The following is a 112,716-nucleotide window of genomic DNA, read 5'->3' on the forward strand; positions in this document are numbered from 1 at the left end:
TCAGAAAACGATAGATCTTCAATTAAATATAAATGCAATGCTTGCTTTTGTGATTGGGCTAATAATGAACCATATTTTTCGTATAATTCAATCATTTCTTCTCTTTCAGAAATATCGGCCATTATTCGTTTATGCCTTTCATCAATCCATAAATATAAGAATCTAAATCAAATTCTGCTAGGTCGTCCACTTTTTCTCCAAGCCCAATAAATTTAACAGCCAAATTTATTTCGTCTTTAATCGTAAGAACTATCCCACCTTTTGAAGTTCCGTCCATTTTTGTTAAAACTATTCCGGTTAATGAAGTTGCTTCACCAAAGGCTTTCGCTTGTGAAACCCCGTTTTGCCCTGTTGTAGCATCTAACACCAACAAGCTTTCGTGCGGAGCTCCTTCTATTTTTGATTCTAAAACCTTATTTATTTTAGAAAGTTCATTCATCAAGTTAACTTTATTTTGTAATCTTCCAGCAGTATCAATAATTAAAACATTATAATTTTCAGCCTTAACCTTATCAATAGCTCTATAAACAACAGCTGCAGGATCTGTTTCATTTGTAAGCGGTTTTATAATGTCAGCACCTACTTTTTTTGCTCAGATTTCCAATTGTTCAACGGCGGCTGCTCTAAAAGTATCGGCGGCCGCAATCAGCACTTTATTTCCTTCTTGAATTAATTTATAAGCTATCTTTGAAATTGAAGTAGTTTTACCAGACCCATTAACACCAACAACCAATATAACGTTTGTTCTATCTTTTTTAATGTTTAGAGTTGTATCAATAATTGAATTTGAAGCATATATTGTAAATAGTTTATCCGCAATAATTTCATTTATTAATTTTGGATCATTAATATTTTCATTTTTAACTTCTTTTTTACATTCTTCTATGATGATTTGAACAAGTTTTATTGAAATATCAGACATTATTAGAATTTCTTCTAACTCTTCAAAAAATTCCTCATCAATTCTATTGTGTTTGTTTTGTAGTTGTTTAATACTTTCAACAAAAGAAGAATTTGACTTTGAAAGACCTGCAATATAATTGTCAATTTTTTTATTTTTTCTTAATTCTTTTTCAAGCAGTTTCTTTTCTTTGGCTTCAATTTTACTTTGTTTTTTAGCAATTCTTTCTTCTTCGGTTCCGAATAATTTTTCTTTTAATTTTGATCAAAAACCCATAATGCTCTCCTGATAGTTTCTTATCTTATTATTTTATTTATATATTTTAATATAAAAAAAAGAATATAAAAATTTTAGTAAAATTATACAGTTATTCAAGGTAAGTTATGGATTTAGCAAAAGAAATAAAACACATTAACTTCAACTGAAAATTAGAATCTAAGTATATGCTTAGATTGTGTTTTCCTATTTTTATTCAAACTTTATTCTTTGCAGTAGTCACAATAGTAGGCTCATTAGCAACGAGTTTTTATAATCGAGCTTTTCATATTGATGGTTCGTACGCAGGTTATTATTTCTATACATTTGCTAAGGTTTTTGTTGTTTACAAAATAATAACATTCCTTCCTTTGATGTATCAACTAGGTGTATTAGTTGTGGCTTCGAATTTATATGGTCAAGAAAAAGAAAAAGAAATAATAAAACTTCTTTGATCTGCATTTTATGTTTCATTAATCATCAATGCTGGTGCATATTTAATAATTTTCTTTAGCGCTCCTAAGTTGCTTGAATTATCCGGTGCTAAAAATAATTTTGTTCTAGCTTGAAAAAATAGAAGTGAATTTGACTTATTTAAAACAAATTTAGAAAAAGCTAATTTAACAATTAATGATGTTTATAAATTAGATTTATCCCACCACGTTTTTCAAGGTGGTTTTTATGAAGGTAAAATGTACGGCAACACAAATGTGTTTGTCGAAATAACAAATGAGAACAAATTTGCTACCACTTTCTTAAGAATTGGATCTTTAGACATTTTCATAACTTCTATTGCTTTTATTTTAAACTCATCACTACAAGCTATTAAGAAAAACAAACAAGCTATTATTGGTGTTATTGTTGGTACAATAATAAGAACAATCTGGATATTTTTAATTTTATATGTTGCAAAAAGACCATTTATTGCTTCTTTAGAAATAGGCTTAGGGGCTTTAATAAATATTATAATTGCCTTTATTTTTGTTAAAAAATACATCATTAAACACAACCATATTAAATTTAAAGAAACTTGAAATAATAAATATGTAAAAGAGATGTTAAAAATTGGTTTCCCAATAGCTTTAGAAACTGGTATTTGATTTGTGGCACAATATTTATTATCTAAAGCTATTCCTGATGGTAAATTAAATGATAGATTTATAGGGCTTTGAAGGGCTGTAAATAATGTATATGATTTATTTGCGGCGTTCTTATTTGCATTAAGTTATGTTACATCTTCAATAATCGCAACCGAAATAGGTAAAAATCAATTTGAAAGAGCTAAAAAACTAGGTAATCTTTCATTTAAATTAGGTATTTCTATTCAATTGATTTTTGGATTTTTAGGTATTATTTTTACATATCCAATGTTTAAAATTTATTCAATAGAAACTGAATTAATTAATAAATATTGTTATTATTTGATGACTATTTTTATGATAAAAACACTTGCTGATGTAGGTCCATTAACATCCTTAAGAGCTTTATGGGGTTCGAATGATGTTTGAATGCCTAATTTAATTTCATTAATAACAATGATTGGGTTGCAAACAAGCTTAGTTTATATATTAATTTTATTTAGAAGTGATTCACTTACTCAAGAAATGTTTTTAATTAGTCTAAGCGCCATTGCAATAATAGACCCGCTACTCAGATCAATATTGTATGGCTTAAGATGAAATTCTGGTGTATGAACAAAATTTGCAAAAAAACTTTAATTTTTTTATATTTTACAGACACTAGAATAAACAAAAAAAATTGGACAGATGACCAAAGTGGGCCCCTCTTCCAATTCCTTGAGTTTTGTAAATAGGTTTTTATTATTTATTACTTCTTTAGAAATATTAGTAATCATACTTTTCGAGTTATCGATATCTTTCTTATAAATCGCATCATAGGTATTTGTATGTTTTGCAATCTGTTTGATATTGTTTGTTGCATTAGAAAGTAGGTGCTGAATCTTGTAAAAAAGGGATTAGGTCTAAAGCAAGTATTTCTTTTTCCAGTAGACATTTACGAATAAAGTGTTGCATATTTCTACATTTACTTAACTTAAATTTATCTTCAATAATCTTTAATTCTTCTTCGGTTAAACCAATATTTTTTTGTTTATTTCTATATAAGTTTTTCTTTATTTGATTTTATTATGTTGTATTTTTTCCTCTTTTATTTTTCTCTGTTCCTCAGTACTTGTCTTTAACTTTCTGTTATTTTCTATTTGCATAATCACTCCTTTCTTCGAAATAAAAAAGACGACTAGTTATTTATCTAGTTGTCTTTACGGTTTATACATCAAAAAGTTCTGTAGGGTCTATTTTGAATTGTAACATATTTGCAGTTGGTCTACCATTATCTCCACCTTTTCTCTGAAGAGTAACTCTACCAAGTTTTATCGAACCCCTAGGACTAACTTCAACTTTACCATTTGCAAAATAATGATTTATTACTTCATTTATATTTTTCAAAACCCACCTAGCATTTTCTTGTGATTTTTGTGCAACTAAAACCCATTCTGCTGAAAATTCTCCTCGCCCTTTTAATATATCAGATATTATTAACAACTTATTATTATTTAACCAATCTAAGACTAAGTTTCTTTCTTCATCAGCTAATTCATTCATAAACATTCTTCTGTTATCTCTGACATCATCCTTATAAGGTTTTAGTTCTCCTGTAAAATATTCCAAGATTGTATATACATTCAATGGAATATTCCATAATTCGTTATAACTTTTTAACCATCTTTTATCGATTTGATTAAATCCTTTCTTATTACTTACAAGTTTTACTTGTATATTTTCAATATCAAGTGCATCTTTTAATTTAACTTGTACTTTTACATTCAAATCAGCTTTATATCCACTAATAACAATTGCTTTTACATATTCGATTTTTTCCAAAGAATAACCCATAATTGTTAGCCATTCTTTAGCTTCATCATCACTTTTCCAATCATTAAATTTATCTACTATATGTTGTTCGTTTCTAAATCCATCTTTCGCAATTTTTGAACCTAATTTAACTTTATCAATTTCTCTCGCGTTTTTAACCTCACCTCTAATATTCTCAATCATTACTTTAGAAATTGCATCTATAACATTTACTGTCATTGCATTTCCTGCTAGAGATAATACTTTATTATTATTTAATTTATTTTGTTTTACTTTTTCTGCAATCCCACTAGGAAACCCTTGTAATAATAACGCTTCATATCCACTAAGTTTTTTTATTTTTCCATTTCTTATATAAAGTAATCCGTGTCTGCCTGTTCTTAATGTTGGAAAAATTTTATCATATTTACGCAAATCTGATTGCCGCCAATCAATGACATAATTTTCTAGACTTAACACCTCTTCATTAGTAAACTTATTACGATTATATTTATTTGATAAATATTTTTGAAATGTATTATCTAAAATATCTAACTCTAAGTTGTTATCTTCATCTAAAAAACAAGAGAAATCTTTATTCGATAAATTATTTATAGGAAATTCAAACATACCATTATCATATTCTTTTTTAAATCCCACAATATATATTCTCTCTCTCGTTTGAGGAACGCCAAAATCAAGACTATTTAAGACTTTATAGTAGATATTATATCCTATATTTTCAAGTTCTTCTTTTATTATTTTAAACGTTTTTCCTCTATCGTGATTTATCAGTCCTTTAACATTCTCTAAAATAAAATACTTCACATTTTTTTGTTTCATAATTTCTATTAGTGAGTATATTATTTTTCCTCTTTCATCTTCAAAGCCTGCCCTTTTACCTACAATCGAAAATGTTTGGCAAGGAAATCCCGCAATCATAAAATCAAAATCAGGTAATTTATCTATATCAACTTTAGTTAAATCTCCAAAGTTTCTACTATCATCAAAAAATAATTTATAAGTTTCTGCAGTTTTTTCATCTATTTCGCAATGACCAACACATTCTAGTCCATTATTTTCTAGTCCAATTCTTCCCCCGCCAATTCCAGAACAAAAATCAAAAAATTTTAACACAACATTTTACCTTCCTATTTTCTAAAACTAATAACGTGTTCTACATTGCATTCAAGTGCATCACATATTTTTCCAATATTTTTTAAAGATATATATTCATTCTTGCCCATATTTGCTATGCAATTTGTTGTTAAATTTGCCTTTTCTAATAAATCTTTTTTCTTCATATTTCTTGATTTCAAAAAATTCCATAATGGTTCATATGATATATTCACACTATCCTCTCTTGTCTTTTTTTCTTGTTTAATTATAACAAAAAACTTGGGTTTTCTCAAGTTTTATTGACGGTAATATTAACATTTCAATAAACTACAAGGGTTGTTCAAAAATTTATTAGTATATAATATTTCTTGTTATCTCACTTGCTCTTTTTAAATCTTCTTTATTCATTTCTTTTTTCAACTAATAAATACCATAAAGGTTTATAACTAATTGCCATTTTATTATCTTCTTAATTCGTTTAAAACATTTCTATTGTTATGTTATAAGTAGCATTAAAATATTTATTTTTGAATATTTTCTTATTTATACGTTAGTAATTATTGAGATATTCTGTTTTTTAAATTAATATAATTTATCACATAAATATGTTTAAATTTCTAATATAAAGAATATGCATTATATTGAAGTGCTATTAGAACTTTCTATAGAGGGATGGATGGAATGATATGTAGAAATCTCTGTGTTATCCTTTGTAGTTAATCTCTGGTAATGGTTTATGTAATTTGCACCTTTCCATTACTGCATTTTGCACTAATGCATTGGTGGTAAATTATAATTAAAATAAGTTATCCACATCACTATCTTGATAGCTACTCTGTTTTTCTAACTTTCTACTTTGAATTTCTTGATACAATTCTTCTATTTTTTCCCCGTTTAGTGAATACAACTTGGTTTTATCTTTTGAATCTTTATTGCAGTTTGACACAATTTAAAACTTTTTTTCTTTCAAACAAAAAAAGACAAGCAGATTTTTTGCTTGCCTTAAAAATTTTTTTATATGAGTTTAAAAAATTTTAATGCATCTATAATATTCTCTTCTTTTTTTGAAACTGTTATTTTTGTTCATCCGTCGTTAATTCTAGATCAATATGTTTTTGTGTGTTAAGTTTAGATAACAAACATAACGTTTCAACATGTGGTGTTTGCGGAAACATATCATAAAGTTTTACTTCCTTGATTGTGTAGTCATTTCTTGTTAATTCTTTTAAATCTCTAATTAATGTTTTTGGGTCACAACTTAAATATATTATTTGGTTAATATTTGACTGTATGATCGCTTGTATTGTTTCTTTTCCCAAACCTTCTCGCGATGGATCAAATATTGCTAAGTCTATTTTTTTATAGTTTTCTAAAATTCATTTGTTTGCATCAGCATTAATTGCAACAACGTTGCTTGTGTTGTTTATTTGTATATTTTTTATAGCATTTTGCGTTGATGTTTTATTAACTTCTACAGTGTAAACATTTTTCGATTTTGATGAAACAAAAATACCTATTGTACCAACCCCTCCGAAGGCATCTAATATATTTAAATTATCAGTATTTATCCATTCTTTTATTTTGTTATAAATCAAATACATCACACTTTCATTAACTTGATAAAAAGTATTGTTTTTAACTAAAAATTTATTATCATCTATTTTAAATTCAATACCGTTGTGGTTTAGCAAATTAATTCATTTACAATTTTTTTTATCGAATATTGTAATCTTTAAATCTAAAAATTTTGAATTTCAAATTTCTAATTTTTCTATAGCTTGTTGATTTATATTTCTGGACGTTCCTAATATTAGTTCAATTTCATTGCTGTTTAAATTTGGGGATCTTAATGTTATTTTGTTTGGTTTTAAATCAAATAAAAAATTATTTAGTTCATTATTTTTGTTATTTGATGAATTGAATAAAAATTCTTCATAAAATTCATTTATTTTTGAGTTTGCAAGCAATAATTTTTCTTGTTGTATAAGTTTGTGAGAATGTTGTTTATAAAAACCAAATATAGCTTTATTTGAGCTATATTCAACATGTAATGTTATTTTATTTCTATAATTAAATTCATCAGGTGATTTGACTATATTTGAAATATTTGAATAATTTAAATTTCTTTCAAATAAATATTTAACTAAGTTTTGTTTGAATTTTAATTGGTTATTGTATTCTAACGCCATTAAAGGTGATGATCCACTTTTATATAATTGTTCTTCATAATAATCTAGTTTTTTTCTTAAAAAAGAATATGAATGATATTTTATAACTTTTGCAAAACAACATTTTTTAGAATAATAAGTTATTTCTATATCAGCTTCTTCTCCTGGTAATAAGTTATAAACAAATATTGGAATCCCACATTCTCTAAACACGCAAAAACCTTCATAAGATAAGTTTAAACTTAAGTCATCTGTTTGTGTTCTTATGTTTTTTATAACTAAATCTTTTTTTAATTTTATTTTTTTAAAATCCATTTTTATTTACCTAAACAAAATTTACTAAACATATTATCCAACAAAGTTTCGTTATCATGTTCCTTGTTTAAAATTTCTCTTAATATAGTTCAAGCTTTATTTATATCCAAAATTACAACCTCAGGACCGAAACCATTCATCAAACTTTCTAAAGCAACATTTAGTTCATTAACACTTTGTTTTAGTAACCCCAGTCTTCTTGTGTTATAAATCAACTCAGGATCTTCGTAATCCAAATCTAAGTAATTTTTTATCAACGCGTTTTTCAATTCCCAAGTGTTATTGTTTTTTGCAGAAGTTCAAACAAAATTTTTATATTTTTCTTTATTTTCTTCCGATAATTGATCACTTTTGTTTAAAACAGGAATATATATTTTATTTTTTGATAAATCTTTTATTAAATTATCTTCATTACTTTCTTTTTGTGTTGGGGTTATTAAGTGAATAACTATTTTAGCTTCTTCTATTGCTTTGATCGATCTTTCTATACCAATGCTCTCAACTTTATCTGTTGTTTTTCTAATTCCTGCAGTATCAATTATTTTAAACAAAATACCATTTAATTCATAATCTCCTTCAACTATATCTCTTGTTGTTCCTGCGACGTCTGTGACTATAGCTTTTTCTTTGCCTAAAAGAATATTTAAAATAGATGATTTTCCAGCGTTTGGTTGTCCAACAATAGCTACTTTTATACCGTTATATACATCGCTGGCATTTTCAGATTTTTTAACAATAAGATTAATATCGTTTTTTAAATTATTTATTAATGTAATTAGTTTGGTTGTGTTCATTTGTTCTATATCGTTATAATCTGAATAGTCAATATTAATTTCGATTATAGAAATAATCCTTAATAATTCTTCTTCTAATTTTTCTATTATTTCATTATCTTTATCATCAAATTGTTTGATAGCAATTTCGGCTTGTATGTTTGTTTTTGCGTGTATCAAAGAATTTATAGCTTCCGCTTTTTCTAAAGAAATTTTTCCATTTAAAAATGCTCTTTTAGAAAATTCTCCTCTAGTTGCTAATCTAGCACCATTTGCTATTATTAAATTTAGTATTTTATTTGTAACTATAATTCCACCATGAGCATTTATTTCTATTGTATCTTCACCTATATAATTTTTATTTCCTATAAAAAAATTAACTAAAACTTCATCAATTTTTTTATTGTTTAAAGGATCAAAAATATAACCATATGTAATTTCCTTATCTTTTCCTATTTTACCTGTATATATTTTTTTAATTATTTCTATAGCTTCTGGGCCAGAAATTCTTATTATAGATATTGCTTGATTAATATTTCCTGATGAAATAGCTGTAATTGTATCGTTATAAATATTTTTCATAATTTTTAATTATATTTAAAAATTGATAAATAATAATAAAGTTGAGTTTTGATGTTGTTTAAATTAATAAATATAATAATACATGTTTAAAAGTAGATAACTCAAAAAACATCTAAAAATTAGTTGAAAAAATATGAAAAAAAATGTTATTTAGCTTTTTATAAAAACCTAGTTATTGACATTAAAAAACCGGCTAAGCCAGTTTTTATTAATTATCAAATTTTTACACGTTTTTTAGGGCTTAAATACATTTTATCGCCTTTTTTAATATTAAAAGCTTTGTAAAAATCATCTGAGTTTTGAACTTGAACATTAGCTCTTAATTTAGCAGGAGCATGAACGTCAGTGTTTAAAAGAAGGGTTTGTAATTCTTTTCTGTATTTTGTTCTTCAGTTTATAGCGTAGTTTATATAAAAGTGTTTAGCATTAAAATCTTTTTCACCCTTAGCAGCTTCTAAAGCACAAGAAACACCACCTGCATCAGCGATATTTTCAGAAACTGTTAATTTACCATTACATTTTCCAGCTTGTGTTTTTCTACCATCAAATAATTTAATCATTTCTTGAGCTCTTTTATCAAATTCAATTTTATCTTCTTCTGTTCATCAATTAACCATGTTTCCAACTTCATCAAAGTTAGCTCCATTATTATCAAATGCGTGAGATATCTCATGAGCTATAACAGCACCAATACCACCGTAATTTGAAGAAGATGATTGTTTTGAACTATAAAAAGGCGCTTGCAAGATTCCGGCAGGAAAAACAATTTTATTATTTGTTGGGTTATAATAAGCGTTTACCATAGCAGGGGTCATTGATCATAAATCTTTGTTTTTCTTTTTACCATATTCTGCAAGTGAGGCTTTTTGTTCGATTTTTTCAAATTCTAAAACATTCATTAATAGATCATTATATCCGTCATATTCTTTGACTATAAAATCATTGTAGTAACTTTCAATTACTTCTGGATAACCAACATAAACACCAATTTTTGAAAGTTTTAATATAGCTTTTTCTTTTGTTTTTTCAGACAATCAATTATTATTTTTTAATCTTTGTTCATAAATGTTAATCATTTTTGAAATCATTTTTTCAACATTTTGTTTATTAATTCTTCCAAAATATTCTTCACCATAATATTTTCCAAAAGGCATTTTATAAACACCATCAGCAACATATTTAACAGCAGTTTTTTTCTTATCAAGTGGTTTTTTTTGTCCTCTTAATGTTCTAACAAATTCACCAGAAATAACCAAACTATCATAATCTAAATGTTTAGCTAATGATATTAAAGTTGTTACATAAAGAAAAGCTTTGTAATTTTCAAAATTATCTTCGGTTAATAATAGTGATAAGTTATCAACCAAGTCATCAGCTACAGCAATAACTTCTGTGATTTTTTCATCAAATAAACTCGCTAATATTTTTGAAAGTTTAATAGTCTTAATTTTGTTATCAAACTCAGAAACTTTTTTTGGATTATAAATATTTGTTATTATTGCTCATTCTTCTGCAGATAGAATATATTTTGCGGCTTCTGTATCCCAAATTAAAGCTTTGTTTATTAAATTTTCCGCTCATTCTGGGTTGTTATTTACTTTCAATAATAATTTCTTAGCCATTGATGTTCATAATTTGTAAAGTGAATTTTTTTGTTCCTCATTTGAGTAGTAATTTTTTTCAGGTAGAACAACAGAAGGGCAAGAAACATATAAAGTTTGTTTTTCGTAATTTTTAAAATCTGTTTGAACTTGAATTGGAAACGGAACTTCTGAACCGATAAATAAAAAGTTTGAATAATTCTTTTCTAGATCTTTTCAAGAAGAAAGATTTTCTATTTGTTTTAAAATTGGTAAAACAGGTTTAATTCCATTATTTTTTCTATCTTGTCAGTTGCTTGCTAATTTGTAAAATTTAACCATTTCAATTAATTGGCTATTATTTTCAATTTCTCTAGTATCTGTCGATCACTTTGTAAGTAGAGACGTTTTTAATCTAGTTAAACCTTCATCTAATCTTTCGAATGAACCAATAGCGGCCTTGTTATCTGGGATTTTGTGTTTTGATATTCATTCTCCATTAACGGCTTCAAAAAAATCTTCGTGTATTAATTTTTTATTCATAAATTACCTTTCTTTTTTTGTTTTATTTTGATTTTTATCTATTGTGTAGAATAATTTTAAGTTATTATTGTATAACATTTTTTTATAATTTTTGAAATCTAATTTCTCAAAAATTAAAGATATTTTTAACTGTTCAGCCTTTTTCATTAATAAATTTACGTACAACATTGTTTTAGGTTCATTTAGACTATTTGTTAAATTTTTGTCTAATCAAATTATTTTTGATCACTCACCTATTTCATTAATTATGTCATCATTTATCTTATATACTTTAATACCTATTGAAGCCTTTGGTGATTCTTCTTGAATTTGCTCAATTTTCTTTTTTACTCTTAACATACTTTTTTTAGAATTTATATTTATTAAATGAAACAATGACTTATCGCTAGTGATTACTTGTTTAATAAATTTATTATCAACTAATCCAAAAATAAAATCTTCAATGTTTAAAATTTTTCCGTGTAAATTGATAATATTAGAGTTTTCGTAAAATTTAAGATAATAATTTTTATAAATATCCAAGGTTGTTAATACATCGCGGTTATCAATGTTTAATTCATCAAATTTTTTGTCAATTAATAGCATGCTTAATTTAGAATTTTTATCACCGAAATCATTAAAAGAAAAATTTTTTAAATCAATATTATTACTTCTTAAAATTTCATCTGTTACATATTCGTATTTTTCTTTAAATAGTTTTAAATCTTTATTATTTTCAAAGTCAATTGTTGAAATATCTAAATGGTTTAAAGAATGAGTTTTTATATAGTCAAATATTAGTTCATAACTATAATTGTTTTTGTTTGTTAACAAAGTATTCTCAAAAGTAAAAAACGTTTCATATAAATAACCAAAATGTTTTGAATTATCCTGTATTGCATCAACAGCCTTAATAATGCTTTTTTTCTTAAATTTTGAATATGGAAAAACAAAAAATAATTTATTTCAATCTAAAAAAACTTTTATTCCCCTCGCCTTTATTTTTAAACAACAGCTCTTAAATAAGTTAATAAAGTTATTTACATTATTTAAATTTTTATAATTTAATATAAATCCACAAGCCTTATACTTACTATTTTGATCTAATAAGAAGCTAATATTATTGTTAATTGGTTCAAAAACTTCTTCTTCTTTATTGTTTATTTCGTTTCAATTTATTGTTAGATAAGCAACGTTACTACTTACAAAAACAATTTCCATGTTAATCTTGGTTTTTCAAGCAGAAAACTTATGTGGTTGCTTTTCAAAACTTATAATTGAATTTTCTTTGTTTTTTAAAGAATTTGAAATTAGAAAGTTAGATTTTTTATCCAAAAGTTTTTGAAAATCTTCTATTTTTTTTCATCTGTTATTTAACAAATTAAGTTTTTTTAAGAAAAAAGGTTCATTATTAACATCGGCAATGTTATTAAGGTGTTTTATTCGATTTTTATCAACATTAATTTCAAGGCACATAAAACCATTTTTATTTTTAGCAGTATATTTCTTTTTGTTTGCTCAAATAATTAAAATTGTTATTGTTGTACAAGAAATCACTAAAGCTAAAATAACCCATATAACAACTAAGTAATTGCTATTAATCATCTAAGCTACCATCTCACTTTTTAATAGACTGATGTGATCTTTCGAACTGTTTAACTTGTTTTTGGTTAGAAAATTTTACTGTTATTATTGTGCCTACCATGTCAACAATTTCGCCCTTACCAAATATTTTGTGCATTATATAATCACCGACAATTAAATCACTGTTATTTAGGTTGTTCTCTTGTGCGATTGAGAAATTGTTTGCAAGGGCCACGCTACCGTCTTTTTCTTTAATCCCAGCTTCTGCTAAAAATCTACTACGTTTTGCAATGCCAATTCTGTTTATTGCAAAAGATAAAAACAGTTTTTTCTTAGCTCTTGTAATTGCTACATACGCAAGACGTCTTTCTTCTTCTAATCCTTCGATATTTTCTTCAAAATAATTTGAATTATTTAAAAATGTAAAATCTTTATTTGGAGAAATTGAGATTGCTCTTTTTAAAGGAAAAGTACCTTCAGCTAATCCACAAATAAATACATAATCAAATTCTAACCCCTTAGCATTATGAACAGTCATTAATGATACAAAGCTAGTAGCATCGTCTTCAACATCTCGGTCGGTTATTAGTGTTATTTCTTGAAGATATTCATCTATCGTTCCGTGAGTATTTTGTTTTTCTCATAACTCAATAGCATTAATTAAACTCATAAAATTTTCTTTCTTAGATTCATAGTCTTCTTCTGAGCTTTTAAAGATATCAAAGTAAGAAATAGTTTTGAACATAAATTCTTTTAAAGTGCTACTTATTGTATTGGTTTTTAAAGCTACCCTAGCTCATCTTATAGAGTTTATTAAATCTGCAAGTCTTTGTAAAGTTGAAGTAGAAACACTTAATGTCTCTTGAATTTCATCAAAGTGTTCCTCAATAGCTTTAAATAAATCTAATTTTTTTTCTCTTGCAAAGTTTAATAGTTTATCGACAGTTATATCACCGATTTTTCTAGAAGGTTTATTTATTATTCTTAACAACATTAATTCACTGCCGTCATGAATGACTCTTAAATAAGCTAATGCATCTTTAATTTCTTCTCTTTGATAAAACTTAATAGAACCAAAAAGTTTATATATTGTATTTTCTTTAATCAAAGCCTCTTCTATAGCTCTTGAGTAGCTGTTAGTTCTAAATAAAATTGCTATGTTTTTTAGTTGAACTCTCGATCTTTTAAGTTCTGAAATTTTTTGTGCAATCCATCTAGCCTCCGCTTCTTCGCTATGGCCGCAGAAAAAATCAACATCTTCACCCTCATCATTATGGGTAAAAAGGTTTTTTTCTAATCTTAATTTGTTTTTAACAATTAATTTATTAGCATAATTTAGTATTCTTTTGGTTGAACGGTAATTTTCTTCTAATTTAACTGTTAGAGTATCACTGTAATCCTTATGGAAGTTGATTATTATGTTTATATCTGCATTACGTCAGCTATAAATAGTTTGGTCCGGATCACCAACGATAGTTAATTTGTTTGTTGAACAAAGCTTTTGAATTATTTTATATTGGATAATACTTGTGTCTTGAAATTCATCAACTAATAAGTAATCAAAACGTTTAGATCATTTTTTTGAAATACTTTCATATTGTGGATCGTAAAAAAGAGTAAAAACAAAAACTAATAAATCATCGAAATCAAGGGCTTTTGATCTTTTTAATCTTTCTTGGTAATTGTGATAGATTTTTTCTTTAGTTTCAATTATTCTTCTTTCTTGAGGAGATAAATTAGTATTAAAGCCTTCATCGTTTGTTTCAAGAAAATCAAATAATGTGTTTTTCTTGTTTTGAATATAAGAAAGCATTGAATTATAACTAAATTCATTATTAGAAATTTCTAATTCAGAATAAACAGATTTTAATATTGCTCTTTGATCTGTTTCGTCAACAATTTGAAAATCGTTATTATAACCAAGTAGATGAATTTCGTGTCTCAAAATTCTTGCACATATTGAGTGGAAAGTGCTTATAATCGGAAGATTATCGGGGTTATCAATCATGGTGATAACTCTTTGTTTCATTTCGTTAGCTGCTTTGTTTGAAAAAGTTAAAGCCAGAACTTTAGCTGGATTTATTTTTAATTCATCTATTAAATAAGAAATTTTATAAGTTAAAACTCTGGTTTTTCCCGAACCAGCTCCTGCTATTATACGAAGAGGGCCTTCATTGTATTCTACAGCCCTTCTTTGTTGTTCATTTAAATTATCTAAATTGACCATGTGTACCCCTTGAAAAAATAAGAAACTATATCTTAAAATTATAACATTATTACCCTGCATAATAAGTAATAGCAAATAAAAATAGTCTATTACTAGACTATCCCAAAGAGAAAGTTCAAGTGCAACACAATGCCTTGGGCTTTTTTTATTATACATTTTATTTTTTTAAAATTAATAAATCAAAAAAAAAGTAAATAGAAAATATTCATTTTTTCAAATGAAGATAAGCATAATTTTATTATGTTAATTTTTGTTAATAATAATTATTTAATATATTCTAAATAGGTTTGTAATGGTGTCTTCCAATTTAATATTTCCCGCGTCATATTATTTATTTGGTTAACAACTGAGTCAAGTTTTTCTTGAGTTATAGTATTAAAGTTAAAACCTTTTTTGAATTCTCTTCTCAAAATTCCATTTCAATGTTCATTTGAGCCTCTTTGAAAAGATGCATAAGGTTCAGCTCTATAAATCTTTATATTTAATCATCTGGCTAAAATACCTATTTTTTCAAATTCAATACCATTGTCTACTGTTATTGTTTTTACTTCTAATTCATTATCTCTTATAATCTTTTTTAACTCTGAATTAATTATATTTGGTGATTTGCTTTGTATTATTTTTGCAAACCCTATTCTTGTTTTTCTTTCAGTTAAAGTTAAAACATTATTATATCCATTGGCTCTCTTTCCTAAAACTAGATCTGCTTCTCAGTGTCCAAATTCAAGTCTTAAATCTATAGATTTAGGTCTAGTTCATATTGGAAAAACATAATCAGCAGATTTTACAAGCCGTTTTATTATGGATGCTGTTCTTTTACCACCTTTTTTATAATATTGTCTTAATTTATCGTACTTTTTTATAACTCAATTATTAGTGTTTATTCAATTAAAAACCGTTCTTAAAGAAGGACAACAGTGTTTTGTGCTAGTTTTTATAAAATTATATGTTGACTTTATACCAAAAAACTTTTTGTCATATTTTTGTAAAAAAGCGTTAGAAAAATTTTTGAATTTTTGGTTATCCACGAATTTAAAATAATACTTATGTCTTGATCTTTCTCTTGTTTTTAAACTAGCGTGTTTAAATTCATAAGTTCCAAAACTATTTGTATTCCTCTTTATTTCTCTACTTAGGGTCGAAACACTTCGCTCGATTAATCTCGAAATCCTACGAAGAGAATAATTTAACTTTAAATAATTTTCAATAATTATTCTTTCATTATCTGTTAAATGGTTATATTTTTTTATTGTATAATTCATATGAGTTCCGTTCCGTTCCAATGGAACTTTTTCTTTTTAATTAATATAAAAAATTCAAGTTCCACATCTAAATTTTACTTTAAACGTGTTGCACTTGAATTTTCAATTTAGGATAGTCTATTACTAGACTATTCTATAAGATTAACTTCAGGTAAAACTCTTTTTTTGGGCATTATTTTTTTATTATCTTCTTCGTTTATTATTTCTTCGTATTTATTTTTTCAAACAGTAAGAGAATTTGAGAATTTATCATTTAAGTTAATTCTATTTGCTTTAATACCGGTGATAAGGATAAAAAGTTGAATATTTATAGCAATAACACTTAAAGCGGTCGGGATGCTCAATATTAATTTTTCTACATTATTTAGCTTATTTCCTCTTGCCGCTTTTAAAAATGCATCGGTAGATAACAACATGAAAGATATGAAAACAAACATCCACAGGAAAGAAAAAAGTCTTTGTCTATCGAAAATAACTTTAGAAAGTTTTTTATCATTTTTTTCGGTGGGTAAAATTTTAATTTTACAGATTAGCATACCAACAGTTTGTCCTCTTGAAATTATAGGTATTAGTATGTATCAAAAAACTAAAAAAACTATTAAAAACAACAATCAAAAACGGTAAATTATTTCCTTATAAACAGTATTTTCTGTATGGAAATCACCTTTTTTGTAGTTGAAAACTAAGAAAGATGTAGATATTGTAATAAATATAAATATCAGTAAATCAATTAGTGTTGCCAGTGTTCTAATTCAAAAATTAGCCTTAATATTTTTTTTAATTATCATATAAATTTTTTAAATATTTGTTCTCACTTTTTAAGTAATCCATCAGTTAAATTAAAAAGAGTTATAACCTTAAATTTTACAAAGTATTTATTATTATTGATTAAATCTGTTCAATGTGGTTTAAGAGTCTTAATTTCGTTAATAAGGGATAGTTTTACATTTTCTAAAGCTTTTCATTCCATTGAATTCCTTTTGGTTTTATATGTACTTAAAATGCCCGCAACATAATAACAGTAATTCATAAATTTAGAAAACTCTAATGCTTCTTTTAATTCTTTATCATCGTCATTTACAAAGCTAAAAATAAAGTTTCAACTTCTAGTTAATGATTTAGGATTAAACATTGAAAAACTGTTATTTCAGTTTTCAATTCAAGTATCTGGGAAATATGCAAAAGTTTTAGAGTTTATTAATGCTCTAAAAACAAAGTTAGGTGAATACTCTAAGTTTAAATCTCTAAATTTTTGATTGTCAAATATTGTTTTTGCTATTTCTTTTTTGATAAAACAATTAAAAACAAAAGGTGTTACAAGAGCAAATGGTAGTTTATTTTTTTCTAAATCAATTAAACCTAAAGGAGGTAGAATATCTGATTTAATTAATGAATGAGAGATTGATTTATTAAAACCAGGCATTTCGATAAAATCAGGTTTATTGGTGAATGAATCAAGAAAAACGTCTAATCTTTGTATAAACTCACTTTTTAGTTTGCAATATGAGTATAAAACGTAAATATATTGTGTTGTAACTAGTTCTAGTGATTCTTTAATAACGATATCAATGTGTTTATGAGAAGTGTTAAAAATAACTTTTAGTCTAGATCCCATTTTTTTTGATAATTCATCAACTGTAATGAAATCAATTTCCTTTGGTCTATCAATAGCCAATATAACATCAAAGTTTTGACTTTTTTGTTTATAGACATTACTTAAAATTTCATCAAGAGATATTGTTGGGTTATAAACTGGAATAATAATTGTTAAATTCTTTTGCATATTTACCTACATTTTTATTTGTCCTGCAACACGAGGGAATGGTATTACATCTCTAATGTTTGAAACACCTGTCACATACATTACAAGTCTTTCAAAACCAATACCAAAACCGCTTGATGGAGCATATCCAAAACGTCTTAAATCCAAATATCAATCTAATGGTTCTTTTGAGATGTTTAATTCGTTCATTCTATGAACTAATTTATGGTATCTTGATTCTCTTTGGCTTCCACCAATTAATTCACCAATACCAGGAACAAGTAAGTCAAAAGCGGCTACAGTTTGATAATCATCGTTTTGGTACATATAGAAAGCTTTAATGTCTTTTGGATAATTTATAACAGCTACAGGCCCTTGCACAATCTTTTCAGAAAGAAACTTTTCATGTTCTGATGCTAAATCCATTCCAAAATGGATATTTTTTTCTTCAAACGAATCTCTGAATTCCATTAGTTTTTTAACAACATCTTTGTATTCGATAACTGTTAGTTTATTTTCTAAAAATTTATTTAGTGTATCTAAAAGATTTGGATTTATTGAATTTAAAAACTTCATTTCATCTGGATAATTTTTAATTGTGTTATTTATAACAGTTTTTAATAAATCATCAGCAAGTTTAATTATGTCTTTTAACTCATAAAATGCAACCTCTGGTTCGACCATTCAAAACTCTGCTAAATGTCTTGAGGTATGAGAATTTTCAGCTCTAAATGTTGGTCCAAATGTATAAACATTTTTAAAAGTCGCAGCATAAGCTTCTGCGTGTAATTGACCAGTTACACCCAAGAAAGCTTTTTGTTTAAAGAAGTAATCCTTTGTTTCGTCATCAACTAATAAAGTTTCCCCGGCCCCTTCACCGTCATTTGAAGTAATTATTGGTGAAGCCATATATAGAAAATCGTGTTCTTGAAAGTATTTATGAATTTCAAAAGCTAATGAGTTTCTTATTAACATGATACTTCTAAATAAGTTGGTTCTACTTCTTAAGTGAGGAATTTCTCTTAGAAAATCAAGGGTAGTTTCTTTCTTTTGGATAGGATAATCTTCGTCTACATTGTTAATTAAAGATATATCTTCTAAAATCAATTCAAGTGGTTGAGGAGCATTTGGTGTTAAATGTATTTTTCCATTTACAACAAGAGAAGTTCCTAAAGTTAGTGAGGATAAGTTGTTTTTCTGAATAATTTCACCTTTGGCTACAACTTGTAGATTTGAAACTGTACTACCATCATTTATTGTTAAGAATCTAATTTTTTCATTTCCTCTATTTGAAATTAACCAACCCTTTAATTCAAATGTTTCATCTTCTTTGATTGTTTGTAATTTTTGCAATAGTTTTTTTAATGTCATGATTTACTCCCGATATGTTAATTGTAATTTAATTATAATTAATGTAATAATTATACTTAAATTAAGATTTAATATTGAATTTTGAGACACATTAGGATGAATTAAACTAAAAAATATAGCTTAAATTTAAAAGAAAAAAGCCTAAAAAGGCTTTTATGATTTTGTTGTCTCAAAATAGTATGAAGCTATTTTTGTTCTTAAATTATTATCAATTATTGGGTATGTAAATAAAAAATAATTCTCATTAGTTGAAGGCTGGGCAAATATATCTTTAGCAGTTTCATCGTTTCCAAAATATCACTTTTCAATAAAATTATAAGTTAGTGAATCTGCTGGTGTGTAAGATATATAATCAAAGTTTGCAATTTCAGCTAATTCTGTGTCTGCAAATGATTCGTTAAATGCATCTTCAAAAATTGAATAGCCATCATCTGAATTGTTTCTTACTATTATTAATCATTCTCAGTTATTATCTTCGTTATTATTAATAAAATTATCGATTTCTTTTACCCAATTATCAAAGTTATGTCAGTAATCTTGACCTAAATTATTGTATTTTGGATTCTCTTCTAAAACCTTAATTATTTCTTCTTTATCATTATTAAAGATGTTTTCAAGAGTTTCTAAGGCAGATTGCTTCATTTCATCGGTAATATAACTTTTTAATTTAATGATAAATTGATTTTCTAAAACGTTTAATGCTTTATTTAAATCATTGTGTTCATGAACTAATTTGTTGTTATGATAAATATTTTCTTTTAAAACTTCAAGAAAATTATTTGTATCTTCTTCACTTAATTTATGCGAAAGAATTCAACCGTCCATTAATATATAGTTATATTTAGGTCTTACAAATCTAATTAATCCATCTTCAACGCTTGCAAAATTATCTTGTGAATAATATGCGTCTAAAGCATCACCATTATATATAACGGCTGAATCTGATCTTCCTGATTTAGGTTCTATTAAATAATTCAACAATTCCAAACCATCTCCACTAAGGTAGTTAAATTCCGTATTTTTTATCGAATGCCCAGAAGATTGTTTAACAAAATCGATGAACGAATCTATAGCCAGTTTGTAATTGTCGTCATTAAAGTTAAATAATTTACCTTTGCCTTCATATGTAAAGGTCTTTTTTCATTCTTCGGGAGTTTCGCTTTTGTAGTTCATTGCTCCAATCATTAGGTTATCGATGAATGCATTAGTTCATGCTACTCTTTGATATTGATTATCTTTGAGAATTGAAAAAATTTCAGTTCATGTTATGGGTAGGTCGAGATTTTCTAAGGCGTTTTGTGCTTTATCAATGTCCAGGTTAGGACGCGAATCCTTGTTTATATTATAAGCAATTCCTTTATCTTGAATATAGTAAGGGATTATATAATCTGCAAAATGATCCCATTCGTTATCGTGTTTTTGTTTCGTTTCGAAAGATCTTCATTGATTTTTTTCTTTATCTATTTCGAACCCAATCTTTTTTAAATCATCTTCAGTCATTAAACTAAGTTTATTATAAATAAGTGTGTCAAAACTTTCTAAATGATTTTGAACATTTGTTGTGAAGAATTTTTTTCTATTTTCTCAATTATTTGTACCATCACCAAAAACTTTTTCAAAATTAATCTTTTTAATTTTTTTATCCAAAATTAATTGAGCGGTTTGAAAATCACTACCAACTCCAGCTATCGCCTTATCTTGTGTAAGTGCTTGAGTAAATTCATTAATTTCCTTAAACTCTTTATAGTTGTAATTTTTCTTAATATTATTTACTATATCAGGCGCTAAATAAGATTCATAATTATAAATACTAGGTCTATAATGATTTGTTAATTTAAATAGTAAGCCCCCTAGGAAAGCTAACGCTATTAAAAATATAAGTAAGTATATTGATAATACTTTAAAAATTCTTTTATGCAATTTATAAGGCCTCCTTGTAGAAGTCTTTTTGCGCTTGTTTTTTAGAAAGCATAATTGCTTTTTTTGCCTTTTTGTTTTGAGAACCCTTAAATACTATGTACATTGTGTTTCCAAAAATAACAATTAGTAGTGATATGGCCCCTATTGCTAACGATCAGGCTTGAAATTGTCCTTCATATAACTGAGTTCCTAGTGTTTCCGTATTTGAAACAATACGGGTAATAATGAAATCATCGAATGATAAAGTCATTGTCATCACAAAGGTAAAACCAATTGAACCAAGCATATAAACAAAGTATGTTTTAAATCATGTTTTAAATTTTGAGTATCCTAAATCTTGACTTGCTTCAAAAATGTTCTTTGAAAACTTATCGCTTTTAGGAAGCATTATTAGAATTCCGTATGGTAAGCACATTACTGTATGACCGATGATTGATCTAAAGAAACCTTCGCTAGTTGCCTTTAATGTTCCAAAGAACAAAAAGTTTAGAACTATTGCAAGTGTTAAACCGGTAATTACGTCAGGATTTATCATTGGTACATTTGAGGTTGTTTGTACAAATGATCTAGCTGTTTTGTTTTTGTGTCTTCAAAGGGCAAAAACAGTTAGTAATGATATTGTTATAACTAAAATTGATGTTGCAATTCCTAATAGAAATGAGTTTACAAAAGCTAGTGTATGAGATTTTGAGAATAACTCTTTATAAGCATCGAATGAGGTTCTATTTCAAGTTGTTACTGAGAATATACCTTTGTCCGACGGTGAGTTAAAACTGTATATTGTTCCAAAAATTAGCGGAACATATAGAAAACCAAGAATTACAAAAACATACGAATATTTTAAAAAGTTTTTAAATTTACTCATAGTTTCCTCCTTGTTTTTTCTTTCTTATTAAATAAGGTATACCGTAAATAATTCCATATATTGTTAATAATACAGATAAAGTAATAATAACCAATGTTGATGAGTTTGCTAAGTCAAACGGGTTGGCCGTGTTTGCAAATTGGTTGATTAGATTACCTATTAATTGCTTTTGACTACCGTTTGGCAACAATTTGTCTGAAATAATAATCGAAGTAGCAGCCATCATTAATACAATTCCAAAACCACTTAATATGGCTTTTGATGAATATGGAATAATAACTTTAAATACAGTTTTAAATTTTGAGTATCCAAGATCCTCTGAGGCTTCTAAAATATTTTTGGGCATATCTTTTAAAACTTGATAAAGAGGTAGAACCATAAATGGTAGATATAGATAAACCATACCAAAAATAATAAAGAAGTTATTGTTAAGTTGATTTTCATCAAATATAGCTGAAAATAATCCACGAATAGCTAAAGCTTTTGAAATTGTAAAAATTGCAAGAGGACTTAATATAAGAGTTAAACCCAGAATTTTGATTATTTTATTCTTAGATCTTGCTACGATATAGGCATATGGAAAACCTATAATTAAAGCTAGTGTTGCGGCCAATAATCCTGTTAATAATGATCTAGCTATTATTATCCAAGTAGATGGTTTTATTGCAATTTCTCAATTTTCTAATCTAGTTTGCCCTTCTAAAGGTTTGAAGGCATAAATGCAAACAAAAATCATTGGAAGAATAATGAATAAAATTGCAAATATAATATAAGGAATTAAAAATGAAATTTGTAGTTTGGAAATAGGTGAAGAAAGTTTTTTATTTCTTTTTTCCTTAATTGTATTAAGCTTCATTATTTTGCTCAATTTCTTCTTCTAATGCTTCTAATTTTTTATCTTTCTTCATTAAGTGAATTGAATCGATATCTCAATCCAAAAATACTTCCTTACCTACGGCATGTTTTGAAGATGTTTCAACCTTAATATTTTTTCCCCTAACGTCAATATCATAATTATAGTAACTACCGCCATATGTTGATTTCACGATTTCACCGACCAATTTTGCTTTTGATTTTAATCTTGTTATATAAACGTCTTCGGGTCTTATTAAAGCATCCAATCTCTCACCTGGTTCAAATTCATCATGAATAGTATCGAATGTTTTTGACATAAATTTAACTTTATTCTTTTTAACAAATGTAGCATCAAAAAAGTTTGAATCACCAATAAAGTTAGCTACTCATTTATTTATAGGATAGTCATAAAGTTCTTTAGGTGTTGTAAATTGTTCAACCTTACCATCCCTAATAACGGCAATTTTATCACTAAGTTGTAACGCTTCATTTCTATCGTGTGTTACAAATATAAAAGTTAGTTTTAATTTTTGTTGAATATCTCTTAGTAAAGTTTGCATTTTTTCACGAATTTTAGCATCTAATGCACTAAGTGGTTCATCAAGTAAAAGAATTTCAGGTTCAATAACTAAAGATCTTGCAAGAGCAACACGTTGTTTCATACCACCAGATAAGAAATTAACGTTTTTCTTCTCATTTCCGCTTAGACCTACAAGTTCCATAATATCTTTAACTTCTTTATCCATTTCTTCATTCGAAATTTTTCTAGTTAAATATTTTTTTTCAAAATTTTCAGTTTTTAAATCAACATAATTTTCTCAATACGAATATTTAAAGTCCATATCATCAATCCATTGTTGATATTTATTTCTTTTTCTTTCAGATAACGAATTATTAGAGTTTAATTCTTTTTCATATAGTTCAAATTCTTTATCAAGATTTTTCATTTTTTGTTCAGCAAATTTTCTCCATTTTCTTCTTTGAACAGTCAATTTATTTTGATAAGACTTTGGAATATCTTCTTTTTTAATACGTTTTAACCTTAAGCCATATTTAATATTGTTTTCGACATTTAAATGTGGAAAAAGAGCATAATCTTGAAAAATTGTAGATACATCTCTTTTGTGTGGAGATAAATCTTTAATATCCTTACCGTGTAGTTTTACTTCTCCACGCGTTACCCATTCAAAACCACCAATAATTCTTAAAATTGTAGTTTTTCCAGAACCTGAAGGCCCTAATAATGTTATAAATTCACCCTTTTCAATGTTTAAGTTAACATTATCTAAAACAGTTTTATCTTCAAATTCTTTAACAACGTCTACTAGTTCAATAATTGAAGAATTATCTTTTATTAGTTTCTTTTTTTCCATTGTTATCCTTTCGTAGTTATGATTTTGTTTTTTGATAGTAATAATCAATCATTTTAGTTCTAAGTTCTAAATCAAGTGGTTGATAAGCTCTAAATTCAACATTTTTAGCAGTATCTAAGTCAAATATAGAAAGAGCTTTATAATCAATTTTTTTCGACTTATTTAAGAAATATCAATCTTTTAAAAAATTCTTAATATTTTTATAACTTGGTGTGTAATTAATTGTGTCAAAATTGCTTATATTTGGCAAGCTAGGATTAGCAAAAGCCAATTTAAATTCTTCAAAACGTTTAACAAAGAAGTTTTTACTAATTTGATCAATATTTTTAGGTTTATCAAAATTATTTTCATTGAATAATTCAGTTAAATAATGATTATTTTCTCGATTTGGATTATTGTTCATTAATTCGTTATAAACATTTAAAATGTATTGTTTATGTAAGTCCTTGTAGTCTTTTGAAACATCGTTAAAAATATATTTATTCAGCCTTTCTAATAAAATATCAGAATCATAGTCGTCGGTATCACTAGATATTATTCAAGCATCAATATTTTTATACGTATATTTAGGTCTTACAAAAGATATATTATTATCTTCATCTAGTGTTGAAAAATTATCTCTACCGTAATAAGCATCTAATGCATCACCATTATACATTATTGCAATATCAGCCTTTCCGCTTATTGGTTCTATGATACCGGATACTAATTCTTGACCATCGGTTACAAGCTTATTTTTAAATACATTCTTTATAGAATCCCCTGTTGTTTTTTCAACAAATTCATTGAATGAATCAAAGTATAACCTGTAATTATTTTTATCAAACATTCGTCAAGAACCATTATTGTTTTTTTCATTTACAAAACCACTGTCATATCTATAAAACTGACCGATCATAGCGTTATCCAAAAATCAATTAGTTCAATAAAACTTTGGTTTTTTGTATTTTTTTGATAATTTAGATAATATATTTTCTCAACTATCTCCATCTTTTACATTAGAAAAATCACTATTTTTAACAACGTTATTTCTTGTTGTTTTATAAACTTCACTATTTTCTTCGTTATAAACAATCATTTTATCTAATGTGAAATAAGGTATTAAAAATTCATAAAAATTATCAATCCCTTCTTGTCCATCGATTTCAAAACCTATTGCCTTATTATTTTCATAGTAAATAAAGGGTATAAAATTATCGTTTTTATTATTTAAAATAGTTGTTTTATTTGTTGGATTAATTTTTTTTATCTCATCAATAATTCATTTGTCATAAAAATTAAATTGTTCTAATGTGTCGAGCGAATATAGAGATAAAATTACTTTATTTTTATTACTTTGATCATATTGGACGTTAAAAGCTTTTTGAAAATTAATTTTTTTAAGTTTTTTTTCCAAAATTAATTGAGCGATTTGATAATCCGAACTAACTCCGGCAACAGCCTTCTTATTTTTTATAGCTCTTGTAAATTCGTCTAAATTTGTAAATACATGATATGAATAATTTTGTTTAATTTTATTTACTATTTCTTTATTTAAATAAGATTCATAATTGTAAATACTTACCTTATATGGATTAGATAGTTTAAAAAATAAAATTACCAAAAAAATAAGAAAGATTCATGAAGTCAAAATAGTGAGGAGAATAAGTCTGATCCTATGTGTCATTCTTCTAAGCTTCATTTAGTATCCTGCCTTTTTAATTTTTTCCTCTTTATCTACTCAGTTATTATCTACTTTTACTTTTAGGAATAAATTAACAGAATGTTGAAAAACTTTAGACATCTTTTCTCTTGAAGCCATAGAAATAGATTTAATCTTTTTTCCACCTTGACCTATTACTATACCTTTTTGTGATTCGCTTTTTGTATAAATTGTTGCAAAGATGTTGTAAGGAACATTTTCATCTTCACTTTCTTTAAAATCATCTATTAAAACCGCTATTGAATGTGGAACTTCTTCGTAAAGATTTTTAATGGCAGATTCCCTTATAATTTCCTTAGCAATAAAACGAAGTGAAATATCACTTAGTTGATCATCTTCATATGGCTTTTCATCCTCATAGGAGTATTTTTTTATTTCATCAATTAAATCATTATATGTTTGTTTATAACCAACACCAACACCTAAAACCGTAGAAAACCCAAGCTCTTTCAATTCCATTGCTTTCTTGTTTAATTCTTCTTTATTTTTAGCTAGATCAACTTTAGTTATAACTGCAATTAAATTAGTTTCGGTTAAATCTTTGATTTTATTGATAATAAATTTATCTCCAGTACCCAATTTTTCATTGGCTGGTGTTAAGAATAAAACAACATCAACAGTTTGAATTGTGTTGTAGCTTTTCTCATTTAATTTTTCTGATAAAAGATATTCGGCTTTGTGGATACCAGGTGTATCAATGAAAATTATTTGACTTTCATCATCATTATATATACCTTTTATATTATCTCTTGTTGTTTGTGCAAGATTTGATACTATTGTTAGATCATAATCCAATACATTATTTAAAAGTGTGCTTTTACCAACATTTGGTCTTCCAATTAAACCAACATAACAAATTTTTTTCATCAATAAAAACCTTTCTATTATTAGCATTTATTTAACTTCTGGTTATATTTAATTTTTTCATAACATTATCAACGTGTGAGTTCATTATTTCTGCTTCTTTCTTTGTTTGGTGATCAAAACCAAAAAGATGAGCAATACCATGACAAAAAATGTAGCAAATTTCTCTTCTAAAGCTATGATTAAATTCTTTAGATTGTTTCTTTATTTTTCATGGTGAGATTATAATTTGTCCAAGTTCTAAATTATCCAAAAAATTTAATTCAAATTCAGCTTTAAGCGGGAAACTTAAAATGTCTGTAGTATAGTTTTTGTTTCTGTATTTTTTATTTAATTTCTTCATCTTAAATTTATTCACAAAAAGAACATCGACAGAAATGTATTTTTTACTATTAAATTCCTTTCTTGATTCTTCTAAAATATTTAAAAAATCTTCTTTAAATTTAAAACGTCAAAAGCTATTGTTTTTAATGGTTAATTTATTCATAAAAATAATTATAAATTAACTGCAAAAAAATTAAAAAATTTATACAGCTTTTTCAATGTTAAAAACATCTGCATTTTTTATTAAAAATCTTGAAGAATATGAGGTTTCAATAAAAATAGATTTTTCTTGCTTTTCTAGTATTAATTTTTTAATTAATTTAAATGTAGGTTTTGATAAAAATTCAAACGCCTCATCTAATAAAATTAACTGATATTTTTTAACTATTAAAGGCAATAATTTTAATATTTGTTGTTGTCCAGCAGAAAAACTGTTTTTATTTAATGCTATATTTGAGAATAAATCTAAATTTAAGAGCTTTAATAGATATATAAAATTATTATTATGTAGTAATTTATTTCTTTCATTTTCGCCAACGTCAAAAAATAAAAATGTATATAAATCACAACTAGGTACCTCAAAATTTTTATCAGTAAAATATATGTTGTTATTTAATCAATTATCATCAATGTTTTTTAAACTAAAATTGTTAAAAAATATGCTGTCTGCTTCATCTTTTATTTTTCTAGATAATAGCTTTAAAAATGTAGTTTTTCCACAGCCATTATCACCTATAATTTTCAAGCTATTTTCTATTGTTAAATTTAGGTTTGAGAATATTAATTTATTAGAATAACTAAAGGTTAAATTATTTACTAGAATTTTATTAAGTTCCAAGCTATAAATATAAATTTCATTCTTATCATTTTTATTAGGAACATTTAATATAAAATTCAACTTTTCTAAGGTAACTTTATTGATCTTTTTTTCAATCAAAACTTGTTGCAAAATATTGGTAGGTTCATTTATCATATTTTGTATTTGAAGGATAAAAATTATTTGAGAAATATCCGTTTCTTTTAAATTTATGAATATTAGAAAAATAATAAAATTTGTTAATATATTTAACAGATTAAATAAACAAGATTTATATATAATGGTTTTTGATAATTTTTGATCATTTAGTTGATTTTGTTGCAATAAATTTAAAAAATTATCTGAGTAATAACTATTTCAAAATGTAATTTCATAATTATTAATATTTTTTGCTAAAAAAGTTAAATCATTAATTTCATTCAAATTGTTTTGTATTGATTTTCTTGACATTTGATAGATCTTATAATTTAAAAAAATTCCAATTAATATCTTTATCAAATTTATAGTGATAATTAAAGCTATGTATTCAAATTTTGTATAAAAAAATAATGGGATGATCAAAGAAAATGAAAGAATAATTGTTGGTCAAAAAGAAATTGTATTTGTTAAATAAACAGCAATGTTATTTATTGATAAATATCTCATTAAAATATCATTTTTTGTAATTTTATCTAATTGTTTAATTTCTGCATTCTTAAGTCTGTTAATAAAACGACTTTTTATGTTTTTGATTACAAAAGATTTTGAAATTAATATCATTAAATTATTAAAAAAGTTTAGCAATAAAATCAATAATGATATTCAGAGTAAAAAGATCACTTGTTTTAATGAATTTAACTGATTTTGTTGTTGAATATAAACAAAGACATTTTTATTGATAAAAGATAAAAAGTAATTAAATAGAACTGACAAACTGTTCAAAAGTACGATTATAAAGATAATCTTTTTTGTTAAATTCATTGAGACATTTTTATTTTTCAAATGTGTCCCTACGTCCTTGTTTTCTATTTTTGATGCAAAAATAACAATATTTGAAAAAAGTTTTTCGAATGTTTCAATACTTATTTTTCTTTTTCCATTTACAGGATCCAAAATCTCAACTATATTTTTCTTTATTTTGTAAATAATTATGTAATGTAAAAATCCATCAATTTTGATTAATGATATGCAAGGTAAAGTAATATTAGAGGTTGTTAGTTCTTGAAATTGAACCTCATAAGGCTCTAAATTAATGTTTATTTGCTTGCTAATTCTTACTAAATTTGAGATTGATATACCATCTTTACTATAGTCAGCTAAATATTTCAATTGATTAATATTTATTGATTTCTTTCAAAAAAAGTTATAAAACGATTGTAAAACATATAATCCGCAATCTTTAATGTCGTCTTGCATTTGTATCTTCATGTAATAAATTTTGAAGCTGAATTGTTGTTTCAAATATAACTAGCGAAAAATTTAAGAAAATAAGTTTGTGGTTTAAAATAGTCCTAATTATTTAATTTTTGTATAAAATTAATAATTATGAAAAATACCAATAAAAGAAAATCATTATTCTTTCTATCATCCTTATCGGTTGCTGCTTCAATAGTTGCACCAACATTAATTTCGTCGTCGTGTTCTCATGATTTACCTGAAATTTCTGTTTCAGCAGATTCAAATAAAACTTTTATTAATGAAGAAGGACAATTAATTATTAGAGGCAGTGCAAATTCTTTTTACGAATTAAACTCACAATCAATATTCAACCCTATAAGTATTCATGACAAGAAATATAAGTTATTCAAAGAAGATGGCGTTACTCTAAATAACCAACACGAAAAAGATCACGTTTATAAAATTAAACCTAATTTTGATTTTTTAAGTTTCAAAAACCTAACAGGTCCGCATGACTATCGTTTGTTTTCATTTAAATACGATGAATTAGTAGCTAACGTTCCGGGCGTGGCTACACGTAAAAAATATTATGAACATAGAAATAATCCAAAAGCTATATTTATAATGTTGTATTGAATAACTAAAACATCTGAGGCTGCACCTAACTTTGAAAGTGATATTATTTCTCCTTCAAGAGCTCGTTTTCCACAATCAAGATCAACGATCGAAGAAGCCCCATGACCATTTGTTAGAAATATATCAAATGAATTAAAAGGATTTTGAAAAGATGTTACTGAACCTATTGTATTGATCTTTGAAGAGGAGTAATTTAAATGAAAAATATTAGAACAAGATATGCACCAAGTCCGACAGGATTTTTACATATAGGTGGAGCAAGAACAGCATTATTTAACTATTTATTTGCTAAACATTTTGGTGGTACTTTTATTTTTAGATTAGAAGATACAGACGTTGCAAGAAATGTTATGGGTGGCGAAGAAAGTCAATTAAATAATCTGGCCTGATTAGGCATTATTCCTGATGAAAGCCCACTTAAACCAAATAAAAAATATGGTAATTATCGTCAATCTGAAAAACTTGAAATATATCAAGAATTTGCTCAAAAATTAATTAACAAGGGTTTTGCCTACAAAGCATATGATAATTCTGAAGAATTAGAATTGCAACACAAACAACAAGAGGTAAATGGTGTTGCATCGTTTAGATATGACCCAAATTGATTACAAATATCTAATGAAGAAAAACAAAGAAGAGATGCTAATAAAGAATATTCAATAAGACTTAAATTAAAGAAAAACACAGTATATGGTTGAGAAGATTTAGTTAGAGGTTGAATCGAAGTTAATAGTGATGATATAGGCGATTTTGTAATTATAAAAAGTGATGGATATCCGACATATAATTTTGCCGTTGTTGTTGATGACCATCAAATGGAAATTTCTCATGTTTTAAGAGGCGAAGAACACATTACAAATACCCCAAAACAACTTGCAATTTATGAATCACTAAATTGAACGCCCCCTGTATTTGGACATTTAACAATAATTACAAATATGGAAGGTAAAAAACTTTCTAAAAGAGATAAAACCTTGAAACAATTTATCGAAGATTATAAAAATGATGGGTATCATCCTCACGCAATATTTAACTTTTTATCTTTACTAGGTTGAACATCAAAAGATAGCCAAGAAATCATGTCTCATGAAGAACTTATTGAAAAATTTGATCCAGAAAGACTATCAAAATCACCATCAAAATTTGATATTGTAAAGATGGATTGATTTTCAAAACAATATATTAAAAAGTTAGATAATGAAGTAATAATTAAAAAAATTAACTCACCTTTTAATACAGAATGAAACAATTTGTTTGTTGAAACATACAAACAATCAGCTTCAACAATTTCAGAAATAAAGAACAATTTGAACATATATATAAATCCTAAAACTAGCCATAATTTTGAAATAACAGAAATAGCAAAAAATGTTATTCAAATATTTTCAAAAGAACTAACAATGTCTGAATTTACGATTGAAAATATTCAAAAAAGTATTGAAAATACAAAGCAGGAATTAAACATTAAAGGTAAGGATTTATTTATGCCTATAAGAATAGCTACAACATTTGAAGAGCATGGCCCAGAACTTGCAAAAGCTATATTCTTATTCGGAAAAGAAATTGTTTTAGAAAGATTAAAAAAATGAAACTAAAATATGTTTTAACATCAGAACTAAACGGCCAGAAAGATGACGTTGTCCAAACTGATTTTGTAGATTTTTTTGAAGATAATTCTACAGAGTTTACACACATTGAATTTACTGACGAAAAAGTTATGAACTGTGTACTTGATGTAAAAAACGACGAAGTTAAAATATCATATGCAGCTCAAAAAATGCATATGAGAAAGAATGAATTTATTAATAATAAGTTAATGATTTCAGAAACAGATTTTATTCCTATTGATGTTTATTTAATTGATGTTAAGATTTCAATGGAAGAAATATCTTTTACCTATGATTTATTACAAAATAAAAAAATAATTATCAGAAACACAGCTAAACTTATTTTTAGCAATAACTAATATGATTAAAATTGGCACTATAGCCAATTTTAAATTATTAAATTTTAAAAGTGTTTTATTAAATAATTTAAAATATAATTATGAAATTAAAATCAAAACTTTTATATTCTTCTTTAATTATTCCTGTTATTTCATCGCCTATATTTATAGCATGTAAATACGGAGACGAAAAAAAGGATGAAACACCCAAATTATTAAATGACTCACAATTATCAACAATTCATAATCAATTTAGTTTTAAACTTTCTGAAGAAGGCAGAAAAAAATACCTAGAAGAAGGTGAGATTTCATTATCTTTTTTTATTGAAGAAATTGAAAAATTAAATTCAAAATACAATAATAATCACTATGATGATGGCGATAAAATTGCAAATGATCCAGAATTTAAGAAATATTTTTCGCTTTATAAACCCGACATAACAAAGGTTAGTAAATCACATCGAATAGACATACGTTTTAAAGGTGATGAAACAACAAAACAAGTAATATTATTTTACGATGTAATTTGCTTTGATTTGGCTGTTAATGAAAGATTAAACGTTAGAGTTCCAATTGAACTGGATTAAAAAATGAGACCTTGTTTTATAGGTACTCGTTTTTATTATTATTTTTCAAGGTTTCAACAATTTCTTTAATATTATCATCTAAATTTATTCTGTTGACATTATCATAAATAAAACCTTTAACTTTTTGATATTCCTTTTCAAAAAGATCTAACTTTTTATCCGACAAAGCTGCTTTTATTTCTTTTAATTTATTTTTTAGTAAGTTTATTAAATTTTTAAGTGGAACACGTTTTAGTTTATTAGTATCTATGACGGAATTATTATGAATATATTGATTATATTCCTGTTTTATTTTAGACTTAAATTCATCAATAGACAAGTTTTTATATTTTTTGCTTTCAAAATCAAATTGTTCGAGATAAAAATTTAGATTCGAAAGAGCATCTAATGTTGCCTTAAAAATATCATTGAATTCAAAAAGAAGTTTTGAAAAGTCTGTTAAATTATTTGCTTCCTTATTAAATCAATGTGAATTGTAATAATTTTGTAATTCCTCTTTATTTGTTTCTAAGCTTTGCTCTTCAATTAATTCATTTAGAGCAGTTCTAACAACATTATAATTTTGGTAAAAAGGATAATATTCAAAATTGAATTTTCTTAAAAGTGCTTTTAATTCTAAAGCTTCCTTTGTTATTAACTTATTAAAGTACTCTTTTTTCAAATTTAAGTTGTAATCGGTTTTTGATGTTTCTTTAGACGTTTTTTGTTGACAAGATATAGGTAATATAGAAAGAGCAGAAACACAAAGGAGTGCAAATAATTTTAATTTATTCATTAATCACCTCCTTTGAGATGATTTCAATATCTGAATTAGAAGTATTAAATAAATTATTTACACTTATTTTAAGTTGGAAAAAAGGTTTTTCATTTTCATTTTTAAATTTGAAATCATCTGCAGATAAAAATTTATAAAAACCAAAAGTTAAATCAATTTTTTCATTATTTTTTTCAGTATTTAATAGTTCAATTTTTTTGATCCCACTATTTAAATTAGATTCATTTGTTTCTATTGCATAAGCTAAAATATAGTTATTTAAATATGATGTAAAGAGTTTTATTAAATTTGAATGTTGATCTTGACTTAAATTATTAATGTGGGTTTTTGATTTATCTAATGCTTTTTGAATTAGCTTTGTAAATAATTCATCATTTGAAATTTCTTCAATTTTTAAACCTTCAAAAGAAACGGGATTATCTTTTTTATAAATTGCGTAGTCTATACTTTTTAATTGATCAACAGGTAAAAATTTTATAGCAATAGCCTTTAGTAAATGACCGTGATCATCAAAATTTGAACTCAATCAAACAAAGTCTTTGGTTTTACCATTCATTTTATGAACTCTTACTATTAATTTTATAATTTGGCTGGTCTTATAATAATTGCTAAATTGTACGTCTATTATTTCATATTTTTTATCGATATTTTTATATATTTTCGGAATCTCCACAATCAAACTATCTTTAAAATTTGATAGTAAATGAACCAGTCCTCTTGAATTTCAAAAATCTATGCTGTTATATCCTTTTATAAAGGAATTTATATCTTTTCCTAGATTTAAATTATCATCTTGCTTGATAGTTAAATATGGATTTTTTACATAATCATTGAATAATGGCAAACTTTCTTTCAATCCCTCATGTCCAACGCCAAATTTTTGTTCACTCGCATAATTCCTAAACCCGTTTATATAAAAAGTTTTTTCCTTAATTTCATTATTTATTATATCTTCGTCATTGAAATTAATAATTTTCTTTATTTTAAATCCAATCAAACTAGATGCAGAGTTGTTACCGTTAATAATGGTTGATTTAGACCAATCGACAACAATTTTTTTAATTTTTAGATCAAATTTGTTTAAATATAAAACCAAAAAGTTTAAAAAACTTTCTCTAAAAACTGAGCTTTCTTCAGATAATCACGAATTAGCTTGAATATATTCATTGTTAAAAATATTTCTAGCTATGAATGGTTCGTTTTGGTTATTCATAAGATTATTTAAATTCATTAATCCGGTGTTTGTTTTAATATCATTTACCAATCTAAAAATTATTGTTTGAAAATCAAAAAAGTAAGGATCTAAAACCCTATAATAATCGGCTTCTTTATTTAAATTTGCTAAGTAATAAAATCAATTATTTGTAAAACCACCGTTTGTTTTGACGTCTTCAATGTTATATTGTGTAAAGAAATTATTTAGAATATTAGATTCAGAAGCATCAACTCTTTCTATCTTGTAATTGTTGTAAATAGTTTTAATTTGTTGTCATGATTTTTTTAATTTAAAATCAGGTTTATATTTAATGTTTGAATTAAATACTAATTCACTATTATCGGTTATATTAACAATTTTCCCCATTTCTTTTGTTTTATCATTTTTTAGAAAAAATATAGGTTCAAAATTATGTAGTGAAGCAAGTTGGGTGATATTTAATTTCTTTAGAAACTCTTTCTTGACCTTTGTTTCATCAATATCAATATCAGATTTGTTAGAACAAGAAATAGAAATTATTGGAAGTGTTATGCTTCCAATAATAGGCAAAAAGCAAAAATTTTTAATTTTCATATTATTTAGTTGGTAAAGTTAGATAAACAGTACCATCCCCCTCGGTTTGTTTACCATCTAAACACTTAATTTTAAAATAGTAATAAATGTTTCTTGTTTCACTATCGTACCCAAAATAACAATGAACTTCATGATTACCTGCAAAATACTCTAAATTAGGAATATAAATATTAAGATATTTAACTAATTCTTCATTTTTTAAATCTTCAGGAAAGAAATGATAACGATCATTTAGTCCTTTGTGTTCTGATAATCAAACAGTTATTTTTTCTCAAAGATCGCTAATGTATCTATCTTTAGAAATATCGTCTTCTTGTTCTAAAAATTCTCTTAATCCAACCTCATTAAAAGACAGTTTAGCGTTTTTTATAACTTCTTCAACTTTTTGAACTAGTCTTTCACCAATTAGGGCATTATCACGGTCTACAGAAATATCTCTTTCACTTTGTTTTTTTTCTAAGGTTTCTATCTCATTTTCTTTTGATTGACAACTGCTACTTATTAGAGCAATACCTAAGGTAGAAGAACTCACAAATAAAAGAGAACTAATAAACAGATTTTTTTTATTTTTTAGCTTCATAAATCTTTACCTCGCTATATTTATATTATAAATATTTTTCTTATATTATGCAAATATAAAAATATATCTATGTACAAAAAATTATAATTTTTAATATTTTTATTAAATGAAAAATAAATATTCACTCTAATTTTGTAGTTTGAATTGCAAAAATAATGCTTTTTTAATCTAAATTTTAATTGATAAACATAAAAATATTTATATAATTTTTATATATATTCACATTTATATTTTAGAAAAGGAAAAAAATTTTTATGAATTCAAAAACAAAAAAATCTTTAGTAATTAGTGGTATTGCAGGTGGTTTAATTGCAGCTCCAATAGTTCTAACATTAATTCCGTATGGAATTCAAAAAGCATTGACTAAAAATGATATAAAAATCAATGAAGAAACAATGCGTGAAACATTTACAAACTTATTAAATACTACACATGGCAGAAAAGCTGGAGACTTGAATAACTTTAAAAAAGAAGTGCTTAACTATGATGAAACAAGAAACATTTCAAGAGGTTTTAAATTAGAAGGCGATCAAAAAGTAACAACATCATTTATTGAGCAACATTTATTATACAAATTAAATGATGAAGCAAATCCATTAAATCCAGAACACTCAAACTATGGTAGCTATCTAGCTTATCAATATTTAAAACAACAAATTATGGACATGGGTTATGAATACCGTACAAACGGTGAAATAACATATCCAGATTATCCACAAAGTCCAAGCAATGCAAAAGTTACAATTTATACCGAAGAAAAAGACGCAGCAACAGTTACTGCAATGAAAGAGAATTTAAAACTTGATGGTTTCTTTACTCAAGGTTTCTTATTCTCAACACGTAATTCATTCAACAATGTCGGAAATAACTTAGTTGTGACAATTAATCCAAGTGAAAAAGTTACAAAAGACAATACAGTTAATGTTAAAGACTTCTACATTGTTTCTCATTATGATTCGGCAAACAATGTTGGACCTAATGGAACATCATGAGGTGCGACAGACAATGCATCAGGAGTATCTGTAAACTTAGCATTACTAAAACATTTCTCAGATATTAAAAACAGAGATAACCTAGGAGTTAGATTACACTTAATTTTTGTAGATGCTGAAGAAGTTGGAAAATTAGGTTCAATCGCTTTTGTTAACCAATTTTTAGCCGGAGAAGAAAATGAATTATTAAGCAATTCATTAGGTATGATAAATATGGATACAGTTGCTGGTGGAGACCATATGTACATTCACTCACCAGATACAAATACTCAAGGTAAGCCATACAATACATCACCATTGTTAAGAAACTTTATTAACAACATTTCAAAAGAAAGAGCAGAAGAACTTAAAGATGCTGATCAAGAATTAAAAATTCACCCACAATTTGTTGAAGATGAATACAAAGCTGGGGAAACTGGTGATTGATCAGACCATGCTCCATTCTATCAAATTGCTAAACTTCCAGTTGCATATGTTGAATCAACAAACTTTGGTGTTAAATCAAAATATAACGTATATGATGGTTATTCTCAAACCATTAACCCTAAGGCTTGAGTACTAAAAGACGGTACAACAATTGAATCATTAAAAGAAAGAAAATTGGAAAACGGTGAAGTTGTTTATGACTGACCAGACGGAATGAAAAAAGAAGACTTTGCTATCATGGGTGATATATGACATAGTGACCTTGACACATTAGCATGAATTAATGAAAACGTAGGTCCAAGATTCTATAAACAACTTAACACAGTATTCCATACACTAAAAACATTCTTAGAAAAACTTCATACAATTAATGAAGATAATACTATTTCATACCCAGAATTTAACCAAAATCAATAAAAATTACAATTCTTAAAAACGCCATATAAAATTACGGCGTTTTTTTGTTCTTCTTAATTTATTGATGTATTAAAAAAATAATGTATTATATTTTTATGTCTAGATGAGAATATATATGAATTAATATTATTTTATTATTAATTGGTTACCTAATTGGGTCAATTAATATTTCAATAATAATTTCAAAAAGAAAGAATAAAGACATTAGAAAATTAGGTTCAAATAATGCTGGAGCAACAAACGCTTTAAGAGTGTTTGGATTAAAATTTGGTGCCTTAGTTTTTTCATTTGACTTATTAAAATCATTTATTCCAATTCTAATTTCTTACCTATTTAAAAAATTGCTTAATAACGATTTTATAATACCTTTATCTGCTGGACTAGGAGCTTTGATAGGGCATATATTACCTTGCTATTTTAAATTTAAAGGAGGAAAAGGCGTAGCTTGCTTCTTTGGTTTAATATTAGCATTTGATTTAATTTCATTTTTATTAATGGTATTTATTTATTTAATTTTTGTTATTGCAATTAGATATATTTCTATATCATCAGTATTAATAGCAATTATTTTTGCATTTATTTCATTTATACCTAATTATTATGGAGTTTGGTTATTAGCTTTTATTAACTTTAATATCCCTAAATGATCACATAGTTATATATTAGTATTTTCATCAATTTTAATATTATTAAAACATATACCTAATTACATAAGATTATCAAATAAGCTTGAAAATAAGATATCTTTTGCTTCGAAGAATCAAAAAATTAGCAATTAAAATACTAAAGTGCTAAAATAGTGCTAAAATATTATATTATTAATTGAAGACGGAGATATTTTAGCTGAACCATGGAATTAAAAAACCGCCATATAGAAATTTTTAAAATGATTGTCGAAACTTTTTTTGAAACAGGAGAACCTGTCGGGTCAAAAAAATTAGTTGAATCAAGACAATTAAATTTTTCATCTGCAACCATTAGGAATATAATGTCAGATTTAGAAAAAATTGGATATTTAGAAAAACCGCATGTATCAGGCGGGAGAATTCCATCAACATTAGGATTAGAATACTATACAAAAAACATTGCTTATAACCCAAAGAAGTTTTTTAATAGAAATTTAAATGATATTTTAATTAAAAAAAGGTTGAATGTAGATGCAACGTTAGATGAAGCTGCAAATTTAATTAGTAAAATGGCCCACTTTACAGTTGTTGCAACATCAAATAATAAAGATGAAAAATTGAAAAGCATTCAACTTACACCATTAGATTCAACATCTGCAGTAATAGTTATTGTTACAAGCAGTGGTAATGTTCAAAATAAATTATTTGACTTTGATGAAGGAATAGCATTAAACGATTTAAGAATAGCAGTTAGACTTTTTAAAGAACGTTTAATTGATACGCCCTTAATTGAATTAGCAAATAAGGCTACTGCACTTTTACCTTTGTTTAAAGAAAGAATTGGAAACTATGAAAGAGTATTAGAAAAATTCATTAAAACAATTTTTGTTTTTGAGGAAAAAATTCAAAATAAAACTTATAACAAGAATGCAATGATTTTATCTAAAAATATCTCAAGGGAGGAACTTGTTTCATTATTAGAGTTAATTGAAAAGCATTCAGTTTGATCTACTATTGAAAACAATCTTGATGAAGATAATAAAATCAAGCTTGATTTTTCAAGAGATAACTTAAATATAATAAGTAAAAAAATAGATTTTGATAATGATAAAAACATAAAAGAAATATCGATAATGGGGCCTAAAAACATAGACATCGAAGAAACATTAGAAGCATTAGATGTTTTATCTAAATTAATTCAAAAAGGAGATAAATAAAATGTGAAAATTTAATAAATATGACAAAGTTCAATTTGAATTAGTTGAAAATGATAATCAAGCAAAAAAGAAAAAATATTCATACATTTGAGATTTTAATACAGTTGATAAATCAATTACTGATATTTTAAAAAATGGCAAAAATGTTTCAGATAATGAAATAATTTGAAAAAACAAGAAGACGATCTTAAAATTAAAATTAATTTCAGTTAAAAAAATTGATGGTACAACAAGAGAATTAATAGAAGAAAATGTAGATCTTAAAAGAAAAATTAACGATTTTGAAGAAACTCTTAAAAAAAGTGAAATCAAAAATTTAAGTTTAAAAGAGGAGATTGAAAACTTAGATACAAGACTATTAATCGAGACAAATAAATTCAAGGAAGAAGTAATTGAAATACAAAAAAAAGCACAATCAGCAATCAATGAACATAAACAAAAATCAATTGAACACCAAGAAGTACAAATAAAAGAAGCTAAAATGTATGCCCTACAATCTTTTTTAGAAGATTTAATTCAACCATTAAATAATTTTGAGAAAGCCATATTATCTGCTGAAAAAATAGATAATGATGTATTGAAGAATTTTATAATTGGTTTCAATATGTTGTACAAACAAGTTGAAAATGTTTTAATTGATTTTGGTCTTCAAAAAATAATTCCAAAATCAGGAGAAAAGTTTGATCCAAACATACATCAAGTTTATGAAATTGTAGCTTCAGATTTAGAAAAAGACACTATATTGGAAGTTAAAAATATTGGGTACAAGCTACATGACAGAACAATTAAGCCAGCATTAGTAATTGTTTCTAAATAATTCTTAGTGTTTTCGCTATTTTAAACAATTAAAATTAACAAGAATTATAATAAAAAAACGAAAAGAGGAATAATGAAATTACCATTTATACCAGTTAAAAAGCAAGTTTTACTTCCATATAGTCTTGATGAAATTAGGGTGGGTAAACCTAATTCAGTTTTGGCTATGCAGGAAGCGCTTTCAAATGACGGTCGTGTAATAATTACTTTTATAAAAGAACAGTTTATTAGTCAGCCATCAATCGAAAATGCAGACATGATTGAACAATATGGTGTTGTTGCTAAGATAATTAATACTTCAGTAAATGAAGGTATTTATAAATTAAATTTAGAATGTTTAGAACCAGTTAAAATAGAATCAATATCTACCGTAAAAAACAACAAACCGATGATTATTGCGTCATATGAAATATTACCATTTTATAATTTCACACAACAAATTAAAAACACTGAAATTGACGATTTATTATCATATTTAAATCAATTGAGTTCATGACTTGAGAAGATGAATCAACAATCAAAAAATGGAATTAAATCTTATTCAAATCCAGCTACAACAAAAGCTATTCAAACATATGAAAATGATTTTAGAGACTTATTAATTTCATTAAATAAAAAAAGTTTGCCTAACTATATTGACCTAAATAAATTAATTTGAAAAACTTTGGCCCCATTAAAACAAGTCTTAAATAAAGAAGAAATTTTAAACTTATTACCACTTGATAATGAAAATTTAGTAAAAGAATTAGTAAATAGATTACTTTGAAATTTAGAAGAAAAAAACTTAGAAATTGAGCTTACACAAAAAATGAATAAAGAAATGGAAAGTTCACAAAGAGACTTTGTTTTACGTGAAAAAATGAAACAATTAAGACAAATGTTAAATGAGGAATCAGATAATAACGCTGAGAAACTTGAAAAAGATCCTGAGGGAAGTAAAAGATATCCAAAATACGTTTTAGAGGCATTAAAAACAGAACAAGCAAGATTAGCAAGCATGATGGCTTCAAGTCCAGAAGCAAATATATCAAAAACATTTATAGATTTAATTCTTGCTTTACCATGAAGAAAAGTAAGCAAGGAATTAATTGATATTAATCACGTTAGATCTGTTTTGGATAAACATCACTTTGGATTAGAAAAACCCAAGAAAAGAATTTTAGAATTTATTTCAGTTTTAACTCATACAAAAAGTAAAAATGCAAATGATGAATATTTAACAATAAAAGGTGATACAGAACATTTTATTGACAATAATTTATTTGTTCATAAAACCGGTGATACTCTAAACAACCCAGTCAATAATATTCCTATTTTGACATTAATTGGCCCTCCTGGAACTGGTAAAACAACCTTAGCAAAATCTATAGCCGAAGCTTTAAAAAGAAAATTTATTAAGGTTTCATTAGGTGGCGTTAAGGATGAGAGCGAAATTAGAGGTCATAGAAAGACTTATGTTGGAGCAATGCCTGGAAAAATAATTTCTGCAATTAAAAAGGCAGGAGTTTCAAACCCAGTTATTCTTCTTGATGAAATTGATAAGATGTCATCTGATTTCAGAGGAGATCCAACAAGTGCTATGTTAGAAGTTTTAGACCCAGAACAAAATGCTAACTTTCAGGATCATTATTTAGATTTAGAATATGATTTATCAAAAGTTTTATTTATTGCAACAGCAAACTATTATGAATCAATTCCAGCTGCATTAATTGATCGTGTTGAACTATTGGAATTATCAACATATACAACAATTGAAAAAATGGAAATTGCAAAAAGCCATTTAATGCCTAAGGTTTTATCTCAAAACGCTTTATTACCTTCACAAATTCAAATAAATGATGAAGTTTTAGAATTTATTATTCGTTCATACACAAGAGAAAGTGGTGTTCGTGAATTAAAAAGAATATTAGATAGTATAGCAAGAAAAATAGTTGTAAAAATATTAGATAAAGAAATTAATGACGAATTTGTAGTAACAAAAGAAGTAGTAGTTGATTTTTTAGGTCCAATTAAATTTGAAGATGACGAGAATGAAAACAAGGACCAAATTGGTGTGGTTAATGGCCTTGCATACACAAGCTTTGGTGGATCAACATTAGCAATAGAAGTAACAACATTTGATGGAAAAGAAGGATTAAAATTAACTGGTCATCTTAAAGATGTTATGAAAGAATCCGCGCAGATTGCCTTGGCTTATGTTAGATCAAATGCTAAAAAATTTGGTATTGATTTTGACTTTGAAAATAAATCAATTCATATTCACGTTCCAGCAGGAGCTATTCCAAAAGACGGCCCATCAGCCGGAGTAACATTTACAACCTCAATTATTAGTGCGTTATCTAAAAAACCAGTACCAGCTAATATAGGTATGACAGGAGAAATCACATTAAGAGGTAAAGTGCTTCCAATAGGTGGATTGAAAGAAAAATCTTTAGCTGCTTCTCAATTTGGAATTAAAAGAATTTTTATTCCATATGATAATAAAAAGAACTTAATCGATGTTCCTGAAGAAGTAAAAAAAGAAGTAGAATTTATACCTGTGAAATACTACGAAGAAATTTTTGAAGAGATATTCAACAAATAAATAATAAAAACACACAAAAGCATTTGCAATGTGTGTTTTTTTGTCCTCATTATTTTAATTTTGATAGGTGTTTTAATGTTCTTATGTATTGGTTAACAAAAGATGATTCGTTATCATATCATGTATAAACTTTGTAAAGTTTTTTACCATCAACTTCTAAAACTTGAGTTAATTGTGCATCAAAGATAGAGCCTGCTGTTGCGCCTATAATATCACTTGAAACAATAGGGTCTTCTGTATACATAAATGAATCTGAGGCAGCTTTTTTCATCGCATCATTAATTTGTTCAACTGTTGCATCCTTTTTTAGTTCAACTGTTAGGTCAACTATTGAACCGGTAATTGTTGGAACTCTTAAAGCAATACCATTCATTTTACCTTTTAAGCTTGGAATAACTTTTCCAATTGATTTAGCTGCACCGGTTGTAGTAGGTATCATATTGGATGCCGCAGCTCTTGCTCTTCTTAAGTCACTGTGTGGTGCATCTTGTAATCTTTGATCAGCAGTAAATGAGTGAACTGTAGTCATAAAACCTTTTTCTACACCAAATTCATTTTCTAAAACATTTAATACTGGTGCTAAACAGTTTGTTGTACATGAAGCACCTGAAACGATAATGTCGTCTTTTGTTAAAATGTTTTCATTAACTGAATATACAATTGTTTTAACTTCAGCACTCTTTGAAGGTGCAGTAATTAATACTTTTTTAGCTCCTGCATTAATATGTAATTGAGCAGCTTCAGTTGTTAAAAATCTTCCTGTGCCTTCAACAACTATATCAACATTTAAATCTTTTCAAGGTAATTGTGATGGGTCTTTTTCGCCAAAAATAGGGTATTCTTTTCCATTAATAATGATTGAGTTGTCTGTACTTTTTACGTCATAATTAAATGTTCCATGAGCTGTGTCATATTTCAATAAATGAGCAAGTGTTTTAGCATCAGTTAAGTCATTAATTCCAACAACTTCTAGTTCTTCATCGTTTCAAATTTGTCTAAAAATTAAACGTCCAATTCTACCAAATCCGTTTATTGCTATTCTAGATTTCATGTTTCTCCTTTTATAAAAAATTAAATTAAAATAAACTTTTTAAATTACTAATATATAAATTATAAACGATTTTAAAATTATCTAATTTTTGCATATTCAAAAAGTGAAAATATTATTATTTTTTTAAACAAAAAAGCAAAAAAATTAAAAAACGAAGTTGAAAATCTAAAAAAATGCACATTTTTTGTTTAAAAGTGTTTTAATATAACTAATTTCATGAATTAGTTTTAAAATAAAATTTTAAAAAATAGGAGAAAATATGAAAAAGTCAACTAGAAGAAAAATTTTATCACTTTGATTTTCAACAGCTGCATTAACAACATTGTTTGCATCGATATCTGTTCTTGCAACAAAAGACAGATTAACTCAAGAAGAAAAAGATTACATTCTTTCTGAAATTGATCTTGCAAATGAAAAAGTTAATAATGCTATTAACAAGCTAGAAGAAAATAAGTATTCTGTAGATACATTAAAAACAGCTATAAAAGAAGCTAAAGAAATCTTGGATAAATCTAAATTGTTATTTGATCAACTTAATAAAGAGGAACTAAAAAAAGATCCTGAAATTTTAACTTCATTAAATTCTTTTGAAGAATCCATTAAGAAACTTGAAAACAAAATTAATGATTCAAAAGATCAAGAAGAAAAAAATAAGAAAGAACTTGATCGTGTAGTTGAAGAAGCTAAAATTACAAGTGAGAAGGCTATAAATAGATTAAACAGCACATCTGATATAAATGTTCCAGGATTAAAAGCTGCTAATAAAGAATTAGAAGATGCTTTAAAAGAAATTGAGATTGCTAAAGAAAAAGCTAAAGATTCAAAAGAGCATATAGATAACTTAGCTAAATTAAGTAAAAAAGCAGAAGAAGCAGAACAAAAGGTTAAAAAATTAATTCAAGAATCAGAAAAGCTTACAGAAGAAGAATTAAGAAAAAGATTTTTAGAAGAGATAGAAAAACAAAAAGAAATTCTAAATAATAAAATACAAGAATCTCAAAATAAAAATCTAACTATATCAGAGATTGATGAATTAATTCAAGATTTTGAAAACAAATTAGTAGTTGCTAAAGACGCAAATAATTACATAAAAGAAAATACAAACGACTTAGAAACATTAGCAAAAAATGAAGAATTAAGAAAGTTAACATTAGAATCAGACGATGTTATTGAAGAACTTAAATTAAGAGAGCAAAGAATCAAAAAAGAAATCAACGATGAAATTGCTCGTGTAAAAAAATTGCTAAAGGATGCACAAAATCAAATTAATTCAAGCAATGATTTTGATGAATTAGAAATAGAACACAATAAAGCCAATGAACTATCAGCTAATGATTTAAAAGTACTTAAGGAAAAAGTTTCAACAGTCGGGTATGATGAGGTAGCTGATCAAATAGCAAGTCTAGAATCTACATCAGATTCAAATATTAATAATTCATTAAGCAAACTAAAAGATTTAGTTAGAGATGATTTAAATTCCGCAACTTCGCTTTCTGTAGCACAAAAACAAGAATTTGAAACAAAAATTAACGAAGCAAAAACACCTGAAAAATTAAGAGAAATAAAAGAAGAAATTAAATTAGCTAACTCAAAGGAAAAAGCAATCCATGATATTAATGCTCTTAATTTAATTTCAAATGATCATAAACAAAAGGAAATAGAAAAAATTAATTCAGCGACAACAGTTGATGAAATATTTCCTATATTTGATACTTTAGATAAGCTAAATGATGAGAAAAATAGCTTCAATGAAGAAATTAATAATTTAAACAATCTTTCTGATAACCAAAAAGAATCATTGCTTAAAGAACTAAAAGATTCAGAAACCCATGAAAAAAATGCTGAAATTTTAGAAAAAGCTAAAGATTTAAACACAGATAAGCAAGACAAGAAAACAGAAATTTCTAAATTAACATCATTAAATCAAGATGATAAAAATAATTTTTATAATGAAATTAAAAACGCCGATACAAAAGAAGAAGTGTCAAAAATTTTAGAAAAAGCTAAGGAATTGAATGATTCCAAGAACGACGCCTTAAATAGATTAAATGCTTTAGAACATTTAAACAATGGTGAAAAACAAGATTACTTTAATCAAATAATTCAAGCCCAAACAAAAGACGAAGTAGAAAGATTAATTCAAGAAGCTGAATCTAAGAACAATGCTAAAAAAGAAGCAAAAGAACAAATTAATGCTTATCCAAATCTTTCAAATAATCAAAAGAATAATTTTTCTACAGAAATTGAAAATGCAAGTTCTTCAGAAGAACTAGAAGAAATTAAAAAGCAAGCTGAAATAGCAAACGGTGAAAAAACAAGTTCAATAGCTGAAATTAAAAATTTAGAAAACTTAAGTGAAGATTTGAAAACAGAATTTGAAAATTCAATTAAAAACCTTGATGATAATAATGAACTTGCAAAAATTATTGAAAAAGCTAAAGAATTAAACACCAAGAAAGGTAATTTAAATGATTTAGTAAACTCTTTAGAAACAAAGTTAGATGATAGTAAAAAAGAAGAGTATAAAAAGAAAATTCAAGATGCAACAACACTTGAAGAGTTAGAACAACTTGAAAAAGAAATTAAACTTGAAGATAAAAAGAATAAAGCAAATGAGGAAATCGATTCTTTATCGAACCTAGATGAAGAAAAGAAAAAACAATTAAAAGAAAACATTAATAATGCAAATAATATTGAAGCAATTGATGCAATTTTATTAGAAGCTAAAGACGAAGAAGAATTAAATATTGAAAAAGCTAAAGCTAAGGCAGAAATTAGTGAATTAGAATGAATAGGCAATAATCAAAAAGAAACAGCAAAACAAGATATAGATAATTTAACAACTATTGACAAAGTAAAAGAATATTTAGATAATCTTAAAAAAGTAGATGAAGAAAAGAAATTATTGTTTGAAACTAATATTAAAGACTCAGAAGAATTTGAACAAGATTACAAAGATACAGTAAAAGAAAATATTATTAATTCAGTTGAATCTTCAGAATATAACCAAATTAAAGATGATTTTAAAACTTTAGAAACTAAAAAGAAAGAAATTAAGGATCATATCGATAGTTTAAATAGTTTAGGCGATAAGGATAAAAAAGATTTCTTAGATAATTTAAAATCAAAAGAAAATGAAACAGATTCAGAAGTTGTTAAATCAAGTGCAAACGATCTAAATACATTTAAAGAAGATTTAATTAATAAAATTAAGGAATTACAAAACGTTGAAGAAGCTAATAAAACAAATGGAATTCAAGATGTTAAGGATGCTCAAACAAGAAATAATGCAAACCAAGTTTATGAAGATTTATTATTAAAATCTCAAAAAGAAACAGCTAAAAAAGAAATTGATTCTTTAGCTGATTTAAATCAAACAGACAAAGATAACTTTAAAAATCAAATTGAATCAGCACATACAGAATTCGAAATAAATAAAATTCTTGACGATGCTAGATCAAAGAACCAATTAGAAAAAGCAAAAGAAGATGCTAAGGCAGAAATTAATAATCTTGATTTATTAAGTGATGAATTTAAAACGGAAGAAAAAGCCTTAGTTGATACATTTGTTTCTGTTGAAAATATAAATAACTTAGTTAATAATCTAAAAAGTTTAAACGCTGATAAACAACAAAAACTAAACTCAAAAAATAGTTGATCTGAAATTTCACCAGCTGAAAAAGAACAATTTGAAAAAGAATTAAAAGATAAGAAAAATAAAACTGACGTTGCGACATTAGTTCAAAATTATCAAGAATTAAATGACAAAAGAGCTCATGTTAAAAACGAAATTAGACAATTAAATTACATTAGTGATCAAGTAAAGAATTCATTTAATGAAAGAATTGCTAATCTAAAAGAAATTACACCATTAGAACAACTTAAAAATGAAGCAATTTCACTAGATGAAGCAAATAAACAAAACATTTTAGCAACTAATCAATTAGCATTATTAAATGTAAATTATGTTGATACTAAAGTGATTGAACTAAAAAATTCTTCGACTATAGAAGCTTCAAATGATTTGTTCAACCAAATTAAAGAAATATCTGATCTAAAATTAGAAGCTAATAATGAAATTAAAAATTTAGAACATCTAACACCAAATCAAAAACAAGATTTTGAAAATCAATTAGTTGAAACTAATGATAAAAATCAAATTGAAATAATTAAACAAAAAGCAATTGAATTAAATAATAAAAAGACTGAAGCAATTCAAAATATTAATAATTTAAGTAATCTATCTCATAATCAAAAGCAAAATTATATTAATATGGTTAAAGATGCATTTGAAGAATCTGCGATAGATGATATTGTAAAACAAGCGACAGATGAAAACAATACAAAACAGGCTTATATAACTGAAATTGGAACGTTGGATAATATTTCAGATATTCACAAAAACAAAGTTATTAATGAAATAAAAGCGGCAGATACATTAAATGGTGCAAAAGCTTTTTTAGATGATTTAAAACAATTTAATGAAACTAAAAAACAATTAATTGATGAGATTAATAATTTAGAATATTTAACTAACGCAGAAAAACAAGATAAGATAAATGCTCTTAAACAAAATGCAGAAAATAATATTCAAGCTAATGCTGTTAAAAACGAAGCAAATACATTGAACAATCAAAAGCAAAACTACGCAGACAATATTAAAAGATTAAATCTAATATCAGATAAACAAAAAAATGACGCAGTAAATTACATCAAATCAACAGATGGAATTCCAAAAGCTGAAGAAAAATTTGATGAGCTAAACCGTTTAAATACAGAAAAGAATTCATTTAATTCAACAGTAGCAAATTCAACAAACCTTTCAAATAAAAACAAAGAAGATTTTGCTAACAAAATAAAAGAAGCTGAAACTGAACAAAAATTAGATGAAATTAAAGAAGAATTTAGACGTTTTGAAGCTAATGTAGTTGAAAATAAAAAATACGTAGATTCAATGGAAAAAGCTTTAGCGGTAATGAAAACATTAATAAGCCCTGACCGAACAGATTTAAATAGAGAAGTTCAAAAATTTGAAAAATTCTTAAATGATAATAAAAAGAACGATAACGATTCGGCTGAAGCATTAGAAAATAAAAATAACACACTAAAAAACTCAATAACTGAGAAGTTAAACGATTTTAATAGTGAAATGCTTTCGGTATTCTTTAAAGCTAATAATGCCCCAGGAAGAAATGAAAATCTACACAATGTTCAAAAGCTAAATGAAATCAGAAATCAACTACAACAAGATGTTGAAAAATTTAATAATTTAAAAGATAAACTAGTTGAAGGATTTGAAAATCATTTAGACCTTACCGACTTTAATGAAACTCTTGAAAAATCAGAAGAAGCAAAGGCAACAATTAATCAACAAATAGATTTAACTACTAAATACAACGAGTTAAAAACATTAATTAATACAACTGAAGATTTGACAACTGCTGAAAAAGAGGAAGCATTAAGAACTTGAGAAACTGATATGAGTAAGTACTCAACAACAAACGCAGAGTATAATTCTTTAGAAGAATGAGTAAATTCAAGAATAAGAGAAAATCAACAAGCTAAAGAAGAATATAGATTAGCAAAAGAACAAATGCTGGAATCTATTAATAAATACAGAGTAACAAACTTTAGTACAGCAAAATCTGATCACGATAAAATCATTGAAAAATTACAAAGTTTAATTCAGGCATCAGACCAATATTATGAAAGAGGTTTCGAAGAGAAAAAACTTGGCCAAGTAGCTCAGGCATTAAAGGCCATGGTTGATACATCTAATTTATATGCTGATAGATTAGTTGAATTAAATGACTATATTAATAGAAGAACTGTAAATGGATCTCAAGCAAAAAAATCTAGAGATAAATTTGTAAACGATACACAAGAAGTTAGAGAAAAATTAAAAAATATTGATATTAATATTCAATTTATTAATGACAATAAGCAAAGATTAATTGATAATCCTGTGTTTAATACAAAACAAAAAGTATTTGATGAAGCAGTTTATGAAAGAGTTTATAGAAACAACAAAGGACAAAGTGGTGGGTATGATGTACTATCTATTGAAGCATTTTCAAAAAACGGAACCAGATCACTTGACCAATTAAGTATTAAAAATCTTTCAAAATTCTTATTAGGTTATGAAAATGTAACTGTAAAATTTGACCTTGGAGGAGTTTCTCCACTTTGAGCAAGAAGAGGTGTTTATTGATATTCTAATAGATATAGATACTTTGGATCGTTAGAATTTAGAACTCCTGAAGGATTTGTAAAAAGAATTGAAAGAGTTATAATTGACGAAGTTCAAAATGTGAGACATTAACATAATAAAAGTTGGGATTTAGCCCAACTTTTTTAATTAGATGATTCTATTATTTTTACAGCTTTAGCAACACCTGATTTTTTGTATGAAGGAGCGACTCATTTAGCTTGTGATTTAATATTGTTCAACGAATTTTTCATGGCCACAAATGCACCAACGTATGGTATAGTTGATGTATCATTTCCTGAATCTCCGAAATGGACTGTATCTTTTGGGTCAATATTTAATAGTTTGCAAACATATTTAATTGCTTTTCCCTTGGTTGCATTTATATCATTTATTTCAACAGCATAACCCTTTGAAACAATATGCAATGATATATTTTTAAACTTATTTGCAAGCTCTTCTACTAATTTTTTTATACCTTTTTTGCTTGTTCCAAAAGTAATTATTTTTGTGGAGTCTGCAATTCTAGGAACTTCATCATAAGTTTTACGAGTCATTTTTTTGATTCATGGTCTAAAAAATCTTAACTTGCTTGCGGTTCCATAAATAGTATTCCCGCTATTATATATGATAAATAATTTATTCTCTTTTAAAATCTCAGTTATTTCCATAACTGTATCTTTTTTAATTTCATGTTTAGCAATTATTTGGCCATCATTTTTAACGATTAATCCGCCATTTTGACAGATGACATATGGCGATTGTGTTTGATTTGCTAAATTTAGAACATATTCCGATGCATATCTTCCTGTTGCAATGATAAACGGTGTTCCGCTTTCATTTTTAGTTTTTAAAATATTAAGATTGTCTAAACTAATTCCTTCTTTTGTTTTAGGTAAATCTAGTAATGTGCCATCTAAGTCTGTAAAGTAAGCTTTAGGTTTGAAATTAATCATCTTATTATTTGTTAAATTGTTTTTTAATTTCCTCAGCTGGCATATATCCTAATGTATGGTTAACTAATTGACCATCTTTATAATAGAATAATGAAGGAATGCTTGAAACGTTCATTTCTCTTGCAAATTCAATATTTTGATCAACGTCAAAATCAAATACATTAATTTCTTCATCGTTTGATGCTAGACGTTCTAACTCTGGACCAATCATTTGGCATGGAGGACATCACACAGCTCTAAAAGCAATAATAGATTTTCCTTCTAAATGTTTGTCATTTAATTCACTTTTTAATATTTTTTTATACATATTTTCTCCTTTTAACTTTAACTAGTAAGCTTTTGCAAAAATTACAATTCTTTCTGTTTCTTTATTTGTATAGAAACAATTTTTGTTTTTAATATCAATATTGGTATTAAATGGGATGCAACGCGTTGATGCTCCGGTCTCTTCTTTTATTTTAATTTCATCTTCTGCACTTCCAGCAAATTTTGTAATAACTCAATTACCGTTTTCAATCAATTTTTTAAATTCTTCGTAATTATTAGCTATTTTAATATTATGATTTAATCTTTTTCGTGCTTCTTTTAAAAGATTGCTTTGAATATCTTCCAATAATTTTAAGATAGTTTGAGAAACTTCATTTAGGTCAACATAGATTTTTTCAAGAGTATCTCTTCTAACAATAATAACTTTATTATTGTTCAAATCCCTTGGGCCAATTTCAATTCTTAATGGAGTTCCATGGATTTCTGAATTAGCAGCTTTAAACCCCGCGCTTTTATCGCTTTTATCAATCTTAGCATCAATACCTAGATTAATTAATGATTGAAAAATTTCTTTTGAAACTTTTGAAACCCTTTCATCTTTGGAAGCAAACAATTCAATGATATCAACCTTTGTAGAAGCGATTCTTGGAGGAATTATAATCCCTCTATCATCACCATGAGTCATAATTAGAGCTCCTAGCAATCTTGTTGATACACCTCATGATGTTCCATATGCATTTTCTAATTTATTTTCTTTATTTTTAAAAGTTATATCAAATGCTTTTGTAAAGTTTTGCCCTAGGTAATGACTTGTACCAGATTGCAATGCTTTTCCGTCCTTCATCATCGCTTCAATTGTAAAAGTATATTCTGCACCAGCAAATTTTTCATGCTCAGTTTTTTGACCTTTTACAACAGGGATTGCTAAATATTGTTCCACAAAATCTGTATATACATCAAGCATTTTTTTAGTTAAAGCTTCAGCCTCATTAGCATCCGCATGAACTGTATGCCCTTCTTGTCAAAGAAATTCTCGAGTTCTTAAAAAAGGATTTGTAGTTTTTTCTCATCTCAAAACATTTACTCATTGATTATAAATTAAGGGTAAATCATTATAAGATTCGATTTCGTTTTTAAAGAAATCACCGAATAAAACTTCGCTTGTTGGTCTTATGTAAAATTTCTCACTTAATTTTTTTCCACCAACTTCTGTAACTGTTGCTAATTCTGGATTAAATCCTGAAATATGATTTTTTTCTTTATTTAAAAGATTTTCAGGAATTAATAGTGGTAAATTAACATTTTGCACACCGATTTCTTTAAATTTTTTATCCAATATTAGCCTAATATTATCTCAAATACCAAAAGAAAGAGGTTTGAAGATTATTGAGCCTTTTGATGAACCATAAGCCATTAAATCACCATTTTTAATGACATCTGTATATCATTTTGCAAAATTTTCTTCTTGGGTTGTAATTTTTTCTAGTTTTTTCATATTAAATAATTGTATATATTTTTTTGCATTTTTTTATTTAATAAAAAAATAACAGCAAATGCTGTTAAATTAAACTATCAAATATATCTTCACCAGTTGATTTTATTGGAACGTTGAAGTTTCTTGCAACAATATTACCTGCTGTTCCTAAACCTTGTAATGTACCTAAAATTTTTGGTTTGGTAAATGATTTTGAAAATATTGTTAATGGTAGTGCTTCTCTTGTGTGATCAGGTCCAAATGTTGGGTCATTTCCGTGATCAGAAGTCATAATCAAAAGATCGTCCTTTTTCATTGCGTTAATTAATTTTGTTAATTTAATATCTAGTCTTGATACATTTTGGCTATATCCTATAGGATCTTCACGATGTCCATAATGACTGTCAAATTGAACTAAATTAATAAAGATAAATTGATTTTGAGAATCAGAAGATGCAATATCTATTGCAATATCCATGTTTTCATTGTCTGAAGCAGGACCGTAGTTTTTATCAATACCAACACCAGTAAAAATATCATTAATTTTTCCAACTGCAATTACTTCTACGCCAGCTTTTTGTAAGTCTTCCATGATAATTGGTCCAGTTGGTTTGTTTGCAAAATCATGTCTATTAAATGTTCTTGTAAACTTTCCATTCTCATAAACAAAAGGTCTTGATATGACTCTAGCAACATTTCATTCGGGTTTTGAAGAACAAATTTCCCTTGCTTTTTTTGCATATTCATTAAGTTTTTCTACACCTAATGTATTTTCATCCCCAATAATTTGTAATGTTGAATCTGGAGATGTATAGATAATCATATCCCCTTTTTCCATGTGTTGCTTTCCTAATTCTTCAAGTATAACTGTTCCGGAAGCATTTCTATTTCCAATGATTTTTCTACCATCAAATGCTTTTGAAAGTTCAGCAACTAAATCTTCTGGAAAACCATTTTCAGTAAATTGGGGGTTCGGTGTTTCGGTGTATATACCCATCATTTCTCAATGTCCAGTTAATGTGTCTTTACCATTTGAAACTTCATGTATTTTACCCATATATGCAAGAGGTTTCTTATTTCTTTGAGTATGTCCTGCAACTTTTGCTATTTCTGTAATACCTAATGATTTTCATGTTGGAATTTCTAATGGTAAGGCTTCTGATGCATGTAATAAACTATTTGCTCCCTTATCATTAAATTCTTCTTGTCTAGGTTCGGGTCCAATTCCTAATCCATCAGTAACAATAAAAAATATACGTTTAAATTTCATAAATATTTCTCCTAATATTATTTTATAACAACTGTTTGTTCAGTTAAGTGTATATCCATACTTTTTAGCGTTTCCTTATCAGATTCACTCGAAATTGTCGTTCGATGTAAGTATAAACCTGATAATTTGTTTATTTGATCAAAAGCTTTTTTAGCAATTGATGAAGTTTTAGCACTAATCGATAATGCAAAAAGAGTTTCTTTTAAATCAAGCGATAAATCATTATAATGTAATTTTTGTTTCAATTCTTGAGCTAAAGAAATAGCTTCCGGATCTAAAATGTCAATATTTTGTTCGATTTTTGCGAAATATTTTAGGGCATTTAAAATCGTTGCACTATTTGAGTTTAATAACGCTGATTCTTTACCGATTATAATTTCTTGTGAATTAATTTCAATAGCAGAACATATTAAATTATGTTTAATACTGAACTCATTAGCAACTCTTATTGATTTAACAATGTTTGTGTTGATTTTATTTTCTTTAATAATTTTTAACAACCTTTGAACATGTGTTTTAGGAGTTTTATCCTGTTGATAATTAACAATTGTTTGATAATATCTTCTTACAATTTCCTTTTTTGACGCCATTGAAATAATTTCGTCATCAGTGATGCAAAAACCAGCCATATTTACACCCATATCTGTAGGCGATTTATAAAGCGAGTCTTTATAAATTGTTGTTAATAATTTATTTAGTATTGGAAATGCTTCTAAATCACGATTATAGTTAGTTGCTTTAACCTTGTAGGCATTTCAATGAAAATTATCTAACATATTTATATCATTCAAATCTACGGTTGCTGCTTCGTATGCTAGATTAATTGGATGTTTAACATCTAAATTTCATATTGGAAAAGTTTCGAATTTAGCATAACCTGATTTTATATTATTTTTGTTATCATGATAAAGTTGAGATAAAATAGCACTTAATTTTCCAGAGCCAGGGCCAGGCGCAGTCACAACGATTAGATTTTTCTTAGTTATCGCATAATCGTTTTTTCCAAAACCACCGTCTGAAACAATTAGGTCAACGTTATGAGGATAATTTTTTATTTTGTATTGTTTTATTACCTTTATATTTCTTTTTTCAAGTTTATGTATAAAAGCATTCACTTCTAAAGATTCTTCGAATTTAGTGATAATAATGCTGTTGATTTCTAATTCGTATTTTCTAAATTTATTTATTAATCTAAAAACATCTTCTTCATAAGTTATGTTAATATCTGATCTTATTTTTCTATTTTTAATATCTTCAGAAGAGATAACAACCATCATTTCAACATTTTTTTTTAACTTTAGAAGCATATTTAGTTTTGAGTTGTGTTTAAAACCTGGTAAAACCCTTGAAGCATGAAAATCATTAAATAATTTTCCACCGAATTCTAAATATAATTTATTTCCAAATTTACTTATTCTTTTTCTAATTTCTTCCGATTGCAAATTAATATATTTTTCATTATCGAAACCTATAACCATAATCCCTCATTTCAACACTTAATAATAAAAATTTTATATTAAATTAATATAACTTAAAGAAAAAGCTTTTATTCTTAGAAGAAAAAATTAATATTTTTACTCTCAATTCTATCATCGATACTATATGTGTAATCTCTTATCACATCAATAACATGTTCCTCTAAATTATAAGCCTTGTCAAAGACCATTTTTATTTTTTGTCTATCAGTTTATTTAATTCTTCATATTATTTGTCCGAAGACTTTTTAAACAATAAATTTTGTTTCCAAATTAGTTCATTTATCATTGATGTATTTATAAGGTAAATCAAACCAGCATATTTATTAAAATTCATTTTCTTTTTATATTATTGATTATTTTGAAAGTTTTTAGCTTGTTTCGAATTGTAGAATTAATTTAATGTAAAATTTTTTATATATATAAAATTTCGAAAGGCAAAACATGAAATTTAATGAACAAAGAACAAAAATAGTAGCTACAATTGGTCCTTCAAGTGAAAACTATGAAACAATGAAGCAACTTATTGAGGCTGGTGTTACAACTATTAGAGCAAACTTCTCTCACGGTACTGTGGAAGACCATAAAAGAAAGTTTGAGATAGCAAGACAAATTTCAAGAGAGATTGATCGTCCAATATCATTAATGTTGGATACAAAAGGTCCAGAAATTAGAGTAGGAAAAATGGGTGAAGGCGCAATATTTATTCCTGCAAATCATATTTTAACAATTAAAACAGACAAAAATTCATATGAGAATTTAATTGGAAATCAAGATGTAATTACTGTATCATACAGAATGGACCTTGATGTTGCAGAAGGTAATAAAGTTTTATTAGATGATGGAAAGCTTGTAACTATTGTAAAAGAAGTTAAACCAACAGAAGTTATTGTTGAAACTGTTAATAGTCATAAGTTAAAAACAAACAAAAGAGTTAATATTCCAGGAGTAGATTTTTCTTTACCTTTCTTATCAGAAAAAGATATTGAAGATATTATTTGAGGTGCTAAATATAAAGTAGATTATATTGCTGCATCGTTTGTAAATAATGCATCGCAAGTAAAACAAATAAGAAAAATTTTAGATGAAAATAATGGTCAACATATTCAAATAATTTCAAAAATTGAATCACAAACAGCTATCAATAACATTGAAGAAATTATAAGAGCATCAGATGGTATCATGGTTGCAAGAGGTGATTTAGGATTAGAAATTCCTTATTACGATGTTCCTTATTGACAAAAGAAAATTATCCGTAGTGCAAGGATACAAGGTAAGGAAGTTATTGTAGCAACTCAAATGCTAGACTCTATGGAAAATAACCCATTACCAACTAGAGCTGAAGTTACAGACGTTTATTATGCTGTCGAATTAGGTGCTGATGCCACAATGCTTTCTGGAGAATCTGCAAGTGGTAAATATCCTGTTGAGGCAGTAAAAACAATGTCAAAAATTGCAAAACGTGCTGAAAAAGAATATTTTACTGAATTATTCTATGAAAAACAAATTCAAAAAGTAGCCAACGATCAAAATTCAAGAATGTTAATTGCCTACGAAGTGGCTTCAATACTACAAAGTGGAGAATATAAATTTGCAATAGTTCTTTCACACAGTGGTAAATTATTAAAAGAAGTTGCAAAATATAGACCTAACGCTTACATAATAGGTGTTGTTAGTGATGATAAACTTGTTTGAAGTTACGGAATTACAGCTGGAGTATTTTGTGAAAAACATTCAGAAGCAGTAAGAGCTTTGATTAAATATAACCATAGCGCAGGGCACCAAGTTTTAAAAGATTATGGAGCTAAAAAAGGTGACAAGTATATAGTTGTTGATAGTTTAAATATCACTTCTCACGAATATTAAAATAAAAAAATGAATAGTACCAAAAAAACAGGTATTGTTCATTTTTTATATTGTTAAGAAATGAGTTTATATCAAAGAAATTAAGTCTTTAAAAATAATTTTTAAAGGTCTATAATTTAAAATATAAAACATAAGATATTCAACAACTTCACTAATAAACAAAATATGTTTTAAACAACAAGGATTATGCATGAATTCATCTAACTACGATTTTAATAATATAATAAACTTCTTATCAAAGATTGTAAGAAAATTTAACAAGTTTTATAATAAAGAAATAAAACTTACAATTAAGGGATCATGATCTTTGTGACAAAAGAGTTTAATTGATAGAAAACCAAACGATATTGATTTATGTTTTATAAATAACGAAAACATAAGTGATAAAAAAATGTTTGTTCATTTTTTAATAAACGAAATAAAAGCGATTTTAATCAGAGAAGATAAAAATTTAATCACAGTAAAAGATACAAAATATGGAAAAATTGAGTTTATCTTATTTGAATATATAAATGAAGAATTCTTAGAAGAAATCAATGATGTTTTATACGCAGCAAATATTGAATTTTTAGCAATGGGGAAAATATTGATGCTAAATTATGTGATGTCTAATTATTATTTGCACGATGATAAAATAGAAAAAATTAAAACGACGATAAAGGACTTAATCTATATAAATAATAAGAATTTATTTGTTGATAAATTTTCAATAAAAAACCTTGAGAGAGTTATTTTAAATTTAGTAAGCAACTCGGTTTTTATTTATATTTTTTATAAATACCACACATTTTTATGATGAAATAAGGAATTGGAAAATTATAACTTTCACGATGAGAAAATTAATTCATTTTTTAAAAAAATTAGACATATCTTTAGCTTGATCAATAACGATGAAAAAATTATCAAATTTATAGATTTTAATAAAAAGATAGTTGAACTGTTTTACGATGGAAGATTAAATAAAAATGAGGTTGATATTTTCAAAGAATTTAATTATCATAAATTATCGATATCACTAGATGAATTTAATATAATGATTAAAAACGATAAAGAATCAAAAGCTATTTTATTTAACTTATTTGAAGAGGTAATTAAACATAATAAAAAATTAATTAATTTAAGATTAATTGAATATGATAAATGAGAAAATCATAACATTTTTATAAATTTAAGTGATCACACTAATTTTAATGATCATAAACCCATTGATAAGATTAAAAATAAGTTAATCGATTATAATATTCCATATAAAGAAATTTTAGTTAATGGTTTAAATGATTGTATAAAACCAAACACAAAAATTCCTTCAGTAACTGTTTCAATCCCAGCGGACTCAATACACTCGACGGAATATAAAATAAGTTTATTAAATATTATTTATATGTTGCAAATCATTTATATTTTAGATACGGAGTTAAATGATGAAAAATAAAATTAAATATTCATCTTCTTTAGTTTTTTCAATGATTGGCTCCGAAGCTTTTAAGTTGGCTACTGCTGTATATATTTATAAGTTTACAAGCAGTTTTTGACTAGTTTCGCTTTTATATTTATTGATACAGGTTCCCACCTTTATTTCTTATTTATTAAATAAAAAAATTACTGAACGTTGAAAATTAAAAAACATTCTTTTGATTTGCGATCTATTAAGTTTATCAATTCTTGCAATTATTTTAATTAGTTCCTTTTTTGTAATTAAAGAAAACATATCCTCCGGTGACGGTAAAACTAATTCATATTTTGGTTTTTCGATTTTTCTTCTAGTTATTAATGTTTTTTTAAATATTGTTCATTCATTTAGATTTGTTGCTCTAAAAGCAATTATATATTATCTGTCGTCGAATAAAAATGATATAAAAACATATAATTTTTTAACAGTATTGTTAACTTCTAGTTCAATTTTATTAGGCGTTGTTTTATCATTTGTTTTATTTTCAAAACTTCCATTTTGGTCAATAATTGTCTTTAATATGGCTACTTATTTAATCTCAGGTATATTGTACTTTAAATTAAAACCAAATACTAAAGCATTAAACACTACAGCAGAGTTTGAACAAAACAGAATAACTAACTCATTAGAAACTGTTAAAATTCAAAGTAAAAAATATATTAAAAACATTTGAATTTATACAATAGCATGCAGTTTTATTATTGGGATATTTTTATTTCCACGAACTGCAGGGATGTCTCAATTTTTCAATGAAATTAAATTTGAAGCATCAAAATCTTCTTTTGTTTTAAATATTTCATTTGCAGCGTTTGGATTTGCCGGTAGTGTTATTTCCTTTTTAATAAAAGATAAAAACATTAAATTGATTTGAATTTTAATTCCAATTAATCTGTTATTTATAATGTTAATGCCTATTTTATTTTCGAACATGAATAATGTTGGTAAAAATATATTTTATTTATTATTACTTGGAATACAACAAATTTTCTTTTCATTATTCCTGGCTATTTTTTATACAAATAGTTACCTATTTTTTAAAGAAAAGCAATTCAAACAAAACACTATTTATACTCTTATTTTTAGAGTAATTTCCTCTTCACTTATCATTATATTGCTAACCTTAATAACAATAAAATTAGGGTATTTTATAAGCTTCTCATTCTTTGCTTTATTTATTATTAGTGCAAGTATTGTTATTTCAATAACTGAATATAAAATTTATAAGTATAGAAAAAAATCAATTGATCAACATAATCTAACATCAACTTCTAAATAATTCCAGAATAAAAAATGCCCCTCTAACAGAGCGGGCATTAATTATATTATTTTATGATTTCTTTTTGCATATAAGGAATTAATACTTTTGGAATTGTAATTGATCCATCTTTGTTTTGATAATTTTCTAATATCGCAGCAACAACACGGTCAATTGCTAAGCCTGAACCATTTATTGTATAAGCGTATTTGGTTTTACCATCTTTTGTTCTGTATCTAATTTTTGCTCTTATAGCCTGAAAATCTTTATATATTGAGATTGAACTTGTTTCACGATATCTTTGTTCTGAAGGAATTCATAATTCTAGGTCAATTGTTTTAGCTGAGCCAAATCCCATATCTCCTGTAGAAAGTAGAAGTTCTCTATAAGGAATTTCTAATAATTCTAAAATATTTTTTGCATCATTAACTGTTTTTTGTCATTCATCAAGAGCGTTTTCTTCATTAACAAATTTAACAAGTTCAACTTTATGAAATTCGTGTTGTCTAATTAAACCTTTAGTGTCCTTACCACCACTACCAGCTTCTGATCTAAAACATTTTGTATAAGCAACATATTTAATTGGATTTTCTAAATCTAGTATTTCATCATAATGAAAGTTTGTAACCGGCACTTCTGCTGTTGGAATTAATCAAAGATCAGAGTTTTCAATCTTAAATAAGTCTTCTGCAAATTTAGGTAATTGTCCTGTACCATATAACATATTTGAATTTACAAGGTGCATAGGCATTATTTCTTTATATCCATTTTTGATATGTGTATCAAGCATAAAATTCTCTAATGCTCTAATTAATCTTGCTCCATCATTTTTGTATAATGCAAAACGTGATTTAGCCAGTTTAACAGCTCTTGTAAAATCAACGATATCCAATTTAGTTGCTATTTCATAATGAGGCAAAACATTCTTAACAAGACCACGTCCTAAATTAGGGTATTCACCTATGCAAATATTATCTTCTTCATCTTTTCCTACAGGCACATCATCGTATGGAATGTTTGGAATTTGAGATCTAAAATCATCAACTAATTGAATAATTTCGTTTGCTTCATCATTAATCACTTCAATATCTTTTTTTATCTTATTTACTTCTTCTAATAATAAAGAACAATCTTCGTTTCTTCTTTTCTTAATTCCAATTTCTTCACTTAATTTATTTCTTTGTGCTTGTAAAACTTCAAGTTGGTGAATTAAAGTATTTCTTTTATCTCCTAATTCATAAATTTTATCCAAAATTGAATGGTCAAAATTTCTAGTCTTAAGCTTTTTTATAACATCTTCTTTATTTCTTAATAGATATTTTAAATCGATCATTTCTTACTCCTTATAAAGCTTATTTAATAATTTTATACTTTTTTACAAAAAGTAATCCACTTAAATCAAATTAATCAATATATATGATTACCAATTTTAAAAAAACTATAAAAACTATGTTTGTGATACAATTTAAAAGATATGGAAGACATCACTTCAAAGGTTATTGGTAAATTTACAAAAATATTGTGGCAATCAAATGACAAAAAAACTGTTATTGCCGCTTTTTTAATCATTCAAAATGATGCTAAAAATCCTGTGCATATAAATGCATATAATTCAATTTCAATTACATTTAAAGATAATTCATTTGACAATTCAAAGCTTACAATAAATGAACAACTTTATGAACTAAGTTTGTATAAAAATCTTGCATCAAGATATCCTGATAGCTATCTTTTAAATTTAGATGAATTAATTAAGTTAGTTGAAAATACAGATATTAAATCGGATAAATATTTTTATTTATCAAGATTATTAAGGTTACCTATATTTAAGAATCTAGTTTCTTCAAGGGCTGAAATAATTGCAAACGACTTAGGTGATAATATGATCGATAGAATCCTTAATGATAATACTGTTCATTTTAATAATTTTTCTATCAAAGAAGAATCATGAAATGAATTTGTAAATATAATCAAGGAAAACACTAATTATCTTAAGGATCTAACTGAACTTTTTAAAATTGATGTTTCTTATAACTTTTATAAGATAATGCTGAATTATGTTGATAATTTGTCTGAATTTATTGATGAATATTTTGATAATTTTTATCAATATTATTTTGACGCCGATGAAGATGAAAAACCAAGATTATCAGATATAGATAAGATTGCAAAAAAATATAATCCAGAATCTTTAAAATACAAAAATTCAACTTATCTGTATCATTTTGTTCAGGAATATTTCTTTCTATCAGGAAATACAAGAATTAAAAAAGATGATTTTTATAATGTTATAACTTCGAGTATAAATGATTCTAATTTAGCAACAAATATTGAAATTTTTGAATCAGCTACAAAAATATTATTAAATGAAATGATGATTTTAGAATTAGAATATGAAGATGGTATTTACTATACAACAAGAGATGTTGTGTATATGGAAAAATATATTATCAAGCGTTTAAAAAACGTTGAGAAAAAATCTATAAAAAAACATATTAAATATAATGAAAATTATAAACTTGATGTCCAACAAAAAGAAGCTATAAAATCAGCTTTAGATGATAATTTAGTTTTAATAACAGGTTCACCAGGAACTGGAAAAACATTAATAACAAACGAAATAATAGATAGTTTCTTATCTGAGTTTGATGAAGATGATATAGCCGTATTAACGCCAACAGGAAGAGCTACAATTAATATTAATTCCAAACAAGAAAAAAATATTGCTCAGACAATCCATAGTTTTTTAAAATGAGACATTGATAATAATAAATTCTACATAAGTGAAAAGAATTCTCTTCCAATTAAGGTCTTAATAATTGACGAATTTTCAATGGTTTCACTTGAATTATTTTATAAGCTGTTAAAGGGTATTTCTCAATATTCATTAGCAAAAATAATATTAGTTGGCGATAAAGATCAATTACCAGCAATAGGAAGCGGATATTTAATCAAAGATTTTATTGAAAATGAGATATTTAAAACAATAAAACTGACAAAAATATATAGACAAGCCGAAAATTATGAAATAGTTAATGATGCTTTAAAAATTAATGATGGAATAATGCCACAATTTGAAGGCAAAAGCTCTCAATTTATTGAGTGCAAAAGAAGTCTTTTGAAAAATATGATAATCTCAAAACTTGAGGAATTATTAGATTTAGGCTATGATAAAAAAGATATTGCAATTTTAAGTCCAATCTATAAACACGAAACCGGTATTGATGAACTGAATGAACTATTAAATGATTATTTTAGAAAAAAAGAAAATCAAGAGGTTGTTTTTTATAACGATCATGATATTGCAATAAATGATAAAGTAATCAATCTTGTGAATGATTCTAAATTAAAAGTATTCAACGGAGAAATAGGGTACATATCTAAATTCTCATATGTAATTAGTGAGGTTAAAAAAGAAAAAAGACTTTCACATATAACGGTAGATTTTGAAAATGATGAAAAAACTGTTACATATTCACGATCTGATTTTTTTGAAAAAACATATCCTGCTTATTGTACAAGTGTTCATAAGTATCAAGGTAGTGAGGCAAAAGCTGTAATTGTAGTTCTTTTTTCAGAAGCAAAAAGATTATTAAGCAAAAAATTAATATATACAGCAATCACAAGAGCTCAACAATACAGCGTCGTTATTGGTGAAAAAGAAGCGTTAAAAATTGGAATTTCAAATGATGATGATTCAAATAGAATTACAAACATTAAATATTTATGATTGAAACAAAATATTAAGTAAAAGAGGGATTTATGAAATTAATAGTAGGACTTGGAAATCCTGGAATTGAATATGAAAAAACAAGACATAATGTTGGGTTTATGGTTATTGACAAACTTTCAGAAAAACTGGATGCCCCATTAAAAGAAAAGAAGTTTAATGGAATTTTTTACAAAGATAAAGAAGTTATTTTAGCTAAACCCTTAACCTATATGAATAACAGCGGAGAGTTTGTTAAGGCTATAGTTGAATATTATGACATTTTAATCGATGATATTATTATAGTCTATGATGATATGGATACTGAATTAGGCAAGGTGACTATTAGACAAAAAGGTTCATCTGGTGGCCATAATGGAATTAAAAGTATTATTCAACATTTAAAAACTGATGAAATTAGAAGATTAAAAATTGGTATTGGAAGAAAAGATAACTCAGTTAATTATGTTCTTGGAAAATTTAGTTTCAATGATTTAAAAATTATGGAAGAAGTAATTGAAGCATCATCAGAAGCCTTAATTCAATTTATAAGCAATGATATTAGATATGTAATGAATAACTATTCAGGAAAAATTTATGGAAAATAATTTCGAAATAAACCATCTTAAAAAAATTTTTTACGACGAGTTTATTAAAAATAATGTTTTGTTAAATGAAAAATTTATCATTGGAGTAAGTGGTGGCCCTGATTCGATGTGAATATTAAATTTGATGAAAGATTTAGATATTGTTGTTGCTGTCGTTAATTATAACAAAAGAAAAGATTCGTGAAAAGATCAACAAATAGTCGAAAAATTTTGTTTAAAAAATAATATAAAATGTGAAGTTTTAATATTAGATAAAAACCAAAAGTATGATGGTAATTTTCAAAAAATTGCAAGAGATCAAAGATATCAATTTTATAAGAAATTGTATAACAAATATGATGCGACCAAATTAATTCTAGCCCACCATAAGGATGATGCGTTAGAAACTTATTTATTTCAAAAAAATAGCAAAAGAAAGCCAAAATTATATGGCATAAATATTTTAAATAATCTGTTAGATATGAATATTTTTAGACCGATGATTAATTTATGATTTAAAGATGAAATTTTAGATATGGTAAATTATTTTGAAATACCTTATGCTATTGATTATACAAATAACCTACCAGTTTATACAAGAAATAAAATACGTTTAGAATTAAAAAATATTTCAAGAGATGAAAAAGATAAATTATTTGAAGAATTAATTAATATAAATAGCCAATTATCATTAAAAAACAAAGAAGTTGAAAAGGAATATTTAGATTTTAAGAATAATAATTTTAGTTATAAAAAATTAAATTTAGATCATTGTTATATAAATGAAATTTTGTTTGAATTTATCCATAAAAATATAGCTGATGCTAAGGTGTGCAAAAATAAGTTAAATTCCTTTAAAAAATTTATTCAATCTGAAAAAAATTACAAAAGTTTTAAAATTAACGACAAAAACTTTATTTTAAAAGATCATGGAACATTAAAAATAGATAAAAAATAACATTTATTTTATAATTTAATTTATCAAATAAAATATGTTAATTTTAACATAAAAGCAAAATAAGGAAGGGAGGTGCTTTATGAGTGATAAACATAACCAAAATAAAAAAGAAAAGAAAAAAATTGGTTTATTTGGTGTTATAGGTATTTTTATTGGTATTGTAGCTTTGATAGTATTGATACTAATAATTGTAGATCAAATAAGAGAAGCATCTGTACAATATCAAGATATAAGCTTTTTAGAAAAAATAATTAAAGAAACATCAAAAAGCTCTAGCGATTCGCTATATATTAGTAATTGAGTAGAAAATACATATGCTGATACTTTGTCTATAACAGTTTTTGGGTCTTCACATGAATTATCTAATTTACTAGGAATACATAACTACCCATTCACCACATATTCATTTACTGTTAATATAAGTGGTTTATTAGAAAGAGAATTACCATCTTCAGTAATTAAATGAGTAAGTGAAAATCAACCAATAAATAACTATTTTGAGGCTATTAAATGAACAACCACAAATGAACAAAATGTAATTTCTAATATAAGTTCAACTCCAGCCCCAAAAGCAGGAATATATGAAAGATTCATAAGCCCTGCAGTTAATATAATTTTCATTGGTGTGATAATAATTGCTATTGCATTTAGTTTAAGAACAATGAGTAAAAGAGGAATGGGTGGAGAACTAGGTATAGGCAATAAATCATTAGCTCAAAGAATATATACTGATAAGAAGTTTTCTGATATCGCAGGAAACGAAGAAGTAAAAGAAGAAGTTTTTGAACTCGTAGATTATTTGAAAAATCCTAAAAAATACGACGCAGCTGGTGCAAGAATTCCAAAAGGAATTTTATTAGGTGGCCCTCCTGGAACGGGGAAAACATTAATAGCAAAAGCAACAGCAGGTGAGGCAAATGTACCATTCTTCTTTATTTCGGCTTCTAACTTTGTTGAAATGTTTGTTGGACTTGGTGCTAAACGTGTTCGTGACATGTTTGAAGATGCAAGAAAACATGCTCCTGCAATTATTTTTATCGATGAATTAGACGCTGTTGGTAGATCTAGAGGTGCCGGAATAGGTGGCGGAAACGACGAAAGAGAACAAACTCTAAACCAACTATTAGTTGAAATGGATGGTATTAAGGAAAATAGTGGTGTCTTGATTATGGCTGCTACAAATAGAACCGACGTTTTAGATCCAGCCTTATTAAGACCAGGCCGTTTTGATAGAACAATAACTGTAGGATTGCCTGATATAAAAGAAAGAGAAGCAATATTAAAACTTCATTCAAAAGGAAAACAAATTGATCCAAGTATAAACTTTGCACAGCTTGCAAGAAGAACACCAGGTTTTTCTGGAGCTCAATTAGAAAATGTTATTAATGAAGCCTCATTACTAAGTGTAAGAGAACAAACTCCATATATAACTTTAGATCAAATAGATGAAGCTATTGATAGAGTTATGTCTGGTCCAGCTAAAAAATCAAGAACTATTTCTGAAAAAGAAAACATCGCTGTAGCTTACCATGAAGCAGGACATGCGGTTGTTGGTATTAAATTAAAAGGTGGAAATAAAGTTCAAAAAATTACGATCATCCCAAGAGGACAAGCAGGCGGATATAATTTAATGATGCCTGAGGAAGAAAAATACAACCGTTCGAAATCAGAATTAATCGCCATAATCACATCATTCATGGGTGGTCGTGTAGCAGAAGCTATAATTTATGGTAAGGAAAATGTTTCAACAGGTGCTAGTGATGATATTGCAAAAGCAACAAATATTGCCCGTAAAATGGTAACTGAATGAGGTTTATCTGATTTAGGTCCAATTAAATATGAAGAAGATTCTTCTAATCCATTTTTAGGTCGTGATTATATGAAGAATTCATCATTCTCAAGTAAAGTTGGACAAGAGATCGATGAAGAAATAAGAAAAATAATTTTAACAGCAGAAAAGAAAGCACACGAAATTATTTCTTCTAATCGTCAATTATTAGAATTAATTAAAGATGCATTGATTATAAAAGAAACCATAGTAGCCGAAGAAATTGAATACATATCTAAAAATATGAAACTTCCAGAAGCATTAACTTCAACCAAAGAATCGTTAAAACAAGAATATTCAGAAACAGATTTTAATATTTTATTTAACGAAGTTTCGGGTAAAAAAAATATAACTAATGACAAATATAAAAATGATTTAGAAAAAGAATTAGCTAAACATTCTATTAAAGACGACGAAGCTGATAAAAAAGACGAGGAATAAAATAAATAATTTTAAAATGTGGGTAAATCTCACATTTATTTTTTTAAAAATGATTTAAACATAATTAATATTTGATAATAAGTTATATGTATTATAATTAAATAAGAATTTAAAGATAATTCAACTAATATAAAAAAATAAGGAAACCAAATAGATATATATGAAAAAAACTTGAAAATATTTACTACCTCTAGCTAGCTTTTCAGCTGTTCCAGTTGTTGCGATTTCATGTTCAGATCCAACACCTCAAAAAACAGCAATTGAAAAAGAGTTTGAAAAAATTAATAAATTAATAAAAGAGGATAACACACTATCAGCATCTGTAAAAGTCAAATTATCAGGTGAAATTTCAAAAGCAAGACTTGAAATTAATAAAGTAGAAAAAGATGAAGATATTAAACCAATTCTAAACAAATTCATCGCCAATGTTGCTTTAATTTTATTAAATAAAGAAGATCAATCAGGAGATCCGTCTTCATCAAATGAAGCTTCTTCAAAAGAAGATCAAATTGCTAACCAATTAAAAAATATTTTTGTTATTTCAGAAACTAACAAAGAAGAAAATGCTAAAAAATTACTTCAAAAACAAGTAAAAATATGATTTGAAAGAAAAAATAAGGTAATTATTGAAACTGATAAAAATGCTAAACCAGATTTTAATAATCCATCAACCATTTTTACAATAACAAATTCAGACGTTTTAGGTTCAACACAATTAGTTAATGCTGTTAAACCAACATATGTTAACTCAAGACAACAAACTAAATTATCATCACAATTAGACTATGAAATTAAAATTAAAAGCCAAACAGATAATGCAGAAGGTAATACAAAAACTGTAGAATTTGATGTTATTGTTGAATATAAAGTGGCTACATATAGCAACAGTGGAGAACACGAAATTTCTAAGGTTAAAAATACCTCAACAATTTCTTTAAGTGCAACAGTTGATAAAAATACTTCATTAGATTCATCTTCATCATCAACAACAGAAGAAGGTACAACAACAACTGAAGCTGATCCAGAAATTAAAGCAATTGATGATTGAGCAGAAACAACTAAAAATCAGCTTGAACTTAATTCAGCAGTTGACAAAGAAGATTTAAAAACAAGATTAAAAGAAAAATCATATGATCTATACTTTAGTTATAAAACATTTAAAGTTGCTAAAGTTGCAAAAGGTGCTCACCCACAATGAAAAGAACTAACTGATAGCGATTTTGTTTTAAATCCAAAATCAGGATTTGAATGACAACCTGGTGGTAAACAATATCAAATAGCACACCCAACAAACTCAACATACAAAAGAAAAAACTTTACGAACATTAATACACAATTAGACTACGAAGTAAAAGAAGAAGGTGGTAAATTTATCTTAGTTCTAAAATATAAAGGGGCCTTATTTATAAAAGGACAACAACCAAAAATTGGTACTAAAACAATTAGTTGAGAATTAGAAATTGCTTAAATTAAAACAAAATAGTGAGGCATTTGCTTCACTATTTTTGTATTGAATTAAATATCCCCAGAGTTAATTAATAACTTTTTAATATCATTAATTAATTTTTTTGAAAATACACCTCTTTTTAGACGGCTTTGTTCTTCTAAAAAATCAAGTTCGTTATAAATACGGTAAATCAATTTTAAAGGATAGTTTAATTTAGTAATAGATTCTTTAAAATCATATCAATCAATAACGTTAAAATCATTTTCATTGTAGCATTTAACATCAAGATCAAAATCTATATACTTAATAATTTCATTCTCTATAAAAAAAGGACTTGCTAAATTAATATAAATGCTGTTATTACCGTCTTCATTTAAAGTTATGGAAGCGTTATAAAATCTGTTTTTTGCAAAGAAAAATAACACGGGTTTTGATGCGACTCAATTAATGTTTAATTCCTGTACCTTTGTTTTCATTAGTAATACAACAACAAAATCATCAAAATTTGCTATTATCTTACATCCCTCATATTGACGATATAATTTACCGTCATATTTAAAAGCTTGAATAGATGTTAGTTGCCCCATTTGATATAGTTTTCTTGGTGTTCTATATTCTTCTTGTTTTTCTAAAGTATCTTGTTGTATTAAGTCATGAAAACTTCTAATATTTTTATTAGAGCTCATGTTTCTCCATAAATAAGTTAAATAAATGTTATAAAAAATTAATTTTTAGATTAATTAATTATCATTAAAATTATAAACAAAACGAGCCAAAAAGCTCGTTTTTTAATATTTTTATAAGTGTTAATATAAAATTTTATCTATGAGATTAAGACACAATAAAAATGCTATTAATTTATTAGAAAAAAGTGAATTTTATATAAATTCCTTTCCATATAAATTTTTACCTAACACAGTTTTAGAAATTGGTATGGGTAAAGGTAAAATGCTTTCAGAATTAGCATCATTGAATCAAAACATAAATTACATAGGCATGGAAAAATATTCGACCCCTGCATTGTCTGCATTAAGAAAAATAGAAAAAAATAATTTAAAAAATATGAAATTAGTTGTAGCTGATGCAATTGAATTAAATAAATTTTTTGAAGGTAAAGTTAAAACAATATGATTAACTTTTTCGGATCCTTGACCTAAAAAAAGACATTTTAAAAGAAGATTAGTTTATAAGACATTTTTAGAACAATATAAATCTATTCTAGATGAAGAGGGCATTGTATATTTTAAGAGTGATAATTTAGGTTTGTATGAGTTTGCAATCGAGCAATTAGAAGAATTTAAAGCAAAAATAATATATAAAACAACTGATTTTCATAATTGTGATTTTGAAATTCAAAATTGCTTAACTGACTATGAACAAAAATTCAAAAATGAAGGAAAAAATATATATTTTATAGCATTTAAATTTTAAACATGACGCTTGTCATGTTTTTTATTTTAAGTCGGCTTTTTGATATAATTAATATATTACTTATGTAATATATTAGGAGATTTTCATGTTTTTAGATGACGAAGACAAAGATTTTAAATTAATAGATCAAAATGAAGAAGACAAAAAAAATGAGTTAGATGATTATTATGTTGTTGATGATGAAATCAAAAGAGTTTTTACAGATGATATAAAAGAAGAAGAAATTGAAGATGATGAAGAATATATTCCTCAAGAAAAAGAAGGATATACTGTTCAAAGTCGTATTTTAGATAGTGAAGAAAACGGACTTAAACCAGCTGATTTAGCAACGGTTATGAAAAATTCATTTTTAGAGTATGCGATGAGTGTTATTGTTGCTCGTGCCTTACCTGATGCAAGAGATGGACTTAAACCAGTTCATAGAAGAATTTTATACGGTATGAGTGAACTTGGGATGTTTCATAATGTTCAACACAAAAAATCGGCTCGTATTGTTGGGGATGTTTTAGGTAAATACCACCCTCATGGTGATAGTTCTGTTTATGAGGCTATGGTTAGAATGGCTCAAGATTTTTCACTTCGTTATCCATTAATCGATGGTCATGGTAACTTTGGTTCGATTGACGGCGATTCAGCTGCTGCAATGCGTTATACAGAAGCAAGAATGTCTAAGATAGCTAGTGCAATGGTTGATGGGTTAAAGAAGAATACTGTTGATTTTATTGATAACTATGATGGTACAGAAAAAGAACCAGTTGTTTTACCAGCAAGATTTCCTAATTTATTAATTTCTGGATCATATGGTATTGCTGTCGGTATGGCAACAAGCATTCCTCCTCATAATTTAAATGAAGTTATTGACGGTGTTTGTGCGCTTGCAAAAAATCCTAATATTACAATTGCAGAATTAATGGAACATATTCAAGGTCCTGATTTCCCTACCGGTGGAATAATATTTGATAAAGAAGGCTTAATAAAAGCCTACGAAACTGGTGTTGGTAGAGTGACTATTCGTTCAAAAGCCAACATTCAAGAATTAAGTAATGGAAAATCAAGAATTATAATTACAGAAATCCCATATGGGAAAAATAAATCTAATTTAATTGAAAGCATCAGCCATTTAATTAAAGATAAAAAAATTGAAGGTATTTCAGATTTTAGAGACGAATCAAATAGAGATGGAATAAGAATTGTTATCGAAGTTAAGAAGAATTTCGTTCCCGAAGTTATTCTAAATAAATTATTCAAATTAACAGAATTCCAAACAAGATTCTCATTTAATATGGTTGCTTTAGTAAACAATGAACCATTAAAATTAAATTTGAAAATGGCTTTAGAAGTTTATCTAAATCATCAAATAAACGTTGTAACAAGAAGATTACAATTTGATTTAGAAAAGGATTTAGCAAGAGCTCATATTTTAGAAGGTTTAAAAATTTGTGTTGAAAATATTGATCGTGTTATTGCAATAATTAAACAATCTAAAACAGATGCTGAAGCACAAGCGACTTTAGGTAAAGAGTTTAATCTTACTGAAATACAAACAAAAGCAATTGTTGATATGAGATTGGGCAGATTAACAGGACTTGCTATTGAAAAAATGAATGAAGAATTATTCCAAGTTCATGAACGTATTGCTGAATATAGAAGAATACTTTCAAATAAAGATGCCTTAATTGAATTGATTATTAAAGAATTACAAGAGATAAAAGAAGCTTACGGTGATAAACGTAAGACAGAAATAAATTGAGATGAAGTTTCTGATATAAATAATGAAGATTTAATACCTAAAAAAGATGTTGTAATCACTATAACTACAAATGGATATTTAAAACGTTTAGACTTAGATGAATACAAAGAACAAGGCCGTGGTGGTATTGGTGTATCAACAGCTAAAACATATCAAGATGATGATATCCAAGATATTTTAGTTGCAAACACTCATACTGATTTATTAATCTTTACAACAAATGCAAGAGTATATCGTGTTAGAGGTTATGAAATTCCAGTAGGAACAAAACAATCAAAAGGGATACCAATTATTAATATAATTGGCGCACTTGCTAAGGATGAAAAAGTTATTAAAATATTAAGTGTTGATGATAGGGATTATGAAAAAGATAAATTCTTATTAACTGTTACAAAAAATGGTATTATCAAAAAATCTAATTTATCGCATTATAAATTAATAAACAAAAACGGTAAAATGGCATTTGGGTTAAAAGAAAATGACTCATTAGTTGATGCACTTGTTGCAACAAACGACGAAGAAATTTATATTGCTGCAAGTAATTCAAAAATTTGTAGATTTGATATCAAAGATATTAACGCAATGGGTAGAGTAGCAGCTGGGGTTATTGCAATTAAGCTAGATGAAAATGATAAGGTTGTATCTGTATCTACTTCAAGTGAGGGAAAATACATATTTAGCCTTGGTGCTAATGGTTTTGGTAAATTAACATTAGCTGAAAACTTTAGAAAAACAAGAAGAAATTCTCGTGGCGTTATTGCTTTAGATGATGAAAAAGCTGGTGAGATGGCTTACTCAGCCACTGTAAAAGGCACAGAAGATATTATTGTTATTACTGATGACGGAATTAGTATTAGATTTTCATTAAAACAAGTAAGTATTACAGGTAGAAATGCAAAAGGTGTAAAACTTGTAAATCTTAAGAAAAGAAATGCTTCAATTGTTGGAGTTGCGAAAATTATTGATCAATCAGACGAAACAGATAAAGAAAGAGAAATGACGGCTTCTGAATTGATTGAAGTTACTTCTGATATTAATCTAGATAATTTAGAGGATTTAGAAAAATAATAATATAATTTAAATGTATTCAAAAGCACTAATTTTAAGTTGCTAAAAAGAATACGCATAGTTGCAATCAAATAAAAAGCCAAGTAGAGGCTTTTTATCCCAAAGAGAAAGTTCAAGTGCAACACAATGCCTTGGGCTTTTTTTATTATACATTTTATTTTTTTAAAATTAATAAATCAAAAAAAGTAAATAGAAAATATTCATTTTTTCAAATGAAGATAAGCATAATTTTATTATGTTAATTTTTGTTAATAATAATTATTTAATATATTCTAAATAGGTTTGTAATGGTGTCTTCCAATTTAATATTTCCCGCGTCATATTATTTATTTGGTTAACAACTGAGTCAAGTTTTTCTTGAGTTATAGTATTAAAGTTAAAACCTTTTTTGAATTCTCTTCTCAAAATTCCATTTCAATGTTCATTTGAGCCTCTTTGAAAAGATGCATAAGGTTCAGCTCTATAAATCTTTATATTTAATCATCTGGCTAAAATACCTATTTTTTCAAATTCAATACCATTGTCTACTGTTATTGTTTTTACTTCTAATTCATTATCTCTTATAATCTTTTTTAACTCTGAATTAATTATATTTGGTGATTTGCTTTGTATTATTTTTGCAAATCCTATTCTTGTTTTTCTTTCAGTTAAAGTTAAAAACATTATTATATCCATTGGCTCTTTTCCTAAAACTAGATCTGCTTCTCAGTGTCCCAATTCAAGTCTTAAATCTATAGATTTGGGTCTAGTTCATATTGGAAAAACATAATCAGCAGATTTTACAAGCCGTTTTATTACGGATGCTGTTCTTTTACCACCTTTTTTATAATATTGTCTTAATTTATCGTACTTTTTTATAACTCAATTATTAGTGTTTATTCAATTAAAAACCGTTCTTAAAGAAGGACAACAGTGTTCTGTGCTAGTTTTTATAAAATTATATGTTGACTTTATACCAAAAAACTTTTTGTCATATTTTTGTAAAAAAGCGTTAGAAAAATTTTTGAATTTTTGGTTATCCACGAATTTAAAATAATACTTATGTCTTGATCTTTCTCTTGTTTTTAAACTAGCGTGTTTAAATTCATAAGTTCCGAAACTATTTGTATTCCTCTTTATTTCTCTACTTAGGGTCGAAACACTTCGCTCGATTAATCTCGAAATCCTACGAAGAGAATAATTTAACTTTAAATAATTTTCAATAATTATTCTTTCATTATCTGTTAAATGGTTATATTTTTTTATTGTATAATTCATATGAGTTCCGTTCCGTTCCAATGGAACTTTTCTTTTTTAATTAATATAAAAAATTCAAGTTCCACATCTAAATTTTACTTTAAACGTGTTGCACTTGAATTTTCAATTTAGGATAAAAAGCCAAGTAGAGGCTTTTTATTTTTTAGTATGGTATAATTTTTTTCATAATATGAAATTATTACGTATTAGAATAAAAAAAACTATAACTATAAATAAATAAGGGCACTTTTTTGGTGTCCTTATTTTTATTTTTAAAAGAGGTTTTATGTCAAAAATAAAAAAAATATTATTATCTGTAGGATTAATAGGTCCAACCTTAGTTTCGCCTATTATTTCTATTTCATGTTCAGATGAAAAAGATAGCAAACATGAAGAAATGAATAATGAACTTAATTCTGAGATAGCAAAGTTGGAACAAATAGTAAAGGAAAATAAAGGTTCGTTAGTTATTTCAAAAAGCCAATTAGAAGAGTATGAGACGGTTATATCTAAAGCTAAAAAAATAGTTGCAGAAGATAAAAGTTTAAGTGAAAAACAAGCTATTATTAATATTTTATCTTCGACATCTACTAGAATCAAAAGCAAAGCAGAAGAGTTAAAAACCAAAAGTAATGAAGAACTTTTAATATTAGCTGAAGAATATTTGACATTTTGGTATGAAAATATAGAAGAAACCAAACTAGCTGACGCCATTATTGAAAATATAAAATATTCATTGCCAAAAGAATTTGAATTTTCAAGCTATAAAGCAGTAAAAAATGAAGAAACATCAGATATTACGATTATTTATAAACTTCAAAAAAAAGGTACTGAGTTTGGTCATACAAAAAATAAATCTTTCGAACTAAAAGGTTGAGCAAAAACTGATGAAGAAAAATCACAGGAAGCAAAAGAACAAGAAAATTTAGATAAAAATCTTGCTAGTTTAAAAGTTAGATTTTTAAATGAAAAAGCTTATCAACACGTTAAGAAAAATGTATCAATAACAAATTTTGAAGATAAACCAAACTTTGTTGTTTCTGATTTTGATAATACTCTTTATAAATTTGAGCTATCAAATTTAATTAAAACAAGCGATATTGAATACAGAATCGATGTTAAATTAACATCGAAAACAAATGAAAATGTTACCAAAAGTTCAACAGTAGAAGTTAATACAGAAAGATATTCAAAAGAAGGTTCAATATTTCCTCATGATTTAACAATAGAGCAACAATTTTCTTATTTGGAATCTCAACTAAGTGGTTTATCAATATATCCTTATTATTCAAAAGATAAAACATATTTGGAAAGAAATGACTTTGCAAAATTAACAAATAAATCATATTGATTAACTAAGAAAAATAATCAATTTAATTATAAATTTATTCAGATCAAGGATTTAGATGGGATAAAACAAGTAAGTGTTGAAGTATCTTTTGCAGATTGAGATGAAAGTCCAACACATACAGGACAAATTAATGTCGATTTATCTAAACTTGGAGTTGATGAACTAAACAAAATAAGAAAAGAAAAAGGTCAAGACCCTGTTGAAGATTACGAAGCACCAAGCGCAACAATTGATGAAGCTAGCTATGAAAAAATTGAATTAGTAGATTTTGTAGGCACTTCAGAAGATGAAAAATTAACTGATGATGCAGGTTTTAGAGCAATTCATGATAAGATTTTAAAAAATCTAAAAAGTGCGCCATTTCTTATTTTAAACGAAGAAGTTAAGAAACTAATATTAGAAGAAAAAGAAAACTTTTTAAAAGCTCAGCATTTTGTGTATGATTCAAAACAATTTAAAAGATCATCTGAGTTGTTTTTCTACAATAGCTCAAAATCTTTTGCAGATTCTCAAAATGTTTTAATATTTTCAAACCCAATAATTGAAAATGATCAAATCAAATCAATAAAATTAACATATGGTTCTTTATCAGACATTATTGCAAAGGACTATACAAAAATTAGTTCAACAAGAATTAAAATTAACAATACCAAATTTGGTGAAAATGACCTTAAAAAACTTGAACTATATGAAGAAATTAAAGCGTTAGGTTTTAATAAAGATGTTAAATATAACGGCGAATATACAAAAGACGATTTTTCAATGGATAAATTAATTTATGGCATTGAAATGCCTGAAGGTTTTACAATTATCAAACCAACAGAATTTAAAACTGATAAAAAGAAAACAAAAATTACAGTTGCAGTAAGATATCAAAAAGGCGATATTGTTTCTTATGCATTTGTAACTGAATTTCCAATAAGTAATTAAAAATAATAATTAAAAATACTGGAACGACCAGTATTTTTTTGTTGGCTAATATATACCAATTCTTTTTGATGAGGTATTTATTTTTTGTCTAATTATTTTTACGACAGGAAATATTAAAAATATTAAAAATGTATATACAGGAATTTCTATTAAACTTTTGAATACAATAGGTATCATAAAAAAGAAATAGTATTCTGAGTATTCTCATTTTCCGCCCCTAAAGCGATTATGGAAGTTTATATATGCAAAAGGTCCTCATAATCATCTTGAAACAATTAAGATTATAAATATTGTTAATAATATTGTAAATAATAAATAACAAGCATATTTGATTCTTATATTTCGAGTAAATAGGTAAATTAATAAAAACACAAAAGCAGAAATTCAAATAATACCAACCCCAAAAACTGAAATACCTATAACTGCTTGAAGAGAGAATTTTTTCTTTCTTGCTCTTGATACTTCGTTTATAGGCAATGAATCATATTGAGTTACTAATATAGCTATAAATATTGATGTAATTAATAATAACAATATAAAACCTATTAATCATGTTGCCTTTTGATTTTTAGTAAAAATATTCATTATATATCCAGATAGAAATGCAATTAATATTGGTATTATTGCATATTCCGGCATTCATGTGGATATACCAAATATAATTTGATTCAACGTATCGCATAATAACCCTATAATCGCTCCTTTTCAAGGACCTAATGCTAAGCCAAAAACAACAAATACTGCATATGTTAATGAGATATTAAATGCTCCTACAAAAACAAATCTTTCAATTACGGAAGTTATCATATATAAAGAAAGAAGAAGACCAAATAACGCAATTTCAAATACAGATAAAAGGTATGACTTGGTACGTATTATTCTTCTCGTTTTTCTTATTCAATCAATAAAAAACATAGTTTGGTTATTTTCTCCTTTTAAAAAATAATTATTTCAATTATAGCAAAATAAGCATTAAAAAACATGTTAAAAAATAAAGCAGGGTCTTTCCTACTTTATATGATTTAAATTATCTTGAAACAAGTTCTGAAATAGTTTTTACCATAGCAAACATTGGTTTTTCATTTACGTCGCATGTTCCTGCAATGTCGAAGTGGATATATTCAACATCATTTGTAAATTCTTTTAAGAACATTGCTGCTGATGATGAACCTGCATTGCCGGTGAAGTCAGTGTTTTTTAAATCGGCTACCAATGAACCCTTTATATATTCAGCATAATCTTCGTCAAGTGGCATTCTTCAAACTAACTCGTGTTGAATTTTAGCAGCAAGTTCTACATCTTCTCAACCTTTTTCTGAAGTTGATCAAACACCGGTGTAAGTATCACCAAGTGCCATAATCATAGCTCCTGTTAATGTTGCAACATCGATTAATCTTGTTGCATTTAATTTAGTAGCTCCATAGTATAAACCGTCAGCCATTACTAAACGACCTTCTGCATCGGTGTTGTTTACTTCAACTGTTTTACCACTCATTGATGTTCATACTGAATCAGGTAACGAAGCATCGCCATTAACTCTGTTATCAGTTATACACATAATACCTGAAACATTTTTATTTGGTTTAGTTTGAGCAATAATTTTCATAACAGCTGCAACAACGGCTGAACCACCCATATCATATTTCATACCATTCATATGACGTCCAGTCTTAATGTTGTAACCACCAGAATCAAATGTAATACCCTTACCAACTAATACAGTTTTTTCTTTTGATGAACTATCACCTGTATATTCAATAACAACAACTCTTGGTTCAAATGTAGATCCTCTATTAACTGATAGAAGTAATCCCATTCCTAATTTTTCAATTTCTTTTTTGTTTAATACTTTAACTGATAAGTTTCTATATTGTCTTAGTTCTTTTTCAACAATAGAAGCTAATTGTTCTGAATTTAATTCGTTTGGAGGTGTAACGCCCAAATCCCTTGCTCAGTTTTGTGCTTCTGATAAGATTACAGCTTTTTTAAAGTAATCAATTAATTCTTTTGATGGTTCTTCTAAAAATAAAGATAGTGAATTTTTGTTTTCTTTTTTATAAACAGTTTTTTTGTTAAATAGTTTAGCAGCTGAAAAGTTAATGCCCTTAGTAAATGCGTCTGTTGTGTCATAAATACATATTTTCTTATCAACTGGAAAAGTTTTTAAATCGATTTGGTAATTTCTTGCGGCATTTAGACCTAAATTTTTTGCAAAGTTGTACATTTTATCATATTTCATTGAATCTCTATCACCCATGTAAACGTATGCTACATTTTGTGATAAAAATTCAGTAATAGCAAATTCTTTTTCAACTAGGTTAGTAGGAGCTTCATCATCTTTATAAACAGCTTTTAGTAGTAAATAATCATTACGTTTTGTATCTATTTTTTTAATCAATTCCATAATTATTTAGCCTTTCTTATTTTTGTCTTTCTGCTAGTTCTACTAGAGTTGAAACTAAAATTCCTAATCCCATGTTGTTAGCATCTGCTGTTCCTGCAACATCACAGTGAATGAAATCAACTTTGTTTGCAAATTCATTTAAAAACATTGCTGCTGAGTTTGAATCAGCTTTTGATTTGCCGTTGTAATTGCATAAATCGGCAACCAAACTATCTTTATTTGTTTTTGCAAAATCATCATGCATTGGTAATCTTCACACTTTTTCATGAGCGACATCTGCTGCTTCTTTAAAAGCGTTTCATCTGTCTGTGTTTGTTGAATAAATACCTGAATATGTTTTACCTAAAGCTCTTATCATAGCTCCTGTTAATGTTGCAACATCGACGATTAGAGAAGCATTTAATTTTTTAGCTCCATAAAAAATACCATCAGCTAATACTAAACGACCCTCAGCATCAGTATCAGTAATTTCAACAGTTTTTCCACTCATTGATTTAACAACTGATTCAGGAACTGTACCATGTGTATCGATTGCATTATCAGTTAACATCATAATAGCAGCAACGTTAGCTTTAATTCCTAATTGTGCTATAGCTTTAACAGCATAAGCAACTATAGCTGAACCAGACATGTCAAATTTCATACCTTCCATGTGGTAGCCTTTTGTATTGTATCCTCCAGTATCAAATGTAATACCTTTTCCAACATATACAAATTTTTCTTTACTTTTTGGATTTCCGTTGTATTCAACGATTACAACTCTAGGTTGATATGATGAACCTGCATTAACTGCTAATAATAATCCCATTCCTAATTTTTCAATTTCTGGTTTATTTAAAACTTTAACAGTTAAATTTTCTATTCCTGCAAAGTCTTTTTTAATTTCTCTTGCAATTCATTCACTTGTTGCAATGTTTGGAGGTGTAATTTGTAGGTCACGTGTTTTAGAAACATTTTCTGAAATTAAAATAAGTCTTTTTACATATTTAACATAACTTTTATCTTCTAAATATAAAGATAGTTCAATTTTATCTTTTGATTTTTTATCTTCTTTTTTAGCTGAGTACAATTTAGCATCAAAAAATGCCATTCTTGTTATAAATGCTCTTAGTACTTCTTCTGTTGTTAAAAATGGCAAGTTAGCAAACGAAGAAATATCAATTTGATAACTTCTTCTTTTTAGATTAATTATATGGTCAACAATTTTTAAAAAACCATAGTAATCTTTTACTTCTTTTGAAACATAAATGTGTGCAACGTTTTTATCAAAATCTTCACTTATGTATTTATGTGTTTGAGCAACACAAGAACAAAAAGCTTGCCCTTCATAAGCAACTTTTAATAACATATTACTACTACGTTTTGTCTCGTAATTTGAAATCATAAGGTCTCCTTTTATTAAAAAAATACTATTTTTAATAGTATTCTTAAATTATAAACATTTTTGTATTTTTGTTTTTATTTCTTTTAATTTGTGCTTCAATCAATTTCAGTTTTGTTTAAATTCTTTAATTTTTCATTAATTTTTTTGAATATGTTTGAACCTAAAAAACCTCTTCAACAAGAGAGTGGAGATGGGTGAGGTGTTTCAAAAATATTTTCTTTATTAACATTAATTTTTTTCATAAAATCAGAAGCATCTTTACCCATTGCTAAAAACAATATATTTTTGTTTCCTTCTAATAATTTATTAAGTAAATTAATATTAAAAATTTCTCAACCTAAATTTTTATGAGCCAATGTTTTATTTTCTTCAGTTGTTAATATTGTATTGAGTAATAAAACTCCTTGTTTTTTTCAATTACTTAAATTATTTGAATCTAATTTAGCATTTGGATAAGTATTTTTAATTTCGATAAAAATATTTTTTAAAGATGAAGGAGTTTTTTCGTTGTTTGTAGAAAAACAAAGACCGTCTGCATTATTATTTGTTGGATATGGATCCTGACCTAAAATAACGAGTTTAAGATTATTGAAATCAAAATCATCAAAAGCATTAAAAATTTGTTCAGCTTTTGGTACTATTCTCTTTATTTTTAAAATTTTTTCAATATTATTTCAGTATTTTTCTTTCTTTTGTTCTTTTAAAAAATCTTCAAAATTAAATTTCATATTTAACTTTTTTCTTTCCTTCAAATTGATATTCAATTAAATATAAAAATCCATCTAAAAATTGAATTTTTATAGGAGTACCTATTTTGTTTTTTGTTGCTCTAAAAATTTTTAATCTTTTATTATTTTGTAATACAAAGGCGCCTGGTTGGTCGTTGAAAGCTCTTATTTTGTTTAGTGCTTCCTGTGTTGTAAGATTTAAGCTTAATTCTGCTTCTTCGTTTTTTATTTTTGAAGCAAAAGAAACTAGGTTTTCATCTTGAATTTTTCGCTCAAAATTGTCGTTATAAATGTCCTCAAGTCAATTGCCTATTCTTAATGTTGTTTCATAAGCTAATTTATAAAATAAATCGATTGCTGTATCTTCTTCATTAATTTTTATATCAAAAGATTTTAAAATATCACCAGCATCCATTTTATTAACCATTTCAATTAATGAAACACCAGTTATTTCATCGTTATTTAATAAAGAATATTGTATTGGTGCGGCTCCACGATATTTTTCTAATAAACTGCCATGAACATTCAACGAAAGTTTAGATGCTAATTTTAATATTTTTTCAGGAATAAATTGTCCAAAAGAAGCTGTAATAAAAAAATCAAAGTTTATTGATGAAAGTTCATCATATATTTCACCAATTTTGTTAGGTTGAAAGAGAGGAATATTAAATTCATTTGCTAATAAAGAAATAGGAGTAGGTAATATATTTTTATTTCTATCCATTTTTTTATTCGGCTGACTTATTAGAGCAATAACCTCAAATCTTTCATCTAATATCAATGATTTAAAAATAGTTTTAGAAAATTGTTCTGTACCTGCTAATACTAATCTAATTTTTTTCATAAAAAAATTATATAAGATATTTTTTAAAAATAAAAAGCCAGCTAATAAAGTTGGCTTAATTATTAATAATTTTCAATGCTGTAGTAGTATTTTTTATCTATTAAATCTTGGTTTAATTTGAATCATTCATATTTTATTGAAGGAGCATAAAATCTTCTAAATGTAGTAGATTTTCTTTTGTTATTTAGGTATCTTTGATAAAAAATGTCTCCGCTGTTATTTCATTCATTATCATTTAATAAAGAAATTACTTCATTATTTTTTTTGTCATTTAAATCATATTTACCATCTTGATTTAAATCTATTCATATACGAATGTCAAATTTATTATTTCTAAATTTTTGTTTAATTTTATTTTTATTTAAATCTTTTATAAAGTATGAAACATATTCATATCCTTCTTTAAAAAGGTTTGGGTATATTCAATCTTCATTGTAATAATTTTCTTGTTTCTGATTTTTATTATAGTAACGATAAATAGAATTTCATTTTTTCTTTGCTATAAAGTTATAGTCTTGCATATCAAAATCTAATTCCTCAAAATTACCTTCATTATTTTTTTCTACTAAGATAATTTTTTTATCTAAATTTGAAAATTTTTCATCATTTAATATTTTTGTTGGTAATTGGAAATAACCACCAAAATTTAACGTATCTTTTTTATCGTTATGTAGGTTGTAGTTGGTAAAGCTAATTAATTCTCCCCAACCCAATAAATCAATATAAGCTTTAAACAAACCTTTATGAAATTGATCTCCCACATTTTCAAAAGGTGTTTCATATTTATTATTTTTTATATTAAAAATATTTGATCTAAAAGTTTCAATTTGATCTTTAAAAACTCAGTTCGGAGCAAATGTAACTAATTCATTGTTTAAACTTAGTGAGTTTCTTCTTATAACGTTAAGATTTTTTAAAATATCATCACCAGCAGCGTTAAATATTAGTTCTTTATTACTTTTTACAAAGAAGAAAAAGTTTTCAACTAGGCTTTTATTAGGATTATAAAATCAATAATTAGGCCCTAAAGAAAGTTTTATCATTTCACGAGGAAACAACTCAGTAAATGAAAATAAATATCTTATTGATTTTAAATTTGCAGGTGAAGAAAAATTAATACTTTGATATTTGTTATTATTGAAAAAATACTTATTACTATTTAATACTTCAAATCGTTTTTTTTCTTCAGCGCTTATATCAACATTAGCTGCTCTAAATAAATCATTTGAGCTAAAATCCTTATATACGGGAATCTTATTTTTATCATAGTAAAAATCATCTTTTGATCTTAAAAATTTATTTCTGTTTGTATCATCATGATAATTAAGATTAATTCTAAAATCATTTAAAAATTTTTTATTATTAATTTCAAAATGTTTGAAATCGTGGTCACCATCATATTCGATTAAATCATTATTAGCATACTCATCATTTTTTTTGATTGCTTTATTGTACATATTATCAATATGATGACTATATTCATGCATTAGTGTGCCAAAAATGATTTCAGCTCGTTTTTCAACGCTTTGAGTCATTAAAGAACGATTATTATTAATAATATTTTTTATAAATATATACATTTCGTTTCTTCGTGGAAGATATAAACCATTTGTGTTATCTTGAGAAACAAGATTTGTTTCAACATTAATATTAACTTTTTTTAAAGCATTTATTTCAGGCCCAAACATTGCTCTTTTCTTAAACATATTATTTAAGAAAGTTAATCCTTTGGAACCTAAATAATATACTGGTGTATTATCTGAATCAATACTAATTGGCTTTTCTACAAATGTTAGATTTCCAACCACGAAATTTTTATTTAAGCTTTCTGATCCATCGCTTTCTTTTCTGTTAAAAATTATTGCTTTGTCTTTTTCCCTTAATTCAACAACGATATTCTTATTGTTTTGTTTCTTTTCTTTTTCATTTTCAGCTTCATTTTTTTCATCATCATTGTTATCTATTGGATTTACAGTTTCTTCTTCCCTTAATTTATTATCAATTTTCTTAAAAATTGCATTATAAGTAAAATATCCGGCAATACCTAAAATGCCAAAAGAAAAAACGGTAATAAATAAAGCAAATAAAAAAATGCGAAATTTTGATTTTTTCTTTTCCATACTTTTGCTCCCAACATCATTTAAGTAAGATATTTTTATTATATTTAATATTATTAAATATTAAAACATAAATCATATCTAAATTTAATAAAAATCTTAATTTATGTATATTAATTAAAACTTATTATAATTATTACTATGTTAAGAATTATAGCTGGAAAATACCGTTCAAGATTATTAAAACAACCTTCAAAAACAACAACAAGACCAACAGTTGATAGAGCAAGGGAAGCAATCTTTTCATCAATCCAATTTGATATTGAAAATAAAATTTTTTTAGATCTTTTTTCAGGATCTGGTTCATTTTGTTTGGAAGCACTTTCACGCGGAGCAAAGCAAGGAATTTGCATTGAAAAAGATAAAAATGCATATAAGATTATTTTAGAAAATAAGTCTCAATTAAATGAACAAAATTTATCAGTTTTTAACACTGATGCTTTGAGTTTTTTGTCTAAAAATAAGGACAAAAAATACGATTTTGTTTATTTAGATCCTCCATTTATTGAAAAAGATTTATTAATAAAATGTATTGATATTTTAACGAATAATTCAATGATAAATAAAGGTGGAAAAATTATCATTGAAACAGATTGAGCTAACTTTGAATACAGTGCTCAAAATTTTGAAATATCTAAAGTAAAAAAATATGGAAAAATATATATTTACTTTATTGAATGAAAATAAGCGGTTTTTTATTTATAATTTATAATTAATTATTATTTAATAATTACACAATATTGTAATTTAATTAAAAAGGAGTAATTTATGGAAAAAAAATTAATCATTTTTACTGGACCTAGTGGTGTTGGGAAAGGAACTGTTGAACAATTCTTATTTAATCAACCAGATTTAAAATTAAAATTATCAGTATCAATAACAACAAGAAACCCAAGAGAAGGTGAAGTTGATGGAATTCATTATTATTTTGTTCCTGTAGAAACATTCGAAACCTTTATTAAAGAAAATAAATTGCTAGAATATTCAAAACATTTTGATAATTACTACGGCACATTATACTCAGAAATTGCTAACATTGGAGCTTCAGGAAAAATTCCATTTATTGAAATTGAAACAAATGGTGCAATGCAAATTATTGAAAAATTCAAAAAAGAAGGAAAAGAAAATGAACTATGTACTATTTTCTTAATGCCACCTTCACTAACTGAATTAGAAAGAAGATTAGAACTTAGAAATACTGAAACATATGATTTAATTCTAAAAAGATTGGATAAAGCTAGAGAAGAAATAGTTACATCTTCAATTTTTCAATATGTAGTTGTAAATAATTCAATTGATGATACTGTTTTAAAAGTTAGAGAAATAATTAAAACTAATTTTTCACATATTATTGATAATAAAAAAGAAGCAGAAGCTGGTAGAAAGGCATAAATTAATGAATTATTTTATTAAAACGGATAAAGGAAAGTTTAGAAAAGAAAATCAGGATAATGCTTCAATTAGTTTTTTAGATAATTGAACATTAGCTGTTTTATGTGACGGAATGGGCGGACATTTTGGAGGCTCATTGTGTTCAAAAAAAACCATTGATTTTTTATTTGAATATTTTCAAACCCGTTTTAATAAAGATATTGAATTTAATGATAAAAAAAGTATAAATAAGTGATTTAATAATGCACTTAGTTATGTTAAAAAAGCACTTAAAAAAATAGCTCTGAATGATACACAATATGAAGATATGGGCACAACCTTAACGGCTGCTCTAATTTTTAATATTAACAAAGAAACGTATGTTTTTAATATAGGCGATTCTCGGACATATGCTTATAATGGATTATTACACCAAATAACCACAGATCAAAATTTATTGCATCAACTTATTAATAAAAAAGATAAAAATTTGGATATAGAAAGTTTAAGACTTTTGCCAGACGCCAATAAACTTACTAGTTGTTTAGGACCTAATAAAAATATGAAGTGTGATAGCTTTTTATTAAAAAACGATGAAAATATAAAATACTTACTTCTTACTTCAGATGGAGTCCATGATTATATTAATAAACCTATAATTGAACAAATTATTCAAGATAAAAAACTGAAATTAGAATCTAAAGCTAATAAACTGATCAATATTGCAAAAAAGAACATGTCTAAAGATAATTTAACAGTTTTATTATTGGAGTTTTAAATCATGGAAGTATTAAAAAAATTAGATAAATTTGAAAATATTAATAAACATTTCAAAGACTTTGTTTTAATCGGAAGAGGCGGATATGGTGAAGTTTATTCGGCTACTTTTATAAAAGCTAATAAAAGAGTTGCAATAAAAATATTAACTGTTCCTGATGCAACTAAAAAAACCATTAATCAAATAAGATTTAAAAACGAATGCAATGTTTTAAAAAATATTAGTTCAAAAAATGTTGTAAGGATGATAGGTTATTTTGTAAGTGAAGATGAATCTTATTATGCAATGGAATTAATTAAAGGTACTAATCTTAAATCCTTAATTGCAAAGAACAAAAAAATACCTGTTGAGGAAGCAATAAGAATTGCAACCGAAATATGTCAAGGACTTAGTGATATTCACTTAGCAAATGTTATACACCGTGATTTAAAACCAAGTAATATCTTAATTGAAGATACCACAAACACCGTTAAACTAATAGACTTTGGTATTTCATTAAGTGAAGAATGTTTAAGAGTAACGGCTGATAACAAAACAGTTGGATCGGTTCAATATCTAGCTCCAGAAATTCCAACAAGAAAACAAGGGCCTTCAATTCAAAGTGATATATATGCATTTGGGATGATTCTTTATGAGATGTTAGCAGGTCACCCTGTTTATCAAGGGATTGATACTCAATCAGTATTATTACTTCAAATAAACGGTAAAATTCCTCCACTTGAAGGAGTTGGAAAAACAATTCCACAAGCGGTAGAAAATATTATCATAAGGTGTACTGCTAAGAAACCTGAAGATAGATATAAAAATTGTTATGAAATAATGAATGATTTAAAACATTGTTTAAGTCATCAAGCTAGTTTAGAAGAAAAATTAGTTATTGAGGATTTAAACAAACCAAAGAAAAAAAATAAAAAGATATTAAGTAAAAAACAAAAAATAAATAAGGCTATAACAATTTCGTTAATTACAGCTGGTGCAATTGCTGTATTATCACTAATAATTTACTTTATTGTTACTGCTATTATTTAAAGGAATAAAATAAAAGATATGGAAAAAGGAAAAATTGTAAAATCGGTAGCTGGCTTTTATGATGTAAAGTCATTTGAAGATAAAGAAACTTATCGCGTAAGAGGCTCAGGAAAACTTAGACTATTAGATATGAAACCAATAGTTGGCGACAATGTTGAATTTGAAAGAGAAGGACTAATACATCATATTTTAGGACGAAAGAATTTTTTCATTCGCCCTAAAATCGCAAACGTTGACCAAGCTATAGTTGTTATGTCCTTAGTTGAACCTGAATTTAGTTCACAATTAGTTGATAAATTTTTAATCATCATTGAAAACAAAAATGTTGAACCCATTATTGTATTAACTAAAAAAGATTTAACTACAACCTCAAAAATAAACTTTTATAAAGACCAAGGATATAAGGTTTTTGAAATTAATTACGAGGAAAATACCGGTTTTGATGGATTAAAAGATATCTTTAGACATAAAACAAGTTTTTTTGTCGGGCAAACAGGTGTTGGTAAAACTACATTGATAAATTACTTAGCAAAAACAAATTTTGAAACACAGGCAATTTCAAAAGCCTTGAACAGAGGAAAACATACAACTAGAGAAGTAAGCTTAATTAATTTTAATGGTGGTGAAATAATTGATACTCCAGGGTTTTCATCAATTGAATTTGATTTAACAATTGATGAAATGCCTACTGCATTTAAATCATTCAAAGAAGCATCTGTTTTATGTAAGTTTAGAAGTTGTAAACATTATCATGAAAGAATTGAAGATTGCGAAGTAAAAAGAAGAGTACAACAAGGAATAATAAAAGAAGAAAGATATGAAAACTATAAAAGCTTTCTAAAAAGAATGTTGGAACCACTATTTTAATTTAAGGAGTTGATAAATGAAAAAAATTAGTCCGTCAATATTAGATGTTAAAAAGGAAAATTTAATCAGTTATGTTAATCAATTAATAGAGTGAAACATTGATAACATACATTATGATGTTATGGATAATAAGTTTGTTCCAAATAGTGCTCTTAGTTTTGAAGAAATAAAAAGCATATATAATAAATGTCCAAGTCATAAAATGGATATTCACTTGATGGTTGAAGACGTTTTTTATTACTTTAATTTATATAAAAAATTCAACGCGATTTTAACTTTTCATTATGAAGCTTTTAAAAATAAAGAATCATTACAAGAAATAATTAAAAAAGCAAAAGAAGAAAAAGTGCAATTAGGAATTGCATTTAATCCAGATACTGATGTTTCAAAAATAATTCCTTTATTAAAAGATTTTGCCTTAGTTTTGCCAATGAGTGTATACCCGGGAAAAGGCGGGCAAGCCTTTATTGAAAATACATTAGATAAAGTAAAAACCTTAAAAGAATTCATTACTAAAAATAATTTAAATACCATCATACAAATAGATGGCGGAATAAAAGATTTTAATATAAAAAAATGTTTCGATGCAGGCATTGACCTAGCGGTGGTAGGATCATATTTAGTTAATAATTTTTCATTTGAAACAATTAAAAAACTATTAAACTAATTTTAAAAAATAGGAGAAGAAATATGTTTGATAATAAAAAACAAGAAGAAAGAAAAAAATTACATAATTCAATTTGAAAAATTGCAGAAGATTTAAGAGGCTCTGTTGATGGTTGAGATTTTAAACAGTATGTTTTGGTTACCCTTTTCTACCGTTTTATCTCTGAAAATATAACTAAATATATTAATGATAATGAACGCGCAGCCGGCACTGCTGATTTTGATTATTCTTTAATGACTGATGAAGAAGCTATGATTTCTAAAGAATTTTTAGTTAAAGAAAAAGGATTTTTTATTAAACCTTCTTCATTATTTACTAACGTTGTAAAAAATGGTAAAGATAATGAAAATTTAAATGAAATTTTAAATAATGTTTTTAAAGAAATTGAAGCTTCTGCTATTGGAACTGAATCTGAAGAAGATTTAAAAGGATTATTTAGTGATATGGACACTAATAATAATCGTTTAGGTTCAACAGTAATTGAAAGAAATAAAAAACTATATAGCATTTTAAAACACATCGAATCATTAGATCTTGGAAATTATCAGGATAATACTATCGATGTTTTTGGTGATGCATATGAATTTTTAATGAGTATGTATGCTTCTTCTGCTGGAAAATCGGGGGGGGAATTCTTTACACCACAAGAAGTATCAGAACTACTTGCAAGACTAACATTAATAGATTTTAACGATGAAAATAAAGGCGATAAAAAAGAAATTGATAAGGTTTATGATCCTTGTTGTGGGTCAGGTTCCTTATTATTAAAATATGCAAAAATCTTGGGAAAAGAAAATGTTAAAGAATCTTTTAGTGGTCAAGAAATCAATTTAACAACTTATAACTTAGCAAGAATTAATATGTTCTTACACGATATTAATTTTGATAAATTCCATATAAGATTAGGTAATACCTTGACAAACCCATTACACCAAGATGAAAAACCATTTGATGCAATAGTTTCAAATCCTCCATATTCAATTAAATGAGATGGAGATTCAAATGTTAATTTGATAAATGATGAAAGATTTTCAGTTACAACATTAGCACCTAAATCAAAAGCTGATTTAGCATTTGTTTTACATATGATTAATCATCTCTCAGCAGATGGAACTGCGGCAATTGTTGAATTCCCTGGAACACTTTATAGAAGTGGAGCTGAGGCTGATATTAGAAAATGAATGGTCGAAAATAAAAACGTAGTGGATACAATTATCCAACTACCTGCTAATTTATTCTTTGGAACTTCTATTTCTACATGTATTTTGGTATTAAGAAAAAATAAAACAGACACTAATGTATTTTTTGTCGATGCATCAGATGAATTTGTTAAAGAAACTAAAACAAGTAAATTAACAGAAGAAAATATAATTAAAATCTTAGATTCTGTAAGATTTAAAAAAGATGTACAAGGCTTTTCAAAACTAGTATCTTTAGAAGAAATAAAACAAAACGACTTTAATTTATCAGTTAATAATTATGTTATTAAAAACGATGAAAAAGAAAAAATTGATATTAAAAAATTAAATGCTGAATTAAAACAAACAGTTACTAAAATTAACGATCTACGTTTACAAATCGATCAAATTATCGAACAATTAGAAGGTAAAGATGACTAGCGATATCAAACAGTACAAGCTCTCTGATATTTTTAATATTTTTGGAGGCTTTACACCACCAAAGTCTAATACTGAAAATTGAAAAGACGGGACTATTCCTTGGTTTAGATTGGAAGACATTCGTTTAAATGGCAGAATCTTGGATGATTCAATTAAAAAAGTAAAAAAAGCAAGAAAAATTTTCCCTAAAAATTCAATTATATTATCTACAACAGCAACAATAGGAGAACACGCCCTTATTACAACTGATTTTATCTGTAATCAAAGGTTTACTGTTTTTTCTTTGAAAGACGAATTTGAAAATATCATAAGTATTAAATTCTTATATTATTTATTTTTTAGGATAGGTAGTTTTTTAAAAGAAACCAGAAGTGTAGATAATTTTTCTTTAATAAGAATAGAAGAGTTAAAAAAAATATCGATATCAATACCACCGGTTGAAAAACAAAATGAAATTGTCAATATTTTAGACAAGTTCACAGAGTTAGAAACAGAGTTAGAAACAGAGTTAGACCTTAGAAACTTACAATATGATTATTATTTAAACTCATTATTAGATTTTTCTAACAATGAAATGTTATTAAAAAATATTATGAATCTAAATTCAAAAGAAAAATTAGATACAAATGTTAAAAAAATAAATTTAACAGATATTTGTGATATTTCAAGAGGTCTAAATTATACAAAAGATTATATTTTAAAAAATAAGGGCGATTATCCTGTTTATTCTTCACAAACTTCAAACGAGGGAATAATTGGTTTTATAAATAAATATGATTACGACGGCGAGTATATAACATGAACAACAGACGGGAATGCCGGAACCGTTTTTTATAGAAATGGAAAATTTTCTGCCACTAATCATTGCGGCGTTCTAAAGGTAAAAAATGATAATTACGTTAATTCAAAATTCTTGTTTTATTTATTAAAAAAAGTGATGCCTGAATACGTAATTAAAGCTACATTAATGCCCGTTTTATTACTAAACACAGTTAAGGAAATAACTGTATCAATTCCATCTATTGAAATTCAAAATAAAATTGCAAATATTTTAGACAAACTTGAAACCTATACAAAAGATATAAAAACTGGGCTACCACTTGAAATAAAACAAAGAAAAGAACAGTTTGATTATTATCATAAAATGTTATTAACTTTTGATGATAATCTAGAGAGAGAGAGAGAGAGAGAGCTAAGTAGTTCATTCATCGAATTATTGAATATGTTGGAATGAAAACTGATGCTGGATTTAACAGAATATAAATTACCTGATATTTTTGAAATTTCAAGAGGAAAAATTTATAGTAAAAGTTATATATTAAACAATCAAGGTGAATTCCCCGTATATTCATCTCAAACATTAAATGATGGAATTTTAGGAAAAATTAATACTTATGACTATGATGGAGAATATATAACATGAAATACTGATGGTTATGCTGGAACAGTTTTTTATAGAAATAATAAGTTTTCTATAACAAATATTTGTGGTATATTAAAACTTAAGAATCCGAAAGTTATGAATATTAAATATCTTTCATATTTATTAAAAATAACATTTCCAAAATTTGTTAATAAGTCTACAAGCAATTCAAATAAAAAAATGGGTATAAATCTCGTTAAAAATATAAAGATCCTTATTCCTTCTATTCGAATTCAAAATAAAATAGTTGAAACTCTTGATAAATTAGAAATATATGCTAAGGATATCAAAGATGGATTACCTAAGGAAATTAATTTAAGAAAAAAACAGTATAAATATTATTTAAATAAACTTTTAGATTTTAAAAAATAGAAACTATAGATAAAAAATAATAAATAATAACAGGAGATAAATATGGAAAAACAAGCATTAGCATTTAATGATACTTCAACAGTTATTGCTGAATTTTTCAGTGAAAAAGCAAAAACTTCTACTTATTTTGAATCAGAAGCATCGCTAGAGGAACAATTAATTAAGAAATTAGTTTCTCAAGGATATGAATATTTGAAAATTAAAGATAAAGATTCATTAATGCAAAATCTAAGGGTACAAATTGAAAAATTAAATAACTTTCAATTTAGTGACAACGAATGGAATCGTTTTATTCATTCATATCTTTTGAATAAAAATAATACTCTAGAAGATTATTCTGATATTGTTCAAAATAACTATATTTATACTCTTGAATTAGATGATAATAAAGGTAATAAAAATATAAAAATAATTGATAAAAAAAATATACATAATAATAGCTTGCAAGTGATTAATCAATATTCAATCACAAGTGAAAAAAACGTTTCAAATAGATACGATGTCTCAATTTTAGTAAATGGTCTTCCACTTGTTCATATTGAATTAAAACGGCGTGGAATTGATTTAAGAGAGGCTTTTAATCAAATTGAACGATATAAAAATGAAACAATGTTTGAAAATGACAATTTATTCTTATTTACTCAAATATTCGTTATTTCAAACGGAACTTATACAAAGTATTATTCTAATACTACTCGTGAGTCATCAATTAAAGCAAGATACAATGCAAATTCTAAGAATAAAAAGACTTCAAATTCGTTTAAATTTACAATTCATTGATCTGATTCAAAAAATAATAGAATTAATGATTTATTAGATTTCACACAAACATTTTTCTCGAGACACACAATTTTAAACATTTTAACTAAATACTGCGTTTTAACTGTTGATAAAGTTTTATTAATTTTAAGACCATACCAAATTGTTGCAACCGAAAAAATAATTAATAGAATCAATGTTTCTCTATCTTCTCCGGAAAAATTAGGAACAACATCTTCGGGTGGATTTATTTGACATACAACCGGTTCTGGTAAAACGCTTACATCGTTTAAAACTTCAATGCTTGCAAAAGATATTGAAGGTGTTGATAAAGTCTTTTTTATCGTTGATAGAAAAGATTTGGATTATCAAACAATGAAAGAATATGAAAGATATAGCAAGGGTTGTGTTGTTTCTAATACTAATTCATATAAGTTAAAAGAAAATATTGAAAACGACGAACAAAAAATAATTATTACAACAATTCAAAAACTTAATGTTTTTATTAAAAATAATAAAAAAACAGGACACCCTATTTTTAATAAGAATGTAGTTTTAATTTTTGATGAATGTCACCGTTCTCAATTTGGTGTTTTTCAAGAAAACATAAGTAAAAAATCATTCAAAAAATATATGCTTTTTGGGTTTACAGGAACACCAATTTTTCCTCAAAATAGTTTGGATAAATATGATGCTCATAATAAAAAAACAACTAAAGAAGTATTTGGTGATTGTTTGCACACATATACAATTGAAAAAGCTGTTAAGGATGGTAATGTTTTACCATTTAGAATTGAATATATTAATACAATAAAAGCAAAACAAGAAATAGAAGATAAAGAAGTACCAGGAATCTTAAAATTAGAAGTTTTGGAAAATAAACAAAGAATTTCTAAAATAGTAAAATGAATTTTATTAAATTATGACCGTTTAACAAAAAGAAATAAAGATTATATAAAAATTATTAAAACAACTAATATTTCTGAATTATCTATAATCAAAAACAATGGGCAAAAGAAAGAAATAAGACAAGAATCGGTAATTAATGGTTTTAATTCAATCCTTGCTTGTTCTTCTATTAATGCAGCTAAAATTTATTACGAAGAATTTAAAAAACAACAACAAAATCTTCCTGAAGAGCAAAAATTAAAAATTGGATTGATATATAGTTTTGCTCCAAACGAACAAACTATTGAAAATTATAGTGGATTATTAGATGATGAAAATAATGAAAGTGTAGATGAATTAGACCAAAGTTCAAAAGATTTTCTTGAATATGCAATATCAGATTATAACAAAATGTTTAATGTAAATTATTCAACAAGTAGCGACAACTTCAATAATTTTTATAAAGATTTTAGTCTTCGTTTAAAAAATAGAGAATTAGATATAGCAATAGTTGTAAATATGTTTTTAACTGGTTTCGATTCAACTACATTAAATACATTATGACTAGATAAAAGATTAATTTATCATGGTTTATTACAAGCTATGTCTAGAACGAATAGAATTCTAAATGAAGTAAAGTCAAATGGAAATATAGTTTGTTTTTCAACCAATGAAGCTTCTGTTAATAAAACTATCGAATTATTTACCGATGAAAATAACTTGTATTCTTTAATGATATGTAAAACATTCTTTGAATATTACAATGGTTTTTTGGATGAAAAAGGAAGAAAAAAAGATGGTTATATCCACTTTGTTACAAGGTTGAAAGAAAAGTTTCCTAACCACGAACTTGATAAATTCAAAAACGAAAAAGACGAAGAGGAATTTATTAAGATTTTTAGTGAAATACTACGTTTTAGAAATTTATTATTACAATTTGAAGAATTTGAAAATGATCAATCATTAACACAATTTGAACTACAAAATTATCAAAGTACTTATCTAGAATTAGAAAATAAATATAAAAACAAGAAAAGACAACAAAGTGAAAGCATTTTAAATGATTTAGTTTTTGAAATTGAATTAATAAAATCAGTAGATATAAACATTACATACATTTTGGATATAATTGCAAAATCATTAGTCAATACAACTAAAATAATAAAAGATAAATTTCAAACTGCCATTAAATCAAGTCCTAACCTTAGATCAAAAAAGGAATTAATTGAGCTATTTTTAAGTAAGATTAATTCAAAAATTGATGATAATGAAAAAGTTAATATTTATGAATACTGAACAGAATTTAATATTCAACAAAAACAAGAATATTTAAACAAAATTGTTGATAATCTAAATTTAGATAAAGAAAAAACATATAAATTTATGGAACAACAATTTAAGAATGGTTATTTTAATGATATAGGTACAAATATTGCTGATTTAATGAAATCAAAAATAACCCTTTTTGGTAATCAAAGAAAAGATTCAATAACTGTAATTATTAATGAATTAAAAGACTATTTTTATAAATTTATAAATTAGTTTAATATTAAAAACGTGCCCAAATTAATCAGGCACGTTTTTAATATATTATTCAGTTGCAGCAGGATATGCTTTATCTAAAATTTCATTGATTTTTTCATCGTTGTAGAAATCTTCATATTCTAATTCAATATCAGGTGTAATACCACTTTCGATTTCTCTATTGTCTTCGCCATGAACGGCATTATTTGGAGAGCTGATTGTTATTGTAGTTCCATCCATTAAAGAAATAGGCATTATAGCTGACATACCGCCACCTGTTTTTTTACCAATGATTTTTGCAATTCCCATTTCTTTTACAATACTTGCAAGTTGGTTAGCAGCACTAAATGTATTTAAACCAACAAGTAGATTTCAGTTATATTGTGTATATGCATCATTATCATAATTGCCATCACCATCAGTATCAACTTTTGATTTACTTAAATCAGCTCTTCTATTTAGAATATCAAATTCACGGTTTAAAATTTCTTTATCAGTCATAAAACCTAATGTTCTAATCATTGAATAAACTGATCCACCACCATTTATTGCAAGATCCAATACAACATGTTTAATTTCTGGTTTTTTCTTAAGTTCACTCATTAAATGACGCATCAAGAAGTATGTGTCGTATTGTCATGCTTCATCACTTTCGATTTCTTCTTTTGTTCCATCTTGGAATTCAAGCAATGTTACAAAAGCTGTATTGCCGTGATATCTTATAAAGTCATCTGGTCCAAATTGTGAAACTTTTTTATTGAATTTCTTTTCAAATGCACTAATTAATTTTCTTTCATTTTTTTCAAAATCAATACGGTATTGTCCATAATCTCTTGGGGCAACTAATCTTTCACCTATAGTTCTATGTCATTCTTGTTCGTGATATGAAAATGAATTTAAATTTGTGTGTAATTCATTTAATTGTTTGTGGAAGATATTAACGTATGCTTCATTAAAATCATCTGGGTTTGTAGATAATAATTTTTCTTTATCTTCTTTTGAAATATATGATTCAAACGATTGCATTTGTTTATAGTGTTTTAAGCCATAAAAATTATCCATTGTAAATGCTAAATGGTTAAAGTTTGCTTGACGTTCTTCTACTGTGATTTCGCCATTTCTTTTTTCTTCGTTTCCTCTAATTCTTTCTCTTTCTTCATCTTCAAGAACTCCTCAAGAATCAAAGCCAGCTTCAAGGTTTGTAAATGTTAAACCATTGAAATATGTATTATTAAATGTTTGACTTAAAAATAATGTATTGAATACAGCAAATGGAACTAATACTTTTTTATTATTAAAAGCAATGTCCATATCGTACTTGCCTAGATCAAAAGTAACTCCTTCGTTATCTAAGTTTCTACTTTCATAATTAACTTCTAGGAATTGATCACCATCAGTTAGTTCCTGAGGTTTTAAAATTTCATAGAAAAATGACGTATTTGTTGTATGAATTGTGTTTTTCTCTCAATTTATTGTTAAAGTATTTAAGATTTCTCCCGTTTCTGTTTTTGAAGAATATGTTTTAGTTTTTTCTTTTTCATTTACTTCAACACTAAATGAATCTAAATTTATCAAACCATCTAAAGCATTTAAAAATTCATCAATTTCAATATAAACTGTTTTTGATTTATCATCTTTTATTTTATATGCTGATAAATTACTTTTTTCTCTAATGGTATATTCTGGATTGTAATTTTTGAATGAATGCTTTGAAATAATAACTTCTTTAAAATCATTACTATTTTTTTTATTTGAATTTGTACATGCACACGACACAACTGCACCAGGAAGTAATGAAGCTCCTGAAATTGCTAAAGCATATGCTAGTAATTTTGATTTTTTAATTTTACTCATAAATTTCCTTTTATCTTATCCTTATGATTTACATAATATTACTTTTTTAAAAATAAAGATAAAAAAAGTAATAAAAATTTATACATACGATGTATAAAAGAAATATTAATGGTTATTTTTTAAAAAATAAAGGCTTAATTTAAGTAATTTGAATCGAATAAACGCATTTTTTAAAAACTAATGAATATTTTTAATAACAAACAAAATAAATATATTTTTTATAGTATAATATAATCGCTTTTAATAGCAATAAGTAGATTCATTTCTCACCTTAGTGATTTTTTGCTGGGTCGCTACAATAAAGAATATTTTTAATATTTGATGTAGTTTTTGGGAAGTGGTCTAAACCACTTTTTATTTATTTTAAGGAGGAAGTTATACAAAAAAATAACTCAAACTTTGCAAACAATCAAAGTAAAAAACCAAAATCAGAACACGTAGTTAATAATGATATACCTTACAAAAAAGTTTTTGTCCTAGGTCCAGAAAATGAAAAAATAGGTGTTTTAACAAAAGAAGAAGCAATTGATAAAGCATCAGAATACAAAATGGATTTAGTTCTTATCTCAATTGAAAATAATAAGCCAATTACTAGAATAATTGATTATGGTAAATTCAAATACGATAAGAAAAAGAAACAAAAAGCTGTTAAGGAAAAACAATCTGTAACAATTAACCGTGAAATAAGATTGACCCCATTAATTGGTCAACACGATCTTGAAACAAAAGCTAGAAAAGCTAGAGAATTTATCTTAGATGGTAACCGTGTTAAGGTATCTGTTAAATTTAGAGGTAGAGAACGTAGTAGAACAGAATTGGGTGAAGATATCTTAAATAAGTTTTATATTTTAGTAGAAGATATTGCAAAGGTTTCAAAGGAAGCAACTTTAGTAAATGAACGTTTCTTGGATATGTACATCGAAAAAGACAAGAAGAAAGTTGAAGCCTTAAATAAGAAAAATAACGAACCTTCACAAGAACAAGGAGAATAACATGCCAAAAATGAAAACCAAAAGCGGTTTGAAAAAAAGAATCAAAATAACTGCAACAGGTAAAGTTAAACGTGGAAATGCATACCGTTCACATTTAGCTCAAAACAAAACAACAAAACAAAAACGTCAATCTCGTAAATCATCAACTCTATCAGCATCTGATTTCAAGAGATACAAAGAATTAATTTAATTTTATATTTTAGAAAGGAAACAATATGCGTACAAGAGGCGGAGTAGTTACAAGAAGAAGACGTGCAAAATGATTAAAACTTGCTAAAGGTTACTGAGGACACAAGTCAATCGGTTATAAGGTTGCAAAACAAGCTGTTGTTAAATCATGAACATACGCTTTTAGAGACAGAAAACAAGTTAAACGTGAATTTAGAAAACTATGAATAGCACGTATTAATGCAGCTTCAAGAATTAATGGTATTACATACTCAAGATTAATTGAAGGATTAAAACAAGCAAATATTAATATTAATAGAAAAATGCTTTCAGAACTAGCAATTAACTATCCACAATCATTTGCTTCAATAGTTGAAACAGCTAAAAAAGCTTTATCATCAAAATAATTTAAAATTCAGGTACCCCTGAATTTTATTTTTTAATATTTATATTAATTTTATTAACAGTTTTTTAAATAAAAAAATTAATATTATTTTGTCTAAAAACCATTAATTTTTGAACAATAATAAAAAAAGAAAATTAATAGTTATGTATTAATACATAAAATAATTTAAATTGTGCTATTATTTTTAGCATAATTGAGGTTTTATGAGAATCCAAAGAACAAAAAGAGATAAAAAAACAATTGAATTAGCAAGAATTGAACTATCAAAAAATAACCAATTAAAATCTGAGGAATTCATTGCATTAAAAAAAGAAAACAAAAAAAGAAAACAGAAGAAATTACCTTCAAACGCACCTTATGACTTAAATCCTTACGGTGCTACATTTTTTAATGTTTGAAAAAAATTTCCTAAAAAAATGCTAATGGTTTTTATTTCAGCAATTTTATACAATGTTGCAATTGCTACTTTCTTAGCTAAGGCCGCTACTGTTGCAACAGGAGTTTCAGCATTAGTTCAAGCATTAACATTTACAGTATCTGCAACCTCCCCATATTTTGCTTACATATATTTTGGCTTTAATTTACCATTAATAATTATTTTTTGAAGGAAAAATTCGCGCCTCTTTATGATATTAACCACATATTGGCTATTATGACAAGTGGCCTTCCAATCTATTTTATTAATTGGCCCAGTGGGTCACTCGTTTGATAAGGTTTCAATATACTATATAAACTGATTGTCACCAAATGGAGGAAATTATCAAAATAGTCTTAGATCTTTAATTCCGTGAGAAGTATATGGGACATATAGCAATTCATATCGTAATTTGTTTGAATGATCAAGACCTGAATTTATAGACGGAATTTATTACTTTAAAAATAATGCATTAGAAGTCGCTGTGTCTAAAGAGCTTGGTTATATTAAATATATAACTGAAGTTCAATTTGAGCAACTTATGAAATTTAAAGATATGATTAGTCGAGGTTTCGCAAACCCAACATGACCTATAATTGTTTATGCAGTTATTGGTGCTGGAATGGCTGGAGTAGCAGGTGGTATAGCTTGAAAAAATTCAGCTTCAACAGCCGGCGGAGATTTTATAGTTTATTATGTATCAAGAGTAAAACAAAAAAGCGTTGGCCACATTTCAACTATAGTTGCCTTAATATTTGGCGCTTTTTCGATCACAACAATAACAATAGTTGAATTACTTGGAGTTTCACCTGATAGACCATTTAACGCCGCTGGATTATTATTAAGAGTTTTATGTTCAATTTCATATGTATTTATTTACATTTCATTTATAGAGTTAATATTCCCTAAATATCGTAAGATTAGACTTGAAATCTATACCAAAACTCCTGAGAAGATTATTGAAAGATTCAAACTTATTAGATATTGACATGGTTATAATATTGATAAATTGATTTCAGGATATACAGATACCGAAACTGTTAGAATAGAAACATTTGCACTTTATTTAGAACAAAATTTAATAAAAAATGAAATTCTTTTAGCCGATCCTAATGCATGAATAACAGTTACAAAGGTTCATAATATAATTGGTAAATTTGATACCTCAAAAGTAGAATCATAAAAAGAAAAAGCTATCCACTAAATGTGTTTAGCTTATTTTTTTATCTGTTTTATCTGCTTGTTATTTCTAAAAGTTTAATATAATAATGATAAAAAAAGCGAAAATAAAGATTATAAAAAACAAAAACTAGGCCAAGTTTTTACACCCGATTTTATAGTTGAAAAAATGATAAATTTGATTGGCAATAAAAACCCAGAAGTAATATTGGAACCATCATCAGGAAATGGCAATTTTATTTTCCCTTACTAAATAAATTTAAACATTCTAAAGTAATTGGTATCGAAATTGATAAGAATATTGCTCACAAAAATTCAATAATTGATTCATATTTTAATAATAAAATTCAAGCAGACATAATAATAGGTAATCCTCCATATGTTGATTTCAAAAATATTGGTGAAGAAATAAAAAAAAGAAACACAATTATTACATAAACCTAATTTGTATATGTTTTTTGTTGAAAAAGCATTAAAAGATCTAAAAGAAAATGGAGAACTTATTTTTATTGTACCTAATTCATTATTGACAAATACAAGTAATAAAAATATAATTAAAAATATATTTGATAACTATTCAATAACATATTGAGAATTAATTCCTGAAAACGTTTGAGAAAATGCATCAGTCTCAACTGCTATTATAAAAATTGTAAAATGCAAAAACCATCCAGAAAAATTAAAATATTATTTCAATAATGGAAAAATTTTTTTTGGTTCAAAAATAAAGTGAGATCAAAAAATTGAAGTAAAAGTAGGTGGAGCTTCAAGGTTTAATTTTTTACTCCAGCCCGGTAAAAGTGAGTTTGTTTTTTCAGAAACTGAAAGAACTGGAAAAACAAAATTTATAAATTATGAGCCTGAAAAATGCATTCGACCTGTTCCAAAATCTCCATCAAATTTTCATTCAAATTTTTGTAAATGCTAAAACAAGAAATAAGAAACCATTTTATATGTTGAATAGCTTAAAAGAAAATGAATTTATAAATTATGATGCTTCTGTGATTTGTATTTATACATTTGGTACAAAAAAAGAAGCTGATGAGCTTCTAAATTTATTAAATGATTATGATTGATCTTTGGCGGGAATTAAAAATGATGGTAGATTTCATTTTTCCCCAATCAATTATTAAAAGTGTGTTTCATTTAAATTAGCCTTCTATATCTTTGAAAATATCGCAAAATTCAAAATAAAGTTTTGCCCTATTTTTTGCACTTTTAAAAAACGATTTCATAATAATTTGTTTGGATTCTTCAAAACTTCTTGAAGTTTTTATTTTATTTTTATTTCAGTCACATTGAAAAGGAAGATTATTTCCATTTGAAATAAATTCTTTTATTCTTTTTAAAGAATTGTAGTATATATCTTTTATATTCTTTTTATTTATAATTAGAAAATAATAGTCCCTCTCATTTTCTTTGATGTCGTTATATAATTTAATTAAAAATTTCGATCAGTTTATCTCGTTTGAAAAATTGGGTATGCTACCAGTTAATGCAAAATATATACCTAATTTACAGTTTAAATTATCATTTCCAATTAAATTTGATAGTTTAATATTAATTGGGCAGTAAATATCATCATTATTTGAATGTATTAATAGATCATATCACTCTCTAATGCTTGGTATCTTTGCGTATAGATTATTTTGCCTTAAATAAGAAGTTATTTTTTCATTATTTGCCGAATCAACACGGCCGTCATTATTTTGATTATACAAAACTAAATTACTTTGTTCAAGATTTTCTATAATAATTTCTAATATTTCATCCTTTTTTTCATATACAAATAATTATATTTAAAATAAAGTTTTAAAATAAATTAAATAGTCTTAAAATGAGCAAATATTATCCAACAACTTTTTTTATTTTAATTCTTTAATTGAAATAAAAAAAGTAGCAAATGCTACTCATCTTGCCCGATTTCATCTAATCTATTAATACGTGCTATATGTCTTCCACCTTCAAATTCCGTATTTTCTCATGTATGGAACATATTTTGAACTTGTGAAGGATCTAATAATCTTCCACCCATACATAGAATGTTTGAATTATTATGAGCCTTTGATAGTCTTGCTTCTTCTTCGTTTGTAACTCTAGCACATCTTATATTTTTGAATCTATTTAAAGCCATTGAAATTCCAATGCCTGAACCACAAAAGGCAACAAATTTTGTATTATCATTGTTTAAATCTTTTTTAACTTCTTTAGCAAATTCAGCTCCAACTTCAGCATATGAAATTGATTCAACAGAATTTTTTGATCCAAAAAGCTCTACCTCATATCCTTCTTCTTGTAATCTTTTTGCTAGCTCAATTTTTCCTTCGTGTCCAGCATGGTCACTTGTTATTTTAACTTTTGTTTTATTCATATTAACTCCTTAATATTTCACCGTCTTCAACTCTTATGATCTTACTTGGTTGTTGAGACATTGTACCAAAATTATATATGTTTGTAATTTCAGGAAATATAATTTTAGCATTTTCTATTGTTTTGCAAACAGGTGCATTAGATAAATTACAACTAGACATATAAACAGGTCCGTTTTTTTCCAAATATTCTAAAAATAATTTTTGGTTGGGCATTCTAAATCCTTGATCATTTACAACTAGAGTTACTGCTCCTGGTCAATATTTTTTAGCCAATTTTTCTGCTTCTTGATTCCATTGTGGGAATTTTCTTGCTTGTTTAATTGAAGAAACTAAAATGATAATTTTTTTATTTCTGTCTCTTCCCTTAATTTCATATATTAAGTTTTCGGTATTATTATCAACTGGACCGCCGATTCCTAGAATAGTATCTGTTGTTGAAATAAATAGTTTATTATATTTGTTAGTCATAAATTTATTATACCAAGTTAAAAATATAAAAGTATATAATAATACTATGCCTGAATTACCAGAAGTAAGAGTTGTTGTTAAAAATTTAAATGAGAATATTCTAAATAAAAAAATTAAATATATTGAAGTGGTAAAAGAAAAAATATTCAAAGAAAAACCAATCAATGAATTTAGAAAATCTTTGGAAAACGCAACAATTAAAAGTATTGAAAATAAAGGAAAACACATTGTTTTCATATTTGATAATGATTACGTTTTAATTTCACATTTAAGAATGGAAGGTAAGTACAAATATTATTCTAATAAAACAGAAAATCATAAACATTTAATGACTAAATTTATATTTACTGATGACACAGAATTACACTATTTGGATAGTAGAATGTTTGGTACTTTTCATTTAAGAACAATACAAAATTATGATTCAATATTACCCTTATCTAAATTAGGAAATGAACCTCAAGATGTTGACTTGGATGAATTATTTAAAAAACTTCAAAAATCAACAACTTCAATTAAAACAAAATTACTGGATCAAACCTATGTTTTAGGACTTGGAAATATTTATGTTGATGAAGCTTTGTTTGCTTCGAAAGTTCATCCTTTGAGTAATTCAAATAAAATACCAAAAAATAAACTTAAAGAAATTCTAGATAATTCATTTAAGATAATGGAAAAAAGTTATTTACATGGTGGATCAACAATTCATACATATGAAAGCTTTAATAATAAAAGTGGCAATTATCAAGATTATTTATTAATTCATAATGATAAAATAAAAACATGTTTGGTATGTAAAAACAAAACATCTAAGATTAAAGTAAATGGCCGTGGTACTTATTTATGTAATAAATGTCAGGTGGTTTATTAGGTTATGTCTTTTAATTCATTTACCATTGATTTACATGGACAAACTACTGACGAAGCAACTGCAACTATTTTAAATGCTTTATTCAGTTTTGAACAGGATGAATATTTAGAATATTTTGACATTATCACTGGCAATGGTACTGGTGCTTTGAAGTTTGTGGCCGAAAATTTATTAATTGAAGAAAAATATTCTTTTTCATATTTAAATAACAACCACAGTGTTATTAGAGTTTATAAGAAATGATATTAAGGCAAGAAATAATAATTTCTTGTTTTTTTATTTTTAAAATAAAAATTAATAAAAAGGTATTTTATATAATTATTTATAAATAAATAACCAACAGAAATTTAATATATTAATTTATAGGAGAAATTATGGCAAAAAATACTTGAGAAATTGCTAAGAAGGCAATCGAATCTCATGATAATATTTTTATTTTTCATCATAGAAGACCAGATGGAGACTGTTTAGGTTCTCAGTTTGGATTAAGAGAATTAATTAGAACAAATTATCCAGAAAAAAATGTTTATGTTTTTGGTGATACAGGCGGAATTTTCCCATTTTTTGAATGAGACTTCGATAAATTTGAAGACGTTCCAAAAAAACATTTTGAAAATTCGCTTGGTGTTGTGGTTGATGCCAACTCATCAAATCGTATTCAATTTGCTGAATATATTCTAGATAAAAATTTCACTCATATGTTAAGAATTGATCACCACCCAGTTGATCCAGATATCAATTACGACTACACTTGAGAAGATGCAACATTTGCAGCCGCAGCTGAACAAATAGGTTACATTGCAATGAAGGCAAAATGAAAAGTAACAACAAAGGCAGCAAAATATACATATTTAGGAATTAATACTGACTCAGGAAGATTTCAATATGAATACGTAGTTCAAAGAACATTCGATGTTATGTCTTATTTACACAAAGACAATGACTTTAGAGTATGAGATGTAAACTTTGATCTTTCAAAAAGAGATGAAAGAAAAGTTAGATTTGCAGCTTATGTTTTATTAAACTATAAGAGCGAAGGTAAAGTGCTTTATTTCCATGTTACAAAGAGAATTCAAAAGAAATTTAATCTCGCAGATAACGAAGCAAATGACGTAAATATTCTTGCAAACATTGGTGATTGTAAAATTTGAGTTCTATTTATCGATGAACCAGACGGAAACATTAGAGCTCGTGTTAGATCAAATGGTATTTGAATAAACCATATTTGTGAAAAATACAAACCAGGTGGTGGGCACGAAGTTGCAGCTGGGGCAAGTTGTCGTTCAAAAGCGGATATGAAATCATTAATCGAAGACTTAAAGGCTGAGGTTATAAAACATGATAGAGATTAATGAAGAAAGAAAAAAAATATTTCAAGAAATTGAAAACAAAATTAAAAAATACAAAAATATAGTAATCTTTCACCATATTAGACCAGATGGAGACTGTTTAGGTTCTCAATTTGGATTAAAGCATTTAATTCTTGAAAACTTTGAAGGTAAAAATGTTTATACAATAGGTGATACAAAAGGAATTTATCCATATCTTGAATTTCCTATGGATAAATTAGAAAATAAGAAACTTGAAAACTCATTAGCTATCATAGTTGATGCAAATTTCAAAGAAAGACTTGAATGTAGAGAATATTTAGATAATAATATTTTTGATGAGGTAATAAGAATTGATCACCACCCTAATGATGATGATTTAAATGCTTCATTAGTTTGAGTAGACCGTTATTCTCCAGCAGCTGCTCAACAAGTAGCAGAAATTGCATATGTACTAGATTGAAAAGTTAATTCTCAGGCAGCGACATATCTATATCTTGGAATTTATACAGATTCAGTAAGATTAACAACAAATTTAACAAATCATAAAACAATGTTCTTGGTCGCTTGATTATGATCGAAAAATGCGAATAAAGATTTATTGCATGAAAATATGGCTAAAAAAACATTGGAAGACATTAAAATTAATGCTTTCATTCAACAAAATATGAAGATAAATAATGGGGTCGTATCTTTTTATTTTAGTTTAGAGGATCAATTAAAATTAGGTATTACAGATCCATTAAAAGCAAATCGTCCTTTTGTTCTTGCTTCAATTGACGATAATAAAGCATGAGTATTCTTTACACAAGAAAAAGAAAACCAAATAAGATGTGAATTTAGATCAACTGGTGCTTGTGTTAGAAATGTAGCAGTAAAATGAGGCGGCGGAGGACACCATAGAGCATCTGGAGCACAAATCCAAGATAGTTCAGTTATTCCACAAATAGTTAATGATCTAGAAGAAGAAATTAAGCATTTAGAAAACTATGACAATCAATAAAAAAATAAAGGCGCCATGCCTTTATTCCTAAATTGAAAATTCAAGTGCAACACGTTTAAAGTAAAATTTAGATGTGGAACTTGAATTTTTTATATTAATTAAAAAAGAAAAAGTTCCATTGGAACGGAACGGAACTCATATGAATTATACAATAAAAAAATATAACCATTTAACAGATAATGAAAGAATAATTATTGAAAATTATTTAAAGTTAAATTATTCTCTTCGTAGGATTTCGAGATTAATCGAGCGAAGTGTTTCGACCCTAAGTAGAGAAATAAAGAGGAATACAAATAGTTTCGGAACTTATGAATTTAAACACGCTAGTTTAAAAACAAGAGAAAGATCAAGACATAAGTATTATTTTAAATTCGTGGATAACCAAAAATTCAAAAATTTTTCTAACGCTTTTTTACAAAAATATGACAAAAAGTTTTTTGGTATAAAGTCAACATATAATTTTATAAAAACTAGCACAAAACACTGTTGTCCTTCTTTAAGAACGGTTTTTAATTGAATAAACACTAATAATTGAGTTATAAAAAAGTACGATAAATTAAGACAATATTATAAAAAAGGTGGTAAAAGAACAGCATCCGTAATAAAACGGCTTGTAAAATCTGCTGATTATGTTTTTCCAATATGAACTAGACCTAAATCTATAGATTTAAGACTTGAATTTGGACACTGAGAAGCAGATCTAGTTTTAGGAAAAAGAGCCAATGGATATAATAATGTTTTAACCTTAACTGAAAGAAAAACAAGAATAGGGTTTGCAAAAATAATACAAAGCAAATCACCAAATATAATTAATTCAGAGTTAAAAAGATTATAAGAGATAATGAATTAGAAGTAAAAACAATAACAGTAGACAATGGTATTGAATTTGAAAAAATAGGTATTTTAGCCAGATGATTAAATATAAAGATTTATAGAGCTGAACCTTATGCATCTTTTCAAAGAGGCTCAAATGAACATTGAAATGGAATTTTGAGAAGAGAATTCAAAAAAGGTTTTAACTTTAATACTATAACTCAAGAAAAACTTGACTCAGTTGTTAACCAAATAAATAATATGACGCGGGAAATATTAAATTGGAAGACACCATTACAAACCTATTTAGAATATATTAAATAATTATTATTAACAAAAATTAACATAATAAAATTATGCTTATCTTCATTTGAAAAAATGAATATTTTCTATTTACTTTTTTTGATTTATTAATTTTAAAAAAATAAAATGTATAATAAAAAAAGCCCAAGGCATTGTGTTGCACTTGAACCTTCTCTTTGGGAATAAAGGCGCCATGCCTTTATTTTTTTATGAAATACTTATCATAAATATAATCGTCTGCACAATGATATATTTCTCTAATATAATCAAAATAAGTTTTATACTTTTTAAAATCGCCTTTTCAAATAAATTTCTTATTTAATGTTTTTGAAAAATCTATTACTAAATAAAGATCAAAGAAACCAAACTCTTTAATACCATCCATTATCATCTTTTGAATTAACATTCTAACTTTTGGTGTATCGATATCAATTTCTTTTTTGTAATGTTTTTTTTCTATTTGAACGAAAGCACCATAGTAAATATTAAGATTTGATATTTCTTTATTATATTGATCTAAGAAAATATCATTAACTTCTTTTTCTTCTTTTGTTAATATTGTTGCTTCAAATATTTTATTAACATCAATCGCTTCTTTTGAATATTTATTTTCTTGTTTTAAAATTAAGAAAATTTTTATCACTATTAAAATAAAGAATATTGTGAATATTGATCCAAATATATATGAAGCAATCATGCCACCAAAACTTATTGAACCAAACACTTTAGCTGCTGTTAAAAATAAAGTTATTCCAATAGCTAAGAACAAAAAGATAACAAAGAAACCTAATAAGTTAAATCAAAAATCTTTTTTATTATTTCTTTTTAATTTATTTTCATCCATTCAATTCTTCTCCTTTGTACTCTTTCAATTTATTATTTTTTAAATATCCTCTACCTTCTTTTGCAATAAACTTGTCATTTAATTTAGTTGCATCAGCACTAAAGTTAACTCAAATTTTTAATAATGATGCACCAACACCATAAGTATCAACGGGGGTATTTTCTTCTTCAAATTCCTTAATTCTTTTAGCATTAAATCCAGAAGAAACTGTGATTTTTACATGTTTTCCATCGTTTTTATCCAAAGCTTCTCTTAACCTTTTAACTTGATTTTGTGTAACTCCGTATTCAGCTTCACCTTCGACAAACATTTTATCTATCAATGCCTTAGAAGTATCAATTCTTACCGCTTTTAATTTGTCTTTAAAAACTTTTAAACATGCCAATGAATCTGATATAACATCGTTATGGAAATCAACAAGTGCATATAAATCATCATTTGGAAATGTTTTATGATATGCCTCTGTTGCTTTTACAACATCACCCTCAAACATTTGAATAAGCGCATGAGGCATACTGCCAAATGTTCTTTCTAGATTATGATTAGATGAAGCAAGAGTTGAGTGATTTAAAATTCCACCTACAGTCAGAGCATAAGCGTCATTTTTTTGGTTGATATAATGATCTGCTCTATCTGCCATACTTACAACATTTTTACCATTTGCAGCCTTAACTACATTATAAGCATTTGTTGCAATTGATGTTTGACGAGCTAGAATTCCATCAATTATACCTTCTCAAATTCCAAATTCATAATAGTGTCCTTCTAGTTCTAAAACAACTTCTCTGTTTTGTATTATCGAGCCTTCTTCAAGATATTTTATTTTATATCTCGAAATATCAGTATTTTTTTTAAGTAAAGATATTACTTCGTTTATTCCGCAAAGTTTAACATTGTTATGACGTTGAAAAAATTGTAAAGTTACAATTTCGTTTTTTCGATATTTTTGTGCTATTTTTTTAGTTTTAAAAAAATAAACTGAAATATAATCCTTTAATTTCATTATACCTTCTTGGGTTTAATTTATGTTATATATAGTTTAAAATAATATAATATATAAATTATATATTATTAAATTGTTAATAAATTTTAAACAATATTAATATAAAAGGAGTTATTATATGGTAGAAAATGAGAAAGCATTTAAAGATAAGGTTAAAAAAATATGTAGATTACAGTTTTCTTTTGGAATATTTTTCTTGGTATTATTAACTGGGTTTATAAGTATTTTGTTAGCTTCATATTTTAATAAAATGAGTGATTTAATAAATAAACCAGTATATATTTTGATTATGGTTTTATTTATTATAAGCATTCTATGTGTTATCGGTAATTCGATTTGAGGTATTAAATTTACTAAAGAGATAAATAATAAAACATTGAAGCTGTTATTCTTATTTTCAGCAATTTTTATAATACCTTTTATATCAATTTATTCAATATTTGCATCCGCAACATTGCTACTAAATTATTTTGAAAAAACAAAGAAAATTAAAAAACTGTAGGTTATAAAACTTACAGTTTTTTTGTTAATTATTTTTAAATAAGAAAGGTTCCAATTTATTTTTGTATCATTTTGTTTTTTGTACATAATGAACAACTAAGTGTTGAACTATTGTAAATAGACCACCAATTATTCAATAAATTTGTAACCCCGCGCTAAAGAACAACCCGAATATTGCAAATATAATAGGAATTAATATTGCTTTTTTGTTCGATTTTTTCATAGCTGCTCTTTGATATGCATCAGCCCGAAGAGATTTCTTTTTGGTCAGCTTTAATATCTTAGGCATAAATTGAGCAATTAATTGAACACCTACCGATAGAATAACGATTGGTAGATATTGTAATTCACCAATTCTAAAAATTCTAAATATTGATGTAGCAGATAATTGAACTGAATATAATGTTGCTTGTTTTATTTCAGGTGATGTAGAAATTATTCTAAATACAACAATTAATATAGGTAATGTTATAAATGATGAAATTAGCTGTGAAATAGGAGAAATTTTTTCTTTCTTATATAATTCACTAATTTCCATTTGCTTACGTTGTTGCATTTGTTTATCGCCTTTGTAAGCTTCATATTTAGCTTCTATTTTCGCTTTTTTAGCATTTAATTCTTCCATTTTAGCTGAACTGAAAACAGTTTTTGCAGTTAGGAAAAATGTTAATGTTCTAACGATAATAACTGTTATAACTAATGCTAGTACAACACTTCATCCTGTAGTTCCTAAACCTCTGATAATAGAATTCATAAATTTAGACACAGGATATACGAATATACCGTAGAAAGGTCCTTGTTGTCAATGTTCCTTATAAGACACGATTTGTTTATTTGGAACAAATGCATCAGAAGCCATTAATTTATTTTTTCAAGAATCTGGTTTGAAATTACCAGCCTCATTTATAGAAGAGAAATTATAAACACCAATTTCTTTTCCATATTGCTTATCTTCGACTAAGAAGTTAGCTCTTGTTAAATTAGTCATTAGTGAATAACTTTGCATCATTGCAGATGTAGATAGGAATAATTTATTTAATTTTTTACCTTCTTCTTCACTAATTCCCTTACTTGGTCCGACTGAATCTTTATAGCTAAGTATATATTTGTTTCACTCATTAATTAATTCATCATTTTTTAAGTTTTTTAGTTCTTCAACACTTCTTCCGTTTCTTTCAGAAATAGTAGTTGCAAAACCTGACTTATTTTTATTATCATTTACTCAAACATTAAATGATTCTGCTACCAAAGTTGTAAATATATCAGCTAATAATACACTATAAATGTTTGAACCACCAACTGAAGATAAGTCAACTTTAGACACTTCTAATTTTTTGATGTGTGAAAAGTCAGTTACAATATTTGTTTCAGTTTCTTTTTTACCATTTATTTCTATTTCTTCGTAAGTTTCATATGTTTCAAAAGCAATAGAATTTGGTAAATAAATATCAATTATTTTATTTACAGGTGTATATGTTTTGGTTCTTCCTACCCCTTTTTCATTACCGAAGTTGAAGTAGATATGGTTATTACCATTTCCATATACAACACCTCTTTTTCCGTCTTCATCTTTTATTTCGATATTTGAAATATTTTGTCAATCTTCTGGACTTGTTGAAGAAATCTTAGAATTGTCTTTTTGCTTTTGTAATTGTAAAGCAAATGTTGAGCCACCGTATATACCGTATTGTCCACCATTTTTAGCGTCTTGCTCTCTCAATGATACGATTTGTTTCTCATCTTGAAGACCTAAATATGTATTAACTACAACTCCGGAACTTTCGTTGATATTAGGAACAAAGAATTCATTTTTTTCTTTGTTTCATCTTAGTGTTGCAATATTTGGTGAAACATATTCTGCTTTAGTATATATTTCTTGACCTGAACCAACTTTTGTACCTGATTTAGTTGCAATCGACTGAACGCAACCTACCAACCCGATTGAAATGAAGAAAAATATTAAAACGATTTTAACTCATTTTCAAACCTTTTTTCAAATAACCTTAGGTTGTTTGTTTTCAGGCCTTTGGCTAATTCTAAATGATTCATAGTGTTTAGAACTATTTTTCTTTGCCATCAGTTATCCTTTCATAAATTTTATGAATAGCTAAAACTTTTTCGTCTCAGGATAAATTGAAAAAGTTTTTTCTTGCTATTACAACGGTGTCATAATTAATTTTACTAACATCCATTTTTCTTAGAATTGCCCTGATTTGATTTTTATAGTGGTTTCTTTGAACCGCATTGGCAAATTGTTTTGGAATTGAAATTCCGCATCTAAAATAGTCGGATTTATTAAAATAAATAATTAAATTTCTTGAAATGACTTGATTGTGTCCACTAAGAATTTTTTGAAATTCTCAATTTTTCTTAACAGTATTTTTTTTGTTCATAAGTTAATTAAAAGTATCAAATTGGCTTATTTTTCGTCTGATACAGTTAGTTTGTGTCTTCCCTTTGCACGTCTAGCTGCTAAAACTTTACGACCATTTTTTGTTTGCATTCTAGCCATAAAACCATGAACTTTAATGTGTTTACGTTTTTTAGGTTGATATGTTCTTTTCATAAATCTCTCCTTTTGCTTAATGTTATTAAAAATACTGTTATTATTTTACCAAAAAAGAAAAAATTATTAT

General features: G+C 26.1%; 92 protein-coding genes and 2 pseudogenes (1 of these 94 cut by a window edge). 45 read left to right on the forward strand and 49 right to left on the reverse strand.

From position 1 onward, the window contains the following. Both V2E26_RS02665 and ftsY read right to left on the reverse strand, forming a co-directional pair. Nucleotides 1-122: the 5' portion of a hypothetical protein gene (locus V2E26_RS02665; RefSeq protein ID WP_330463335.1), read on the reverse strand. It extends 100 nt beyond the left edge of the window; only the first 122 of its 222 coding nucleotides appear in the window; its start codon is at nt 120-122; its stop codon lies off the left edge, out of view. After that, nucleotides 122-1,177: a signal recognition particle-docking protein FtsY gene (gene ftsY / locus V2E26_RS02670; RefSeq protein ID WP_330463336.1), complete on the reverse strand. Its 1,056-nt coding sequence runs from the start codon at nt 1,175-1,177 to the stop codon at nt 122-124. The genes V2E26_RS02665 and ftsY overlap by 1 nt, the downstream gene beginning before the upstream one ends. 107 nt (nt 1,178-1,284) lie before the next feature. Between ftsY and V2E26_RS02675 the strand changes: the two genes are divergently transcribed. Beyond that, the gene (locus tag V2E26_RS02675) at nt 1,285-2,874 is read left to right on the forward strand and encodes an MATE family efflux transporter (protein WP_330463337.1); all 1,590 of its coding nucleotides are present in this window, start codon (nt 1,285-1,287) and stop codon (nt 2,872-2,874) included. A 222-nt stretch (nt 2,875-3,096) separates the two neighbouring features. Here V2E26_RS02675 and V2E26_RS03145 read toward each other — a convergent pair whose 3' ends face one another. The 20 genes from V2E26_RS03145 to V2E26_RS02775 all read right to left on the reverse strand — a co-directional run bounded on the left by V2E26_RS03145 (nt 3,097) and on the right by V2E26_RS02775 (nt 29,418). Further along, nucleotides 3,097-3,291 carry a plasmid mobilization protein gene (locus V2E26_RS03145; RefSeq protein ID WP_456238232.1) on the reverse strand — a complete coding sequence of 65 codons (195 nt, stop codon included), beginning with the start codon at nt 3,289-3,291 and terminating at the stop codon, nt 3,097-3,099. Between the two features lie 150 nt (nt 3,292-3,441). Continuing rightward, on the reverse strand, nt 3,442-5,163 hold the full coding sequence (gene dcm, locus V2E26_RS02685; protein WP_330463338.1) for a DNA (cytosine-5-)-methyltransferase: 1,722 nt from the start codon (nt 5,161-5,163) through the stop codon (nt 3,442-3,444). A gap of 14 nt (nt 5,164-5,177) precedes the next feature. Next, entirely contained in the window at nt 5,178-5,378 is a 201-nt protein-coding gene (locus tag V2E26_RS02690; RefSeq protein WP_330463339.1) for a helix-turn-helix domain-containing protein, read from the reverse strand. Nucleotides 5,379-6,218: 840 nt separating this feature from the next. Next, nucleotides 6,219-7,628: a 23S rRNA (uracil(1939)-C(5))-methyltransferase RlmD gene (rlmD, locus tag V2E26_RS02695; RefSeq protein WP_330463340.1), complete on the reverse strand. Its 1,410-nt coding sequence runs from the start codon at nt 7,626-7,628 to the stop codon at nt 6,219-6,221. Between the two features lie 2 nt (nt 7,629-7,630). Further along, entirely contained in the window at nt 7,631-8,983 is a 1,353-nt protein-coding gene (gene mnmE / locus V2E26_RS02700) for a tRNA uridine-5-carboxymethylaminomethyl(34) synthesis GTPase MnmE (RefSeq protein WP_330463341.1), read from the reverse strand. 212 nt (nt 8,984-9,195) lie between these two features. Further along, nucleotides 9,196-11,106, reverse strand: coding sequence for a M13 family metallopeptidase (locus tag V2E26_RS02705; RefSeq protein WP_330463342.1), 1,911 nt, complete (start codon nt 11,104-11,106; stop codon nt 9,196-9,198). 3 nt (nt 11,107-11,109) lie between these two features. Continuing rightward, entirely contained in the window at nt 11,110-12,690 is a 1,581-nt protein-coding gene (locus V2E26_RS02710; RefSeq protein WP_330463343.1) for an MHO_4530 family protein, read from the reverse strand. Next, nucleotides 12,683-14,896, reverse strand: a complete 2,214-nt coding sequence (locus V2E26_RS02715) for an ATP-dependent helicase (RefSeq protein WP_330463344.1) — start codon at nt 14,894-14,896, stop codon at nt 12,683-12,685. The genes V2E26_RS02710 and V2E26_RS02715 overlap by 8 nt, the downstream gene beginning before the upstream one ends. Nucleotides 14,897-15,159: 263 nt before the next feature. Then, entirely contained in the window at nt 15,160-16,158 is a 999-nt protein-coding gene (locus V2E26_RS02720; RefSeq protein ID WP_330463345.1) for an IS30 family transposase, read from the reverse strand. A 128-nt stretch (nt 16,159-16,286) separates the two neighbouring features. Beyond that, complete coding sequence (locus V2E26_RS02725; RefSeq protein WP_330463346.1) at nt 16,287-16,946, reverse strand: RDD family protein; 660 nt, start codon at nt 16,944-16,946, stop codon at nt 16,287-16,289. Continuing rightward, nucleotides 16,940-17,941, reverse strand: coding sequence for a glycosyltransferase family 2 protein (locus V2E26_RS02730; protein ID WP_330463347.1), 1,002 nt, complete (start codon nt 17,939-17,941; stop codon nt 16,940-16,942). Before V2E26_RS02730 ends, V2E26_RS02725 begins: the two co-directional genes overlap by 7 nt. 6 nt (nt 17,942-17,947) lie before the next feature. After that, nucleotides 17,948-19,291 (reverse strand): asparagine--tRNA ligase, encoded by a 1,344-nt coding sequence (gene asnS, locus V2E26_RS02735; protein WP_330463348.1) that lies wholly within the window; start codon nt 19,289-19,291, stop codon nt 17,948-17,950. A 153-nt stretch (nt 19,292-19,444) separates the two neighbouring features. Further along, nucleotides 19,445-21,211 (reverse strand): hypothetical protein, encoded by a 1,767-nt coding sequence (locus V2E26_RS02740; RefSeq protein ID WP_330463349.1) that lies wholly within the window; start codon nt 21,209-21,211, stop codon nt 19,445-19,447. 1 nt (nt 21,212) lies between these two features. Next, entirely contained in the window at nt 21,213-22,076 is an 864-nt protein-coding gene (locus tag V2E26_RS02745; protein WP_330463350.1) for an ABC transporter permease, read from the reverse strand. Beyond that, a complete protein-coding gene (locus V2E26_RS02750) occupies nt 22,069-22,932 on the reverse strand; it encodes an ABC transporter permease (RefSeq protein WP_330463351.1) in 864 nt (287 codons plus the stop codon). The genes V2E26_RS02745 and V2E26_RS02750 overlap by 8 nt, the downstream gene beginning before the upstream one ends. Further along, nucleotides 22,922-24,304 (reverse strand): ABC transporter ATP-binding protein, encoded by a 1,383-nt coding sequence (locus V2E26_RS02755; RefSeq protein WP_330463352.1) that lies wholly within the window; start codon nt 24,302-24,304, stop codon nt 22,922-22,924. Before V2E26_RS02755 ends, V2E26_RS02750 begins: the two co-directional genes overlap by 11 nt. A 16-nt stretch (nt 24,305-24,320) precedes the next feature. Then, nucleotides 24,321-25,907: a hypothetical protein gene (locus tag V2E26_RS02760; protein WP_330463353.1), complete on the reverse strand. Its 1,587-nt coding sequence runs from the start codon at nt 25,905-25,907 to the stop codon at nt 24,321-24,323. Between the two features lie 78 nt (nt 25,908-25,985). Then, nucleotides 25,986-26,873 carry a GTPase Era gene (gene era / locus V2E26_RS02765; protein ID WP_330463354.1) on the reverse strand — a complete coding sequence of 296 codons (888 nt, stop codon included), beginning with the start codon at nt 26,871-26,873 and terminating at the stop codon, nt 25,986-25,988. Nucleotides 26,874-26,904: 31 nt separating this feature from the next. Continuing rightward, nucleotides 26,905-27,357, reverse strand: a complete 453-nt coding sequence (ybeY, locus tag V2E26_RS02770) for an rRNA maturation RNase YbeY (RefSeq protein ID WP_330463355.1) — start codon at nt 27,355-27,357, stop codon at nt 26,905-26,907. A gap of 39 nt (nt 27,358-27,396) precedes the next feature. Continuing rightward, entirely contained in the window at nt 27,397-29,418 is a 2,022-nt protein-coding gene (locus V2E26_RS02775; protein ID WP_330463356.1) for an Mbov_0121 family peptidase domain-containing ABC transporter, read from the reverse strand. Between the two features lie 117 nt (nt 29,419-29,535). Between V2E26_RS02775 and V2E26_RS02780 the strand changes: the two genes are divergently transcribed. From V2E26_RS02780 to V2E26_RS02795, 4 genes are all read left to right on the forward strand, one after another. Then, nucleotides 29,536-30,216 carry a hypothetical protein gene (locus tag V2E26_RS02780; protein ID WP_330463357.1) on the forward strand — a complete coding sequence of 227 codons (681 nt, stop codon included), beginning with the start codon at nt 29,536-29,538 and terminating at the stop codon, nt 30,214-30,216. Between the two features lie 5 nt (nt 30,217-30,221). Continuing rightward, complete coding sequence (gene gltX / locus V2E26_RS02785; RefSeq protein ID WP_330463358.1) at nt 30,222-31,619, forward strand: glutamate--tRNA ligase; 1,398 nt, start codon at nt 30,222-30,224, stop codon at nt 31,617-31,619. Beyond that, nucleotides 31,610-31,990, forward strand: coding sequence for a hypothetical protein (locus V2E26_RS02790; protein ID WP_330463359.1), 381 nt, complete (start codon nt 31,610-31,612; stop codon nt 31,988-31,990). Before gltX ends, V2E26_RS02790 begins: the two co-directional genes overlap by 10 nt. Before the next feature lie 80 nt (nt 31,991-32,070). Next, complete coding sequence (locus tag V2E26_RS02795; RefSeq protein ID WP_330463360.1) at nt 32,071-32,556, forward strand: hypothetical protein; 486 nt, start codon at nt 32,071-32,073, stop codon at nt 32,554-32,556. Nucleotides 32,557-32,572: 16 nt separating this feature from the next. Here the strand turns inward: V2E26_RS02795 and V2E26_RS02800 are convergent, their stop codons facing one another. The 3 genes from V2E26_RS02800 to V2E26_RS02810 are packed head-to-tail and all read right to left on the reverse strand — an operon-like array spanning nt 32,573 to nt 35,700. Next, nucleotides 32,573-33,331, reverse strand: a complete 759-nt coding sequence (locus V2E26_RS02800; protein ID WP_330463361.1) for a thymidylate synthase family protein — start codon at nt 33,329-33,331, stop codon at nt 32,573-32,575. Beyond that, the gene (locus V2E26_RS02805; RefSeq protein WP_330463362.1) at nt 33,324-35,120 is read right to left on the reverse strand and encodes an MAG3240 family lipoprotein; all 1,797 of its coding nucleotides are present in this window, start codon (nt 35,118-35,120) and stop codon (nt 33,324-33,326) included. Before V2E26_RS02805 ends, V2E26_RS02800 begins: the two co-directional genes overlap by 8 nt. 1 nt (nt 35,121) lies before the next feature. After that, nucleotides 35,122-35,700, reverse strand: a complete 579-nt coding sequence (locus tag V2E26_RS02810) for a hypothetical protein (protein ID WP_330463363.1) — start codon at nt 35,698-35,700, stop codon at nt 35,122-35,124. Between the two features lie 254 nt (nt 35,701-35,954). Between V2E26_RS02810 and V2E26_RS02815 the strand changes: the two genes are divergently transcribed. From V2E26_RS02815 to lon, 5 genes are all read left to right on the forward strand, one after another. Next, nucleotides 35,955-37,535 (forward strand): M28 family metallopeptidase, encoded by a 1,581-nt coding sequence (locus V2E26_RS02815; RefSeq protein ID WP_330463364.1) that lies wholly within the window; start codon nt 35,955-35,957, stop codon nt 37,533-37,535. Nucleotides 37,536-37,615: 80 nt separating this feature from the next. Next, the gene (gene plsY, locus V2E26_RS02820) at nt 37,616-38,314 is read left to right on the forward strand and encodes a glycerol-3-phosphate 1-O-acyltransferase PlsY (protein ID WP_330463365.1); all 699 of its coding nucleotides are present in this window, start codon (nt 37,616-37,618) and stop codon (nt 38,312-38,314) included. 71 nt (nt 38,315-38,385) lie between these two features. Then, nucleotides 38,386-39,378 (forward strand): heat-inducible transcriptional repressor HrcA, encoded by a 993-nt coding sequence (gene hrcA / locus V2E26_RS02825; RefSeq protein ID WP_330463366.1) that lies wholly within the window; start codon nt 38,386-38,388, stop codon nt 39,376-39,378. Between the two features lies 1 nt (nt 39,379). Beyond that, on the forward strand, nt 39,380-40,195 hold the full coding sequence (gene grpE / locus V2E26_RS02830) for a nucleotide exchange factor GrpE (protein WP_330463367.1): 816 nt from the start codon (nt 39,380-39,382) through the stop codon (nt 40,193-40,195). A 72-nt stretch (nt 40,196-40,267) separates the two neighbouring features. Further along, nucleotides 40,268-42,778: an endopeptidase La gene (gene lon / locus V2E26_RS02835; RefSeq protein ID WP_330463368.1), complete on the forward strand. Its 2,511-nt coding sequence runs from the start codon at nt 40,268-40,270 to the stop codon at nt 42,776-42,778. Nucleotides 42,779-42,827: 49 nt separating this feature from the next. Here the strand turns inward: lon and gap are convergent, their stop codons facing one another. Continuing rightward, nucleotides 42,828-43,829 carry a type I glyceraldehyde-3-phosphate dehydrogenase gene (gap, locus tag V2E26_RS02840; RefSeq protein WP_330463369.1) on the reverse strand — a complete coding sequence of 334 codons (1,002 nt, stop codon included), beginning with the start codon at nt 43,827-43,829 and terminating at the stop codon, nt 42,828-42,830. Between the two features lie 259 nt (nt 43,830-44,088). On the opposite strand from gap, the gene V2E26_RS02845 reads away from it, so the two are divergent. Continuing rightward, nucleotides 44,089-50,151 carry a hypothetical protein gene (locus V2E26_RS02845; RefSeq protein WP_330463370.1) on the forward strand — a complete coding sequence of 2,021 codons (6,063 nt, stop codon included), beginning with the start codon at nt 44,089-44,091 and terminating at the stop codon, nt 50,149-50,151. A 32-nt stretch (nt 50,152-50,183) separates the two neighbouring features. On the opposite strand, the gene V2E26_RS02850 is transcribed toward V2E26_RS02845, so the two are convergent. The 5 genes from V2E26_RS02850 to V2E26_RS02870 all read right to left on the reverse strand — a co-directional run bounded on the left by V2E26_RS02850 (nt 50,184) and on the right by V2E26_RS02870 (nt 55,482). Further along, nucleotides 50,184-50,993, reverse strand: coding sequence for an HAD family hydrolase (locus tag V2E26_RS02850; protein ID WP_330463371.1), 810 nt, complete (start codon nt 50,991-50,993; stop codon nt 50,184-50,186). A 4-nt stretch (nt 50,994-50,997) separates the two neighbouring features. After that, nucleotides 50,998-51,300 (reverse strand): thioredoxin family protein, encoded by a 303-nt coding sequence (locus V2E26_RS02855; protein ID WP_330463372.1) that lies wholly within the window; start codon nt 51,298-51,300, stop codon nt 50,998-51,000. A gap of 21 nt (nt 51,301-51,321) precedes the next feature. Next, nucleotides 51,322-52,755, reverse strand: coding sequence for a proline--tRNA ligase (proS, locus tag V2E26_RS02860; RefSeq protein WP_330463373.1), 1,434 nt, complete (start codon nt 52,753-52,755; stop codon nt 51,322-51,324). Nucleotides 52,756-52,819: 64 nt separating this feature from the next. Further along, complete coding sequence (locus tag V2E26_RS02865) at nt 52,820-54,004, reverse strand: phosphopentomutase (protein WP_330463374.1); 1,185 nt, start codon at nt 54,002-54,004, stop codon at nt 52,820-52,822. Nucleotides 54,005-54,021: 17 nt separating this feature from the next. After that, nucleotides 54,022-55,482, reverse strand: coding sequence for a DUF1846 domain-containing protein (locus V2E26_RS02870; RefSeq protein WP_330463375.1), 1,461 nt, complete (start codon nt 55,480-55,482; stop codon nt 54,022-54,024). Nucleotides 55,483-55,923: 441 nt separating this feature from the next. Between V2E26_RS02870 and pyk the strand changes: the two genes are divergently transcribed. The 3 genes from pyk (at nt 55,924) to V2E26_RS02885 (ending at nt 60,071) form a co-directional block, all read left to right on the forward strand. Further along, the gene (gene pyk / locus V2E26_RS02875; RefSeq protein WP_330463376.1) at nt 55,924-57,345 is read left to right on the forward strand and encodes a pyruvate kinase; all 1,422 of its coding nucleotides are present in this window, start codon (nt 55,924-55,926) and stop codon (nt 57,343-57,345) included. A 190-nt stretch (nt 57,346-57,535) separates the two neighbouring features. Then, complete coding sequence (locus V2E26_RS02880) at nt 57,536-58,777, forward strand: hypothetical protein (protein WP_330463377.1); 1,242 nt, start codon at nt 57,536-57,538, stop codon at nt 58,775-58,777. After that, on the forward strand, nt 58,764-60,071 hold the full coding sequence (locus V2E26_RS02885; RefSeq protein WP_330463378.1) for an MFS transporter: 1,308 nt from the start codon (nt 58,764-58,766) through the stop codon (nt 60,069-60,071). Before V2E26_RS02880 ends, V2E26_RS02885 begins: the two co-directional genes overlap by 14 nt. A gap of 46 nt (nt 60,072-60,117) precedes the next feature. On the opposite strand, the gene serS is transcribed toward V2E26_RS02885, so the two are convergent. Further along, the gene (gene serS / locus V2E26_RS02890; RefSeq protein ID WP_330463379.1) at nt 60,118-61,383 is read right to left on the reverse strand and encodes a serine--tRNA ligase; all 1,266 of its coding nucleotides are present in this window, start codon (nt 61,381-61,383) and stop codon (nt 60,118-60,120) included. 141 nt (nt 61,384-61,524) lie between these two features. Here serS and V2E26_RS02895 point away from each other — a divergent pair, with 141 nt between their 5' ends. The 5 genes from V2E26_RS02895 (at nt 61,525) to V2E26_RS02915 (ending at nt 69,041) form a co-directional block, all read left to right on the forward strand. Next, a complete protein-coding gene (locus V2E26_RS02895; protein WP_330463380.1) occupies nt 61,525-63,801 on the forward strand; it encodes an ATP-dependent DNA helicase in 2,277 nt (758 codons plus the stop codon). Nucleotides 63,802-63,812: 11 nt separating this feature from the next. Further along, complete coding sequence (pth, locus tag V2E26_RS02900) at nt 63,813-64,367, forward strand: aminoacyl-tRNA hydrolase (RefSeq protein WP_330463381.1); 555 nt, start codon at nt 63,813-63,815, stop codon at nt 64,365-64,367. Continuing rightward, nucleotides 64,357-65,304 carry a tRNA lysidine(34) synthetase TilS gene (tilS, locus tag V2E26_RS02905; RefSeq protein ID WP_330463382.1) on the forward strand — a complete coding sequence of 316 codons (948 nt, stop codon included), beginning with the start codon at nt 64,357-64,359 and terminating at the stop codon, nt 65,302-65,304. The genes pth and tilS overlap by 11 nt, the downstream gene beginning before the upstream one ends. Nucleotides 65,305-65,383: 79 nt before the next feature. Next, nucleotides 65,384-67,573, forward strand: coding sequence for an ATP-dependent zinc metalloprotease FtsH (ftsH, locus tag V2E26_RS02910; RefSeq protein WP_330463383.1), 2,190 nt, complete (start codon nt 65,384-65,386; stop codon nt 67,571-67,573). 160 nt (nt 67,574-67,733) lie between these two features. Further along, the gene (locus V2E26_RS02915) at nt 67,734-69,041 is read left to right on the forward strand and encodes a hypothetical protein (protein WP_330463384.1); all 1,308 of its coding nucleotides are present in this window, start codon (nt 67,734-67,736) and stop codon (nt 69,039-69,041) included. A 47-nt stretch (nt 69,042-69,088) separates the two neighbouring features. Here the strand turns inward: V2E26_RS02915 and V2E26_RS02920 are convergent, their stop codons facing one another. Continuing rightward, a complete protein-coding gene (locus V2E26_RS02920) occupies nt 69,089-69,706 on the reverse strand; it encodes a DUF402 domain-containing protein (protein WP_330463385.1) in 618 nt (205 codons plus the stop codon). A gap of 139 nt (nt 69,707-69,845) precedes the next feature. On the opposite strand from V2E26_RS02920, the gene trmB reads away from it, so the two are divergent. Both trmB and gyrA read left to right on the forward strand, forming a co-directional pair. After that, nucleotides 69,846-70,451, forward strand: coding sequence for a tRNA (guanosine(46)-N7)-methyltransferase TrmB (gene trmB / locus V2E26_RS02925; RefSeq protein WP_330463386.1), 606 nt, complete (start codon nt 69,846-69,848; stop codon nt 70,449-70,451). Nucleotides 70,452-70,536: 85 nt separating this feature from the next. Continuing rightward, a complete protein-coding gene (gene gyrA, locus V2E26_RS02930) occupies nt 70,537-73,269 on the forward strand; it encodes a DNA gyrase subunit A (protein WP_330463387.1) in 2,733 nt (910 codons plus the stop codon). Between the two features lie 258 nt (nt 73,270-73,527). Here gyrA and V2E26_RS02935 read toward each other — a convergent pair whose 3' ends face one another. Next, nucleotides 73,528-74,526: an IS30 family transposase gene (locus tag V2E26_RS02935; protein ID WP_330463388.1), complete on the reverse strand. Its 999-nt coding sequence runs from the start codon at nt 74,524-74,526 to the stop codon at nt 73,528-73,530. A 265-nt stretch (nt 74,527-74,791) separates the two neighbouring features. Here V2E26_RS02935 and V2E26_RS02940 point away from each other — a divergent pair, with 265 nt between their 5' ends. Continuing rightward, nucleotides 74,792-76,786 carry a hypothetical protein gene (locus tag V2E26_RS02940; protein WP_330463389.1) on the forward strand — a complete coding sequence of 665 codons (1,995 nt, stop codon included), beginning with the start codon at nt 74,792-74,794 and terminating at the stop codon, nt 76,784-76,786. 45 nt (nt 76,787-76,831) lie between these two features. Here V2E26_RS02940 and V2E26_RS02945 read toward each other — a convergent pair whose 3' ends face one another. The 6 genes from V2E26_RS02945 to V2E26_RS02970 all read right to left on the reverse strand — a co-directional run bounded on the left by V2E26_RS02945 (nt 76,832) and on the right by V2E26_RS02970 (nt 84,266). Beyond that, nucleotides 76,832-77,701, reverse strand: coding sequence for an ECF transporter S component (locus V2E26_RS02945; protein ID WP_330463390.1), 870 nt, complete (start codon nt 77,699-77,701; stop codon nt 76,832-76,834). 112 nt (nt 77,702-77,813) lie between these two features. Next, entirely contained in the window at nt 77,814-79,190 is a 1,377-nt protein-coding gene (locus V2E26_RS02950) for a M17 family metallopeptidase (protein ID WP_330463391.1), read from the reverse strand. Nucleotides 79,191-79,206: 16 nt separating this feature from the next. Next, complete coding sequence (locus tag V2E26_RS02955; protein WP_330463392.1) at nt 79,207-80,574, reverse strand: M17 family metallopeptidase; 1,368 nt, start codon at nt 80,572-80,574, stop codon at nt 79,207-79,209. Nucleotides 80,575-80,657: 83 nt separating this feature from the next. Next, nucleotides 80,658-81,302, reverse strand: a complete 645-nt coding sequence (locus tag V2E26_RS02960) for a uracil-DNA glycosylase (protein ID WP_330463393.1) — start codon at nt 81,300-81,302, stop codon at nt 80,658-80,660. Continuing rightward, the gene (locus V2E26_RS02965) at nt 81,292-82,146 is read right to left on the reverse strand and encodes a methionyl-tRNA formyltransferase (RefSeq protein WP_330463394.1); all 855 of its coding nucleotides are present in this window, start codon (nt 82,144-82,146) and stop codon (nt 81,292-81,294) included. Before V2E26_RS02965 ends, V2E26_RS02960 begins: the two co-directional genes overlap by 11 nt. Before the next feature lie 62 nt (nt 82,147-82,208). Beyond that, the gene (locus V2E26_RS02970; protein WP_330463395.1) at nt 82,209-84,266 is read right to left on the reverse strand and encodes an MYPU_1760 family metalloprotease; all 2,058 of its coding nucleotides are present in this window, start codon (nt 84,264-84,266) and stop codon (nt 82,209-82,211) included. Between the two features lie 138 nt (nt 84,267-84,404). Between V2E26_RS02970 and rsmD the strand changes: the two genes are divergently transcribed. The 9 genes from rsmD (at nt 84,405) to V2E26_RS03015 (ending at nt 95,578) form a co-directional block, all read left to right on the forward strand. Continuing rightward, nucleotides 84,405-84,950: a 16S rRNA (guanine(966)-N(2))-methyltransferase RsmD gene (rsmD, locus tag V2E26_RS02975; RefSeq protein ID WP_330463396.1), complete on the forward strand. Its 546-nt coding sequence runs from the start codon at nt 84,405-84,407 to the stop codon at nt 84,948-84,950. Nucleotides 84,951-85,031: 81 nt separating this feature from the next. Beyond that, nucleotides 85,032-85,655: a guanylate kinase gene (gene gmk / locus V2E26_RS02980; RefSeq protein WP_330463397.1), complete on the forward strand. Its 624-nt coding sequence runs from the start codon at nt 85,032-85,034 to the stop codon at nt 85,653-85,655. A gap of 4 nt (nt 85,656-85,659) precedes the next feature. Then, nucleotides 85,660-86,412: a PP2C family protein-serine/threonine phosphatase gene (locus V2E26_RS02985; protein WP_330463398.1), complete on the forward strand. Its 753-nt coding sequence runs from the start codon at nt 85,660-85,662 to the stop codon at nt 86,410-86,412. Between the two features lie 3 nt (nt 86,413-86,415). After that, nucleotides 86,416-87,441, forward strand: a complete 1,026-nt coding sequence (locus V2E26_RS02990; protein ID WP_330463399.1) for a serine/threonine-protein kinase — start codon at nt 86,416-86,418, stop codon at nt 87,439-87,441. Nucleotides 87,442-87,459: 18 nt separating this feature from the next. Further along, nucleotides 87,460-88,308, forward strand: a complete 849-nt coding sequence (gene rsgA / locus V2E26_RS02995) for a ribosome small subunit-dependent GTPase A (RefSeq protein ID WP_330463400.1) — start codon at nt 87,460-87,462, stop codon at nt 88,306-88,308. A gap of 16 nt (nt 88,309-88,324) precedes the next feature. Next, entirely contained in the window at nt 88,325-88,975 is a 651-nt protein-coding gene (locus tag V2E26_RS03000) for a ribulose-phosphate 3-epimerase (protein ID WP_330463401.1), read from the forward strand. Nucleotides 88,976-88,998: 23 nt separating this feature from the next. Further along, on the forward strand, nt 88,999-90,594 hold the full coding sequence (locus tag V2E26_RS03005) for a type I restriction-modification system subunit M (RefSeq protein ID WP_330463402.1): 1,596 nt from the start codon (nt 88,999-89,001) through the stop codon (nt 90,592-90,594). Further along, on the forward strand, nt 90,587-92,389 hold the full coding sequence (locus V2E26_RS03010) for a restriction endonuclease subunit S (RefSeq protein ID WP_330463403.1): 1,803 nt from the start codon (nt 90,587-90,589) through the stop codon (nt 92,387-92,389). The genes V2E26_RS03005 and V2E26_RS03010 overlap by 8 nt, the downstream gene beginning before the upstream one ends. Before the next feature lie 42 nt (nt 92,390-92,431). Further along, nucleotides 92,432-95,578 (forward strand): type I restriction endonuclease subunit R, encoded by a 3,147-nt coding sequence (locus V2E26_RS03015; protein ID WP_330463404.1) that lies wholly within the window; start codon nt 92,432-92,434, stop codon nt 95,576-95,578. 48 nt (nt 95,579-95,626) lie between these two features. Here V2E26_RS03015 and V2E26_RS03020 read toward each other — a convergent pair whose 3' ends face one another. Then, nucleotides 95,627-97,414: a S41 family peptidase gene (locus V2E26_RS03020; protein ID WP_330463405.1), complete on the reverse strand. Its 1,788-nt coding sequence runs from the start codon at nt 97,412-97,414 to the stop codon at nt 95,627-95,629. Nucleotides 97,415-97,791: 377 nt separating this feature from the next. Between V2E26_RS03020 and infC the strand changes: the two genes are divergently transcribed. The 8 genes and pseudogenes from infC (at nt 97,792) to V2E26_RS03050 (ending at nt 101,707) form a co-directional block, all read left to right on the forward strand. Beyond that, a complete protein-coding gene (gene infC / locus V2E26_RS03025; RefSeq protein ID WP_330463707.1) occupies nt 97,792-98,406 on the forward strand; it encodes a translation initiation factor IF-3 in 615 nt (204 codons plus the stop codon). Nucleotide 98,407: 1 nt separating this feature from the next. Further along, complete coding sequence (gene rpmI, locus V2E26_RS03030) at nt 98,408-98,596, forward strand: 50S ribosomal protein L35 (RefSeq protein WP_004416337.1); 189 nt, start codon at nt 98,408-98,410, stop codon at nt 98,594-98,596. 25 nt (nt 98,597-98,621) lie between these two features. Then, nucleotides 98,622-98,981: a 50S ribosomal protein L20 gene (rplT, locus tag V2E26_RS03035; RefSeq protein ID WP_330463406.1), complete on the forward strand. Its 360-nt coding sequence runs from the start codon at nt 98,622-98,624 to the stop codon at nt 98,979-98,981. A gap of 202 nt (nt 98,982-99,183) precedes the next feature. Then, nucleotides 99,184-100,578, forward strand: coding sequence for a DUF2179 domain-containing protein (locus V2E26_RS03040; RefSeq protein WP_330463407.1), 1,395 nt, complete (start codon nt 99,184-99,186; stop codon nt 100,576-100,578). 126 nt (nt 100,579-100,704) lie between these two features. After that, nucleotides 100,705-100,827: pseudogene (locus V2E26_RS03135) on the forward strand (N-6 DNA methylase); the annotation flags it as partial. A 47-nt stretch (nt 100,828-100,874) separates the two neighbouring features. Then, a complete protein-coding gene (locus V2E26_RS03140; RefSeq protein ID WP_407942415.1) occupies nt 100,875-101,012 on the forward strand; it encodes an Eco57I restriction-modification methylase domain-containing protein in 138 nt (45 codons plus the stop codon). A gap of 7 nt (nt 101,013-101,019) precedes the next feature. After that, nucleotides 101,020-101,502 (forward strand): Eco57I restriction-modification methylase domain-containing protein, encoded by a 483-nt coding sequence (locus tag V2E26_RS03045; RefSeq protein ID WP_407942408.1) that lies wholly within the window; start codon nt 101,020-101,022, stop codon nt 101,500-101,502. 25 nt (nt 101,503-101,527) lie between these two features. Continuing rightward, the gene (locus V2E26_RS03050) at nt 101,528-101,707 is read left to right on the forward strand and encodes a hypothetical protein (RefSeq protein ID WP_330463409.1); all 180 of its coding nucleotides are present in this window, start codon (nt 101,528-101,530) and stop codon (nt 101,705-101,707) included. 18 nt (nt 101,708-101,725) lie between these two features. Here V2E26_RS03050 and V2E26_RS03055 read toward each other — a convergent pair whose 3' ends face one another. From V2E26_RS03055 to V2E26_RS03065, 3 genes are all read right to left on the reverse strand, one after another. Then, a complete protein-coding gene (locus V2E26_RS03055; protein WP_330463410.1) occupies nt 101,726-102,295 on the reverse strand; it encodes a hypothetical protein in 570 nt (189 codons plus the stop codon). 185 nt (nt 102,296-102,480) lie between these two features. After that, complete coding sequence (locus V2E26_RS03060; RefSeq protein ID WP_330463411.1) at nt 102,481-102,945, reverse strand: RpiB/LacA/LacB family sugar-phosphate isomerase; 465 nt, start codon at nt 102,943-102,945, stop codon at nt 102,481-102,483. A 1-nt stretch (nt 102,946) separates the two neighbouring features. Further along, on the reverse strand, nt 102,947-103,414 hold the full coding sequence (locus tag V2E26_RS03065; protein ID WP_330463412.1) for a Sua5/YciO/YrdC/YwlC family protein: 468 nt from the start codon (nt 103,412-103,414) through the stop codon (nt 102,947-102,949). 46 nt (nt 103,415-103,460) lie between these two features. On the opposite strand from V2E26_RS03065, the gene mutM reads away from it, so the two are divergent. The 5 genes and pseudogenes from mutM (at nt 103,461) to V2E26_RS03090 (ending at nt 107,753) form a co-directional block, all read left to right on the forward strand. After that, the gene (gene mutM, locus V2E26_RS03070) at nt 103,461-104,285 is read left to right on the forward strand and encodes a DNA-formamidopyrimidine glycosylase (protein WP_330463413.1); all 825 of its coding nucleotides are present in this window, start codon (nt 103,461-103,463) and stop codon (nt 104,283-104,285) included. A 3-nt stretch (nt 104,286-104,288) separates the two neighbouring features. After that, nucleotides 104,289-104,534, forward strand: a complete 246-nt coding sequence (locus tag V2E26_RS03075; protein ID WP_330463414.1) for a Smr/MutS family protein — start codon at nt 104,289-104,291, stop codon at nt 104,532-104,534. A gap of 125 nt (nt 104,535-104,659) precedes the next feature. After that, nucleotides 104,660-105,637, forward strand: coding sequence for a DHH family phosphoesterase (locus V2E26_RS03080; protein WP_330463415.1), 978 nt, complete (start codon nt 104,660-104,662; stop codon nt 105,635-105,637). Then, entirely contained in the window at nt 105,624-106,616 is a 993-nt protein-coding gene (locus tag V2E26_RS03085; RefSeq protein ID WP_330463416.1) for a DHH family phosphoesterase, read from the forward strand. Before V2E26_RS03080 ends, V2E26_RS03085 begins: the two co-directional genes overlap by 14 nt. A gap of 139 nt (nt 106,617-106,755) precedes the next feature. Continuing rightward, nucleotides 106,756-107,753: pseudogene (locus tag V2E26_RS03090) on the forward strand (IS30 family transposase). A 178-nt stretch (nt 107,754-107,931) separates the two neighbouring features. Here V2E26_RS03090 and V2E26_RS03100 read toward each other — a convergent pair. Both V2E26_RS03100 and V2E26_RS03105 read right to left on the reverse strand, forming a co-directional pair. Next, on the reverse strand, nt 107,932-108,576 hold the full coding sequence (locus V2E26_RS03100) for a hypothetical protein (protein ID WP_330463419.1): 645 nt from the start codon (nt 108,574-108,576) through the stop codon (nt 107,932-107,934). Beyond that, a complete protein-coding gene (locus V2E26_RS03105; protein ID WP_330463420.1) occupies nt 108,563-109,579 on the reverse strand; it encodes a nicotinate phosphoribosyltransferase in 1,017 nt (338 codons plus the stop codon). The genes V2E26_RS03100 and V2E26_RS03105 overlap by 14 nt, the downstream gene beginning before the upstream one ends. Nucleotides 109,580-109,697: 118 nt before the next feature. Here V2E26_RS03105 and V2E26_RS03110 point away from each other — a divergent pair, with 118 nt between their 5' ends. Next, nucleotides 109,698-110,081, forward strand: a complete 384-nt coding sequence (locus V2E26_RS03110) for a hypothetical protein (RefSeq protein WP_330463421.1) — start codon at nt 109,698-109,700, stop codon at nt 110,079-110,081. Between the two features lie 24 nt (nt 110,082-110,105). Here the strand turns inward: V2E26_RS03110 and yidC are convergent, their stop codons facing one another. Genes yidC through rpmH form a run of 3 tightly spaced genes read right to left on the reverse strand, consistent with a single transcriptional unit; the run spans nt 110,106 to nt 112,646 of the window. Beyond that, nucleotides 110,106-112,157 carry a membrane protein insertase YidC gene (gene yidC / locus V2E26_RS03115; protein ID WP_330463422.1) on the reverse strand — a complete coding sequence of 684 codons (2,052 nt, stop codon included), beginning with the start codon at nt 112,155-112,157 and terminating at the stop codon, nt 110,106-110,108. Then, nucleotides 112,141-112,473 (reverse strand): ribonuclease P protein component, encoded by a 333-nt coding sequence (gene rnpA, locus V2E26_RS03120; protein ID WP_330463423.1) that lies wholly within the window; start codon nt 112,471-112,473, stop codon nt 112,141-112,143. The genes yidC and rnpA overlap by 17 nt, the downstream gene beginning before the upstream one ends. A 26-nt stretch (nt 112,474-112,499) precedes the next feature. Beyond that, nucleotides 112,500-112,646, reverse strand: coding sequence for a 50S ribosomal protein L34 (rpmH, locus tag V2E26_RS03125; RefSeq protein ID WP_002881399.1), 147 nt, complete (start codon nt 112,644-112,646; stop codon nt 112,500-112,502). Between the last annotated feature and the right edge of the window lie 70 nt (nt 112,647-112,716).

This window comes from Metamycoplasma gateae, assembly GCF_036352135.1.
Classification (GTDB): Bacteria; Bacillota_I; Bacilli_A; order Mycoplasmatales; family Metamycoplasmataceae; genus Metamycoplasma; species Metamycoplasma gateae.